Below are 115343 nucleotides of genomic sequence, written 5' to 3' on the forward strand. Positions count from 1 at the left end.
GACTCGACACCTCGAAGCGTGGGGAACGGCCGCCTCCGCTGTCCCGGGAAGAACCACAGATCAGCAGGTCGGGTGACCTGCGAGGTTAAACAACAAGCTAAGTAGGGTCGGGGACTGGCGCGGTGGCTGATGCTCCGTTTCCAGTCCCCGACCCTACTGAGAACCGGGAGCGCCCACCCTGCGTCGTAGGCTGACGATGCTGCCGGGGTCCGGCAGCGGCCCGGCAGGGTCCGAACGGAAGTCAAGGGCGACAGGCACGATGAGAGATCGCGGCGGGACGAGTACCAGCAACCGCCCCGGCGCGGTACGGCGGGCGGCGTCCAACGACCCGGCCCTCCGGGCGCTCACCCGCCTCCCGCTGACGACGGTGTACGTGCTGCTGCTGACCGCGATGGCCTGGTGGCTCGCCGGCCAGAGCAGGGCCGGGCGGGCCCGGTTCGTCCGGCACAACAGCAGCAACGTGCACCACATGGAGGTCGGCAAGTGGTGGACGCTGTTCACCAGCGGTCTTGTGGTGGACGGTGTGCCCGCCTGGGCCGGCATCGTGGCGGTCGCCGTCGTGGTCGGGCTGGCCGAGTGGCGCTGGGGAGCCGCCCGCACCGCCGTGGTCTTCCTCCTCGGGCACCTGGGCGCCACCCTGCTCACCGAGGGTGCGATGTGGGTGATGCTCAGCACCGGAATCCCGGGCGCGCTCTCCCGCGCCCGGGACGTCGGCATCAGCTACGGCCTGGTCGCCACCGGCGGCTTCCTGCTCGCCCTCGGCCCCGCCCGGCTGGGGCGGTACGGGCTACCGGCCCTCGCCGTGCTGCTGGCGGTCGCCTGGGCACTCGACCAGGAACTCGCCGACGCCGGCCACCTGATCGCCCTCGGCATCGGCGTCCTGGCCTCCCGTTCACCCTGGCTGCGCCGGCCGCGCACCGCCTAGTACTCCAGCAGGACTTCGACCCCGAGTGCCTGAAGTTGCTCGCGCTGCTCGGCGCTCAGTCCGAGTGGTTGGTGCCGTCGCCGGCCGCCTACACGGCCGCCGCCGGAAGCGGCGCAGCACCCGCCGGCCCGGCCTCAGGGCCGGGCGGGCTGACCGAGCAGGCAAAACATCGAAGTCCTGCTGCGCCGCGGCTCCGCCGCCCGGCTGCCGGGGGCCGGGCTCCGTCAGAACGGGAACCGGCTCCGCCCGTGCTGGATCGAGATCCACTTCACCGTGGTGAACGCCTCGACCGTCGCCTCCCCGTTCAACCGCCCGACGCCCGAGTTCTTCTCGCCGCCGAACGGCACGATGGCCTCGTCGTGGATGGTCCCGTCATTGACGTGGACCATGCCGGTCTCGATCCGCTTGGCCACCCGCACCCCGCGCTCGACGTCGCCGGTGTGCACCGCGCCGCTCAGGCCGAACGGCGTGGCATTGGCGATCCGGATCGCCTCCTCCTCGCCGTCGAAGGGCACCAGCACGACCACGGGCCCGAACAGCTCCCGCTGCAGGATCTCCGACTCGGCCGGGACGTCCGTCAGCACCACCGGCTCCATCAGCGTCCCGGTCACGCCGCCCCGCAGCAGGACCGTCGCGCCTTCCGCGACCGCCTCGTCCACCTGTGCGCCGATCGCCTCCGCCTGGGCGCTGTTGATCAGCGGACCGAGCTGGGTCTCCGGATCCGCCGGGTCCCCGACCCGCAGGGTGCGGACCTTGGCGACGAACCGCTCGGTGAACTCCGCCGCCACGCTCCGGTCGACCAGCACCCGGTTCGCCGCCATGCAGACCTGGCCCTGGTGCGCGAAGCGGCTGAACACCGCGGCGTCCACGGCGTAGTCGAGGTCCGCGTCGTCCAGCACGACCAGCGCGCTGTTGCCGCCGAGCTCCAGCACCGTCCGCTTGAAGTGGCCCGCCGCCACCCGGGCGACGTGCCGGCCCACCTGGTCCGAGCCGGTGAAGGCGATCACCTTGGGCACGGGGTGCTCCAGGAAGGCGTCGCCGATCTCCGCGATGTCGGTGAGCAGCACGTTCAGCAGCCCGCCCGGCAGCCCGGCCTCCTCGAAGACCTTCGCGACCAGGGTGCCGCCGGTGACCGGGGCCTCCTGGTGCGGCTTGAGGACCACACCGTTGCCGAGGGCGAGCGCGGGCGCGACGGCCTTGAGCGAGAGGAAGAACGGGAAGTTGAACGGGCTGATCACGCCGATCACACCCACCGGCAGCCGGTACAGCCGGTTCTCCTTGCCGTCCACCGGCGACGGCAGGATCCGCCCCTCCGCGCGCAGCGACAGCTGCATGCACTCGCGCAGCATGTCCTTGGAGAGCGACAGCTCGAACGCCGCCTTGAGCCGGGTGCCGCCGAGCTCGGCGATGATCGCCTCGGTGATCTCCTGCTCGCGCTCCTCGATGACCCGCAGCGCCCGCTCGAACACCAGCCGCCTGCTGTACGGGTTGAGCCGGCTCCACTCCCGCTGCACCCGCTCGGCGGCCCGGTACGCCTCGTCGACCTGGGCGACCGTGGCGACGGTGAAGGAGGCCAGCTTCTCACCGTTGTAGGGGTTCAGATCGACGATGTCCCACGAACCGCTGCCGGCCTGCCACCGGCCGTCGACGTACTGCTGCGACAGTTCAGAGAAGTAGGACATCCGATCCCCTTTCCGGGTTTTCAGCACGAGAACTGACTGATCGTCATCTTACTGTCGAGTCAACTCCGGCGGCCGGGAAAGCGGAACAGCGCCTGCCCGGGCCGGAAGAGCTCAGCAGCGCACGCCCGGGCCGGAAAAGCGCAACGGCACCTGCCCCCAACTGGTCGGGGAGAGGGCAGGTGCCGTCTGAACCGCTATGCCCGGCGGCGCTGACGGGCGGGCGGGTGGTGCAGCCGGGCGGGAAGATGCCCGGCGGTTCATGAGAGGGTTGTCGGACCACCCACCGTTGTCGGGTCACATCGTCGGACCACGTTGTCAGACGACGAGCGGGCGATCGGTCGGCCGGATCGGAGCGGGCAGCGGGGTCTTGCCGCCCAGGTACCTGTCCACCGCAGCGGCCGCGGAACGGCCCTCGGCGATGGCCCAGACGATCAGCGACTGTCCGCGACCGGCGTCACCGCAGACGTACACGCCGTCCACACTGGTGCCGAACTTCCCATCACGGGCGATATTACCTCGTGCGTCCAGCTCCACGCCCAGCTGCTCGACCAGGCCGTTCTTCACGTCCGTGCCGGTGAAGCCCATGGCCAGGGTGACCAGCTGCGCCGGGATCGACCGCTCGGTGCCCGGGACTGGTGTGAGTCGGCCGTCCTTGAACTCGACCTCGACCAGGTGGAGTTCGGCCACGTTGCCGTCCGCGTCCCCGGTGAAGCGGGTGGTGCTGACCGCGTAAACCCGCTCGCCGCCCTCCTCGTGCGCCGAGGTGACCTTGTAGGTCATCGGCATGGTCGGCCAGGGCTGGTGCTCGGGGCGCTCGTCGCCCGGCCGCGGCATGATCTCCAGCTGGGTGACCGACGCCGCGCCCTGGCGGTGGGCGGTGCCCACGCAGTCCGCGCCGGTGTCGCCGCCGCCGATGACCACCACGTGCTTGCCCTTGGCGCTGATCGGCGACTCGACGAAGTCGCCCTCCTGCACCTTGTTGGCCAGCGGCAGGTACTCCATCGCCTGGTGGACGCCCTTCAACTCCCGTCCGGGAACGGGCAGGTCACGAGCGGTGGTGGCGCCGGCGGCCAGCACCACCGCGTCGAAGCGCTCGCGCAGCTGCTGGCCGGTGATGTCCTCGCCGACGTGCACCCCGGTGCGGAACCGGGTGCCCTCCGCACGCATCTGCTCGATCCGGCGGTTGATGTGGCGCTTCTCCATCTTGAACTCGGGGATGCCGTAACGCAGCAGACCGCCGATCCGGTCCGCACGCTCGTACACCACCACGGTGTGCCCGGCCCGGGTGAGCTGCTGGGCGGCGGCGAGTCCCGCCGGTCCCGAGCCGACCACCGCAACCGTCTTGCCGGAGAGGCGCTCGGGCACCTGCGGGGTGACCCCGCCCCGGTCCCAGGCCTTGTCGATGATGGTGACCTCGACGTTCTTGATGGTCACCGCGTCCTGGTTGATCCCCAGCACGCACGCCGACTCGCACGGGGCCGGGCACAGCCGGCCGGTGAACTCCGGGAAGTTGTTGGTGGCGTGCAGCCGCTCGATCGCGCCCTTCCAGTCGTCCCGCCAGGCGAGGTCGTTCCACTCGGGGATGAGGTTCCCCAGCGGGCAGCCGTTGTGGCAGAACGGGATGCCGCAGTCCATGCAGCGGCCGGCCTGCTTGGTGATGATCGGCAGCAGGCTGCGCTCGACGTAGACCTCGTTCCAGTCCCGGATCCGGACGTCGACCGGGCGCCGCTCCGCCAACTGCTTGGGCGTGGTCAGGAAGCCCTTGGGGTCAGCCATGTGCCGCCTCCATCATCTTGCGAGTGGTCTCGGACTCGGAGAGTCCATCGCGCTCAGCGGCGTCCTTGGCGGCGAGCACAGCCTTGTAGTCGGTCGGCATGATCTTGGAGAAGCGGGATACCCCGCTGCCCCAGTCAGCCAGGAGCTCGGCGGCGACGGTCGAGCCGGTCTCCTCGTAGTGCTGCTGCACGGTCTCGCGCAGCCAGTCGCGGTCCGCCGAGTCCGGAGCCTCGATGCCGACCATGCCGCCGTTGACGTTGGCCGGGCGCAGGTCCAGGACGTACGCGGTACCGCCGGACATGCCCGCGGCCAGGTTGCGCCCGGTCTCGCCGAGGATGACGACCCGGCCGCCGGTCATGTACTCCAGGCCGTGGTCGCCCACGCCCTCGACCACCAGGGTGGCACCGGAGTTGCGGACGGCGAACCGCTCACCGGCCTTGCCGCGCAGGTGGATCCGGCCGCTGGTGGCGCCGTAGCCGATGGTGTTGCCGGCGATCACGTGGTGCTGGGCGTCGTTGCCGATCGCGGCGGCCTCGCGGGCCGGGCGGACGATCACCACACCGCCGGAGAGACCCTTTCCGACGTAGTCGTTGGCGTCGCCCTCCAACCGCAGTGTGATGCCCTTGGGCACGAAGGCCCCGAAGGACTGCCCGGCCGAGCCGGTGAAGGTGACGTCGATCGTCCCCTCCGGCAGGCCCTCGCCCTTGTACCGCTTGGTCACCTGGTGGCCGAGCATCGTGCCGACCGTGCGGTTGACGTTGCGGATCGGCAGCTGGATGCGGACCGCGTCGCCGCGCTCCAGGGCGTCCTCGGCCAGCTCGATCAGCTCGTTGTCCAGGGCCTTGTCCAGCGCGTGGTCCTGGTCGGTGGTGCGGTGCCGGGCCGCGCCCTCGGGCAGTTCGGGGACGTGGAACAGCGGGGCCAGGTCGAGCCCGGCGGCCTTCCAGTGGTCGATCGCGGCGGTGGCGTCGATGTGCTCGGCGTGGCCGACGGCCTCCTCGATCGAGCGGAAACCCAGCTCGGCGAGGATCTCGCGGACCTCCTCGGCGATGAACTCGAAGAAGTTGACCACGAATTCGGGCTTGCCCGAGAAGCGCTCGCGCAGCACCGGGTTCTGGGTGGCCACGCCGACCGGGCAGGTGTCCAGGTGGCAGACCCGCATCATGATGCAGCCGGAGACCACCAACGGCGCGGTCGCGAAGCCGAACTCCTCGGCGCCGAGCAGCGCGGCGATCACCACGTCGCGGCCGGTCTTCAGCTGGCCGTCGGTCTGCACCACGATCCGGTCGCGCAGCCCGTTGAGCAGCAGGGTCTGCTGGGTCTCGGCGAGGCCGAGCTCCCAGGGGCCGCCCGCGTGCTTCAGCGAGGTCAGCGGCGAGGCGCCGGTACCGCCGTCGTGGCCGGAGACCAGCACCACGTCCGCGTGTGCCTTGGAGACGCCGGCGGCGACCGTGCCGACACCGACCTCGGAGACCAGCTTCACATGGATGCGGGCGTCCGGGTTGGCGTTCTTGAGGTCGTGGATCAGCTGGGCCAGGTCCTCGATGGAGTAGATGTCGTGGTGCGGCGGCGGCGAGATCAGGCCGACACCCGGGGTGGAGTGCCGGGTCTTGGCGACCCACGGGTAGACCTTGTGGCCGGGCAGCTGGCCGCCCTCACCGGGCTTGGCGCCCTGCGCCATCTTGATCTGGATGTCGTCCGCGTTGACCAGGTACTCGCTGGTGACGCCGAACCGGCCGGAGGCCACCTGCTTGATCGCCGAGCGGCGCTCCGGGTCGTACAGCCGGTCCGGGTCCTCGCCGCCCTCACCGGTGTTGGACTTGCCGCCGAGGCGGTTCATCGCGATCGCCAGCGTCTCGTGCGCCTCACGCGAGATGGAGCCGTACGACATGGCGCCGGTGGAGAAGCGCTTGACGATCTCCGAGACCGGCTCGACCTCGTCGATCGGCACCGGCGTACGGCCGAGCGCATCCAGCTCGAACAGACCGCGCAGGGTCATCAGCCGCTCGGACTGCTCGTTCACCCGGCCGGTGTACTGCTTGAAGATGTCGTACCGGCGCGAGCGGGTCGAGTGCTGCAGCCGGAAGACGGTGTCCGGGTCGAACAGGTGCGGCTCGCCCTCGCGGCGCCACTGGTACTCGCCACCGATCTCCAGTGCGCGGTGCGCGGCGGAGATCCCGGAGGCCGGGTACGCCTTGACGTGCCGGGCGGCCACCTCCTTGGCGATCTCGTCCAGGCCGATGCCGCCGAGCTTGGTGGTGGTGCCCGCGAAGTAGGAGTCCACCAGCTCCTGGGAGAGGCCGATCACCTCGAACACCTGGGCGCCGCGGTAGGAGGCGACCGTCGAGATGCCCATCTTCGACATGACCTTGAGCACGCCCTTGCCGAGCGCCTTGATCAGGTTCCTGATGGCCTTCTGCGGCTCGACACCATCGGTGCCGTGCTCGTTGACGAACGTGCCCTGGGCGACCAGGTCCTCGACCGACTCCATCGCCAGGTACGGGTTGACCGCGCCGGCGCCGTAGCCGACCAGCAGCGCCACGTGGTGCACCTCGCGGACGTCACCGGCCTCGACGACCAGCGAGACCTGGGTGCGCTGCTTGGTGCGGATCAGGTGGTGGTGGACGGCCGAGGTGAGCAGCAGCGAGGGGATCGGCGCGTGCTCGGCGTCCGAGTGCCGGTCGGAGAGGACGATGATCCGCGCACCGTCGGCGATCGCCGCGTCCGCCTCGGCCGCGATCTCGGCGAGCCGCCCGGCCAGGCCCTCGCCGCCGCCGGCGACCCGGTACAGGCCCGACAGGGTGACGGCCTTCAGGCCCGGCTGGTCGCCGTCGGCGTTGATGTGGATGAGCTTGGCCAGCTCGTCGTTGTCGATCACCGGGAAGGTGATGCCGACCGAGCGGCAGTGCGACGGGCTGGCGTCGAGCAGGTTGCCCTCGGGGCCGAGGTTGCTCAGCAGCGAAGTGACCAGTTCCTCGCGGATGGCGTCCAGCGGCGGGTTGGTGACCTGCGCGAACAGCTGGACGAAGTAGTCGAACAGCAGGCGCGGCTTCTCGGAGAGCGCGGCGATCGGCGAGTCGGTGCCCATCGAACCGAGCGCCTCGGCGCCGGTCCTGGCCATCGGCGCCAGGATGACCCGCAGCTCCTCCTCGGTGTAGCCGAAGGTCTGCTGGCGGCGCGTCACCGAGGCGTGGGTGTGGTGGATGTGCTCGCGCTCGGGCAGCTTGACGAGCTGGATCTGCCCGGCGGCGACCCACTCCTCGTAGGGGTGCTCGGCGGCGAGCGCGGACTTGATCTCCTCGTCCTCGACGATCCGGCCCTCGGCCGTGTCGATCAGGAACATCCGGCCGGGCTGCAGCCGGCCCTTCCTGACCACCTTCGTGGGTGCGACGTCCAGCACGCCGACCTCGGAGGAGAGCACGACCAGGCCGTCCTCGGTGACCCAGTACCGGGCGGGGCGCAGGCCGTTGCGGTCCAGGACCGCGCCGATCTGGGTACCGTCGGTGAAGGTGACGCAGGCCGGACCGTCCCAGGGCTCCATCAGGTTGGAGTGGTACTGGTAGAAGGCGCGCCGGGCCGGGCTCATCGTGGCGTGGTTCTCCCACGCCTCCGGGATCATCATCAGCACGGAGTGCGGTAGCGAACGCCCGCCGAGGTGCAGCAGCTCCAGGACCTCGTCGAAGGACGCCGAGTCGGAGTGGTCGGGGGTGCAGATCGGGAAGATCCGGCTCAGGTCGCCCTGGATGAGGTCGGTGGCGAGCTGGGACTCGCGGGCCGTCATCCAGTTGCGGTTGCCCTTGACCGTGTTGATCTCGCCGTTGTGCGCGACGAAGCGGTACGGGTGGGCGAGCGGCCAGCTCGGGAAGGTGTTGGTGGAGAACCGCGAGTGCACCAGACCGATCGCTGAGGCGTAGAGCCGGTCCGACAGGTCGGGGAAGAACGGCTCCAGCTGGCCGGTGGTCAGCATGCCCTTGTAGACGATGGTGCGCGCGGACAGTGAGGGGAAGTACACCCCAGCCTCACGCTCAGCCCGCTTGCGCAGCACGAAGGCGACCCGGTCCAACTCGATTCCGGTCTTCTCGCCGTGGCTGACGAACAACTGCCTGAACCGCGGCATCACGCTGCGTGCAGTGGCGCCCAGCAGGTCGGGGGCGACCGGGACACCGCGCCAGCCGAGGACGGTGAGGCCCTCCTCGGTCGCGATGGCCTGGATCTTCGCGACGGCGGCGAGGTCGGCCTCGTCCTCGTCCGGGAGGAAGGCGATGCCGACGGCGTACGAGCCGGCGGCGGGGAGCTCGAAGGAGACCTTGGAGCGCAGGAAGGCGTCCGGGATCTGGGTCAGGATGCCCGCACCGTCACCGGAGTCCGGCTCGGCGCCGGTGGCACCCCGGTGCTCCAGGTTGCGCAGCACGGTCAGCGCCTGCTCGACGATCGTGTGGTCGGCGGTGCCGGTCAGCGTGGCGACGAAGCCGACGCCGCAGGCGTCGTGCTCGTTGCGCGGGTCGTACAGACCCTGGGCCTTGGGGCGCGCATCCGGAACGAGCGCGTACGGGCGGCTGACCTGCCCGGGCTCGTTGGCGGAGTGCGTGGATGCAGGCAGCATCGGCTCTCCCGTCGTCGTCATTGGCAAGTTGCTGAGTGCAATAGGGACGACGTTGGCCCTGATGCGATGTCGTGCAGGTTACATAATGCTGAAGGTCCCGAGAAGTGGAATACGACGTCCACATCGCGGACAGAAGGCCCAGTTCGCGGGGGTTTCCCGACTGGCGGCCGGTGCGAGGAGAGGCGAACGCCTGTCCGCACGTTGCCACCAGTGTGCCCCCGCCCACCCGTCCCGAAACAGGGGCGAAATCCGCCGTCCACATGCCGAGAACAACACTGCCTGCGATTCCATCTCCAGCGGCGGGCCGTCGGACAGGATTCTGCGGTCCAATCCGCCCGCAGGCGGGGTTAGGCCAGGCCACACCCCCTGGCCCATGTGCGGAACATCACGCAGTCGGTGGCATATCCATGCGGTCCGTCGTACAGACCCACAGCGGAAGAGCGCGCCCGACGGGCCCCTCCCCCACCCCCGTGCAAGCCCTCCGCGAAGTCGCTACCGCGATGTCGAGAGGGGCGCGGGGAACCGCGTGAACGACCGCCCACCTCCACGGAGGGCTGGCCGCACGGTTCCCCGCGCCCCTGGTGTCACCGCCGGCAGGGCGGCCTCAGCCGACGTGCCCGCCGATCAGCGCACCGAGCAGGTACGTCACCCCCGCCGCCGCACTGCCGAGCACCAGCTGCCGCAGCCCGCTGAACCACCAGCTCCGCGCGGTCACTCGGGCGACCACCGCGCCGCACACGAACAGCCCGATCAGCGAGAGCACCAGCGCCGGCAGCAGCGAGGCGGCCCCCAGCAGGTACGGAAGCAACGGCACCAGCGCACCGACCGCGAAGCACAGGAATGACGAGGCCGCCGCGACCAGCGGCGAGGGCAGGTCGTTCGGGTCTATGCCCAGCTCCTCCCGGGCGTGGATCTCCAGCGTCTGGTCCGGGTCGGCGGACAGCTGTCGGGCGACCTCGTGGGCGAGCTCCGGCTCGACACCGCGCGCGATGTACAGCTGGGCCAGCTCGGCCAGCTCACCGTGCGGGTTGCGGCTGAGTTCCAGCCGTTCGGCCTCGATCTCGGCCTCGACCAGCTCGCGCTGGGAGGCCACCGAGGTGTACTCGCCGGCCGCCATCGAACAGGCACCGGCGGCGAGGCCCGCGAGGCCGGTGAGGACGACCGTGCTGCTGCCGACGGCGCCACCGACCACGCCGGTCATCAGAGCGAAGTTGGAGACCAGTCCATCCATCGCGCCGAACACCGCCGGACGGAGCCAGCCGCCGTTGACATCGCGGTGGTGGCCCTCCGCCGGGATGCGCGGCTTGGGCTGGTCGTCCAGGTTCGGCTGGGCGATGGTCGCGGTCATGGTCGGTCGGCCTCCGTTCGAACACTTCTCCCGGCCCGGCCGGGTCTCACCTTTCCTAAACTAGTCCGAACTTTAGACGGATTCCAGGAAAGTAAGGCTGTCCGAACACGGCTCCAGCCGCCCACCACCAAGACGGTGGGGGCGGCCGGAGCTCGGTGTAGGCCCAGGTCAGGACGGTTCGGTCGACTTCCTCTCGGCCACCGGTCGCGGCTCGGCCGGCACGGGGCTCGGCGAGGGCACGCTCTCCTTGCCGGACTTGGTCAGGTCCGGGCCGGACTGTGTCAGGTCCTTTCCGGACTCCGCCGGCTCCTCGGCCAGGGCCGCCGGGTCGATCGAGTCCGGAGCCTCCCGACCCGGGCGCTTCCTGCCGACGATCACCAGGTACGCGACGGCACCGAGGAAGACCACGATCGCGGTCCAGTCGTTCAGCCGCAGGCCCAGGATGTGGTGCGCCTCGTCGATCCGCAGGTACTCGATCCAGGCCCGGCCCACCGTGTAGGCGGCGACGTAGAGCGCGAAGGCCCGGCCGTGGCCGAGGGTGAACCGGCGGTCGGCCCAGAGCACCAGCAGCGCGACACCGACGCACCAGAGCGACTCGTACAGGAAGGTCGGGTGGTAGACGCCCTCCACCACCGTGCCGTCCGGCAGCACCTTGTGGATCTTCAGGCCCCAGGGCAGGGTGGTCGCCTTGCCGTAGAGCTCCTGGTTGAACCAGTTGCCCCAACGGCCGCAGGCCTGGGCCAACGCGATACCGGGAGCGATGGCGTCCGCGTACGCGGGCAGCGGGACACCTCGGCGGCGGGCACCGATCCAGGCACCGACCGCGCCCAGGGCGATGGCACCCCAGATGCCGAGGCCGCCCTCCCAGATCTTGAATGCGTTCCAGGGGTCCTTGCCGGCACCGAAGTACAGCTGGTGATCGGTGATCACGTGGTAGAGCCGGCCGCCGACCAGTCCGAACGGGACGGCCCAGACGGCGATGTCACCGACGGTGTGCTTGGCGCCGCCGCGGGCGACCCAGCGCTTGCTGCCGAGCCACACGGCCACGACGACACCGATGATGATGCAGAAGGCGTAGGCGCGCAGCGGGACGGGTCCGAGGTAGAGGACCCCCCGCGACGGGCTCGGGATGTAAGCGAGTTCCATGACAAGGTCGACGCTACCGGACCCTGCCCGGCGGATCGGCATCGGACAGGGTCACAGCTTCCGAACAGTCCTCTCTTTTCCCGTAGGGCTGCCGCTCGGCGCCGTCAGGGCGAGGGCGGCGTGTTGGGCTCGGACGCGGTGGTGGTCGGAGCCGGGCTCTCGTTGCCGGAGCCGGTGGTGCCCAGCGGCTTGCCCTGGTTGGCCGCGTCGACCCACTTGACCAGGTTCTCCGCGGTGATCGGCTCGTCACCGTTCTTCGGGTAGACCGGCGTTCCGTTGAGCAGCACGGTCGGGGTGGACTTGTAGCTGGACTTGTCGAAGTCCTGCTGCACCGCGGAGACCCAGCCGCCGTACTTGTTGTCGTTCACGCAGCTCTCGAAGGCCGGTGTGTCCAGCCCGTTGACCTGCTTGGACAGCTTGATCAGGGTCGCCTTGTTCGCGAAGGAGTCGGAGGTCTCCGCCGGCTGGTTGCGGTAGAACACGTCGTGCAGGTCGCGGAAGTGGCCCGCGTCCTGGGCGCAGGCCAGCGCGTTGGCGCCGTTCTTGGAGCCCTTGCCGCCGAGTGAGCGGTCGATGAACGAGACGATGTGGTAGTTGACGTACAGCTTGCCCTGGTCCTCCAGCCGGTCGATGGTGGGCGCGAAGCTCCGCTCGAAGGCGCCGCAGGCGGGGCACCGCGGGTCCTCGTAGACGGTGAGCACGGAGGGCGCGTTGGCCGCTCCGGACGGGATCATCAGCTTCTTGTCGCCGATCGCGCCGAGGGGCGCGGCGGCCGGGGTCTCCGGCTTGGAACGCTGGTTCTGCACCACCACGCCGGCCACCACCGCGACCGCGGCCACCGCGGCCACCACACCGCCGACGCCCAGCTTCTTGTTGCGCTTGGCGCGCGCCTCGTCGGCCGCGCGCTCCTCCAGCATCCGCTCGCGGGCGCTGCGCTTGCCTTCGCGGTTCTTCTCGCTCATACCTGCTGTGTCCAACCTGCTGTCCAAGGTGGGTTCGAGGGTCGGGGGTCTGCCGGTGCCCGGCTAGGCGGTCAGCCAGGCGTCTGCCGAGAGCCTGGTGCGCGGCCGGAGCAGCAACCAGGCGGCGAGCAGCAGGAAGCCGCAGTCGCGCAGGATCTCCTGCAGGTACTCGGTCTTCGAGACGTCGACCGCCCCGCCGCCGCCGAAGCAGCCGCAGTCGATCGAGATGCCGCGCGCCCACGCGGAGCTGATCCCGCCGATGAAGGTGAGCAGCAGCACGGCGGAGACGACGGCGACCGCGCGCACGCCCAGGCCGATCACCAGCAGCAGCGCGAGCGCCACCTCCAGGAACGGCAACCCGTAGCCGACCGGCTTGACCAGTGACTCCGGCAGGATCTCGTACGCCCGCACCGCCTGCGCCGCCTCGGCCGGATCGGCGATCTTCGCCAGCCCGGCCCAGCCCCAGACCGCCGCCAGGGCCAGCCGCACGGCCAGCCCCACCCACTGCCCCACCGGCCCGTCCACCGCCCGCCGCAGCACCGGCTCGGTGCCGGCCGGCGACTCAGCCATCTGACTGGCCATCGGGTGTCTCCCTCGGTCTCACTCCCGCTCACGCTTCCTGATGAACCGTAGGGGAAGAGTGATGGTTCCTCACAATTCGTACGTTACGCCGAATGAGTGACATCTGGAGGGCTGTTGTCCCGATCTGTTCAGTCGTTCCGCAGGGGCGCGGGGCCCGCTACCGCGTCCTGCGGCCGCCCGTACAGCTCCTCGCACCCTTGGCCGCCGCATGGCCGACGGCATGGCGGCGATGCGCCTGCGCCCGGTGGGCCCGCACCGCCGTGGCCGGCCGGGTGGCCTCCCCGCACACCACGGCGTCCCGCTCGGCCCGCTCCGCCCCTCGCGCGGCCAGCGCATGCCCGACGGCCGCCTCCAGGCCGACGGCCGCGCAGAGCGTCAGCGCGGCAGCGGCGGCCCGCAGGAGCACGGCGCGTTGGAGGCCCGGCACGGACTTGCCCCCCTCACAGCGGTCATGGACGGCGACGGTGCACGAACCACTTGGAGCGGACGGCACCGTACAGTGGTCCCTCCACTCAACGCCGGTCAATCGCCGCTGATGCGTGAGCGGCCAACACTTCACTCGTACGGATTCACCACCTTCCGCACCTGCAACGGCCCCTCACCTCCCCCCAGGAGGTGACGGGCCGCCGGGACTCGAACCGTCAGCGGCGGCGGACGCCCTCCGCCAGTTCACCGGCGAGGGCGCGGACCGCGGCCAGCGCCGCGGCCTGGTCGCCGTCCGCGTCCAGGATCCGCTGGACGAAGGCGGAGCCGACGATCACACCGTCCGCGAACCGGGCCACCTCGGCGGCCTGGGCCGCGTTGGAGACGCCGAGGCCGACGCAGACCGGCAGCTCGGTGGTGGCCCGGGTGCGGGCGACCAGGTCCTCGGCCAGGTTGCCCACCGCGGCCCGGGTGCCGGTCACGCCCATCACGGCGGCCGCGTACACGAAGCCGGAGCCCGCCGCGGTGACCTCGGCCAGGCGGGCGTCCTTGCTGCTGGGGGCGACCACGAAGACGGTGTCCAGGCCGTGCTCGCCCGCCGCCTTGCGCCACTCCTCCGACTCCTCGACCGGCAGGTCGGGCAGGATGCAGCCCGCGCCGCCCGCGGCGGCCAGGTCGGCGGCGAAGCGCGCCACGCCGTAGCGGTCGACCGGGTTCCAGTACGTCATCACCAGCACCGCGGCCTCGGGGTGGGCGGCGGCCACCTCGGCCACGGTGTGCAGCACGTCCTTGATCCGGACGCCGCCGCGCAGCGCGATGTCGTCGGCGGTCTGGATGGTGGGGCCGTCCAGCACCGGGTCGGAGTGCGGCAGGCCGACCTCGACCACGTCGCAGCCGCCCTCGATCAGCGCGCCCGCCGCCTCGATCCCGCCCGCCACGGTCGGGAAACCGGCCGGGAGGTAGCCGATCAGCGCGGCGCGGTTCTCGGCCTTGGCGGCGGCCAGGACCGCGGTGAGCTTCGAAGCCATGGTCACTTGCCCTCGCTGTCGTAGAGACCGAAGTACTCGGCGGCGGTGTGCATGTCCTTGTCGCCGCGCCCGGAGAGCGAGACCAGGATGGTCGCCTCGGGGCCGAGCTCGCGGCCCAGCTCCAGCGCGCCGGCCAGCGCGTGGGCGCTCTCGATGGCCGGGATGATGCCCTCGGTACGGGACAGCAGGCGCAGCGCCTGCATGGCCTGGTCGTCGGTGACCGGACGGTACTCGGCGCGGCCGGTGTCCTTCAGCCAGGCGTGCTCGGGGCCGACCCCGGGGTAGTCCAGGCCGGCCGAGATGGAGTGGCTCTCGATGGTCTGGCCGTCCTCGTCCTGCAGGACGTAGGTGCGCGAGCCGTGCAGCACGCCCGGGTCGCCCTTGGTCAGGGTGGCCGCGTGCTTCGGGGTGTCGGCGCCCTCGCCGGCCGCCTCGCAGCCGATCAGGCGCACGCCCGTGTCCGGGATGAACTCGTGGAAGATGCCCATCGCGTTGGAGCCGCCGCCGACGCAGGCGACCACCGCGTCCGGCAGCCGGCCGGTGCGGTCCAGCACCTGCTGACGGGCCTCGACGCCGATCACCCGGTGGAAGTCGCGGACCATCATCGGGAACGGGTGCGGACCGGCCACCGTGCCGAACAGGTAGTGGGTGGAGTCCACGTTGGCGACCCAGTCGCGGAACGCCTCGTTGATGGCGTCCTTGAGGGTGCGGCTGCCGGACTTCACCGCGACGACCTCGGCGCCGAGCATCCGCATCCGGGCGACGTTCAGTGCCTGGCGCTGGGTGTCGACCTCGCCCATGTAGATGGTGCAGTCGAAGCCGAACAGCGCGCAGGCGGTGGCGGTGGCCACGCCGTGCTGGCCGGCGCCGGTCTCGGCGATGATCCGGGTCTTGCCCATCCGCTTGGTGAGCAGCGCCTGGCCCAGCACATTGTTGATCTTGTGCGAGCCGGTGTGGTTCAGGTCCTCGCGCTTGAGCAGGATCCGCGCGCCGCCCGCCTCGGCGGAGAACCGGCGGACGTCGGTGAGCGGGCTGGGGCGGCCGGTGTAGTCCCTGAGCAGGGCGTCCAGTTCGGCGGCGAAGGCCGGGTCGGTCTTGGCCTTCTCGTACTCCTCGGCGACCTGCTCGACGGCGGCGACCAGCGCCTCCGGGATGAAGCGGCCGCCGTACGCGCCGAAGTAGCCTCGCGCGTCGGGGACTTGGGCACCCGGCAGGTAGTCGTTCTCGGACATCTCTTGATACGTCCTAAGGGGTGTGATGGCTTGCGGTGACGTCGAAGCGGCTGGTTCAGCCGGACGTCCTGCGCCATCGGCGTCCCTGTACCTGGCCGGGCTCGCAGCCGATCACGTACCGCACCCGCCGCCCCAGCACCCGGCGTGCGGGCGCGCGGCAGCCGCGCGGGCGGCAACCGGGGGCGAGGCGGATGGCGATGGACATGTCTGCGGGTCAGTCCCGTCCGGTGTTGCGCAGCGCCGGGTGGGCACCGGCCGCGACCAGGTCGGCGACGGCGGCCTTCGGGTCCTTGCCGGTCACCAGCGACTCGCCGACCAGGACCGCGTCCGCGCCGAGGTTGGCGTAGGCGATCAGGTCGTGCGGGCCGCGGACGCCGGACTCGGCCACCTTGACGACGTGGTCCGGGATGGCGTCCACCACGTTGCCGAAGGTGTTGCGGTCCACCTCGAGGGTCTTGAGGTTGCGGGCGTTGACGCCGATGATCCTCGCCCCGGCGTCCAGCGCCCGGGCGATCTCCTCCTCGTCGTGCACCTCGACCAGCGGGGTCAGCCCGATCGACTCGGCCCGCTCGATGAGCGAGACCAGAGCCGGCTGATCCAGTGCCGCCACGATCAGCAGCGCGAGGTCGGCGCCGTGGGCGCGGGCCTCCCAGAGCTGGTAGGAGGTGACGATGAAGTCCTTGCGCAGGATCGGCGTGTCCACCGCGGCCCGGACGGCGTCCAGGTCGGCCAGCGAGCCGCCGAAGCGGCGCTGCTCGGTCAGCACGCTGATCGCCGCCGCACCGCCCGCCGCGTAGTCCAGCGCCAGCGCGGCCGGGTCGGCGATCGCCGCCAGCGCGCCCTTGGACGGGCTGGAGCGCTTGACCTCGCAGATCACCCGCACGCCGTCGCCGCGCAGTGCGGCCACGCCGTCCTTGGCATCCGGCGCCTTGGCGGCCAGCTCCTTGAGCTCGTCCAGGGAGACCCTGGCCTGTCGCTCGGCGAGGTCCTCCCGGACCCCGTCGATGATCTCGTCGAGCACACTCACGAGAGCGCCCCCATCATTCTCTGCTAGGCATTCGGCCAGCCGGTACCGGAGGATGACGTCCCTCCGGCCTGGCTGGTCCAGTCAAGGCCGTGGGTGGGATTAGCTCGGAACGGTGAGGATCCTGTGCGTGTCCGGACCCATCGGCTCTTCGATGGTATCGGGCGTCGGGGGCGCGCTCCTCATCAGTCCAGCGTACGTTTCGCTGGACTGACCGGCGCACGCGCCGTCCGCGCTGGTCAGCTCCGCGCCCGGCGCACTGCGCGAGTGGCCGGCTGCCCGCGGCGCCGGTCAGAGGGCCGGCGGTGCCAGGCCCGCGCCGATCGGCAGGTTGCGCAGCACCGTGAACACCACCAGGACCAGGGTCAGCAGCACGACCCCGCGCCCGCCGATGGCGAACCCCGGCGCCGGCCCGCCCGTCAGCGCCGCCCACAGCCAGCGCAGCCAGAACACCGCCGCCACCCCGGCCAGCAGCAGCACCAGCAGGTTGTCGTGGCCCGCGGTGGTCAGATCGCCCCGGGTCAGCGCGTGCACACAGCGCAGTCCGCCGCACCCCGGGCACCACCAGCCGGTCGCCCGCAGCACCGGGCAGGTGGGGTAGTGGCCCGGCGCGTTCGGGTCCACCGCCGCGATGTACGCGGTCGGCAGGGCGACGGCCGCCAGCGCGGCCAGCGGCCGGCTCAGCCGCCGCAGCACGGAGGGCCGGGGAGCGGACGGCCCGGGCTCCACGGGAATCGCTTTCATCCGGCCGATTCTGCCGTGCGGACGCGCCCGCGCGAGCGCACCGGCGGGGTGTGGCGGGAACGCGAAACGGCGGGCGTGGTGACGCCCGCCGTTCGTCGGCTGTTATCGGGTGCCGTCAGGAGACGGAGACCGCGGCCGGCTTCTCGGCCGCGACCGCAGCAGTGTGCTTGCTCGGCTGCCTGCCCATGCCCGCCATCTGCATGGCCTTGCCGACCACACCGCCGAGCAGGACGACCGCGAGACCGGCCCAGACGAGCAGGACATTCGGAAGGATCATGGCGACGCCGCTGACCAGGAAGCCGATGAAGCTGATGGTCACGCCAGTCCAGGCGGCGGGAGTGTGACCGTGCGCCTCGCGCGCTGCTGCCGACATTGATGGTGCTCCTTGAGTCTCCGGGGCCCGGCCGTGTCCGACGTGCGCCGAGCGGGGCACCCCCGGCCGGAGGCTGGGGGAGAGTTGACGTCCTCCATTGTGCCGGGCCCTCACAGACGGACCCAAGCGGGGGCGGCAATCAACCGGTGGGATCCTCGCCACGGTCCAGCGCCTGCCACAGCTCGGCCGGCGTCCCGGCGGGCTTCGGCCGCTTCCCCGCGCCCGGCGCCTGGCCGGCCGGGGCCTCGTACCGGGCCCCCATCGCGGGCCAGTCCCGCCCGGACCGCACGGTGATCAGCCCCGCCAGTGCCAGCAGCACGCCGCCCGCCACCGCGACCCAGGGCCAGGCGGTGTGGCTGGGGAGCTCGGCCTGCGCGCTCACCAGCGCCAGCTTGCGGGCCGCCTCCGCGTCCAGCGCGGAGGTGTCCGAGGCCCCGAGCGCGGAGGTCACCGCCACCCCGGCCCCGGCCAACGCCGCCAGGGCGCCGACCACGATCCGTCCGGTGCCGCGCACGGCGAACACCGCCGCGGCCGCGGCCATCACCGCGAGCGTCAGCCCGGTCGGCAGTCCGGAGACCGCGCTGCCGGTGACCGAGACCGCCATCTTGGCCGGAAGCGTTCCCTCGGCCCAGGTGCGCCCCACCGCGGTCAGCACCAGCACCGCCCCCAGAGCGGTCAGCAGCAGCATCACGCCGAGGCTGCGCCGCCCGCCCCTGCGCTCGGCGGGGACGGGTGCGGCGGACTCGGACGACGTAGTAGCACTCACCCGTCCACTATCCCCGACCGCACACCCGCTCGGGTCAGCCGGGGTCCTTCGGGAACTCGTCGGTGCGGATCACCAGCGTGCGGCCCTCCAGCGGGACGTGCAGGTCCTCACCGAACGGCACCTTCTGCTGATCGGCGTACGTGCCCGACCGCTGCGGGCCGGTGTGCACGGTACAGACCGCCTCCGACGGATCGATCACCACGTAGACCGGGATGCCGCACTCGGCGTACAGGCGGAACTTCTTGACGAAGTCGTTGTCCTGGTTCGACCTGGAGACCACCTCCAGCACGGCCTCCAGGTCGTGCCACTCGTAGCGGCCCCGGCTGTTGAGTTCGGCGTTGGGGGACACGACCGCCAGATCGGGCGCGTAGCCGTAGAGGCTGGACGGGAAGTCGACCATCACGTCCGACAGGAAGTCACCCCGGCCCGCCAGCTGGTCCTCGATCTGCCGGGCGGCCTTGTAGATGACCTTCCACTGGCCCATGCCCCGAGGGGTCATGATGATCTTCCCGTCCGTGATCTCGACCCGGTAGCCGCCCGGCAGGTTGACGCCCTCAAGCACGTCCCAGGCACTCTCGGTGGACATCGCGGTCATTCCGGCCGCCTCCCTCCGTGACTCAACGCCTCGACGCCATCACGACAGCGGCGCACGGAGGGTGTTCGCCGTGGCGACGGCCCGCAACACGGCCGCCGCCTTGTTGCGGCACTCGGTGTCCTCACCCTCCGGGGTGGAGTCGGCGACCACGCCCGCGCCCGCCTGGACGTAGGCGACGCCGTCCCGGAGCACGGCGGTCCGGATCGCGATCGCGGCGTCGGCGTCGCCCGCGAAGTCCAGGTAGCCGACGCAGCCGCCGTAAAGGCCGCGGCGGGTGGGCTCGAGCTCCTCGATGATCTGCATCGCGCGCGGCTTGGGCGCCCCCGAGAGCGTCCCGGCCGGGAAGCAGGCGGTGAGCACGTCGAAGGCGGTCTTCCCCTCCGCCACCTCGCCGGTGACGGTGGAGACGATGTGCATGACGTGGCTGTAGCGCTCGATCGCCATGAAGTCGACCACCTCGACACTGCCCGGCGTGCAGACCCGCCCCAGGTCGTTGCGGCCGAGGTCGACCAGCATCAGGTGCTCGGCCCGCTCCTTGGGGTCGGCCAGCAGTTCGGCGGCGAGCTCGGCGTCCTCCTGCGGGGTGGCACCGCGCGGCCTGGTGCCGGCGATGGGGTGCAGCAGCGCCTCGCCCTCCGTCACCTTGACCAGCGCCTCCGGGCTGGAGCCGACCACGTCGAAGCCGCCCTGCTCGGTGCCGTCGGGGCCGGGGAAGCGGAACAGGTACATGTACGGGCTGGGGTTGGTGGTGCGCAGCACCCGGTAGACGTCCAGCGCGCTGGCCGGGCAGGGCGTCTCGAAGCGCTGCGAGACGACCACCTGGAAGGCCTCGCCGGCCCGGATCCGCTCCTTGATCTCCTCCACGGCCCGCCCGTACGGCTCACCGCCGAACGGCGAGTGGGCGTCCACGGCGGTCGGGGTGAAGATGGCGAGCCCCGAGTCGACCGGCTTCCGCAGATCGGCCTCCATCGCGTCGAGCCGGGCCACCGCGTCCGTGTAGGCCTCGTCCACACCGCTGGCCAGGTCGTTGTGGTTGACCGCGTTGGCGATCAGCACCACCGAGCCGTCCCAGTGGTCGAGCACCGCGAGGTCGGTGGCGAGCAGCATGGTCAGCTCGGGCAGCTCGAGGTCGTCCGGGGTGCGGTCGGGCAGCTTCTCCAGCCGGCGGACGACGTCGTAGCCGAGATAGCCGACCAGGCCGCCGGTGAGCGGCGGCAGGCCGTCGTCGGCGCCGCGCGGGGTGTGCAGCGCGGCGAGCGCGGCCCGCAGCACCTCCAGCGGGTCGCCGGTGGTGGGGATGCCGACCGGCGGGGTGCCGTGCCAGTGCGCGTTGCCGTCCTGGTCGGCGGTGAGCGCGGCGGCGCTGCGCACCCCGACGAACGAGTACCGGGACCAACTCCGGCCCTGCTCGGCCGACTCCAGCAGGAAGGTGCCGGGGCGCTCGGCGGCCAGGCTGCGGTACAGACCGATGGGCGTGAGCCCGTCCGCGAGGAGCCGGCGGGTGACCGGGATGACCCGGGTGTCTACGGCGAGCTTGCGGAAGGCCTCAAGGTCCATGGGGTACTTCACCGTTCGTGAGCAGGGGCTGACGGTGGAAAGACTAGCGAGCGAGCGGCAGGACGTCGGTGTCGAAGCAGGTACGCGTGCCGGTGTGGCAGGCCGCGCCCACCTGGTCGACCCGGACCAGCAGGGTGTCGGCGTCGCAGTCCAGCGCAACGGACTTGACGTGCTGGAAGTGCCCGGAGGTGTCGCCCTTGACCCAGTACTCCTGGCGGCTGCGGCTCCAGTAGGTGCAGCGGCCGGTGGTCAGCGTGCGGTGCAGCGCCTCGTCGTCCATCCATCCGAGCATCAACACCTCGCCGGTGTCGTACTGCTGGGCGATGGCGGGGATCAGGCCGTCGGGCGTGCGCTTGAGCCGGTCGGCGATGTCAGCGGCCAGGGCGGTGCTGCCGGGGGCGGCGGGAGTGGTGGACATACCGCCATTCTCGCAGGTACCCGGGGTGGCTCGACGGTGATACCGGGCGGCACCTCGGGCAAAGGGGCGGCCGGTCGCGGGCCCGGGTGGAACCGCGGGGACGCGGCCCTACCGGTTCCCGCCGGGGCTCTCCCGGCCGTCCGCCAGATCGCCCGACGTGCAGCCCCGCCCGCCGGGCCCCTCCGACCACCCTGGCGGGTTCGCTGCCGGGTCGTCCGGCCCGGACCACGGGCAGCTCGTCGACCATGCCGACTGGGGCCTGTCCGGCGGATCTCCCCGGGCGTGCGGCGTTGGGCGCCCGGCTGGGGCCCTGGTGCCCGATGATCCCGACTCGCATCGAACACCTCGTGGTCCGGGCCGTGCCGCCGCCGGCGCAGTGCCCGGTGCCGTCCGACTCGGACCGTTGTTGTCAATCCTCTGCCAAGCCGCTGTCCGCGCGGCCACAATGGCTGCGAGCCAAGGGGGTTGAGGTGGACAAGGGACCCGTGGGGGGCGTGCCGCCGCAGGACGGCCGGGCGCGCGGACGGCGGTGGTGGATGGTGCTGCCGGCCGCGGTCGTGGTGGCGGCACTGGGCGGTCTGTTCCTGTGGCCGCAGCGGCATCGGGTGGCTCTGCCGCCACCCGTGGTGCCGACCGCGTACAGTCCGTCCGCAAGCCCGTCGAAGGTGCTGCCGTACCCCTACTTCCTGCCGGGGACGTGCTTCGACCACCAGCAGCTGAGCACCGGGATCACCAAACCCGAACAGCGCCCGTGCGCCCAGCCTCACGACGGCGAGGCGATCGCCGACATCGTGCTGCCGGACGGGCTGACCGACGACCTGGTGATCGGCCGCACGCTGCGCGAGCTGTGCCGGGCGCCGCTGGCCGAATGGGAGCAGCAGCAGGACGGCGGGCAGTACTACGGCTTCCCCGTCGGGCCGTACCTGCGGTACTACCAGCAGGGTTACCGGGACGCGACGTGCACCATGACGGTGAGCGACCACCAGGGCGGCCCGAAGACGACCGGGCACTTCCACTCGCACGTCCCCGCTGACGGCTGATCACCCGGGGTCGGGCGGCCGCCCTAGGGCAGCGTAGGCTGAGGCGCATGTCGAACTCTGCACGTACGGAGCGCCAGCGGCTTGCCGAGCTGCTGACAGCGGCCGGCCCCGATGCCCCTACGCTGTGCGAGGGGTGGACCACCCGCGATCTGGCCGCTCACCTGGTCCTGCGGGAGCGCCGGGCGGACGCGGCGCCCGGAATCCGGGTGCAGGCGCTGGCCGGCTGGACGGCACGGGTGCAGGCTGGCTACGCGGAGCGGCCGTACGAGGAGCTGGTGCAGCTGTTCCGTTCAGGGCCGCCGCGGTTGTCGCCGTTCGCGCTGCCCGGGGTGGACGAGGCCGCCAACACGGTCGAGTACTTCGTGCACGCCGAGGACGTCCGGCGCGCGGTCGAGTGGGAACCGCAGGAGGTCTCAACCGAGTTGGCCCAGGCCCTGTGGCGGCGCCTGCCGATGCTCACCCGGCTGGAGGCCGGCCGCAAGACCCCGGTACGGCTGTCGCTGCGCTGGCCGGGCACGGGCAGCCTCGAGTTCGGCCCCCGCGGCACCGACCAGGTCGAACTCACCGGCTCCCCGGCCGAGTTGACCCTCTTCACGTTCGGCCGCGGTGCCCGGACCACCCTCCAGGTCGAGGGCCCGGCCCAGGCGGTCGAGGCCTTGGGTGCCGTGCTCCCGTTGCCGCGGGACTGACCCTCCCGGAAGCCTCTCCGCGGTAACCCCTCGGGGGCCGCGCGGTGGTCCCGTACGGACCCGGGCTCGCACCGTCACGGGGTGCGGGGCGCTGAACTGCCGCCCCGCGCCCCGTGTTCGCATTCAGTGCCCACCGGGTGCGCCCCGCACTACCGCACCGGGTGTCCGGCCTCCCGCAGGGCGTTCTTGACCTCGCCGATCCGCAGGTCGCCGAAGTGGAACACGCTGGCGGCCAGCACCGCGTCGGCGCCCGCCTCCACCGCGGGGGCGAAGTCGGCGAGCTTCCCCGCCCCGCCGGAGGCGATCACCGGGATGGAGACCGCCTTGCGGACGGCCCGGATCATCTCCAGGTCGTAGCCGTCCTTCGTCCCGTCGGCGTCCATCGAGTTGAGCAGGATCTCCCCCGCTCCCAGCTCGGCCGCCCGGACCGCCCACTCGACCGCATCCAGCCCGGTGCCGCGGCGCCCCCCGTGCGTGGTGACCTCGAAGCGACAGTTGGCGGCTCCACCGCGGGCAGAGGCGGTCTCCGTCCCCTCCGGGCAGCGGCGGGCGTCGACCGACAGCACCAGCACCTGCCGGCCGAACCGCTGGGCGATCTCCCGGATCAGCTCCGGACGGGCGATCGCCGCCGTGTTGACGCCGACCTTGTCGGCGCCGGCCCGCAGCAGCCGGTCGACGTCCTCCACGGTGCGGATGCCGCCGCCCACGGTGAGCGGGATGAAGACCTGCTCGGCGGTGCGGCGGACCACGTCGTAGGTGGTCTCCCGGTCGCCGGAGGAGGCAGTGATGTCGAGGAAGGTCAGCTCGTCGGCGCCCTCGGCGTCGTAGAGCTTGGCCATCTCCACCGGGTCGCCCGCGTCGCGCAGGTTCTGGAAGTTGACTCCCTTGACCACTCGTCCGGCGTCGACGTCAAGACAGGGGATGACACGTACTGCGAGGGTCACTGCTTGCCTTCCAGGGAGGTTGCGAGCCCGGGACGGTAGGCGTCGACTTCGACCTCGACCATCATCCGGGAGTCGATCAGGCCCTCCACCACGACCATGCTCGCCACCGGGCGGATCGCGTCGAAGAGCTTCTTGTGTGCCCGGCCGACCTCTTCGGAGTCCCGGACGTGGGTGATGTACATCCGGGTGCGGACCACGTCCGCCGCGTCGAGGCCGTACCGGGCCAGGGCTTTGAGTGCCACACCGAAAGCGGCGAGGGTCTGCTGGTAGGGGTCGCCCTCACTCTGGACGACCCCGTTGTCGTAGGCGGTGCTGCCGGCCACCAGAACGAAGTCCCCGGCCCGCACGGCACGCGAGTAGCCGAACTCCTCCTCCCAGGGAGAAGCGCCGGAGATTCTCAACGAGCTTTGCGTGGCCGGGATTTCGGTCATCGGGACACAGCCTCCAGCGCCTCTTCGAGAGTGAACTTCTGCTCGTAGAGGGCCTTGCCCACAATCGCGCCCTCGACACCTTCGGGGACCAGACCGGCGATGGCGCGCAGGTCGTCCAGCGAGGAGACCCCGCCGCTGGCGACCACCGGCTTGTCGGTGGCGGCGCAGACGTTCCGCAGCAGCTCCAGGTTGGGGCCGGTCAGGGTGCCGTCGCGGTTGACGTCGGTGACCACGTAGCGGGCGCAGCCCTCGGAGTCGAGGCGGGCCAGCACCTCGTACAGGTTGCCGCCGTCGCGGGTCCAGCCGCGGCCGCGCAGGGTGGTGCCGACCACGTCCAGGCCGACCGCGATCTTGTCGCCGTGCTCGGCGATGACCTTGGCGACCCACTCGGGGCTCTCCAGGGCGGCGGTGCCGAGGTTGACCCGGGTGCAGCCGGTGGCCAGGGCGGCGGCCAGCGACTCGTCGTCGCGGATGCCGCCGGAGAGCTCGACCTTGATGTCGAGGGCGCCGGTGACCTCGCGCAGCAGCTCACGGTTGCTGCCGGTGCCGAAGGCGGCGTCCAGGTCGACCAGGTGCAGCCACTCGGCGCCGGCGTTCTGCCAGGCGAGGGCGGCGGCGAGCGGCTCGCCGAAGGAGGTCTCGGTACCGGAGGCGCCCTTGACCAGCCGGACGGCCTGACCGTCGCGGACGTCGACGGCGGGAAGGAGTTCCAAGCGGGACATCGTAAGCAACTTTCCAGGCTTCAGAGGGTGTTGACCCAGTTGGTCAGCAGGGCGGCGCCGGCGTCACCGGACTTCTCGGGGTGGAACTGGGTGGCCCAGAGCGGGCCGTTCTCCACGGCGGCGACGAACGGCTGTCCGTGCGTGGCCCAGGTGACCATCGGGGCGTTGATCCGCTGGCTGTGGGTCTCCAGCTCCCAGCGGCGCACGCCGTAGGAGTGCACGAAGTAGAACCGGGTGTCCGGGTCGAGGCCGGCGAACAGGCGGCTGCCCTCGGGGGCCTGGACGGTGTTCCAGCCCATGTGCGGGACGATCGGCGCGTCCAGCGGCTCGACGGTGCCGGGCCACTCGTCGCAGCCGGCCGTCTCCACGCCGTGCTCGACGCCGCGCTCGAACAGGATCTGCATTCCGACGCAGATTCCGAGCACCGGGCGGCCGCCGGACAGCCGGCGGCCGATGATCTGCTCGCCGCGCACCGCCTTCAGCCCGCGCATGCACGCCTCGAAGGCGCCGACGCCGGGGACCAGCAGGCCGTCCGCGTCCATCGCCTGCTGGAAGTCCGAGGTGACGGTGACGTGCGCGCCGGTGCGCTCGAGGGCGCGCTGGGCGGAGCGGAGGTTACCGGAGCCGTAGTCCAGCACCACAACATTCTTGGACATGTCAGTCTTCCGGTCTCTAGAGGCGCATGATGCCGGAGGCGAGGCACAGCGCCGCACCGATCGCGAGCACCGCGATCACGCTCTTGGACTGCTTCTGCTTCCAGAACGAGTACACGCCGCCGGACAGGAACAGCCCGGCGATGATCAGCAGCGTGGCGGACTTGCTCACAGCGCGCCCTTCGTCGAGGGGAGGATGCCCGCCGCGCGCGGGTCACGTTCACTGGCGTACCGCAGCGCCCGCGCCAGGGCCTTGAACTGGCACTCCACGATGTGGTGCGCGTTGCGCCCGTACGGGACGTGGACGTGCAGCGCGATCTGTGCCTGGGCGACGAACGACTCGAGTATGTGCCGGGTCATCGTGGTGTCGTAGCTGCCGATCATCGGCGCGATGCCCTCGGGCTCGGTGTGCACCAGGTAGGGGCGGCCCGAGAGGTCCACGGTCACCTGGGCGAGCGACTCGTCCAGCGGCACGGTGCAGTTGCCGAAGCGGTAGATGCCGACCTTGTCGCCGAGCGCCTGCCGGAATGCGGCACCCAGGGCGAGGGCGGTGTCCTCGATGGTGTGGTGGGTGTCGATGTGCAGGTCGCCGTCGGTCTTGACGGTCAGGTCGAACAGACCGTGCCGGCCCAGCTGGTCGAGCATGTGGTCGTAGAACCCGACGCCCGTGGAGATGTCGGTCCTTCCGGTGCCGTCGAGGTCGATCTCGACCAGGACCGAGGTCTCCTTGGTGGTGCGTTCGACGCGTCCGATACGGGACATGAGGTTGCTACAGCTCCTGACTGGCCGCGCGCGCGGGGCGCGCTCCGGCAAGGGTGGGGGTGGGTTCGGGCCCCGCACCCCCAGCCTTCGGCTGGGGGTGCCCCCGCCCGATGGCGGGCGAGGAGGGCGGGAGGACCAGCCGGACGGCGTCCAGGAAGGCGTCGTTCTCGGCGGGGGTGCCGGCGGTGACGCGCAGCCATCCGGGCACACCGTTGTCGCGGACCAGGACGCCCCGGTCGAGAATCGCCTGCCAGACCGCACGGGTGTCGGTGAAGCGGCCGAACTGGATGAAGTTGGCGTCGGAGTCGGTGACTTCGAGCCCGAGCTCGCGCAGCGAGTCCACCACCCGGTCCCGCTCGCCCTTCAGCTGCTGGACGTAACCGAGCAGGGTGTCGGTGTACTCCAGGCAGGCCAGCGCGGTGGCCTGGGTGACGGCCGACAGGTGGTACGGCAGCCGGACCAGCTGCACCGCGTCCACCACGGCGGCGTCGGCGGCCAGGTAGCCCAGGCGCAGCCCGGCGGCGCCGAAGGCCTTGGACATGGTGCGGCTGACCACCAGGTTGGGGCGGCCCTCCAGCAGCGACAGCAGCGAGGGCCGGTGCGAGAACTCGACGTACGCCTCGTCGACGACCACCAGGCTGGGCCGGGCGGCCTGCGCCGCCTCGTACAGGGCGAGCACGGTGTCGGCGGCGACCGCGGTGCCGGTCGGGTTGTTCGGCGAGCAGATGAACACCACGTTGGGGCGGTGCTCGGCGATCGCCGCCCTGGCTGCCGCCAGGTCGATGGTGAAGTCGTCGTTGCGCGGGCCGGAGATCCAACCGGTGCCGGTGCCACGGGAGATGAGTGCGTGCATCGAGTACGAGGGCTCGAAGCCGAGCGCGGTGCGGCCGGGGCCGCCGAAGGTCTGCAGCAGCTGCTGGAGGATCTCGTTGGAGCCGTTGGCGGCCCAGACCTGCTCGCGGCCGCGCCGGAAGCCGGTGGTCCTGGTCAGGTACGCGGCCAGCGCCTCGCGCAGCTCGACGGCATCCCGGTCGGGGTAGCGGTTGAGGTGGCGGGCGGCCTCGGCGACCCGCTCGGCGATCCGGGCGACCAGCGGCTCGGGCAGCGGGTACGGGTTCTCGTTGGTGTTCAGCTGGACGGGCACGTCCAGCTGCGGTGCGCCGTACGGGGACTGGCCGCGCAGCTCGTCACGGATGGGGAGGTCGTCGATCTTCACTGTCCCGGTACCGTCCAGTCGAAGCGGGCCAAGATCGCGTCGCCGTGCCCCGGCAGGTCCTCGGCGTCGGCCAGGTTGACCACGTGCGCGGCGACGCCGGCCAGCGCCTCGCGCGAGTAGTCCACGACGTGGATGCCGCGCAGGAAGGACTGCACCGACAGACCGGAGGAGTGGCAGGCGCAGCCGCCGGTCGGCAGCACGTGGTTGGAGCCGGCCGCGTAGTCGCCGAGCGAGACCGGCGCGAACGGGCCGATGAAGATCGCGCCCGCGTTGCGCACCCGGGCGGCGACCGCGCGGGCGTCCCGGGTCTGGATCTCCAGGTGCTCGGCGGCGTAGGCGTTGACCACCGCGAGGCCCTGCTCGACGTCGTCCACCAGCACGATGCCGGACTGCTTGCCGCCCAGCGCGGTGGTGACCCGCTCGCGGTGCTTGGTCCGGGCGACCTGCTCCTTGAGTTCCAGCTCCACCGCCTCGGCCAGCGCGACCGAGTCGGTGACCAGCACCGAGGCGGCCATCGGGTCGTGCTCGGCCTGGCTGATCAGGTCGGCGGCCACCTCGCGCGCCGAGGCGCTGTCGTCGGCCAGGACCGCGATCTCGGTCGGGCCCGCCTCGGCGTCGATGCCGATCCGGCCCTTGAGCAGGCGCTTGGCGGCGGCCACGTAGATGTTGCCGGGGCCGGTCACCAGGTTGACCGGGCGGCACTCCTCGGTGCCGTACGCGAACATCGCGATCGCCTGGGCGCCGCCGGCCGCGTACACCTCGGTGACGCCGAGCAGCGCGCAGGCCGCCAGGATCGTCGGGTGCACCGAGCCGCCGAAGGCCTTCTGCGGCGGCGAGGTGACCGCGATGCCCTCGACCCCGGCCTCCTGCGCCGGGACGACGTTCATCACCACGGAGGACGGGTAGACGGCCAGGCCGCCCGGCACGTACAGGCCGACCCGGTCGACCGGCACCCAGCGCTCGGACACCGTGCCGCCGGGCACCACCTGGGTGGTGTGGTCGGTGCGGCGCTGCTCGCGGTGGACCAGCCGGGCGCGGCGGATCGACTCCTCCAGCGCGGCCCGCACCTTCGGGTCCAGGCCGACCAGCGCCGCGTCGATCCGCTCCTGCGGGACCCGGGTGGTCTCCAGCCGGACGCCGTCGAAGCGCTCGGTGATCTCGATCAGTGCCGCGACACCGCGATGGCGTACGTCCTCGCAGATCGGCCGCACCTTCTCCAGGGCGGCTTCCACGTCGAACTCGGCACGGGGCAGCACGTCGCGCAGGTCCATGAGGTCGGAGCCGCGCAGGTCAATTCGGGAGATCACAGAAGCAAGTGTAAGGAGTGGCCAGAAGCGGCGGCCGCGCAGTTCAGTCCGTGATACGAAAGCCGAGACAAACGAAGATCACGGGGGAAACCATGACGGAACAGCCACCGAGCGACTGGACTGCGGCCGAAGCGGGCCTGTGGGAAGCCTTCCGCAACGGGGAGACGTATGACCTCCGGGCCTTTCCCGACCGGGGTGACGGCGCCTTCCTACCCACCGCCGAGCAGGATGGACGCAGTGGTGGACCGGACTCGGAAGACACCGAGGTGGACGACCCCTTTTCGGAGCATTCCTGGGGGCCCGAGCGGACCATCAGGGCCGAGGTGATCGCCCGTTTGCTGCTCGCCGGTCCTTCCGCACAGCCCGGGCGTGTCGCGTCCCTCAAACTCGTCGGCGCGCTGATCAGCGGCCGGCTCACCCTGGCCGGTGCCGACGTCACGCACTACCTCGAACTGCGCTGGTGCCGCTTCACCGGGAAGGTCCTGATCTCCGAGGCCACCGCGGGCACCGTCCGCTTGGTCGGCTGCCGGCTGGGCCGTCTCGAAGCCTCCCGGCTGACCACCACCGGCGACCTGCACCTCGCCCGCTGCCGGATCGACCGCGGCATCCGGCTCACCGACGCGCGGATAGGCACCGACCTGCTGCTCAACCAGACCCGGCTCGGCCACGACGGCTACGGCCGCGCCATGGCCGCCGACGGGCTCTCGGTCAGCCACGACCTGGAGGCCGACCGGCTGGAGGCCCACGGCGAGCTCAGCCTGCGCTCCGCCCGGGTCGGCGGCCGGCTCTCGCTGCGCGGCGCCCGGCTGCGCGGCACCGCCGACGGCTACTCGCTCAACGCCCCGCGCATCACCGTCGGCCACACGCTCTACCTGAGCGGTTCGAACGACAGCGGCTGGGTGAACTCCTCCGCCGTCTACGGCTCCGGGTACGGCGACGCCGCCGTCGTCAGCACCTCGACCACCCCGTTCCGCTCCCACGGACGGGTGCGGATCTCCGACGGCCGCTTCGACAGCGCCTGCCTGATCTCCGACGCCGAGTTCCACCTCGGCCCCGACCAGGACCTCTCGCTCAACCGGATCCAGACCCCCGAGCTGCGCTTCACCTGCCGCACCCCGCCCACCGGCCGGGTCACCCTGACCCGCGCCCGGGTCGGCAACCTGGTCGACGCCCCCGGCGCCTGGCCCGCGGCCGCCGGAGTCGGCCTCACCGGCTTCACCTACGAGTCCCTGCGCCCCGCCGGGACCTTCACCGTCCAGCAGCGGATCACCTGGCTGGAGAACTCCCTCGGCGAGTTCCAGCCCGAACCGTACGAGCAGCTGGCCGCCGCCCTGCGCCGGGACGGCCGGGACGAGGACGCCCGCGAGGTCCAGTACGCCAAGCAGCGCCGGCGCCGCGCCACCCTGCCGCTGCCGGGACGCCTCTGGGGCCTGCTCCAGGACGCCACCGTCGGCTACGGCTACCGTCCCGGCCGGGCCGCGCTCTGGCTGCTCGTCACCTGGGCGCTCGGCACCCTGTACTTCCTCGGCCACCACCCGGCCCCGCTGAAGGCCGACGAGCGGCCGACCTGGAACCCCGCCCTGTTCGCGCTCAGCAAGGTGCTCCCGGTGGTCGACCTCAGCCAGGACGGCTGGAACCCGGACCTGGCCGGCCAGTGGGTGGTGGCCGGCCTGGTGATTTCCGGCTGGCTGCTGGCCACCACCGTGGTCACCAGCGCCACCCGGATGCTCCAGCGCGGCTGAGCTCCCGGGCGGAGCCTGGCCAGGTGCCGGGCCCCGTTCCGCCCCCGGGGGTGAAAGCCCTGCGCACGGCGGGCCGTCGGCCGTCTAGTCTGTCCGCCGTGACTGAACGGCTCCCGATCTTCCCGCTCAACACGGTCCTGTACCCGGGGCTCGTCCTGCCCCTGCGCGTCTTCGAGGAGCGCTACCGGCGGCTGGTCGCCGACCTGATGGCCCAGCCGGAGGACCCGCCGCGCCGGTTCGGGGTGGTGGCGATCCGGGACGGCCGGGAGGTCGCACCGGTCCGCGAGCCGGACGGCCCGGCCGGTCCGCTGGACGGCCTGGGCACCGTGACCGGCGAGCCGCTGGAGGCCCTGCACCGGGTCGGCTGCGTGGCCTCGATCGCCTCCGCGAAGGAGCTCCCCGGCGGCCAGTACGAACTGCTGGTCACCGGCACCACCCGGTTCCGGCTGCACGACGTGGACCCGAGCGGCCCCTACCTGGTCGGCGAGACCGAACCGATCGAGGAGCAGCCGGGCGACGGGGCCGGCGCCCTCGCGGCCGGCGTGGAGCGGGCCTTCTTCGCCTACCGCAAGCGGCTGGCGGGCGCACGGGAGGCCAGCCTGGCCGGGGAGCAGGAGCTGCCGACCGACCCGCAGGTGCTCTCGTACCTGGTCGCGGCGGCCTCCGTGCTGCCCACTCCCGTCAAGCAGCAACTGCTCGCCTGCACCGACACCGCGCAGCGGCTCACCATCGAGCTGGAACTGCTGCGCCGGGAGACCGCACTGATCGCCCGGCTGCCGTCGCTGCCCGCGGCGGACCTGACCCGCCAGGCGTTCAGCCCGAACTGACCGAACCGACAGAGCCGAGGGCCGAGGGGTCGACTGTGGCGAAGAGGACGAAGGGCGGGCAGGGCACGCCCGCGACGGTGACGCTGGAGGCGGCCGGGGTCGCCTTCACCGTGCACGCCTACGAGCACGATCCGGCGGCCGCCTCCTACGGCGGCGAGGCCGCCGAGGCCCTGGGCGTGGACGGCGGCCGGGTCTTCAAGACCCTGGTCGCCGACGTGGACGGCACCCTGACGGTCGGCATCGTCCCGGTGTCCAAGCAGCTTGACCTCAAGGCGCTGGCCGCCGCCGTCGGCGGGAAGCGGGCGGCGATGGCCGACCCGGCGGCCGCCGAGCGCAGCAGCGGCTACGTCCGGGGCGGCATCTCCCCGCTCGGCCAGCGCCGTCCACTGCGCACCGTCCTGGACGCCGGCGCCCTCGACCACCCGACCGTCTACGTGTCGGCCGGCCGCCGCGGCCTCGAGGTCGAGCTCTCCCCCGCCGACCTCGCCGCCCTCACCGGCGCCCGTACGGCCCCCATCAGCCGCTAGGGCCTGCCTGGCCTACGCGGGCGGCGTGGGCCCCTGTCCGGTCGGGGGCTTCGGGTTCTCCTCGGGCTGCTCCGCGCTCTCCGCGGGCGCGGGAGCGTTCCCGTCCTCGGGGTGGACGGCCGGCTCACCGGGGCCGGTCCACTCCGGGCCCGCCCAGTACGGCGGCGGGTCCTCCTCCCGCTTGCCGAAGGCGGCCGACAGGATCAGCAGCACCACCAGCGCGGTCATCGGCCACACCATCAGCGCGCCCTTCGCGCCGAGCTGGAGCGCGGCGCTGAACTGCACGCCCATCCCGGCCGCCTTGGCGTTCGCGACCACGTCCGTACTCGGCCCGAGCCGGACCCCGAGCTGCCAGGCGAGCAGCGACCCGAGCACACCGCCCGCGGTCAGGCCGGCCGCGACGGCGACGCCGCCGCCCCGCGCCCGGGTGAGCAGGAAGGCGGCCAGCGCACTGACCGCCCCGGCGGCCAGCCCGAGCAGCGCGAAGAGGCTGTCCGCGCCGGCCCGCTGCTCCCCTTCGGGATCGACGTACCGGATGGCGTCGCTGGCCGCTACGAGCATCACCCGGGGTGCCAGCCATAGCCAGAGCAGACCGACGACGACGCCCAGCAGCACCCCGGCCACCGTCAGCACCGCGGCGATCTTCACCTCCGGCAGCAGCGGCCGCCGTTCCCGCGGCGGCTCGCGGAGGTCCAGATCGGCTGCGTACGGGTCGGCGTCGGGCACCTGCTCGGCGCCCGGCTCCGCAGGTGTGTTCGGTACGGTCACGGGGCCATCGTTTCACGACTCGCCGGATCCGGACGGGTCCGCCCTCGTCGCAGGCCCCGCTCCGCCCGGCTCAGCGGGTGGTCGCCCGGCGGTACGCCCAGGTCGCCAGGGTCAACGAGGCAAGGCCGACCGCCGCACAGACCGCCAGGTCGCCGGCCACGGCCGCCCAGTCGGGCCCGGGGCCGAAGGTGCGGGCGAACGCCTCGACTCCGTACGTCGAGGGCAGCAGGTCGCGCAGCCAGCGCACTGCCTGCGGCAGGTGGTCCACCGGCAGGACGCCCAGCAGCAGGGCGGCGGACATCCCGAGCTGGCCCAGCAGGGTGGCGATCTCCTGGCGTGGTGCGAGCAGCCCGCAGGCCGCGCCGAGACCGGACAGCGCGGCGCCGGCGAGCGGGACGACCGCCAGCAGCACCCACAGATTGGCCAGCGGCAGCGAGAACATCACCGCGCCCACCGCGGCCGTCACCAGCGCACCGGGCACGGTGAACGAGGCGTACGCGCCGGCCGCGCCGAGCACCACGGCGGCGGGCGGGACGGGCAGCGTCGCGTAGTGGTCCAGTCCGCCGGTGGCCCGGAGCTTGCCGAAGTACTGGGCGAGCAGGTTGAGCGCCACGAAGGCGACCACGAGCACGCTGGAGCCCGCGACCACGGCGCGCGCGGCGGAGTTCTCCCCGGCGTCCACCACCCCGCGCATCATGACCAGGATGCCGAGCGACTGGAAGGTCGCCACGAAGAGCAGCGGGATCCGGGCCACCCTGGCCCGGGCCAGCTGGGCCCGGTAGACGGCGGCCAGCGCGGGCAGCAGCCGCGCGGCGGGCGCGAGCGGAGCGGCGGTCTCGGTCACCGCCGCCGGACGGTCGAGCAGGGTCACCGGTCCACCTCGAAAGAAACGATCATCACTCTTCCGTCACCGATAGCCGCCCCCTCGCCCCCGTGCGGATGCCCCGGCCTCACTTCGCCAGCCCTCCGCCTCGGCCGCCCAGCTTGAGGTAGGCGTCCTCCAGGCTTGGGGTGGCCAGGGTGAAGTCGTCCAGGGCCGCGAAGGCGGGGCCGGTGGTCACCGCGGTGACCAGCTCCCGGGCCTGCTCGGGGCTGGTTCGGACGGTCCAGCGGCGGCCAGAGCGCTCGGCCTGCTCGGCGATCCGGGCGACGGCGGGGACGTCGGTCGGGGCCTCGGTCCGCCAGACCAGGTCCAGCCGGACGTCACCGTCGACCAGTGCCTTCAGGCCGCCGGGCGTGTCACAGGCGATCACCCGGCCGCGGTCGACCACGGCGACCCGGTCCAGGACGGTCTCCGCCTCGATCACGTTGTGGGTGACCAGCAGCACGGTGGTGCCGCGCTCGGCGCGGCGGCGGTCCACCGCCGACCAGACGGCACGGCGGGCGACCGGGTCCATACCGGTGGTGGGCTCGTCCAGGACGAGCAGCGGCCGCTCGCCCACCAGGGCGGCGGCGAAGCAGGCCAGCCGGCGCTGGCCGCCGGAGAGCTTGGCGAGCGGGCGGTGCGCGATCGGTTCGAGGCCGAGCTCGGCCAGTACGTCGGCCGTCTCACCGCGGGCCCGCGCCGGGGTGAGCCCGCGCAGCCGGCCGGTGGTCTCGGCGGCCAGGGCCACCGTCAGCTCGTCCAGCGCCGTGGACTCCTGCCCGAGGTAGGCGAGCAGCCGGGCGGCCCGTTCGGGATGGCGGACGATGTCGTGGCCGAGGATGTGCACACTGCCCCGGTCGGGGCGCAGCAGCCCGGTGAGCTGGCGGACCAGGGTGGACTTCCCGGCGCCGTTCGGGCCGAGCAGTCCGAAGATCTCGCCGCACCGGACGTCCAGGTCGATGCCGTCGTTGGCCCGGACCTCGCCCGTGGCGCCGCGCTCGGCGCCCGCGGCGGCGGCGTCACGGCTGCGGCCTCGGCCCAGGCCCCGGCTCGGGCTGCGGTAGGTCTTGGCAAGGTCTCGTACGGTGCAGCACTGCCCGGTGTATCGCCCGGTACCGCCGAGGTCGCCTTGCGGCCCGGCCTGCGGGGCCGGCCGGTCGGTGTCGCTCACGGTCGAAGACTCTACGCGCCCGCAGAGCAGATCAGGACAAGGGGGCTGCAATCACCAACGCCGTCCCGGCCCGGCGCCCGGTGGGCTCACCCGTCGGCGGGACCGTCGGTACCCAGCGCCTCGCCGCCGGGCACCCGGGCGGCGAGCTCCTTCCAGAAGCCGGCCCGGATCGCGTAGCGGTCGTGCTCGTCGATCTGGTCGTCCTTGTGCGCGAGCAGTCCGAACCGGGCGGCGTAGCGCAGCAGCTCGCCGTCCAGGCGGTGCGGGATGCGCGGGTAGTCGGCCCACAGCGGGGTGAGCCGGGACGGCGAGCCGAGGCGGTCGATCCAGCGCCGGGCGAAGACCTGCCCGACCTCGTGGGCGTCACCGCCGATCTTGGTGATGTCCTCCTCGCGATCGGCCCAGCGCTGCTCGGCGGTGGTGAGCTGGGCGAGTATCGGCAGGCTGTCGCCAGTGCCGTGGTGCTCCGTTCCGGGCCGGTCCACCCAGCCGCGTTCGGAGGACCAGCGCAGCACGATCGAGGCCGGCGCGGCGGCGGGGGCGGGTGCCCGGTGGGCGAGGTCCCTGGGGGTCGGCACCACCTTGAGCGCGGCGGCCTGCCGGGTCTCGTCGGCGAGGGCGGCCGGCTGCTCCGGGCCGGGCCGGGCAACCGGGTGCCCGGGGTGGCCCGCGGCGGGCGGGGCGGCGAGCAGTTGGGCGATCTCGGGGCGGGGCTCGCCGAGCGGATGGGCGGGCGCGGCCTCGCGCAGCCGTACCCAGGCCTCGATCCACTCGCGGTCCAGCACCCGGCGCTCGTCGGCCTCGCCGACCAGGTCCTCGGACTGGTTGAAGTCGCCGTCGGCGGCCTGCAGCGCCCACAGGTGGACGACCACACCGTGCTCCTTGGCGGACATCATGCCGGGCAGCAGGTCGCCGTCCCCGGTGACCAGCACCACATCGGCGCAGGCGCGGTTGCGGGCGAGTTCGGCGAGTTCGGCGTGCATCACGGCGTCCACGCCCTTCTGCACCCAGCGGCCCTCGGCGCGGGTGAGCGCGCCCAGGCGTACGGTGACCCGGGGCAGCACCCGGAGCCTGCGGTGTTCGGGCAGCGGACGGCGGTCCGGGGCGGCGTCGAACCAGTAGATCCGCAGCAGCGGAAGCCCGGTCTCGGCCTCGGCCCGGGCCCGCAGCGCGGCGATCAGAGCGGTATGGTCCACCGACACCCGGGAACGGGAGGGCTCTCCGGCCAGTAGGCTGGCGGCTGCTCCCAACAGGTATCCGGCGTCCACGAGGACGGCGCAGCGGTCCATGATTCGCACCTCTTCTCCGGGTCGGCCACCGGTGACCGGAGGTGCGCCGGTGCACCCTGCGGGGGCGCCGGACCCCGGACCGCACTACCGTTGCGCACTTCTTTACCCTCCGATCGGGCGGTGAACCGTCCGATCGGATCATGTGTGGCAAGAGCGGGCCCGGCCACTGGCAATGCTGAGGGACTGATGCGGAAGAGAATCGCGGTTCTGTGCGCGGCGAGCGTGCTGGCGGCAGGAGCGGTACTGCTGGTGCCCACCGTCACCACCGACACCTCGCAGGGCGACACCCGGGTGCTCGGGATCACCGTCAACAAGGGTCATACGATCCTGGTCGGCCCGACCGACCCGATCACCTTCCCGGTGGAGGTGACTGCGCAGGACGACTCCGGTATCCGCTCGGTGAGTCCGATCGGTGTCTGGGGGCCCTCGTACGGCGTGCTGAAGGTCAGCCCGATGACGTGCGAACCGACCTCGCGCACCGTCTCGGTCTGCCGGGGCACGGCGACGGTGGACCCGTCCAGGAAGGACGTCTACAACGACGAGGCCGGCACCTGGTTCGTGGACCTCAAGGTGAACGCCAATGACGGCGACCGGTTCGTCGGCCAGACCGCGGGCGGCTTCTCGCTCAAGCGTGCGGCCCGGATCTCCGGCTACGACGTGCCCTCGCACGCCACCGCCGGGCAGGAGCTGACGGTCAAGGGCTGGCTGAACCGGGCGTTCTGGAGCGACAACAAGTACCACGGCTACGAGGGCGGGACGGCCTACCTCCAGTTCCGCCCGCACGGCAGCGCGCGCTGGAGCACGGTCGCCACCGCCGTCTCGGACGCCACCGGAACCGTCACGGCGCACGTGAGGGCCACGGCCTCGGGCGAGTACGAGTGGTACTCCCCCGGCGACAAGTGGACGGGCGGCGCGGTCTCGTCCCCGCTCACGGTCACCGTCGCGGCGCATCCGCAGCCCTGACCTGAGGAGCGGGGTGCCGGGCCTCCCCAGGAGGCCCGGCACCGGCAAAAGGGACCGGTCAGCGGCCCTTGAGCTCGGCGGCGACCAGCTCGGCCACCTGGACGGCGTTGAGCGCCGCGCCCTTGCGCAGGTTGTCGCTGGACAGGAAGAGCGACAGACCGTGCTCGACCGTCTCGTCCACCCGGATCCGGCCGACGTAGGTCGGGTCCTGACCGGCCGCCTGCAGCGGGGTCGGGATCTCGGACAGCTCGACGCCGGGCGCCTCGGCCAGCAGTTCGGACGCGCGCTGCGGGGTGATCCCGGCCGCGAAGCGGGCGTTGACCTGCAGCGAGTGGCCGGTGAACACCGGGACCCGGACGCAGGTGCCGGAGACCTTCAGCCCGGGGATCTCCAGGATCTTGCGGCTCTCGTGGCGGAGCTTCTGCTCCTCGTCGGTCTCGAACGAGCCGTCGTCCACGATCGAGCCGGCCAGCGGCACCACGTTGAAGGCGATCGGGCGCTTGTAGACCTGCGGCTCGGGGTACTCGACGGCCGACCCGTCGTGCACCAGTGCCTGGGCGCCGTCCACCACCTTGCCCGCCTGCTGCTGCAGCTCGGCCACACCGGCCAGGCCGCTGCCGGAGACCGCCTGGTAGGTGGTGACCACCAGGGAGACCAGGCCGGCCTCCTGGTGCAGCGGACGCAGCACCGGCATGGCCGCCATGGTGGTGCAGTTCGGGTTGGCGATGATGCCCTTGGGGCGGTCGGCGATCGCGTGCGGGTTGACCTCCGCGACCACCAGCGGCACCTCGGGATCGCGGCGCCAGGCCGAGGAGTTGTCGATCACGACCGCGCCGGCCGCGGCGACCTCGGGCGCCAGCGCCTTGGAGGTGGCACCGCCGGCAGAGAAGAGCACGATGTCCAGACCGCTGTAGTCGGCCGTGGCGGCGTCCTCGACCGTGATCGCACTGCCCTGCCACTCCAGGGTCTGACCGGCCGAACGGGCCGAGGCGAAGAGCCTCAGCTGCTCCACCGGGAAGTTGCGCTCGGCCAGTACGCGGCGCATCACGCCGCCGACCTGGCCGGTGGCTCCTACGATGCCGATCCTCATCGGACTCCTCCTGTTGTTCTGCTGTGCTCGTTCTGGCCCCGCACCTGGCCATCATGCCTGGTCGACGGCCGGATCCGGGATCTCGTCCCAAGCTGTGGTCACCGCCCGCCGGCCGCCGGGGGCGCCCGGTGGGCCGGGCGCGAACCCCTCAGAGCGCGCGGGGCGCCCCTCGCCCCGGGTACCGTCCGTCAGTCGTCGAGCGCCGCGAGCAGCTCCAGCGCCCGCGCCACCGACACCTCATCTGCCGGGAGCAGCGGCAACCGCACCGCCGGCGTGGGAATCACCCCTCGGGCGTGCAGCACCCCCTTGGTCACGGTCGGGTTGGGCTCCGCGAAGCAGGCTGCCGAGAGCGCGGCGAGTCGGGCGCCCAGCTCCCTGGCCCTCACCGCGTCGCCCTTGCGCCAGGCGTCCGCCAGCTCCACGAACCTCTCGGTGGCCAGGTGTGCCGAGGCCAGGATGCCTCCGCACGCGCCCAGTGCGAGCAGCGGCGAGATCACCGTGTCGTCCCCGCCCAGCACCCCGCCGCCGCCACCGGCGAGCAGTTCCACGGTGCTCTCGTCGATCCCACCCGCCGCGTACTTGACCCCGGCGATCCCCGGCAGCGACAGCAGCCTGCGCAGGGTGGCGGCGCCGAGCGCCTGCCCGGTGCGGTACGGGATGTGGTAAATGACCAGCGGTACGGCACTCCGCTCGGCCAGGTACTCGAAGTGCGCCAGCACTCCCGCCTCGCCCGGACGGGTGAAGGCCGGGACGGTGACCAGCGCCGCGTCCACCCCGGTCAGCGCGGCGAGCTGCTCGGCGCTGCGCCTGGTGTCGTTGCCGCCCGCGCCGACGATCAGCGTGGCGCCGCGCTCCCGGCAGACCCGGGCGCAGACCTCGGTGACGGCGCGCCGCTCGTCCTCGTCCAGGGTGGCGGGCTCGCCGGTGGTGCCGAGCGCGACCAGCCCGGCGGCACCCTGGTCCAGCACCGAGTGCGCCAGTCGCTCCAGTGCCTCGGTGGCGATGGCGCCGTCCTCGTCGAACGGCGTGATCAGCGGTACGTAGATCCCCTGAAGTTCCATGCCTCAGAGCCTGCGGCCTGGACACCGTGCAGGTCCAGTTCACGTTTCCGACGCTTCTCGTAAGGTGGCCTGATGCTCGATGTCCGTCGTCTGCGCCTGCTGCGCGAACTCGCCCATCTCGGCACCATCGCCGCGGTCGCCGACTCGCTCTCGTTCTCCCCGTCCGCGGTTTCCCAGCAGCTGTCAGCGCTGGAGCGGGAGGCCGGGGTGCCGCTGCTGGAGCGCACCGGGCGCCGGGTCGCACTCACTCCGGCCGGGCGGAACCTGGTCCGGCACGCGGAGGCGGTGCTGGAGCGGCTGGAGCAGGCGGGCGCGGAACTGGCGCACGCCCGCCAGGGGTTGGCCGGTCCGCTGCGGATCGGGACGTATCCGTCGGCCGCCCGCGCGATCATCCCGGCCGCACTGGCCGAACTGGCCGGCCGCCACCCGGGGTTGGTGCCGATGGTGACCGAGGTGGATCCGGCCGGGGTGGCCGCCGCGGTGCGGGCGGGCGAGCTGGACGTGGCGCTGGTCCACGAGTACGACCTGGTCCCGGTCGAGCCGGAGCCGGGGCTGGCGGTGACCGCGCCGCTGTTCACCGAGCCGATGTACCTCGCCGCGCTCTCCCCTGGCGGCCTCGCCGAGCAGCGGGAAGCGCCGTGGATCATGGCCCCGCTCGGCACGCTCTGCCACACCATGGCCCAACGCGCCTGCGAGGCAGCCGGGTTCACTCCGCAGGTCAGGCACTGGATCGACGACTTCACCACGGTGCTGGCCCTGGTGGCGGTCGGCCAGGGGGTGGCGCTGGTCCCGCACCTCGGGGTGACTGCGGGTGCGCATCCGGGCGTGGTGCTCACCCGGCTGCCGATGTACCGGCGCACCCGTACCGCGTTCCGCGCCGGAGCCGGTACCCACCCGGCCGTGGCCGCGTTCATCGCCGCCCTGCACACCGCCGTCCCGGCCGGGCTCGGCAACCGGGCCGGCTGACCGGTGCCCGGCGGCGGACGGGGAACCGCGCGGGCCGGCCGAGCGCCCCGGGCCCGGCCAGGCCCGCGCGGTTCCCCGCGGACAACTCCGCTAGCTCGCCAGGCAGCTGGGCCCGAGCAACTGCTTGAGGTCCCCGAACAGCGCCGGGTCCGACTTCACCCGGTGCCGGTCCAACCGGAGCACCGTGGTCTGCCGGGCCCCCTCCAGCCGCAGCCGCACCTCCGTGGTGCCCTTGTGGTGGGCGAGCACCTCTCCGAGCCGGGCCACCAGCGGCGGGGTGATCTTCACGCTGGGGATCGAGATGACGATCGGCGCCTCGGCGTGCGCGTTGGAGAGGTCCGGTACGGACAGCTCCATGCCCATCAGCCGCGGTACGTCCTCCCGCTTGTCCAGCTTGCCGCGGACGAACACCACGGCGTCCTCGACCAGTTGGGAGGAGACCAGCTGGTAGCTGGCCGGGAAGAACATGCAGTCGATCGAACCGGCCAGGTCCTCCACCGTGGCGATGGCCCAGGCGTTGCCCTGCTTGGTCATCTTCCGCTGGAGGCCCGAGATGATGCCGCCGATGGTGATGATGGTGCCGTCGGGGCGCTCGGCGAGGTCGGCGACCGCGCAGTCCGCCTTCTCGGCGAGGACGTGCTCGATGCCGTGCAGCGGGTGCGAGGAGACGTAGAGGCCGAGCATCTCCCGTTCCTGGGTGAGCAGGAAGCCCTTGTCCCACTCCTCCTCGGAGAACACCACGTCGAGGCCGAAGCTCGGTTCGTCACTGGTGTCGCCCCCGCCGAACAGGTCGAACTGCCCCTCGGCCTCCTTGCGCTTGATCCCGACCACGTTGTCGATCATCGGCTCGAACTGGGCGGTCAGGCCCTTGCGGGTGTGCCCGAGCGAGTCGAACGCGCCCGCCTTGATGAGGGATTCGACCGTCCGCTTGTTGCAGACCACCGATTCGACCTTGTCCAGGAAGTCCGGGAACGAGGTGTACTTCCCCTTGGCCCTCCGGGTGCGGATCATCGAATCCACCACCGGGCCACCGACGTTGCGCACCGCGGTGAGACCGAACCGGACGGTGTCGCTGCCGTGCGGGGTGAAGTCCGAGTCCGACTCGTTCACGTCCGGCGGGAGCACCTGGATGCCCATCTTGCGGCACTCGTTGAGGTAGACCGCGGACTTGTCCTTGTCGTCCTTGACCGAGGTGAGCAGGCCGGACATGTACTCGGCCGGATAGTTGGCCTTGAGGTACGCGGTCCAGTACGAGACCAGTCCGTACCCGGCGGTGTGCGCTTTGTTGAACGCGTAGCCGGAGAAGGGGACCAGGACGTCCCAGACCGCCTGGATGGCCGCGTCCGAGTAGCCGCGCTCGCGGCAGCCCTTCTGGAACGGGACGAACTCCGCCTCCAGGATCTCCTTCTTCTTCTTGCCCATCGCCCGCCGCAGCAGGTCGGCCTGGCCGAGCGAGTAGCCGGCCAGGATCTGCGCGGCCTTCTGCACCTGCTCCTGGTAGACGATCAGGCCGTAGGTCGGCCGGAGCACCTCCTCCAGCGGCTTCTCCAGCTCCGGGTGGATCGGGGTGATCTCCTGCTGGCCGTTCTTGCGCAGGGCGTAGTTGGTGTGCGAGTTGACGCCCATCGGGCCCGGGCGGTACAGCGCGAGGACGGCGGAGATGTCCTCGAAGTTGTCGGGCTTCATCAGCCGCAGCAGCGAGCGCATCGGCCCGCCGTCGAGCTGGAAGACGCCGAGCGTGTCACCGCGGGCGAGCAGTTCGTAGGTGGGCTTGTCGTCCAGGGGCAGATCAAGCAGGTTGATCTTGATGCCCTTGTTCCGCTCGATCGCCTTGACGGCGTCGTCCATGATCGTGAGGTTGCGCAGGCCGAGGAAGTCCATCTTGAGAAGGCCGAGGCCCTCACAGGTCGGATAGTCGAACTGCGTGATGGTCACACCGTCGGTGTGCCGGGTCCAGACCGGGATGTGGTCGGTCAGCGGCTCGGCGGACATGATGACACCGGCCGCGTGCACACCGGGCTGGCGGATCAGGCCCTCGATACCGCGTGCGGTGTCGATCACCTTCCTGACGTCCGGATCGGTCTCGTACAGGCCGCGGATCTCGCCCGCCTCGCTGTAGCGGGGGTGCGAGGAGTCGGTGATGCCGGACAGCGGGATGCCCTTGCCCATCACGTCCGGCGGCATCGCCTTGGTGATCCGGTCGCCCATCGCGTACGGGTAGCCGAGGACGCGCGAGGAGTCCTTGATGGCGGCCTTCGCCTTGATGGTGCCGTACGTGACGATCATCGCGACCTTGTCGGAGCCCCACTTCTCCGTCACGTAGCGGATCACGTCACCGCGCCGGCGCTCGTCGAAGTCGATGTCGACATCGGGCATCGAGATGCGCTCGGGGTTGAGGAACCGCTCGAAGATCAGACCGTGCGGGATCGGGTCGAGGTCGGTGATGCCCATCGCGTACGCGACCAGCGAACCGGCCGCCGAACCACGGCCCGGCCCCACCGCGATGCCCTGGCTCTTCGCCCACATGATGAAGTCGGCGACCACGAGGAAGTACGCCGGGAACCCCATCTGGATGATGGTGTCCATCTCGTACTCGGCGAGCTTGCGGTGCTCCTCGTCGTAGCCGTTCGGGAAGCGCCAGTCCATGCCCTCCCAGACCTTGGACTTGAAGAAGTCCGCCTCGGACTCGAAGCCCTCCGGGATCGGAAAGCGCGGCATGAGGTTCTTGAACTCGAACATGCCGGTGGTGTCGACCCGCTGGGCGACCAGCAGCTGACTGTTGCGGCAGCCCTCCTGCCAGGCGTCCGAGGAGTCCAGGGCGTACATCTCCGCGGCCGACTTGATGTAGTAGCCGGTGCCGTCGAACCGGAAGCGGTCCGGGTCGGAGAGGTTCTTGCCGGTCTGCACGCACAGCAGCAGGTCGTGCGCCCCCGCGTCGGCCTCGGTGGTGTAGTGCGAGTCGTTGGTGACCACCGGCGGGATGTTCAGCTTCCTGCTGATCTCCAGCAGCCCGTCGCGGACCCGCTTCTCGATGTCCAGGCCGTGGTCCATCAGCTCCAGGAAGTAGTTCTCCTTGCCGAAGATCTCCCGGTAGTCGGCGGCGGACTTCAGCGCCTCGTCGAACTGGCCGAGCCTCAGCCGGGTCTGCACCTCACCCGAGGGGCAGCCGGTGGTGGCCATCAGGCCGGCGGCGTGCTCGGCGATGATCTCCTTGTCCATCCGGGGCCACTTCACCAGCCAGCCCTCGGCGTAGGAGCGCGAGGTCAGCTTGAAGAGGTTGTGCAGGCCCTCCTTGTTCCGGGCCCAGATGGTCTTGTGGGTGTAGGCGCCGGACGCCGAGACGTCGTCCTTCTTCTGGTGCGGCTGGCCCCACAGGATGCGCTTGGTGTTGGACCGGGACTCCGGCGCGACGTACGCCTCGATGCCGATCACCGGGGTGATCCCGGCGGCCTTGGCCTGCTTGTGGAACTCGGCCGCGCCGTACATGTTGCCGTGGTCGGTCATCGCGACATGGGTCTGCCCGAGCCGCTCGACCTCCTTGAACAGCTGCTTCAGCCGCGCGGCACCGTCCAGCATCGAGTACTCGGTGTGGACGTGCAGATGCGCGTACGGCTGGTCGCTCAACGCGGGGCCTCCGGGGTCTCGGTACTGGATCACGGAGCGGTGAAACACGTAAGGCCCGAGCCACCCTCACGGCCCGGACCACGGCTTTCGCATCCGCGCGACCGAGTCTAGTCCTTCACCCTGCTTCCCGGACGCATCACCCGGAGGGGGCCCGGCCGCACCGCCGGGCCCCGGTCCCGCTGGTGTCAGCCGTCCAGTTCCGCCAGGAAGTCCAGCGCGGCGGCCCAGGTCCGCTCGGCGGCCTCGGCGTCGTAGTCCGGCAGCTCGGGGTCGGTGTAGAGGTGCCCGGCGCCGTGGTAGCGGTGGATCTCCACGTCGGCACCGGCCCGCGACATCAGCAGGTACCAGGTGTTCAGCCAGTCCTCGGACTCGAACGGGTCGGGCTCGGCGACGTGCAGCTGGACCGGGATCCCGGTCTGCGTGTCCTCCCGGATGTCCGAGGTGCCGTGCAGGAGCAGCAGGCCCCGGGCCCGCTCGTCCGCCAGCGCCAGGTTCTGCGCCAGCGCCCCACCGAGCGAGAACCCGGCGTACACCAGCCCCTGCTCGGCGCCCTCACCCGAGCTCAGCAGCGGCGCGACCGCCCGGACGGCGCGCCGCAGCAGCTCGTCGTTGGTGACCTTGTCCCGGTGGGCCATCCCGGCCTCGATGTCGTCGAAGACCTGCCCCTCGTACAGGTCCGGCGTGTGCACCGCGTGCCCGGCCGCACGCAGTCGCTCGGCTGCGGCCGACACCGCCGGGCGCAGTCCGTAGGCGGAATGGAGGAGCACGATCTGGGCCACGGATTCGATCCTTCGCTGTACAGACGCCATGGTCCCGACCATCATCACCCATCACCCCGCCCCGGGCCGGACGGCCAGGTCCGGTCCGGCCGCCTCAGGACACCACGTCCTTGCGGGCGAAACCGCGGAAGGCGAGCGCGAGCAGCACGATCGCGTAGCTGACCGAGAGTGAGACGCCCTGGAGCATGCCGCCCCACTCCAGCTGGGGTTGCAGCGCGTCCGCCCAGGAGTACTGCCAGTGTGCGGGCAGCCACTCGCGCAACGACCCGAGCGCGGTGACCGCGTCCAGCACGCCGGTGATGATCGTGAAGAACACCGCCCCGCCGACCGCGCCGAGCGGGGCGTCCGTCGCCGTGGACAGCCAGAACGCCAGTGCGGCGACGACCAGTTCGCTGAGGATGACGAAGGCCACCGCGATCGCCAGCCGGGGCAGCACGGCCGACGCGGGCAGGCTGGCCCCGGTCGGCAGCTTGAGGTCGCCCCAGCCGTACGCGGCGGTGCCCACCGCCAGTCCGAGCAGCGGCAGCAGCACGACGGTGGCCGCCGAGAAGAGCAGCCCGACCGTGAACTTGCGCAGCAGCAGCCTGGCCCTGGGCACCGGCGCGGCCAACAGGTAGCGCAGCGAGGACCAGTTGGCCTCGGCGGCCACGGTGTCCCCGCAGTACAGCGCGACCGGGATGACCAGCATGAAGCCGGTGCCCATGAAGAGCATGGTGGCGGCGAAGTTCGGCCCGGAGGCGGTGGCCAGCTCGATGAAGGTGGTCCGGTTCACCCGGTCCGGCGTGCCGCCGATCTGGAACGCCGCCAGGATGACCAGCGGCATCGCCGCCAGCACCCCGGTCATCACCAGGGTGCGCCGTCGCCGCAGCTGGCGGACGATCTCCACCCGCAGTGGCAGGGTCCGGCCCGCCCGGTACCCCGCCGCGTGGTCGGCCGTCGCCGTGGGGTCAGCCGTCGACGTGCTCACGCCGAGCCTCCGATCAGGGACAGGAACGCGTCCTCCAGCCGCCGGTGCGGCCCGACCCGTTCGACGGGGACGTCCAGCGCGACCAGCTCGGCCACCAGGCGGCCGGCCGTCATGCCGTCCAGCCGGACCAGCAGGCCCCGCTCCACCACCGAGACCGCGCCGATGCCGGCCAGCGCGGCCGCCTTCTCGGCGGCCAGCGCCAGCTCGTTCGCCGGGAAGTCGGCCGGAGTGCCGACCAGCAGCAGCTCGCCCTCGCCGACGATCTCGCCGACGGCGCCCGCGCTGACCAGCCGGCCGCGGTCCATCACCACCAGGTGGGTGCAGCTCTGCTCCACCTCCGAGAGCAGGTGGCTGGAGACGATGACGGTGCGCCCGGCGGCGGCGTACCGGATCATCACCTCGCGCATCTCGCGGATCTGCGGCGGGTCGAGACCGTTGGTGGGCTCGTCCAGGATCAGCAGGTCCGGCAGCCCGAGCATGGCCTGGGCGATGGCCAGCCGCTGGCGCATGCCCTGGGAGTAGGTGCGCACCGCGCGGTCCAGCGCCTCGCCCAGGTCGGCGATCGCCAGGGCCTCCTCGAAGTGCGCGTCCTCGGCCGGTCGTCCGGTGGCCCGCCAGTACAGGTGCAGGTTGGCCCGGCCGGTGAGGTGCGGCAGGAAGCCCGCGCCCTCCACGAAGGAGCCCACCCGGGAGAGCACGGGCGCACCGGGCCGCACCGCGTGCCCGAAGACCCGGATCTCCCCGGCGTCCGGCCGGATCAGGCCCATCAGCATCCGCAGCGTGGTGGTCTTCCCGGCACCGTTCGGACCGAGCAGTCCGAGCACCTGGCCCTGCTCCACCCTGAAGCTCAGGTCCCGCACCGCGTACCGGTCCGCCGCGCCGTGGTAGCGCTTGCTCAATCCGCTGATCTGCAGCGGGACTTCGGCCAGCGCCGGGTCGGGCAGCACCTTCCGGTCCCGGTGCGGGCGCAGCCGGCGGCCGAACAGCAGCAGCGCGGCGAGCAGTACGGCACCCAGCGGCAGCAACCAGGTCCGCGCGGGCAGCGGGGCCGCCTCGGTGCGCAGTCCGGCCACGGTGGGAACGGTCAGCGGCGACGCCACCGAGACCTGGTAGGTGGCCGGCTGGGCGGGCGAGGCGTACGCCAGGTCGGTGGAGGAGAGCACCAACCTGAGCCGGTGCCCGACCTCGAAGCCGTGGTCCACGGCGGGCAGCGCGATCTCGACGGTGCGTCCGCCGGGCGCGTCCGCGCCGGTCACCCGCAGCGGGGCGACCAGTTGCTGGGGCAGTTGCTTGCCACCGTCCGGTGCGACGTCGTACAGCTTGGCGAACAGCACCGCTTCGGGCTGGTCGGCCCGGACGTGGACGGAGATCCTGGGCGCGCCGGTCAGGTGCAGGCTGGTGTCCAGCGGCGCGGAGTCGAAGGCGGCGAACTGGCCCGGGAAGTCCAGCGAGAGGCCGCCGCCGACGGAGGCGAACTGGGTGAGCGCACCGATCCCCGGCAGGGTGGAGATGTTCGGCGGCGCGCCGCCGGGTGGGTTGGCGACGTCCTGGGGCCGGCCGGTGAGTTCGATGCCGCGCGAGCCGGTGCCGGACAGGCCGGGGTAGCTGTCGGCGTCGGCGCCGCGCAGCACCGCCTGGAAGCCGGTGGAGTCGACCCCGCCGGTGCGGGTGACCCGGAAGGCCGGGCCGGTGTCGTTTCCGGCGCCCTTCAGATAGTGGTTGAACCAGCCGGTCACCCGGGCGTCCGTCCGGACGCTGCCCTCGGTGCCGCCGTCGTGTCCCCCGGCGAACCAGTCCACCCCGACCGGTGCGCCGTTCGCGGCGACCGCCCGGGCGATGGCGTCGCCCTGGTCCAGCGGGAAGAGCGAGTCCTGCTGCCCCTGCACCACCAGCGTGGGCACCTTGATCCGCGAGGCCACCGAGGACGGGCTGGACCGCTCCAGGGTGGCGATCGCGTCGGCGTCCGCGTGGCCGGCGGTGGCGACCCGGTCGTACATCGCGCAGAGCGAGTCCAGGAACCGGCCACAGCCCACCGGACCGGCGGCCGCACCCCCCGACCGCTTGCCCTGGGGGCCGCCGAGATCGCCGGCCGAGCCGGTGGTGAAGAAGATCCCGGCCCAGAGCTTCTTGAACACCCCGTCGGCAGCGCCGCTCCCCCGCACCCCCTGCGGGAAGAGCGCGTCGGCCAGGTTCCACCAGGTGATCTCGCTGGCCACGGCGTCGATCCGGGGGTCGTACGCGGCGGCCAGCAGCGCGGCGCCACCACCGTACGAGGCGCCGGTGATCCCGACCCTGGGGTCGCCGGGGGAGTCCAGCTGCACCTCGGGCCGCTTGGCGAGCCAGTCCACCAGGTGCCTGACGTCCTCGATCTCCCGGTCCGGCGCGTCCAGGCCGATCTTCCCTCCGGAGGCCCCGAAACCGCGGGCCGACCAGGTCAGTACGGCGTACCCGGAACGGGCCAGCTGCCGGGCGCGGTCCCGCTCGCCGTCCTTGCTGCCGCCGAAGCCGTGGGCCAGCAGGACGGCCGGGCGCGGGCTGCCGCCGGTGGTGAAGAAGGAGGTGTCCAGCCGGACGGTCTGCTCGCTGCCCGGCGTCTCGGGCATATCGAGAAAATGATCCTCCTGGTGCACCGCGGCCTCGCCGGACCCGGCCGCCACCGCAGCCGTACCGGCCCCGGCCAGCAGCACCAGCGCCACCGAGCCGGCCAGCACCCTCCGGGCCGTCGGCCCGCTGCGCCAGCGGCGCCATGCCCCACCGAAGCTCATGGGTACCGATCCTATCCGTTTCTCCGGTAGGGAATCCGTAAGCCCCCGAAGGGATCCGGCCCACCCGGCACGCCCCGCGCTCCTACCCTGCCCGCCTCCCCGGTACGACCCGCCGCCGACCGGGCCGACCCGGCATTCCCCGCGCTCCGGGAGTAGGACCGCTCCCCTCACCCGACGCCAATCACCCGGCTCGTGAAACCGGCGGGATATGGTGCGAACCACCCCGGAATCCCAGCTGGGGACCCCCGGTGCCGACCTCGTCGAGGTGCCCCGTGCTGCTCTGGCCGCTCGCCACACTGCTCGCTGTCCTCGCCGTCACCCTGGCGGTCGGCTGGATCGTCGACCAGCTGCTGCAACGGGTCGCCACGCGCCACCCGGAGGCGCCCGTCTGGCCGTTGCTGCGCCGCTGCCGGATCCCCCTCCAACTGGTGGTCGCCGCCGGGCTGCTGCTGACCGGACGGCCGCTGGAGCGGCTCCTCGACGTACGCGACGGCAGCCTGCACCACGGCGTCCTGCTGCTGCTGATCGCCTGCCTCGGCTGGCTGGCCGTCAGAATCGTGGCGGCGGCACTGGAGGCGGTGCTCGGCCGCTACGAGAGCGTCACCGACGACGCGGCCAGGATCCAGCGGGTCAGGACCCAGATCAGCATGCTCCGCCGAGTGGTCTGCGCAGTGATCGCGGTGGTCACGGCGGCGGTGATGCTGCTGACCTTCCAGGCGATGCGCACCGTCGGCGCCAGCCTGCTGGCCTCGGCCGGGCTGCTGGGCATCGTCGCCGGCATCGCCGCCCAGAGCGCCCTGGGCAACTTCTTCGCCGGGCTGCAGATCGCCTTCGGCGACACCGTGCGCATCGGCGACACCGTCCTGGTGGACGGCCAGCAGGGCACGGTGGAGGAGATCACCCTCTCCTACCTGGTGGTACGGCTCTGGGACTACCGCCGCCTGATCGTCCCGGTCTCGTACTTCGTCAGCAGGCCGTTCGAGAACTGGACCCGCAAGGACCCCGGCATGCTCGCCTGGGTGCTGCTCCACGTCGACCACACCGCCCCGGTCGGCCAACTCCGCGCCGCCCTGCACCGGTTCCTGGTGGACTCACCCCTCTGGGACGGCATGGAGTGGTCCCTCCAGGTCACCGACTCCACCCCGAGCACCCTGGTGGTGCGGGCCGCCATGACCGCCCGCACCCCGGACGACACGGCTGCCCTCCGCTTCGATGTGCGCGAGCACCTGTTCGCCTACCTCCGCGACGAGCACCCGTACGCCCTCCCCCGTGTCCGCACCGGCGAGGACTGAGCCCTCCGCCCGCCCGGGGCAGCGCCCCGGAGGCCGCTCAGAGCACCCGGGTCATCGTCCGGTGCGGTATCCCCGCGTCGTCGTACACCGGTCCCTCGGCGACATAGCCGAGCCGCTCGTAGAACCCCAGCGCCTGCACCTGGGCGTGCAGTTCGAGCTCCACTCCGCCGTTCTCCCGCCCCGCCCGCTCGATCGCGCGGACCAGCTCGGCCCCCAGCCCCGTCCCCCGGGCGGCCTTGACCACGGCGAGTCGCCCGAGCAGCACCCGTCCCTGGCGGCCGGTCAGCGCCAACGCCTGCTCACCGTGGATCAGCCGGCCGGTGCCGAGCGGCGAGCCGTCCTCGGCGAGCGCCAGCAGGTGCACCGAGGTCGCGTCGAGCTCGTCGTACTCCAGTTCCGCGGGTACGTTCTGCTCCTCGACGAAGACCTCGCGCCGGATGTCGTAGGCCAGCGCCAGCTCGTCCTCGGACGCGACGACCCCGATCCGTGCCATCTCAGCTCTCCGAGGCGATGATGTCGAGCGCCTTCTGCAGGTCGGCCGGGTAGGGGCTGCTGAATTCGACCCACTGCCCGTCCGCCGGGTGCTCGAAGCCGAGCGAGACGGCGTGCAGCCACTGCCGGGTCAGCCCGAGGCGCCTGGCCAGCGTCGGGTCGGCGCCGTACGTGATGTCACCGACGCACGGGTGGCGCAGCGCCGACATGTGCACCCGGATCTGGTGGGTGCGGCCGGTCTCCAGCTTGATGTCCAGCAGCGAGGCCGCGCGGTAGGCCTCGATCAGGTCGTAGTGGGTGACCGAGGGCTTGCCGTCCCTGGTCACCGCCCACTTCCAGTCCGAGCTGGGGTGGCGGCCGATCGGTGCGTCCACGGTGCCGCTCAGCGGGTCGGGGTGGCCCTGGACCAGGGTGTTGTAGCGCTTCGCGGTGATCCGGTCGTGGAACTGCCGCTTGAGGTCGGTGTACGCGCGCTCGGACTTGGCGACCACCATCAGTCCGGAGGTGCCGACGTCCAGCCGGTGCACGATTCCCTGCCGCTCGGCCGCACCGGAGGTGGAGATCCGGTACCCGGCGGCGGCCAGACCACCGATCACGGTGGGCCCGCTCCAGCCCGGGCTCGGGTGCGCGGCCACCCCGACCGGCTTGTCGACCAGCACGATGTCGTCGTCGTCGTGGACGATCCGCATGCCCTCGACGGGCTCGGCGACGATCTGCACGGGCGCGGCGGGAGCGGGGATCTCGACCTCCAGCCAGCTGCCGGCCATCACCCGGTCCGACTTGCCTGCCCTCGCCCCGTCGATCGTGACCTTGCCCTCGGCGGCCAGCTCGGCGGCCTTGGTCCGGGAGAAGCCGAACATCCGGGCGAGGGCGGCGTCGAGTCGCTCGCCCTCCAGGCCGTCGGGTACGGGGAGGCTGCGGGTCTGCGCTGCGGTACTCACCCGTACGAGTATGCCGGAACACGGAGCCCGCCAGGACCGGCCGCGGGCCGGGCCCGCCCCGCGGACCGGGCCCGGCCCTACTCCCCCTTGCCCGCCTGGTGGACGGTGCCGTCCGGGTTGCTGCCCCGGAAGGAGAGCAGGACCACCAGGATGCCGCCGCAGACGATGGCCGAGTCGGCCAGGTTGAAGACCGCGAAGTGCTGCACCGAGATGAAGTCCACCACGTGGCCGCGGAAGACCTCGGGAGTCCGGAACAGCCGGTCGGTGAGGTTGCCGAGCGCGCCGCCGAGCAGCAGGCCGAGTGCGATCGCCCAGGGCAGGCTGTAGAGCCTGCGGGCGATCCGCCAGATCACCACGATCACGGCAGTTGCGATCATGGTGAAGACGATCGTCATCGCCTGGCCCATGCCGAAGGCGGCGCCCCCGTTGCGGATCACCTGCAGGGTGACCACGTCACCGATCACCTGGATCGCCTGGTGGCCTTCGAGCCGGGCCACCACGAGCAGCTTGCTGCCCAGGTCGATCAGGTAGGCGAGCACCGCGATGAGCAGCAGCACACCGATCCGGCGGCGGCGGGCCGTGCCCGGCGCCGCACCGGCGGCGGTGGCACCGGCCGGTCCGTCCACGGCAGCCTCCACGGGCGCGGTCGGGACGGAGTCGTCCTGGGTCTGGGGGGAACCTGGCGTGCTGATGATCCGCTCCGCTGCCTAGGGGACCCCCGGCCGAAGGCTGGGGGAAATCGGGCCGACGTTACGGGGTCGAGCGTACGGCAACGCCCGACCCCCAGGTCCACTTCGACCCGTCCGACACAGTGATCCGACCGAGCGGACCCCACCCGTCGGCTACCTGCGCTCCTGCTTCGCCTTGCAGCTGACGCAGAGGGTGGCCCGCGGGAAGGCCTGCAGTCTGGCCTTGCCCACCGCCTGACCGCAGGACTCGCACACGCCGAAGCCGACCCCTTCGAGGCGGGCCAGCGCGCGCTCGGCCTGGGCGAGGCTGTCGCGGGCGTTGTTGGCGAGCGCGAGCTCACTCTCCCGGTTGATGTTCTTGGTACCGGCGTCGACCTGGTCGTCCCCCGCGCCGTCGTTGGAGTCGCGCATCAGGCCGGTGATCGCGGCCTCGGCGGCCTCGATCTCCGCTCGCAGCCGTTCCAGCTCGTCGTTCAGCTCAGCGTGCAGTTCGGCGACCTCGGCCGATGTCCAGGGGTCCTCACCGGGGCGGACGGGCAGCTCCGCCGGGTCCACCGACTCGGCGCCACCCCGGGCGCCGGTGCCCACCGGGGTGTGGCTGCGGCTGGTGGCGGCAGCGTGGCCGGTCGTGGTGCTGGTCTTGTGCCGTGCAGTGGTCACGGTCCCCTCCCCTGAGTCGCCCGCCACGGCCTTGCGTCCCCGCTTCGTGGCGGTACCGCCGATTGCCTTGTCAGCCATGGCTTCGACCTCATCTACGAACGAAACGAACCGCCGGTTCCCGGCGGCCTCCAGTGCCGGAACGATAATCCCCTACGAATCCGGCCACAACGGGACATACCGATGCCTCGTTTTCAACCCACCCGAGCAGCCGCCGCTGCCGCCCCACCGAGTTGCTGACCAAGTTGTGCCCAGATCGTCATCCGCTAACCGCACCGCCTGCAGCCCCCGGAACGAGGCAGGAGCAGGCGGGCGGAGCGGGCGGGCGGCGGTCCGCAGGGCCACGGGCGCCCGGGCGAGTTACCGGAAATTCGACTTGTGAGGCCGGATACACTGGGCCTGCAAGGCGCTGACGGGACGAGTACCGACGTAAGCAGCCACCAGCGACCCGGGGACGGTGCGAGCCCGGGGGTGTGCGCGACGGGAAGATCACCCCTGAGCCGCCGGAAGAACGGCCTCCGGGCCAAGTAGAACCGGCAGCAGAACCCAAACAAGAGGGCCGCGAGCAGAGCAGTACCGCGGTCAAGGAGGGTGGTACCGCGGGACGGCTCGCCGTCTCGTCCCTCCGGAGGATCCAGTCCAAGCATCCGCCGGAGGTAGACGCCCGCGATGAGCTCCCAACCCGTCACCCACCACGACGCCGCTGACGACGCGCTCCGCGCGGCCCGCGCTTACAACCCCGTCCCCGCCCAGGTCGACCTGCCCGCCCTCGAGCACCAGATCCTCAGCTTCTGGCGCGACAACAAAGTCTTCCAGCGCAGCCTGGAGCAGTCCGAGGGTCGCCCCGAGTGGGTCTTCTACGAGGGCCCGCCGACCGCGAACGGCATGCCCGGCGCCCACCACATCGAGGCCCGCGTCTTCAAGGACGTCTTCCCGCGCTACCGGACGATGAAGGGTTACCACGTCGCCCGCAAGGCCGGCTGGGACTGCCACGGCCTCCCGGTCGAGCTGGCCGTCGAGAAGGAGCTGGGCTTCTCCGGCAAGCAGGACATCGAGCACTACGGCATCGCCGAGTTCAACGCCAAGTGCCGCGAGTCGGTCACCCGGCACACCGACGAGTTCACCAAGCTCACCGAGCGGATGGGCTACTGGGTCGACCTCGACGAGGCGTACCGGACCATGGACCCCTCCTACATCCAGTCGGTCTGGTGGTCGCTCAAGCAGATCTTCGACAAGGGCCTGCTGGTCCAGGACCACCGGGTCGCCCCCTGGTGCCCGCGCTGCGGCACCGGCCTGTCCGACCACGAGCTGGCCCAGGGCTACGAGACCGTGGTCGACCCCTCGGTCTTCGTCCGCTTCCCGCTGACCAGCGGCCCGCTGGCCGGCCAGGCCGCGCTGCTGGTCTGGACCACCACCCCGTGGACCCTGGTCTCCAACACCGCCGCCGCCGTCCACCCCGAGGTCACCTACGTGGTGGCCACCGACGGCAACGAGAAGCTGGTCGTCGCCGAGCAGCTGGTCGGCAAGGCGCTCGGCGAGGGCTGGGAGGCCACCGACCAGCGCTTCACCGGCGCGGAGATGGAGCGCTGGGCCTACCGGCGTCCGTTCGACCTGGTCGAGATCGAGGGCGCGCACTTCGTCCTGAACGCCGACTACGTCACCACCGAGGACGGCACCGGTATCGTCCACCAGGCCCCGGCCTTCGGTGCGGACGACCTCGCGACCTGCCGCAAGTACGGCCTGCCGGTGGTCAACCCGGTCGAGGCGGACGGCACCTTCGCCACCGGTGTCCCGCTGGTCGGCGGCGTCTTCTTCAAGAAGGCCGACGAGACCCTGGTCGCCGACCTCGCCGACCGCGGCCTGCTCTTCCGCCACCTCCCGTACGAGCACAGCTACCCGCACTGCTGGCGCTGCCACACCGCGCTGCTGTACTACGCGCAGCCGTCCTGGTACATCCGCACCACCGCGGTCAAGGACGCGCTGATCCGGGAGAACGAGAACACCAACTGGTTCCCGGAGAACGTCAAGCACGGCCGCTTCGGCGACTGGCTGAACAACAACATCGACTGGGCGCTCTCCCGCAACCGCTACTGGGGCACCCCGCTGCCGATCTGGCGCTGCGAGGAGGGCCACCTCACCTGCGTCGGCTCACTGGCCGAGCTCTCCGAGCTGACCGGCACCGACCAGAGCGGCCTAGACCCGCACCGCCCGTACATCGACGACGTCACCTTCGGCTGCCCGCAGTGCTCCGCCACGGCGGTCCGGGTACCCGAGGTGATCGACGCCTGGTACGACTCGGGCTCGATGCCCTTCGCCCAGTACGGCTACCCGTACCGGAACAAGGAACTGTTCGAGAGCCGCTACCCGGCCCAGTTCATCTCCGAGGCGATCGACCAGACCCGCGGCTGGTTCTACACGCTGATGGCGGTCGGCACCCTGGTCTTCGACAAGTCCTCGTACGAGAACGTGGTCTGCCTCGGCCACATCCTCGCCGAGGACGGCCGCAAGATGTCCAAGCACCTGGGCAACATCCTGCAGCCGATCCCGCTGATGGACCAGCACGGCGCCGACGCGGTCCGCTGGTTCATGGCGGCCGGCGGCTCGCCCTGGTCGGCCCGCCGGGTCGGCCACGGCACCATCCAGGAGGTGGTGCGCAAGACGCTGCTCACCTACTGGAACACCGTCGCCTTCCAGGCCCTGTACGCCCGCACCTCCGGCTGGGCCCCCTCGGGAGGTGACCCGGCCCCGGCCGCGCGTCCGCTGCTGGACCGCTGGGTGCTCTCCGAACTGAACACCCTGGTCCGCGAGGTGGACGCGGCGCTGGAGTCGTACGACACCCAGCGGGCCGGCAAGCTGCTCTCCGGCTTCGTCGACGACCTGTCCAACTGGTACGTCCGGCGCGGACGCCGCCGCTTCTGGCAGGGCGACGCCGCCGCGCTCGCCACCCTGCACGAGGCGCTGGAGACCGTCACCAGGCTGATGGCCCCGCTCACCCCGTTCATCACCGAGCGGGTCTGGCAGGACCTGGTCGCCCCGGTCGACCCCCAGGCCCCGGTCTCGGTGCACCTGGCCGAGTGGCCGGTCGCCGACGAGTCTCTGATCGACGCCGACCTCTCCCGGCACATGGCCCTGGTCCGCCGCCTGGTCGAGCTGGGCCGCGCCACCCGCGCCGAGTCGGGTGTGAAGACCCGTCAGCCGCTGTCCCGCGCGCTGATCGCCGCCCAGGGCTGGGAGGAACTCCCCGAGGACCTGCGCGCGCAGATCGCCGAGGAGCTCAACGTCTCGGCGCTCGAGTCGCTCTCTGCGTCCTCCCCATCCGGGGCGGGCGGCGGCTCGCTGGTGGACACCACCGCCAAGGCGAACTTCCGCGCGCTGGGCAAGCGCTTCGGCAAGGGCGTCCAGGACGTGGCCAAGGTCATCGCCGCCGCGGACGCCGCCGCCCTCGCCGCCTCGCTGCGCGCCAGCGGCAGTGCGACCGTCGAACTGAACGGCGAGCCGGTCGAGCTCTCCCCCGACGAGGTCATCATCACCGAGACCCCGCGCGAGGGTTGGGCCGTCGCCAACGAGTCCGGTGCCACCGTCGCCCTCGACCTGGCCATCACCCCGGAGCTCAAGCGGCTCGGCGTCGCCCGCGACGCCATCCGCCAGATCCAGGAGGCCCGGAAGAACTCCGGACTGGACGTCGCCGACCGGATCGTCCTCCGCTGGCGCGCGACCAGCGAGGAGACCGCCGAGGCCATCGCCGAGCACGGCCACCTCGTCGCCGAGGAGGTCCTCGCGACCGACTTCGCGGCCGGCGCCGCCGACTGGGAGTCCGAGACCTTCTCCGACGAGAACCTCGGCCTCGCCTTCCAGCTCCGCAAGGCCTGACTCTCCTGAACGGCCGGTGGTCGCCGCCCCCCGGGGTCCGGCGACCACCGGCCGTCCGCTTTCCCGGTTGCGTCACGGGCGTACGGCCCCGGAGGCGCACGGAAGCGCGCGCCTGCCTGTGCACCCGACCGAAGTGCCCAGAAGGCCCGAAATCGCGCTGCTCAGGGGCGTGAGAACCAGGCGGCAGGGCCTGCGGCTTGGCTGCGCGCCAGTCATCCCTCTCCCCGTGCCCCTAGGGTGGTGCGGCCGGTCGAACGGCTCCGCCGCAAGCCACGTCTGGTTGCTCGCCCCAGCTCCGCACGCCCCCGGCTGTCCACTCGCGCCCCGGGCGGACACACGAGGGCGCCCCCGCCGTGACCTGTCGTCACAGTGGGGGCGCCCTCGAAGTGGGTACTGCTCTTAGTTGTCGCCGTCCTCGTCGATGAGGAAGCCGCGCATCGGGGCCGGAGCCTGCTGCATCGGCTGCGGCGGCTGCGGACGGACCGCCGCCATCGGCTGGGTCATCCCGGCGGGCGCCATCTGCGCCGAGCCGGTCGGACCGCCGGCCTGCCCACCGAACGAGGGCTGGCTGCCACTGCCGCCGCCGAAGGAGCTCTGGCCGCCGAACGACTGGCCGTTACCGCCGAAGGACGGCTGGCTGCCGAAGCTCGGCGAGGAGCTGCTCATCGCCGGTGCCGGAGCCGGGGTCATCGACGACGCGGCCGGCGGCAGCGAGGCGGTGGCCGGGAGCCGCGGCGGGGCCAGCGAGTCGTCGGCCTGCGACTCCAGCTGACGCAGCTGGGTCTCCAGGTACGACTTCAGGCGGGTGCGGTACTCACGCTCGAAGGCCCGCAGGTCCTCGACCTTGCGCTCCAGCGTCGCGCGGGCGGACTCCAGCGAGCCCATCGCCACGCGGTGCTTCTCCTGCGCGTCCCGCTCCAGCGCGTCGGCCTTGGCGCGGGCGTCCCGCTCCAGACCCTCGGCCCGGCTGCGCGCCTCACCGACGATCTTGTTGGCCTCGGAACGGGCCTCGGAGATCGCCTGGTCGGCGGTCTGCTGGGCAAGCGCGAGCACACGGGCGGCGCTGTCGCCACCGGGCCCCTGCTGCTGACCCATCGGGCCGCCCAGCGGGCCGCCCAGCTGGGGCTGCTGCCCCATCGGAGCACCCATCGGCTGCACCAGCTGCTGCTGGCCGCCCATGGTCTGGCCCATCTGCTGCTGCGGGCCGCCGAGCTGGGGCTGCTGCCCCATCGGGGCACCCAGCGGCTGCAGCATCTGCCCGCCCATCGGCTGCACCAGCTGCTGCTGGCCGCCCATGGTCTGGCCCATCTGCTGCTGACCCATCTGCTGCTGACCCATGGGGGCACCCTGGCCGGCCGGGAGCTGCGGGGCACCGGACGGCAGGCCGAGCGGCTGGTTGCCCATCTGCTGCTGCGGGCCACCCAGCTGGGGCTGTCCGCCCATCGGCTGACCGCCCATCTGCGGGCCGCCGTTCTGCTGGCCAGGAACCGCCGGCGGGCCGGATATGGCGGCGGGCACGGGAGCACCGGGCCGGGCGTCCTGCGGCGGCGGCTCCTTGCGCATGTTCGCCTGGTTCTGCGCGGCGGCCCGAGTCGCAGCGGCCAGCTTGGCCCGCAGGTCCTCGTTCTCGCGGAGCAGACGGGTCAGTTCGGCTTCGACCTCGTCGAGGAAGGCATCGACCTCGTCCTCGTCATAGCCTTCACGCAGCCGGACGGTCGTGAACTGCTTGTTCCGAACGTCCTCGGGGGTCAATGGCATCTCTTCACCTCAACGTGATCGTCGGCACACCGGCATCCTGTCGCAGCGCTCAAGACGGCAGAGTCAGCACGAGCGATCTCAGGACAAACACAATGATCATCAGTACGAAGAAGGACAGGTCGAGCGCCACGCCCCCGAGACGCAACGGCGGGATGAATCGCCGAAGAAGCTTGAGTGGCGGATCCGTGACAGTGTACGTGGCCTCGAGGACCACGACCATGGCCTTCCCCGGCCGCCACGAGCGGGCGAACTGGAAGACCCAGTCCATGACGAGCCGGAACAGCAGGAACAGCAGGAAGACGGTCAGCGCGTAGTAGAGCACCTCCCACACGATCCCCATCGCGTCTCCCTCTCCCCGACTGACCTGCCGTCAGTCACCACTCACTGTCGTTGAACCCACACATAAAGTCGTGGTCGGGTCAGCTCTGGTTGAAGAACCCACCCTCGGCGATCCGAGCCTTGTCCTCCGCCGTTACATCGACGTTAGCAGGAGACAGCAGGAACACCTTCTGCGTCACTCGCTCGATACTGCCGTGAAGACCGAAGACGAGTCCAGCCGCGAAGTCTACGAGCCGCTTGGCGTCGGTGTCGTCCATCTCGGTCAGATTCATGATCACCGGGGTGCCCCCGCGGAACTGCTCGCCGATTGTGCGGGCCTCGTTGTAGGTTCGCGGGTGGAGTGTGGTGATGCGGTACGGCTCTCGCTCGTTGACGACCTTGGGCATGATCACCGGGGCGCTCTTCTCCAGGTTGTGGCGGCGTTCGGGTGTGATGGACGACACGGGAGCCATCCTCGGGGCCTCCTGCCGGATCGGCACGGCGCCAGCCGGGACCGGCTGCGGCGCGATGTGCGCGACGGGCGCCGGGGCGGGCACCGAGGCCGGCCGTTGCAGATCCTCGGTCCGGTCCGCCCTGATCGGCTCGGGGTCCGCGTCGTAGTCGTCGTCGGGGTCGTACCCCTGGCCGTCATACGTCTCGTCCTCCACGAGGCCGAGGTAGACCGCCATTTTGCGCATTGCGCCGGCCATGCTCCTGTCTCCTCCGCTCTGTGGTGGATCGTCACCTGCCGGCCCGAGTCCTGACCTGTTGGTTTCCCGCCGGCCGCCGACGTAACGTCATATCGGTGACGACCCGTCAATGGTGTGATGGGGCGGCTGCGGGGGATGCGATCCACGGTTCGCTAGCGCTGTGGCAAGCTGCTAGGTTTTATGTCCTGTTTTGTCCTGCAGTCTGATCTACTTACTCGGTGACGTTACCGGAGCGGTGACCGCACTCCGAGTACCGCCGTACCGACGCGTACATGTGTCGCCCCGGCCGCCACGGCCTGCTCCAGGTCACCGCTCATCCCTGCGGACACCATGGTGGCAGCAGGATGGCTCGCCCGTACGGCGCTTGCGATTTCCGCCAGCCGCGCGAATGCCTCGTCCGGCTTTTCGGCCAGCGGTCCGGCCAGCGGTGCGACGGTCATCACACCGGCCAGGCGCAGCCCGGGCGTGTCGGCGATCTTGTCCGCCAGCGCCTCCACGTCGGCCGGCGCGACCCCGGCCCGGTGACCGACCTCGTCCCCCGCGGCGGAGCCGCCGACCGGCACGTCCCTGTCCAACGCAACCTGCACCAGGCAGTCCAGCGGGGCCCGTTCGGCCCTGAGGACGGCCGCGGAGAGCGAGTCCACCAGCCGCGCCCGGTCCACCGAGTGCACCACGTCCGCGTAACGGACCACCGAGCGGACCTTGTTCGTCTGTAGTTGGCCCACGAAGTGCCAGGCCAGCGGGAGTTGGACACAGGTCTCGGCCTTGGGCGCCGCGTCCTGGTCCCGGTTCTCGGCCACGTCCGTCACACCGAGCGCCGCCAACAGCGCGGTGTCCTCGGCCGGGTAGGTCTTGGTGACCACGATCAGGGTGACGTCCTCACGGGGGCGCCCGGCCGCCTCGCACGCGGCGGCGATCCGGCGCTCGACGACCTCCAGGTTGGTGCCGAGCTGCTCGTAGCGGGCGCGCTGCTGCTCCGTCAGGCGGGCAAGGAAGTCCGCCCGACCCGGGAACGGTCCGTAGATGTCATTCGTCATGAGAGTTCAGAGCCCAACCAGACATAGCTCGCGAGACGGCCGGTGCGCTGCTCACGACGGTAGGAGAAGTGATCTGCCGACTCAAGGGTGCAGACAGATGATCGCACTACTTTGGTGATCCCGGCCTCGGCGAGCTGTGCGGCGGCGCCCCCGGGTACGTCCAGTGCGGGCGTGCCCCAGGAGGTCTCGGCGTAGGCGGCGGGCACCTTGGCCGCGACCTCGGCGCGCAGTTCGGCCGGCACTTCGTAGCAGCGACCGCAGACCGCGGGCCCGATCGCGGCCACCATCCGCTCCGCTGACGCCCCCTTGGTGAGCATCGCCGCCACCAGCGCCGGGACGACCCCGGCAGCCAGACCCGGGCGGCCGGCGTGTGCGGCGCCGACGATCCCGGCGACCGGGTCGGCCAGCAGGACGGGCGTGCAGTCCGCGGTCAGCACCGCGAGGGCGAGTGGCCGGTCGGCGACCACCGCGTCCACCGCCGGCGCCTCACCCTGCCGCTGGCGTTCCGTCACCACGGCCACCTCGGCCCCGTGCACCTGGTTCATCCAGACCACATCGGCCGGGTCGATCCCCAGCTCACGGGCGGCGAGCTCGCGGTTCTCCCGGACGGCGGCCGGGTCGTCCCCCACCGCGCCGCCGAGGTTGAGCTCCCCGTACGGCGCGGTGCTCACCCCGCCCCACCGGTCGGTGAAGGCGAAGTGAGCACCGTTGCATTCAGTCGTATCGATCACTTAAGAGTGTTTACTTCAGGAAGTCCGGCACGTCGAGTTCCTCGGCCGGGCTCTCCACGAAGGGCTGCCGGACCGGCTGCACCTGCGGCGGGACCGGCGGAGCGGTCGTGGTGGCCGGAACGTCGGCCGTGCGGGACTCCTCGCGGGAGGTCACCGAGCCGATGGTCCCGTACACGGGCCGGGTGGCCTGCCGCTCGGGCGCGGCCGGCGGGGTGCTCGGCGGGGTCGCCTTGACCACCGGCTCGCGGACGATGGCCGGCGGCTGGCCGCCGTCGAAGCCAGCCGCGATCACGGTGACCCGGACCTCGTCGCCGAGCGCGTCGTCGATGACCGCACCGAAGATGATGTTGGCCTCGGGGTGGGCCGCCTCGCTGACCAGCTGGGCCGCCTCGTTGATCTCGAACAGGCCGAGGTCGGAGCCACCGGAGATGGAGAGCAGCACACCGCGGGCGCCGTCGATGGAGGCCTCAAGCAGCGGCGAGGAGATCGCCATCACGGCGGCGGCCTTGGCGCGGTCCTCGCCCCGGGCGGAGCCGATGCCCATCAGAGCCGAACCGGCATCCGACATGACCGACTTGACGTCGGCGAAGTCGAGGTTGATCAGACCGGGGGTGGTGATCAGGTCGGTGATGCCCTGGACACCGGAGAGCAGCACCTGGTCGGCGGAGCGGAACGCGTCCAACACGCTGACCTGGCGGTCGGAGATGGACAGCAGCCGGTCGTTCGGGATCACGATCAGGGTGTCGACCTGCTCACGCAGCGACGCGATGCCATCCTCGGCCTGGTTGGCGCGGCGGCGGCCCTCGAAGGTGAACGGGCGGGTGACCACACCGATGGTCAGCGCGCCGAGCGAGCGGGCGATGTTGGCCACCACCGGCGCGCCGCCGGTGCCGGTGCCGCCGCCCTCGCCGGCCGTGACGAAGACCATGTCGGCCCCCTTGAGGACCTCCTCGATCTCCTCGCGGTGGTCCTCGGCGGCCTTTCGGCCGACCTCGGGGTTGGCGCCGGCGCCGAGGCCCCGGGTGAGTTCACGGCCCACATCGAGCTTGACGTCGGCGTCGCTCATCAGGAGGGCCTGCGCATCGGTGTTGATCGCGATGAACTCGACGCCCTTGAGACCGACCTCGATCATCCGGTTGATGGCGTTGACACCACCGCCGCCGATACCGACGACCTTGATGACTGCGAGGTAGTTCTGCGGTGCTGCCACGTCGAAGGCCTCTCGCCTCGAGTTCCGGGGTCGGCTTCCCCCTGTCGTGAAGGCCGACGGATGTCGATGGGTGGGAAGCAGGGTTTCAGCACTGAATGTCCGAAATGCCGACCACCGACCCGTACCCTAAACTTGAGGTTTAGGGTTACCGCTATGCCTGCGTCACATCACCGTGGGACACAGTCCGGTGACACAGGACAGTAGGTCGCATCTGGCCCGTGTTCAACGAACACGCCGAGCTTCCCGTTTTTCTTTTGAGCCTATGTGATCATCGACCGCCCGGTGAAACCGGGGGGTGGACCACCCAGGGTCGAGGCGGAGCTGTGACTGCGTCAACACCACCCTCGGGAAGAGAACTTACCGGATCAAGAGGACACCGCTGGGGCGTCTGGCGCACTCACGTCATAATTCGTCCCCTGCTGCCCGAGCAGCGCGGTGAGCACGACGGCCTTGCGAGCGGTGCGCTCCGGGCTCCCCCAACGGACCGCCGCACCCCCGCTGAGCTGCAGTCGGATGTCATCGTACGAGTGAATCTGAAGCGCGCCCGTCCGCTTGGCGACCTCCGGCGGCAACCCTGCGGCGACCGTCACCGCGGCCCTCAGCAGGGACGTACGGTCGATCACCGCGATGGAGTCGTTCGCCTGCTGACTGAGTGCCAGTTCCAGCAGCGGGATGCCCGCCGGGGGGCTCGGTTCGGTGGCGAAGCTCACTCCGTCGGCGTCCACCTGGGAGAAGCTGCCATTCGGGTTCTTGACCGCCGCGACCGGTTTGCGTTCCACCAGCTTGACCTGGAGGGTGTGCGGCCAGCCCCGCCAGATCTCGGCCCTGGCCACCCGGGGGAGCTTCTCCACCCGGTGCTCGGCCTCGGTCAGGTCGACCCGGGCCAGCGGCCCGTGCTGGAGCCCGCCGAGCGCCTCACGGACCTGGTCGTCGGTCAGCTTGCCGCTCTCCAGGCCCTGGACCGCGACCGAGCGCACGTCCAGGACCGAGGAGAAGAAGACCAGCCAGCCGAACGCCCCCAGCACCAGCACGCCGAGGACGCTCAGCACCACGATGCCCCGCCGGGAGAGCCGGAGTCCGGGGACGGACTCCGGCTCCTCGTCCAGCGGGTCGTGGACCGGGCCGTCAGCCACGGCGGCGGCCGCCCCGGGATGCCTCGATCGCCTCGTAGACCATGCCGACCAACAGCTCGTCCGCGTCCCGGCGGCCGAACTCGGCGGCGGCCCGGCTCATGTCCCAGAGCCGGCGCGGGTCGGTGAGCACCGGCAGGACGTTCTGCAGCACCCAGTCGGGGGTGAGCTCGGCGTCGTCCACCAGCAGGCCACCGCCGGCCTTGACCATCGGCTGGGCGTTCAGCCGCTGCTCGCCGTTGCCGATCGGCAGCGGGACGAAGGCAGCGGGCAGGCCGACCGCGGCCAGCTCGGCGACGGTCATCGCGCCGGCCCGGCAGAGCATCATGTCGGCGGCGGCATAGGCGAGGTCCATCCGGTCCAGGTACGGCACCGGCCGGTACGGCGGCATCCCGGGGATGTCGTCGACGTGCGGCAGCTCGTTCTTGGGGCCGACGGCGTGCAGGATCTGCACGCCGTACTGCTGCAGGCGCGGGGCGATCGCCTGCACGGTCTCGTTCAGGCGGCGGGCGCCCTGCGAGCCGCCTGAGACCAGCAGGGTGGGCAGCCGCTGGTCGAGGCCGAAGTAGTGCCGGGCCTCGGGACGGACTGCGTTGCGGTCCAGGGTGGCGATGGTGCGGCGCAGCGGGATGCCGATGTAGCGGGAGTCCCGGAGCTTGGAGTCGGGCGTGGAGACCGCGACGAAGTCCGTGTAGCGGGCGCCGATCTTGTTGGCCAGACCGGGGCGCGCGTTGGCCTCGTGCACCACGATCGGCACACCGGCTCGCTTGGCGGCCAGATAGGCGGGCATGGCGACATAGCCGCCGAAGCCGACCACCGCGTCGGCCTGGACCCTCTCGATGATGTCCTGGGCTGCGCGGACCGTCCCGCGCAGTCGGCCCGGGACGGTGATCAGCTCGGGGGTGGGCTTGCGTGGCAGCGGGACGGCCGGGATCAGCGCGAGCTCGTAGCCGCGTTCGGGGACCAGCCTGGTCTCCAGTCCGCGCTCGGTGCCCAGGGCGGTGATCCCGCAGGTCGGGTCGTGCCTGCGGAGGGCGTCCGCGAGGGCGAGGGCCGGCTCGATGTGACCGGCGGTCCCGCCGCCGGCGAGTACGACATGCACCGAAATTCACCGCTCCCTGCGCGCCGGCCGGGGAGCAGGGCGCGCTGTGGTTCGTCGTCGTGGCAGCACCCGGGCCAGGAGTGCCCTGGACCGGGAGTTCTTGCTCCGGGCGGCCAGAGCCGCCTTCGCCCCCGGGGTGTTGCGTGCGAAGCAGAGCAGCACCCCGATGGCGCACATGGCCGACAGCATGGCGGAGCCGCCGTAGGAGAACAGCGGGAGCGGGACGCCCGCGATGGGCAGGAGTCCCAGCGCCGACCCCAGGTTGATCATGGCCTGCGCCATGATCCACGTGGTGGCGGCACCCGCCGCGTACCTGACGAAGGGGTCCTTCGTACCGAGGGCCACACGGATACCCGCATACCCTAGTGCCGCGAAGAGGCCCAGTACTGACAGCGTCCCCACCAGGCCCAGCTCCTCACCGGTCGCGGCGAAGATGAAGTCGGTGTGCGCCTCGGGTAGTTGACCCCATTTTTCCACGCCCGCGCCCAGTCCGGATCCGAACGGGCCGCCGGCCGCGAAGGCGTACAGTCCGTGCAGCGCCTGGTAGCAGTCGACGTTTGAGTCCGGCGGCGGGCTGGTGACGCCGACGCAGGCCAGCCGGTCGAGCCGGTGCGGCACCGTGATCACCAGCGCGGTGCAGGCGACCACGGCGATGCCCAGGGTCGCGCCGAACAGCCGCAGCGGGGCCCCGACCATCCAGAGCAGGCCGAAGAGCATCGCGATAAGGATCATCGTGGTACCCATGTCGCCGCCGAGCATGATCAGCAGCATCAGCAGCACGGTACCGGGAACCAGCGGCACCAGCAGGTGCTTCCACTGGTCCAGCAGCTTGCCCTTCTGCTTGCGGGCGAGCAGGTCGGCGCCCCAGAGCACCAGCGCCAGCTTGGCGAACTCGGAGGGCTGGATCTGGAAGAAGCCCAGGTTGATCCAGTTCCGGTTGCCGTTGACCTCCATGCCGATGCCCGGGATGGCGACCAGCACCAGCGCCCCGATCACGCAGATCAGCAGCGGGTAGACCAACCTGCGCTGGAGCTTCGCCGGCATCCGGGCCAGCAGCACCGCCAGCACCACCCCGAGCAGGGCGGCGATCAGCTGCTTGCGGAAGAAGAAGGTGATCGGCAGGTGCCGCTGCATCACCAGGATCTGCGAGGAGGAGAACACCATCACCAGGCCGAGCACCATCAGCAGCAGCGTCGAGCCGAGGATCAGGTAGTACGGCGTCAGCGGCCGCCCCATGGTGTAGCGGAAGCGGTCCCTGAAGGCCCGCAGCCGGGCGATCGGGCCCGCAGACTTGAAGGTGGTGGTGGTCGCCGAGATCAGCCGCAGGCGGGAGCCCGTGCGCACGGGTGGAGCGGCTGTACCGGCCCTGCCCTCACCCGCCACGGCGGTTCCCCCTCACACCACCCGTGGGCGACGAGCCGCGGGTACCGTCAACGGCACCCGCGGCTCGCGCGCCCTACTTCCGCAGATCCTGTACGGCCGCGGCGAACAGATCGCCGCGCTCGCCGTAGTTGGTGAACATGTCCATCGAGGCGCAGGCCGGAGCCAGCAGGACGGTGTCACCTGATCGGGCGAGTTTGGCGGCCTCGCGGACCACCTCGGTCATCGCCACCGCGCCAGTCTGGCCCGTGGCCGCCTCGATCACCGGGACATCCGGCGCGTGTCGCGCCAGCGCCTCGCGGATCAGCCCCCGGTCGGCGCCCATCAGGACCACCGCGCGCAGCCGCGGTGCCGCGCCCTGAACCAGCTCCTCGAAGGTCGCCCCCTTGGCCAGGCCGCCGGCGATCCAGACGATCGGCTCGTAGGCGGCCAGCGAGGCGGCTGCCGCGTGGGTGTTGGTGGCCTTGGAGTCGTCGATGTACGTGACCCCGTCCACCACCGCCACCTCGGCGATCCGGTGGGCGTCCGGACGGAAGGCCCGCAGGCCGTCCCGGACGGCCTTGGTGTCCACCCCGTAGGCCCGGGCCAGGGCCGCGGCCGCGAGGGCGTTGGCGACGTTGTGCGGGGCGGGCGGGTTGACGTCCCCGACCGAACCGATCTCGGCGGCGTTCTTCTGCCGGTCGGGCACGAAGGCCCGGTCCACCAGCAGGTCGTCCACCACGCCGAACTGCGACAGGCCCGGCGAGCCCAGCCCGAAGCCGATCGCCCGGCAGCCCTCCTCGACGTCGGCCTCGCGGACCAGCGCCTCGGTGGCGGGGTCCGCCAGGTTGTAGACGCAGGCGACCTGGTTGCCCCGGTAGATCCGGCCCTTGTCGGCGGCGTACGCCTCCATCGAGCCGTGCCAGTCCAGGTGGTCGGGTGCCAGGTTGAGCACGACGGCCGAGTGCGGGCGCAGCGAGGGCGCCCAGTGCAGCTGGTAGCTGGAGAGCTCCACCGCGAGGACGTCGTACGGCTCCTCGGCGAGCACCGCGTCCAGCACCGAGACGCCGACGTTGCCGACGGCGGCGGTGCGCTTCCCGGCCGCGGTCAGGATGGACGCCAGCATCTGGACGGTGGTGGTCTTGCCGTTGGTGCCGGTGACGGCCAGCCAGGGGGCGGGCTCTCCGGTGGACGGCAGCGGCCGGCGCAGGTGCCAGGCCAGCTCGACGTCGCCCCAGATCTCGACGCCCGCTTCGGCGGCGGCCAGGAACAGCGGGCTGTTGGGCGGCCAGCCGGGCGAGGTGACGATCAGCCGGGTCCCCTCGGGCAGGCTGCCGCCGTCGCCGAGCCGGACCCTGACGCCCAGCCGCTCCAGCTCGGCGGCGCGGGCGCGCAGGCCCTCGCCGTCGCCGCCGTCGACCACCGTGACCTCGGCGCCCAGGTCGCGCAGCACCCGGGCCGCGCTGATCCCGGAGACGCCCAGGCCGGCGACGGTGACCGGCAGGCCGTCCCAGACGTATTCGGTCATCCGGTCACCCATCCCGCGTAGAAGAGGCCGAGGCCGACCGCCACGCAGAGGCCCTGGATGATCCAGAACCGGACCACGATCAGCACCTCGCTCCAGCCCTTGAGCTCGAAGTGGTGCTGCAGCGGGGCCATCTTGAAGACACGCTTGCCGGTGAGCCGGAACGAGCCGACCTGGATGATCACCGACAGGGTGATGATCACGAAGAGGCCGCCGAGCAGCGCCAGCAGCATCTCGGTGCGGGAGCAGATCGCCAGACCGGCCAGCGCGCCACCCAGGGCCAGCGAGCCGGTGTCACCCATGAAGATCTTGGCGGGCGAGGTGTTCCACCACAGGAAGCCGAAGCAGGAACCCATCAGGGCGGCGGCCACCACGGCGAGGTCCAGTGGATCGCGGACGTCGTAGCAGTTGGCGGTGGCGGTGATCATCGAGGCGCAGCGCTGGCCGTACTGCCAGACGCCGATGAAGGTGTAGGCACCGAAGACCATCACCGAGGCACCGGTGGCCAGACCGTCCAGGCCGTCGGTGAGGTTCACGCCGTTGGACATCGCGGCGATCATGAAGTAGGCCCAGATGACGAACAGCACCGGGCCGACCGACCAGCTGAAGTCCCGGACGAAGGACAGGTGGGTCGAGGCCGGGGTGAGCCCCCGGTCGTCCTTGAACTGCAGCGCCAGGATCGCGAAGGCGAGACCCACGAAGGACTGGCCGAGCAGCTTCGCCTTGGCCCGCAGGCCCAGCGAACGGCGCTTGACCACCTTGATGTAGTCGTCCAGGAAGCCCACCACGCCGAGTCCCGCGGTCAGGAACAGCACCAGCAGACCGGAGTAGCTGGGCTTCTCGCCCGTTATCGCCTTGGTGGCGAAGTAGGCGATCAGCGTCGCCAGGATGAAGGCGATGCCGCCCATGGTGGGCGTGCCCTTCTTGCTGTGGTGCGCCTTGGGGCCGTCGTCGCGGATGTACTGCCCGTAGCCGTTCTTGGCCAGCAGTTTGATCAGCGCGGGGGTGCCGAGCAGGGACAGCACCAGGCCGATCATGCCCGCGAACAGGATCTGCTTCATCATCGGGCGTCACCGTCCGCGAGCAGCGCCTCGGCGACCCTCTCCAACCCCACCGAACGCGATGCCTTCACCAGCACCACGTCCCCTGGTTGCAGCCCCGCCCGCAGCAGCTCGATCGCCGCGTCCGCGTCGGACACCAGCACCGACTCCTCACCCCACGAACCTTCGTTCCTCGCGCCGAGTTCCATACACGCCGCGTCGCGTCCGCCGACCGCCACCAGCTTGGTGACGTCCAGCCGGACCGCGAGCCGCCCGATGGCGTCGTGCTCGTCGAGGCTGTCCTCGCCGAGCTCCCGCATCTCGCCGAGCACCGCCCAGGTACGGCGGCGCTCCGGGCCTCGGCCACCGATCGACACCAGAGCCCGCAGCGCGGCCCTCATGGACTCGGGGTTCGCGTTGTAGGCGTCGTTGACGACGGTGACTCCGTCGGCCCGGTCGACGACCTCCATGCGCCAGCGGGACAGCGCACCCGCCTCGCCCAGGGCGGCGGCGGTGTCGTCGACGGACATTCCGAGCGCCACCGCCACCGCAGCGGCGGCGAGGGCGTTCGAGACGTGGTGCTCACCGTACAGGCGCAGCTGAACACTTGCGGAACCGGCCGGGGTGATCAGCGTGAACGATGGACGCCCGGTGGAGTCCAGACGAACGTCCGCCGCCCGGACATCGGCCTCCGGGTGCTCACCGAAGAACAGCACCCGGGCCTCGGTGCGCTCGGCCATCGGCCGCACCATGGGGTCGTCGGCGTTGAGCACCGCGACGCCTTCGGGGGCGAGTGCCTCCACCAGTTCACCCTTGGCCTCGGCGATCGCGGCCTTGGATCCGAACTCGCCCAGGTGCGCGGTGCCGATGTTGAGCACCACGCCGATCCGCGGCGGCACGATCCCGGTCAGGTAGTCGATGTGGCCCTTGCCGCGGGCGCCCATCTCCAGCACCAGGTGCCGGGTGGAGTCCTCGACCCGCAGCGCGGTCAGCGGCATGCCGATCTCGTTGTTGAACGATCCCGGGGGGAACACCGTCTCGCCCCGGCGCCGGAGCACCTGGGCGATCAGGTCCTTGGTGCTGGTCTTGCCGGCCGAGCCGGTGATCGCCACCACCTCGGTGCCCTCGGCCCGGTCCATCACCGCGCGGGCCAGTCGGCCGAGGGCCGCCACCACGTCGTCCACCAGCACGGCCGGGACGCCGACCTGACGGGTCGACAGCACCGCGACGGCTCCGGCGGCCACCGCCTGCTCGGCGTAGTCGTGGCCGTCCACGTGCTCGCCGAGGATGGCCGCGAACAGTCCGCCGGGGCGCAGCTGCCGGGAGTCCACCTCGACCGGGCCGGTCACCAGGGCCTGCGGATCGGCGGCGTCCAGGGTGCCGCCGACGGCGGTGGCGATCTCTGCCAGGGTCAGTGCGATCACTGCTGCTCCACTCCGTTACTCGCCCGCTCGCCTCCGGGCGCTCCTGCCCCGGTGTCGGCGCTCTTCGCTTCGGCGCTCGTTCCCCGCTCGCCGCTCGCCGCTCCGGCAGGGCCGATCAGCGGCTCCGCCGCGGTCGCCGCGCCCTTGGGCTCGGGGCGGGTGGCGTGCACGATGGCCTCGCGCAGCACCTCGCGGTCGTCGAAGGGACGGATCTCGTCCCGCACGTACTGGCCCAGCTCATGGCCCTTGCCGGCCACCAGGACGGTGTCCCCGGCGTGGGCGCGGGCGACGGCGTCCGCGATGGCCTCGGCCCGGTCCGGGACGACCAGCACCTCGCCGCGCTCGGCCTCGGGCACGCCCGCAGCGCCGGTCAGCATGGTGGCGAGGATCGCCAGCGGGTCCTCGGAGCGCGGGTTGTCGCTGGTCAGGACGGCGGTGTCGGCGAGCCGGGCGGCGATGGCGCCCATCGGGCCGCGCTTGTGCGGGTCGCGGTCACCGCCGCAGCCGACCACCACGTGCAGCCGGCCCTTGGTGATCTCGCGCAGCGACTTCAGGACGGCCTCCAGGGCGTCCGGCTTGTGCGCGTAGTCGACCACGGCGACGTACGGCTGGCCGGCGTCCACCCGCTCCAGACGGCCGGGCACGCCCGCGATCGAGGCCACCCCGGCGACAGCCGCCTCCAGCGGCACCCCGGCGGTGACCAGGGCGGTGATCGCCCCGAGCGCGTTGGCGACGTTGAACGGCCCCGGCAGCGGCACCGAGGCGTCGGCGGCGGCGCCGTCCGGGCCCAGCACCCGGAAGGTCGAGCCGGCCGGGCCGAGCTGGACGTCCACGGCGCGCCAGTCGGCGTCCTGGTCGCCCGCGGCGGAGAAGGTGGTCATCGGGATCGGCGCCTCGCCGGCCAGCCGGCGGCCGTAGGCGTCGTCCAGGTTGGCCACGCCGCGGCGGGCCTTGTCCGGCTGGAAGAGCCGGGCCTTGGCCCGGTAGTAGTCCTCCATGTCCGGGTGGAAGTCCAGGTGCTCGGGCGTGAGGTTGTTGAACAGGGCGACGTCGTAGACGACCCCGTCCACCCGGCCGTAGACCAGCGCGTGGCTGGAGACCTCCATGACCACCGCGTCGGCGCCGCGCTCGCGCATCACGGCGAGGATGGCGTGCAGGTCGGTGGCCTCGGGGGTGGTCCGCTCGCTCTTGATCCGCTCGGTGCCGACCCGCATCTCCACGGTGCCGATCACGCCGGGCACCAGGTCGGCGCCGCGCAGGCCGCCCTCCACCAGGTACGAGGTGGTGGTCTTGCCGTTGGTTCCGGTGAGGCCGATGGTCAGCAGCTGCTCGCTGGGCCGCCCGTAGATCGCGGCGGCCAGTAGGCCCATCACGGCGCGCGGACTGTCCACCACCAGCAGCGGGACGCCGGTTGCGGCGGCCAGCTCGGCGCCGGTGCGGTCGGTCAGCACGGCGACGGCTCCGGCGGCCACCGCCTGGGCGGCGAAGGCCGCGCCGTGGTGGTTGGCACCCGGGAAGGCCACGTACACGTCCCCCGGGCGCACCGCGCGGGAGTCGTGGGTGATGCCGGTGACCAGCGCGCCCTCGACGGGCTCCAGGCCCAGCAGACGGGCGACCTCGGCGAGCTCAGTCGCCGCCGGGCTGGTCGGGCGGGGCGGGGTCACGTTGGTTTGATCGGGTTTCGGCACGGCGGGAAGGCTATCTGCCGATGGGCCCCCAGGGCCAAACCGGGCCGTTCCGTTACATTCGCTCGACCCGCCCCGGGGCGCTTCGAACCGGTCCCGACGCCCGTCGCCTCCGCGCTCCGCGCTCTCGGTGCCGGCGCGCCCTTCGGCTCGCCGGGCACCCACGGCACCCGGCAGGGGCTGCGACGTCGGGTCGGGAAGGGGGTCTGGACGGTGGTTCATCAGGGCTTCCAGTCGACGGGCAGGTTGGGCGGCTCGCTCCCGCTGGGCGCGGCGTGCAGGGTCTTCAGAGTGAACTCCATCACCTGCTTGAACACCGGACCGCAGAGCTGGCCGCCGAAGTGGCCGTTGACCGGGTCCTGGATGACGCAGGAGACCGTCACCCTGGGCGCCTCCGCGGGGGCGAAGCCGATGAAGGAGGCGGTGTAGCCGGAGTACTTGCCGGTCTTGGGGTCGACCCGGTTGGCGGTGCCGGTCTTCCCGGCCACCCGGTAGCCCGGGATCTGCGCCGCGCCGCCGGTCCCCTGCTCATCGGAGACGACCGACTCCAGCATCTCGGTGAGGGTCTTGGCGGTCTCCGGCTTGACCACCTGGGTCTGCTCCCCGGCCGGTGCCGGCGTGTACCGGCCGTCGGGTCCGGTGGTTCCGGCGAGCAGGCTGGGGGTCACCCGTACTCCGCCGTTGGCGATGGTGGAGAACACCGAGGTGGCCTGCAGTGCGCTGACCGACAGGCCCTGGCCGAACGGGACGGTGTACTGCTGCGACCCGCTCCAGGTCTCCGGCTTGGCCAGGATGCCCCTGGTCTCGCCGGGGAAGCCGAGCCCGGTGGGCTGGCCGATGCCGAAGCGGTGCAGGTAGTCACCGAGGATCCGGTTGGACTCCTGCTGGGTCTTGCCCAGGTGCTCGGCGGCCTCGATGGTCCCGATGTTGGACGACTTGGCCAGCACCCCGGCCAGCGTCAGGTACCAGGTGGGGTGGTCGATGTCGTCGTGGAAGACCCGGTCGGAGCGCTGCAGCGTGTTGGGCACGGTGACGTGGGTGTCCCACTTCGCCGAGCCGGTGTCCAGCACGGCGGCCATGGTCATCAGCTTGGCGGTGGAGCCCGGCTCGTACGCGTCCTGGACGGCCGCGTTGCCGAGCTGGTCCGCCTTGGCCGCGCGCAGGTTGTTGGGGTCGAAGCCGGGCGAGGTGGCCATGGCCAGGATCTGGCCGGTCTTCACGTCCTGGACGACGACATAGCCCTTCTCCGCACCGGCGTTGGCCACCTGGTCAGTGATCGCCCGCTGCGCCGCCCACTGGATGTCCCGGTTGACGGTCAGCCGCAGGTCCAGCCCGGGCACCGGCAACTGCTGGCTGCCGCCCGCGGAGGTGGGCACCACCCGGCCGGCCCCGGAGGCGTAGGTGACCCGGCCGTCCCTGCCCGCCAGCTCCTTCTGGTACTGGAGCTCCAGGCCGCCGGTGCCGACCCCGTCGGAGTTGACGAAGCCGACCAGGTTGGCGGCCACGCCGCCGGCCGGGTAGACCCGCTGCTTGCTGTCGGTGAAGCCGAGGCCCACCAGCGGGTTGACGCAGGCGCTGTCCAGGTACTGGCGTCCGCCCTGCTCGGCGGGCTTGCCGAGGAGCGCCCGCTGGGCCCGGCACTCCTTGGTGTCGGTCTGCTTGGTGAGCGAGGCCCGCAGATCGGTGATCTGCTTCTTGACTTCGGGGCTCTGCCGGGGGGCGAGCATCACCCACTTGGTCTTCGGGGTGTGCAGGGCCGCGGCCAGCTGGTCCTTGCTGCGGCCGAGGATGGGGGCCAGCAGCGCGGCGGCCTGCTCGGGGGCGTCCGGGATCCTGGTCTTGTCGGGGGGGTAGAAGGTCGGGTCGGCGACGACGTCGTAGGCGTCCACGGTCGTGGCCAGGGCGACGCCGTCCGAGGACGTTATCGATCCGCGCTCGGCGGAGAGCTTGGCGTAGTAGTACTGGTTGGCGCCCGCCGCGACGGCCAGCGTGTCCGAGTCGAGCAACTGGAGCTGGACCAGCCGGCCCGCGAAGATCGAGAAGACCAGGGTCAGCGCGACGGTGATCAGCCGCAGCCGGCGGCGCGAGTCCCCGAGCCTGACCGTACGCGGCTGCGGCCGGCCGGCCGGCCGGCGCGACTGCCCAGCCGATGGACGGCGTTGCTCAGAAGTGCGCTGGCGTGGTGCGCGCGGGCGCTCACCCGGATTGCGCGACGGTGTACGGGCCGCACCGCGCGCCGGGTTGCGGCGCGGATCGCTGGCGGGCGGGCGGGCGCCGGCGGGACGCTGCGGCTTGCGGTCACCGGAGCCGCGCGAGGGCTGACGGGGCGTACTCATCGCGGCGAACCTCCGGCGGGGGATGACGGGGTGGCGGGCGGTGCCGGGTCGATCTGCACCGTGCCGTCCCCGACGGGACTCGGCGAGGGCGAGGGCGACGCGGAGGCGGACGCGGAGGCGGACGGCTGGGCGGTCCGGTTCTGCTGCTGCCACAGCTCGGTGCCGGAACGCTTCACCGGCGGGCTGTCCTGCGCTTGGCCCGACTTGCCGAGAACCTTCCCGTCGTCCTGCAGGAAGGCGGGATCGCCGCCGGGCACCATGCCCAGCTCACGGGCCCGCCGCTCCAGCGCATCCGGTGCCGAGGCCTGGTCGATCTGCTGCTGCAGGGTCTGCTGCTGGTCGGTCTGCTCGGTGGTCTGCTTCTGCAGCCGGGAGAGCTCGAAGGAGCCCTCGTTCAGCGCCGTGTTCAGCATCAGCAGCCCGAGCAGCCCGCCCGAGAGCAGCACCACCAGCAGCACCGCGAACGGTGTCCGCCCCCGCACCGGCCGCCGCCCGGGGCGGACGGTGATCCGCGCTTTCCCACCCTGACCGGGCAGCATCCTGCCTCCCCGGACCCGTCCCTGCCCGCCCACGGGCAGGCGGGGCCCACCACCGGCCACCGGCACCGCACTACTCCCTCGCCGCTCTCCCCCCGGCCGGAATCAGGCCCGAGTCTCCCTGATCCTCTCCGCCACGCGCAGCCGTACGGGCGCGGCGCGCCGGTTCTCCTCGATCTCCTCCTCCGTGGCCAGCTCGGCACCCCGGGTGAGCAGCTTCAGCCAGGGCTGGTGCTCCTCCGGGACGAACGGCAGGCCAGGCGGGGCGGTGCTGGTAGCACCTGCCGCGAAGTACTGCTTGACCAGGCGGTCCTCCAGCGACTGGTACGACATCACCGCGATCCGGCCGCCCAGTGCGAGCACGCCCAGCGCACCGGGGATGGCCCGGTCCAGGACCTCCAGCTCGCCGTTGACCTCGATCCGCAGCGCCTGGAAGGTCCGCTTGGCCGGGTTGCCCCCGGTCCGCCGGGTGGCGGCCGGAATGGCGTTGCGCACCAACTCCACCAGACGCGCGCTGGTGGAGAACGGTTCCTTCTCCCGCTCCCGCACGATCACCGAGGCGATCTTCCCGGCGAACCGCTCCTCGCCGTAGACCTTGAGGATGCGGGCCAGCTCGCCGTGGCTGTAGGTGTTCAGCACCTCGGCGGCGCTCAGGCCGCGGGACTGGTCCATCCGCATGTCCAGCGGCGCGTCCTGCGCGTAGGCGAAGCCACGGTCGGCCTCGTCCAGCTGCATCGAGGAGACGCCGAGGTCGAACAGGATGCCCTGCACCTCGGAGATCCCGAGTTCCGCCAGCACCCGCGGGATCTCGTCGTACACCGCGTGCACCAGGGTGGCCCGGTCGCCGAAGCGGGCCAGCCGTTCGGCGGAGAGCTTCAGGGCGACCGGATCGCGGTCCACGGCCACCAGCCGGACCTCGGGGAACTGTGTGAGCAGCGCCTCGCTGTGCCCGCCGAGGCCGAGGGTCGCGTCCACCACCACGGCACCTGGGGTGGAGATCGCGGGTGCCAGCGCGTCCATACAGCGCTGGAGCATCACCGGGACGTGCTTGGGTGCCGAGTTCTCGCTGCTCATCCCACCATTCTGGACCACCGGGCGAGAACGACACGCACGCCGCCCCTGGTCCCCGCCCGCTCGCCTGGGGAAGGAGTGCCGCCCGGCACCGGGGAAGGTGCGCCAGGAGGCACGGAGCGGGTGGAGGCCACAGGCGGCGTACGGAGCGCACCGACCGGCCGGAAAGGCACGGTTGACGGAGCGTGACACCGGTGCTTCACTTCGCCGCAACTCTATCGCGCCGAGGTGGTCAGTCAATCGTCCTCGACGGCGCACCACCCGGCCGGAGGTATCGGTTCTCCGCAGGTCGGCGGGGGTGCGACCGGCTTCGCGCGCGGTGGACCGGCACCCCCGGCGAGATGCACGCCGCGCCCGGCGCGCGCCGGACAGAACGGGACAGAACCGGCTGAGTCACCCGAATGGTCGAGCGCATTCCGCTATGCCCTCTATCACACCGCCCAAGAAGGGGCAGTCCTCTTCCACCATCGGGTGGGAAATCCTATTACCGTCGTCGGCATGACAGTGACCCCTGACCGGCCCAAGCCGTCCGCCGCTGCCGAGCCCGCCCCCACCGTCACCGACCGCTTCGTCGAGGCCAACCGCGCCTACGCGGTCACCTACCGCGACGGCGGTATGGACGCCCGGCCCGTGCAGAAGGTCACCGTGGTGGCCTGCATGGACGCCCGGCTCGACCTGTTCGCCGCGCTCGGCCTGGAACTCGGCGACGCGCACGTGATCCGCAACGCCGGCGGCGTCGTCACCGACGACACCATCCGCTCGCTGACCATCAGCCAGCGTGCGCTCGGCACCCGCTCGATCGTGCTGATCCACCACACCGGCTGTGGCCTGCTCGCCCTCACCGAGGACTTCCGCCGCGAGCTGGAGCTGGAGGTCGGCCAGCGCCCGCAGTGGGCCGTCGAGGCCTTCGTCGACCTGGACGGCGACGTCCGCCAGTCGATGCAGCGGGTGCGCACCTCCCCGTTCCTGCTGCACACCGACGACGTCCGGGGCTTCGTCTTCGACGTCCACACCGGCCTGCTGCGCGAAGTCCACTAGCCCGGCCGCTCCCGCCGGCCCGGGCCGGCGGGAGCGCGCTCGCCCCGGGGACGAACCGGGACAGTGCTCGCGTCTCGCCCTCCCGAGTGACTTTCAGCCGTCCGGCAGGGAAGAATGCGCCTGCAGGCTGCCCCGCACCACCTGGGGCTGCCTGACCGCGCCACCGGCCCGCACCGGTTCTTGGGCTGGTCCTCCAGGTCCCAAGGTCCTTTCCGGAACCGCACCGGAACCGCACCGGAACCGAAGTGGCGGCAGGCCGCGTGATCGGGGTGGGGCCGGACCCGGAACGAGGTCCGGCGACTGGGCCATGGGAGCTTACGGGTGACGACCTATAACGGACAGACCTCCACCGTCCGCGCGGAGGCCCCGCGTCCGGCCGGACTGCACGAGCTGGGTGCGGTGGCGGATCGGGTCCGCGCCTCGGTGGAGAGCGTCATCGACGGCAAGCCGGAGGCGGTCCGGATCGCGCTGACCGTGCTGCTGGCCGAGGGGCACCTGCTGCTGGAGGACGTCCCCGGCGTCGGCAAGACCATGCTCGCCAAGACGCTCGCCCGCTCGCTCGACTGCTCGGTCCGCCGGATCCAGTTCACACCCGACCTGCTGCCCTCCGATGTGACCGGCACCAGCATCTTCGACCAGCAGCGAATGGACTTCGAGTTCCGCCCGGGCGCCATCTTCGCCCAGATCGTGGTCGGCGACGAGATCAACCGGGCCTCTCCCAAGACCCAGTCCGCGCTGCTGGAGTCGATGGAGGAGCGCCAGGTCACCATCGACGGCACCAGCTACGAGCTGCCCTCCCCGTTCATGGTGATCGCCACCCAGAACCCGGTCGAGATGGAGGGCACCTACACCCTGCCCGAGGCCCAGCGCGACCGCTTCATGGCCCGGATCTCGATCGGCTACCCCAGCCCCGAGGCCGAGTTCGCCATGCTCGACCACCACGCCGGCGCCAACCCGCTGGACGACCTGCGGCCGGTCGCGCACGCCGACGACATCCTCAAGCTGATCGACCTGGTCCGCACGGTGCACCTGGCCGACCCGGTCCGCCGCTACGCCGTCGACCTGGTCGCCGCCACCCGCAACCACCCGGAACTGCGCCTCGGGGCCTCCCCCCGGGCCACCCTGCACCTGGTCCGCGCCGCCCGGGCGGCCGCCGCGCTGGACGGCCGCGAGTACGTGCTGCCGGACGACATCCAGGCACTCGCCGTCCCCGTCCTGGCCCACCGTCTGCTGCCCACCGCCGAGGCCCAGCTGGGCCGTCGCAGCGCCGAGCAGATCGTCCTCGACCTGGTGGCCCGGCTGCCGATCCCGCGTCCGCAGGGGCGCGGCTGAGGTGTCGAAGGCCGACAAGCCGTCAGGCCTGCGCACCGGCCTGCAGGGTCTGACCACCAGGGGCCGCTCCTTCCTGGCCGCCGGGATCACCTCCGTCGTGTGCGCGTACGTCTTCGGACAGGAGACCCTGCTCCAGGTGGGCGTCCTGCTGGCCGCGCTGCCGCTGTGCGCCGCCGCCCTGCTGCTCCGCACCCGCTACCGGGTCGCCGGCGGTCGGCGGCTCTCCCCGCACCGCGCCACGGCAGGCCAGGAGGCCCGGGTGCACCTGCGGCTGGACAACGTCTCCCGGGTCCCCACCGGACTGCTGCTGCTGGAGGACCAGGTCCCGTACGTGCTCGGGCCGCGCCCCCGCTTCGTGCTGGACCGGGTCGAGCCGCACGGCTTCCGGGAGGTCTCCTACCGGGTCCGCTCGGACCTGCGCGGACGCTACCCGCTCGGACCGCTCCAGCTGCGGGTCGCCGACCCGTTCGGGATGTGCGAGCTGACCAGGTCCTTCGTCGCCTCGGACATCCTCACGGTGGTGCCTCAGGTACAGCCGCTGCCCCCCGTACGGCTGGCTGGCGAGTCGGCCGGCCGGGGTGAGAGCAACACCCACACCCTCGCGCTGGCCGGTGACGACGACGTCATCCCGCGCGAGTACCGGCACGGCGACGACCTGCGCCGGGTGCACTGGAAGTCCACCGCCCGGTACGGCGAGCTGATGGTCCGCCGGGAGGAGCAGCCGCTCAGGGCCCGCGCCACCGTGCTGCTGGACACCCGGGAGTTCGCGCACCGGGGCAGCGGCCCCGCCTCCTCCTTCGAGTGGGCCGTCGGCTGCGCCGCCTCGGTCGGCGTCCACCTGCTGGAGCTCGGCTACCGGACCCGGTTGCTCACCGATACCGGCAGCTCCGTCGCCGGCGCCGAGAGCTCCGCGGCCACGGTCGGCGAGTCGGCCGGGCTGCTGCTGGACGCGCTGGCCGTGGTCGAGCACTCCGACGGCGGCGGTTTCAGCCGCGCCGAGGACGTGCTGCGGTTCGGCGGCGAGGGCCTGCTGGTGGCCGTCCTCGGCGACCTGGACGAGGACCAACTCACCCGGCTCTGCAAGCTCCGCCGCCGGACGGGTTCCGCGATCGCCTTCGTGCTGGCCGTCGAGACCTGGTCCGGGCTGCGGGCGATCCTGCCCAACGCCCCCGACGACCGGACCGCCCGGCGGATCCGGCTGCTCCGCGAAGCCGGCTGGACCGTCCTGCCCGCCGTGTCCGGCGACTCGGTGCCCGACCTCTGGCGCCTCGCCGACCGCTTTGCCCAGGGCTCCCCGGCACGGGGCCCCTACCGAGACGAGGTCGGTTCGTGACCACCCGGGCCAAGTTGACGCTCCACTCGGCGCTGGCCGTCTCGCTGACGACACTCTGCCTGACCCCGTTGGTCAACCAGAGCGCCTGGTACCTCGCCGCGCTCGTGCAGATCGCCGCGGTCGCCGCGGTCGGCGCCGGTCTGCGCCGCCTCGCCCTCTCCCGGGCGCTGGTGGTGCCGCTCCAGTTGCTGGCCGTGCTGTACCTGCTGATGTTCGTCACCGTCGCGTCCTCGTTCACGGCCGGTGTGCTGCCGGGTCCCAAGGCGATCGATGCGGTCGGCACATTGGTGGCCGACGGGGTCTCGACGATCCGGGAGTACACGATCCCGGCGCCCTCCTCGCCCGGGCTCCGGCTGATCCTGGTCGGCTCGGTCACGCTGATCGCCGTCCTGGTGGACGCGCTCGCGGTGACCTTCCGGCGGGCCGCCGCCGCCGGCCTGCCGCTGCTCGCGCTCTACTCGGTCGGGACCGGTCTGAACCCCACCGGACACTCCTGGTTCTGGTTCCTGCCGGCGGCCGCCGGCTACCTGCTGCTGCTGCTCTCCGAGGGCCAGGACCGGCTGTCCCGCTGGGGCCGGGTCTTCCGCGGCAGCGGGCGGGGCGACGGCCGTCCGCTGTCCCACAACGGCCACCGGGTCGGGCTGCTCGCCCTGGTGTGCGCGCTGGTCCTCCCGGTGTTCGTCCCGCAGGGCAGCCTCGGCCTGATCGGCAAGAACCCGGGGGCGGGCAACGGCCCCGGCGGCGCCGGACGGATCACCTCGCTCAACCCGGTGGTCACGCTGACCGCCAGCCTCAACCGGCCGGACAACGTCGAGATGTTCAGCTACACCTCGGACGCCAGCAACGCGAACCAGATGTACCTGCGGATCAACTCACTGGACGACTTCGACGGCGTCGAGTGGAAGTACTCCGAGCAGCCGCTGCAGCCCCTTCCCAGGCCGTTCCCCACACCCGAGGGCCTCGGGCCGGCCGTACCCACCACCCCCGTCTCCACCACCGTCACGATCTCCGACAGCCTCAGCACCGACACCCTGCCGATGCCCTACCCGGCCGACACGATCACGGTGCCGGGCCGCTGGCGGTACGAGCCCGGCACCCGCACGGTGGTCGCCGACACCGGCCAGCAGAGCAACGGTCTGAAGTACCAGGTCGACAGTCTGGACATCGAGCCGAGCCCGACACAGCTGCGCTCGGCGGGACCGGCGCCCGCCGACTTCGCGCAGAAGTACCTCCAACTGCCGCCGGGCCTTCCGGCCGTGGTCGCCGAGACCGCCTGGAAAGTCACCGCCGGGAAGACCAACGCCTACGACCGCGCGGTGGCCCTGCAGAACTGGTTCAACTCCCCTGAGTTCCACTACAACCTGCAGGTTCCCGCCGCCACCGGCAGTGACGCCATCGTGCGGTTCCTGCGGGACAAGACCGGCTTCTGCGTCCACTTCGCGGCCACCATGGCCGCCATGGCCCGCACGCTCGGCATTCCCGCCCGGGTCGCCGTCGGGTTCGTCCCCGGCAGCGACCAGGGCAACGGCCACTACGTGGTGCACGCGCAGGACTACCACGCCTGGCCCGAGCTGTACTTCCACGGCGCCGGCTGGCTCCGGTTCGAGCCGACTCCCAGCCGGGGCGGCGCCCCGGGCTACTCCCAGGAGCAGACCGCACCCGCGTCCAGCGCCCCGTCCGACCGGCCCTCCGCCGAACCGACCGCCAGCGCCTCGGCCTCGCCCAGCACCGGCAGCGCCTGCAACGCGCTGCAGCGCCGCGCCGGGGACTGCGCGGACCGGAGCAGGACCGCGCCGCGCACCGCGGCGGCCACCTCGTGGTGGCTCGGCTGGCAGGCCCTGGCCTCCTTCGCGGCGGGTCTGCTGGTCCTCACCCTGCTGGCCACGCCGATGCTCTGGCGCCTGAGGCAGCGCCGCCGCCGCCTCGGTGCCGGCCGGCACCTGCCCGGCGGCCCGTCCGCCGAGCCGACCGAGCAGCAGGTGCTGGCCGCCTGGGAGGAGTTGATCGACACCGCCTGGGACCTGGGGATCCCGCCCGACGAGACGCGCACCCCGCGTCGCGCGGTCGAGCGGATCGCCGAGACCGGGCGGCTGGACGGGACCGCCGCGGCCGCCGCCGGCCGGGTCGCCCTGGCCACCGAGCAGGTGCTCTACGCTCGTCTTCCGCAGCCCCGGTCCGCGGTGGGGGCGGACGTACGGACCGCCGCGGCGGGCCTGCGGGCCGCCGCCGGGCGGCGCGACCGGGCCAGGGCCGTCCTGCTGCCGCCGTCCTCGGCGCGCCTGGGCTGGCGGTTCCAGGACCGGGCCGCCGCCGTCCGGGACGCCGTCGGACGAGTCTCCGACCGCCTGATGGCGCCGTTGCGCAGGCGGTAGTACCGGAACGGGTGAGGGCGGGCAGTCCACCGACTGCCCGCCCTCACCCGTATGTCCAGATCACCGACCGGCTAGCTAGATGCCGTTGTGCTCATCCCTGCGGCGCTGCCAGCGCTGCTCCATCCGGTCCATCACACCGGCCTTCCGGCGCGGGGCCGGAGCCGCCTTCGGGCCCGCTCCGTGCCCGCCGGGGCTACGCCTCCACCAGGTGACGGCGAGGACCGCGCAGCCCAGCATCACCAGGAACCCGACGACGCCCACCCAGACGTACTGAGCGACCATGCCCCCCATCAGGAGGCCGACACCCACGACGAACCCCGCGGCGGCCAGGTAGACCTTCCGACGGGTGTAGGTGCGCAGCCCGGTTCCCTCGAGCGCTGACGCGAACTTGGGATCTTCTGCGTACAGCGCTCGCTCCATCTGCTCGAGCAGTCGCTGCTCGTGCTCCGAGAGCGGCACGGAGTCCTCCTACTCGTCGGTCGCGGGGCGACCGGTCCGCCACCCCTGGCTCGGCCCTGTGTGGTCCATATGCCCCATGGTTCTGGCTGTCATGCTTTCCGGCTTTACCCAGATCATACGGTCCCAGGGGCCGGGTACGGGACGGTCGGGCGCACGTGGCTCCGGCCGCGTACGCGTGTGCCTCCCGTACGGTGCCCAACGGCGCAGCGCCTGGACAAGTGCCCGGAACGAAGGAATCCTTCGCGGTTGCGGTCGAATGGTCAGGCGAGCGAGGCGAGAAGGTGCAGCTGGGTGGCCACGGCGTGGAACGCGGGCTCCCCGGCCGCAGCCTGCTCCAGCTTGAGCAGCGCCTCCATCGCGCCGGGCTCGGTGTCCACCAGGACCCCGGGGACCAGGTCGGCGAAGACCCGTACGCCGTGCACCGAGTCCACCCGCAGGCCAGCGGCGCGGGCCAGCCGGCCGAGCTCCTCGGCGCTGAAGCGGCGCGGCATCGGGTCCTGCTCGCCCCAGCGGCCGTCGGCGGCGTCCAGGGCGGCCCTGGCCTCGGTGAAGTGCCCGCCCAGGGCACGGGCCAGCACGGCGCCGTTGCGGTTGGCCGCGAGCAGGCTCACCAGTCCACCCTTGCGCAGCGTCGCGGTGAGGTTGCCGAGCGCCTCGGCCGGGTCGTCCACCATCTCCAGGACGCCGTGGCAGAGCACCGCGTCCACACTGGCCGGGTCGACCACCTCGGGGAGGGTCTGGGTGTCGCCCTGGACGGCGCGGACCAGGTCGGTGACGCCCGCCTCGGCGGCCCGGCGCTCCAGCGCGAAGAGCGCGTCCGGGCTCGGGTCGACCACCGTCACGCGGTGGCCCAGCCGGGCCACCGGCACGGCGAAGTTGCCGGTGCCACCGCCCGTGTCGAGCACGTCCAGCACCGGCTGGTCCAGTTCGGCGGCCCGGCCTTCCAGGGCCGTCTTCACCACCTCCCACACCACGGCGGTACGCAGGGCGCTGCGGGGACGCGTCGGGTACAAGACTGGAGCTCCTCGTGGCGGGGGTTCGCTGATGCCCCCACCTTAGTCCGCCCGGCCCCTGCGCAATCCCGTCCCACCCCGGCCACATCGGCTGCACGAGGCGTCCGCGGCGCGGACCCGCCCGCGACCAGCTAGCGCCGCGTGTCGTCCTCCTTCGCGGCGGCCCGGCGGTCGAGGTTCGGCGGCCGGGCCGGCGGCTCGGGGTACAGGCCCAGCAGGCGCTGCACGATGCGGTGGTAGAGCGCGGTGTTGCGGATCAGGTCGTCCGCGTCGCGCGGGCCGGCCGCACCCCGGATACCCGCCTCGGCGGCGGCCCGGCGGCGGGCACCGGCCGCGAAGTACACGGCCCACTCGGCGAGTTCGGGGGCGACCTCGGGCAGCACGTCCCAGGCGCTGCGGATGGCCCGCCGGCGGCGCGGGTTCTTCTCCGGCCGCCCGCGCACGGCGAGCACGGCCGCGGTGGCGCGCAGCGCGGCCAGGTGCGCGGCGGCGTACCGCTCCAGCGGGTCCTCGTACTGGCGGGCACGGACGAGGGTCAGGTCCGCCTGGCGCAGCAGGTCCAGGGCGGCGGGCGGGGCGGCGGCCCGGCGCAGTACCGGGTGGATGTCGGCGCCCCGACCCTGCGCTGCGGGGCTCTGTGGCGCGGGGCTCTGGGCCGGAGGGTTCTGGGGCGCAGGGCTACGAGGGTCGGCGGCTGGGCGGTGGGTGATGGTCTCAGGACGGCTGATGGTCATGGCATCCCCCGGTCCGAAGCGGGTGGCGCGGGCCGGGTGGCCCGTGCGATTCCATCCTGAACGGCACCACTGACAATCCGTCTGCCGTTTCGTCCGCACAGGCTCCGCCGGGTCCCCGAGGAGCGCACGGATCCGGTCACCGCCCGCGGCCCGGCGGACAACGGCAAGGGCGGTCCCGCCCGGCCGCCCCGACTCCCCCGTCGGCCTGCCGTGCGGAACCGCCCCGCCCGTCAACCGGACGCACCCGGCGCTACGGCCCGGCACTGCCCGGTACTCCCCCCGGCACTCCCCCCACCGGCCGCCCTCCCCACGACCCCGCTCCGCCGCCCCGTACCGGCGGTGCGCGGCCGTCGTCCGGCCGGTTCACACGGCTCCGCAGCGGGCCGCATCGTTGCCCCACACGGCCGATGGACCCGGAACCGCCACCGGGCGCCGCCTGTTCGAAGGCCGTCGTCCCGATGCCGTAACTATGCCGGTTTCCGCAGGTCGGAGGCCATCCGATCGGGTACTCAAGTCGGGAACTGAGTATCCGTACTCAATTCCCGGCGACCGCCCGGCGGGCTGGAACCGGCCGGCACCCGGCGGCGTCCTGAGAACCCGGGCCGTCCGTGCGTCCCGATACGGTGTGGCCCGAACGTCGGACATGGGTTCCAAGGGGGATCGCGAAAGTGGGCATCGTCCCGTTGATCTTCACCAGCGGCTGGGCGAGCGGGATCAACGCCTACGCCGTGGTGATGCTGCTCGGCCTGCTCGGACGCTTCGCCGGGGCGGAGTCGGTGCCGCCGGTGCTGGAGCGCACCGATGTACTCGTCGCCGCGACCGTGCTGTTCCTCTGCGAGGCGGTCGCCGACAAGATCCCGTACGTGGACACGGTGTGGGACGCGATCCACACCGTGATCCGCCCGATCGCCGGTGCGACCGTGGCCGCGCTGCTGGCCAGCGCCCACCCGGGTTCGCTCGGCGAGGTGGCGGCCGGTGCGGTGGGCGGTACGACGGCGCTGGTCAGTCATCTCATCAAGGCCTCACTGCGGATGGCCGTCAACACCTCTCCGGAGCCCGCCAGCAACATCGCCGTCAGCCTGGTCGAGGATCTCTCGGTGGCCGGCCTGGTCACCCTGGCGATCTTCCACCCGTGGTTCGCCGCGTCCATCGCCGCGGTCCTGCTGGTGGTCGGCGTGGTGCTGGTCTGGTTCGCCGTCTCCCGGATCCGCGCATTCCGCCAGCGGCGCCGTGAGCGAAAGGCACAGCGGACCGCCGCGCGGCAGCCCCAGCCGCTCGGCGCGGGACGCCCCTGAACCGCCCGGCCACCGACCGCCGAGGGACGGAGCCGGAAGGAGCCGCCGGGCAAGACCTAGGATCAGGTCCCATGGCACGGATCGTCATCATCGGCGCAGGAATCAGCGGACTGGCCGCCGCCGCCCGGCTGGCCACCCTCGGACACCGAGTGACGGTCTGTGAGGCGAGCGGGACGTACGGGGGGATGCTCGGCCGCTACGAGCGGGACGGCTTCTCCTTCGACACCGGCCCCGGGCTGCTCACGCTGCCCGCCGTCTACCGCGACCTCGCGCTGAAGTCCGGCCGCGAGCCGCTGGAGCAGCTGGTCGAGCTGGCGCCGGTGGCACCGGAGAGCCGGCACCTCTTCCCGGACGGTACGGACCTGCTGCTGCCCAACGCCTCGCGCGGCGGGGTCGCCCAGGCCCTGGACGAGGCCTTCGGCCCGGGGTCGGGCGAGCGCTGGGGCGAGGTGATGAACCGGGCCCGCACGGTCTGGGAGGCCACCCGGCGGCCACTGCTGGAGGAGCCGTTGCCGGCCGACCCCGGTCCGCTGCGCACCGATCCGTACCCGGCGCCGCCGCGCCGCGGACTGGCCCGCTTCTCCCGCCGCACCAGCACCCTCGCCGACGTCGCCCAACGCGAGCTCGGCGGTCACCCCGGGCTGACCGCGCTGCTGTACGAGTACGCACTGCGCTTCGGCCTCTCCCCCGACGAGGCGCCGGCCGGGGCCAGCGTGCTGCCGTACATGGAGCAGTCCTTCGGCGTCTGGTACGTCACCGGCGGCAACCGGGCGCTGGCCGAGGCGGTGTACCGGCGGTGCGAGCAGCGCGGGGTGGAGTTCCACTTCGACACTCCGGTCACCGAGGTGCTGGTGGCTGACGGCAGTGCCCGCGGGGTCGCGGCCGGGGAGCGCCGTTTCGAGGCGGATCTGGTGCTCTCGGCGGTCGACGCCCGTACCCTGGCCCGGCGCGGCATCGTGCCCGGCCTCGACCCCAAGTTCGGCGAGGGCCCCTCCACCGGCCGGCTCACCGTTCTGCTGGCCCTGCGGGGCGCGCGCCCGGCCGGCACGGCCTACCGCACGGTGGTGCACGCCCGGGACCTGGAGCGCGAACTGGACCGGGTCTTCGAGCGCCCCGGGCTGCCCGAGTACCCCACGGTGCAGGTGCACCGGCCCGACGATCCGACGCTGCGCCCGGACGACGCGCACGAGGCCGCCACGCTCACCGTCACCGTGCCCGATCCGGACGAACTCGCCGAGCTAGCACCGGACTTCGAGGCGTACGCCGACCATCTGCTGGACCACCTGGCGGCCACCGGAATCGATCTGCGCGAACGGGTGCTGTGGCGCGAGGTGCTGCCGCCGACCGCCGCCCTGCTCCCCCCGTCGCTGGCCGGGGCCGACGGGCGGTTCCTCAACCCGCCGAACGACTCCGGCATCCCGGGCCTGTACCTGATCGGCGCCACCGTCCACCCCGGCGGGGGCCTGGCCAGGGCCGGGATGTCCGCCTCGATCACGGCCGCCGGGATCGGCCCGGCCTGACGGCACACGCCCCGGCACCGGCGCCCGGGCTCACGGAGGCGGCTGTTCGGCGGCCCGCTTGAGGCCGGCCGCCTCGATGGCCAGGTAGCGGCGGGTCAGCGGCCCGTAGACCACGCCGATCACCGGGGCCGCCGGACCGAACTGGCCGAGAGTCAGCGTGACGTCCGCACCGCCGGCCGTCCGCGGGTCGATCCGGTACTCGGCTACGGTCAGTACACCCGGGGCACCGCTCTGCCAGACGAAGCAGCGGCCGACCTCGTACACCGTCACCTGCCAGACGGCCGGGCGGAGCCTGGGCTGCCGGATCCGCACCGTGCTGCCGACGCCGAACGGACCCTCCTCCAGCCGGCGCACCTCCGAGACGGTGGCGGTCCACGAGGGCCGGCGCTCGACGTCCGCCAGCACCTGCCAGACCCGCGCGGGCGAAGCCGCGACCTCGACCGTGACGGCATGGGACACAGGCACCCCCGGCGCATGACTGACGATGCGTCAACCCGACCAGCCTACGGCCCGACCACCCGATCGGTCACGGGTTCGTCGTCAGGGGAGCCGAACGGTTCGGACGGGGGGCAGGACGGCACTCCCCGAACGACCCCGGCCTCAGCCCTGCTGCTGGTAACCCCAGGGATTGTGGCCGTAGCCGGACTGCTCCACGGCCTGCGGCTGCTGGTACTCCCAGGGCTGGGCGTACTGCTGCTGGCCGTCCTGGTACTGGGGCTGCTGGTGCTGCTGGCCGTCCTGGTACTGGGGCTGCTGGTGCTGCTGGCCGTACGGATCCTGATATGCCTGGTACGCCTGGTAGGACTGGTCGTACCCGTACCCGTACCCGGGCTGCTGCGGCCAGTGCTGGTCGGCGTACGGGGCAGGCTCGGCGGGCTGCGGCTGGTAGGCGCCGACCGGGTACGGTTCGGTCGGCTGGAAGGGCTCGACGTACACGCTGGCGTCGCCGATCTCCTGCATCTGCCCGTACGGCGAGTACGCGGCCGACTGTCCGTAGGGATCGAAGGCGTCCGGATCGAAGGGGTCCGGATCGGACGGTACCGATTCGAACGGGCTCGGGTCGCGGGGCGCGGGCACCGGCGCGAGCGGGGCGGCCTCCTCGATCGGCCCGACCTCGCCCACCTGCTGCACCGCCGCGGCGGCGGCCACGGCGGCACCGCCGGTGGCGGCGCTGAGCAGCGGGATCCGGGCGAGCGGGCCCGGCAGAGCACCGTCCTTGCCGCGCAGCGACCAGGCCGAGACGCTGCCCTGCTTGACCGCACGGGTGACGAAGACCTGGCCGAGGGCGAAGGCCGCCGCACCGGCTCCGATCACCACCACCGAACCGAGCCGCATCCCGGCGACCACGCCCAGGAAACCGACCAGCGCGAGGGCCCGCCAGTGCAGCGGCGCGCGGCTCTGCAGCAGCAGCTCGGCGAGCAACCAGAGCGCCACCAGCGCCAGCGCGACGTACAGCACCAGATATCCGATGCCCATCCGCTACCTCCAGTCGCGAACCGCGCGTGTGCGGGCGACTGTACCTGCTCGGCGGCCCCGGACCCACATCGCCGGGACCGGCCGAGGGCGGCCGGCTCAGCGCTGGTGGAGACCGAGGTTCTGGTAGATCTCCAGGGTCGAGGTGGAGTGGTTCAGGGTGATGAAGTGCAGGCCGGGAGCGCCCTCGGCGAGCAGCCGCTCCGACATCGCGGTGGCGTGCTCGATACCGATGGCGCGCACCGCCTCCCGGTCGTCGGCGACGGCCTCGAAGCGGCGCTTCAGGTCCTCCGGGAAGTCCGACCCGGACAGCTGCGGGAAGCGCTCCAGCTGCCGGATGTTGGTGACCGGCATGATCTCCGGGATGATCGGCACCCCGCAGCCGGCCGCGGCGACCCGGTCGCGCAGCCGCAGGTAGTCCTCGACCTCGAAGAACATCTGGGTGATCGCGTAGTCGGCGCCCGCGCGGACCTTGTGGACGAAGTGCCGGATGTCGTCGTCCCAGCTGTCCGAGCGCGGGTGCATCTGCGGGAACGCGGCCACGCCGACGCAGAAGTCGCCGATGCCCTTGATCAGCTCGACCAGCTCGTACGCGTAGGTGACGCCCTCCGGGTGGCGGACCCACTCGCCCTGCGGGTCGCCGGGCGGGTCGCCCCGGACGGCGAGGACGTTGCGGACGCCCTGGTCCGCGTAGTGGCCGATGATGTTGCGCAGCTCGGCCAGCGAGTGGTCGACGGCGGTGAGGTGGGCGACCGGGGTCAGGGTGGTCTCGGTGGCGATCCGGCCGACCATGTCGACGGTGCGGCCCCGGGAGGAGCCGCCGGCGCCGTAGGTCATGCAGACGAAGTTGGGGTTGAGCGGTTCCAAGCGGCGGATCGCGTCCCACAGGCGGCGCTCGGCGTCCTCGCTGCGCGGGGGCATGAACTCGAAGGAGAACGAACGATCCCCGGCCGCCAGCAGGTCGTGGACCGTCTGGGCGCGGTCGGTCCTGGTGGAGGAGATGCCAAGTGCCATGCTGGCAGGTTAGCGGGCGCGGCGAAGGGCCTGACAGTTTTTGTCCACCAACTGAGACGCCGGTCGGAAAGGCGGGGGAAGCCCTTGATGGCGGGCTCGGGCGGTCCTCCCGTTAGTCTGATTGTCACCCCAGTGATCCGGAGTTCCTCGTGCCCTCGTCCAGCAGCCAGTCGGTCGACCCCATAGCCGTGGAGGCCGTCCGCGAGCGCGTCAACGCGGCCCTCGCGGAGTTCATGGACGGGCAGTCCGCACTGCTCTCCGGGATCTCCGCCCAGCTGCTGCCCGTCACCGAGGCGCTGCGCGAGTTCCTGCTGGACGGCGGCAAGCGGTTGCGGCCGGCCTTCTGCTACTGGGGCTGGCGCGGCGCGGGCGGCGCATCTGAGGACCCGTCCATCGCGCGGGCGGCCGCTGCGCTGGAGCTGCTCCAGGCCAGCGCCCTGGTGCACGACGACCTGATGGACCGCAGCGACACCCGGCGCGGCCTGCCCTCGGTGCACCGCCGCTTCGAGGCCCTGCACCGCAGCAGCGGCTGGCGCGGCGACCGCGAGCAGTACGGCGCCTCGGCGGCGGTGCTGCTCGGCGACCTGCTGCTGATCTGGTGCGACGAGCTCTTCCTGCGCTCCGGACTGCCCTCGATGCGGGTGCTGGCGGCCAAGCCGGTCTTCGACCTGATGCGCACCGAGGTGATGGTCGGTCAGTACTTGGACGTGCTGGAGCCGGTCGCCGGGGACTCCACGGACGAGGGCGCGCTGGCCCGCACCCGGACCGTACTGCACTACAAGTCGGCCAAGTACACCATCGAGCGCCCGCTCCAGATCGGTGCCCTGCTGGCCGGGGCCGGACCCGAAGTGCTCACCGCGTACTCGGAGTTCGGGCTGCCGCTGGGTGAGGCGTTCCAGCTCCGCGACGACCTGCTCGGCGTCTTCGGCGACCCGGCGGTCACCGGCAAGCCGGCCGGTGACGACCTGCGCGAGGGCAAGCGGACGCTGCTGATCGCGCACGCGATGCGCGGTCTCGGCGCCGCGGACGCCCGCCGGCTGGACCGGCGCCTCGGCGCTCCCGACCTGACCGCCGAGGAGATCCCCGAACTGCGCCGGCTGGTCGAGCGCAGCGGCGCGGCCGAGCTGGTCGAGGACCGGATCGCGGAGCTGATGCGGCAGTCCCTCGACGCCCTCGACGCCGCCCCGCTGTCCGGCGGCCCGGCCCGCGCCGCCCTGCTCGCCCTGGCCGAGGCGGCCACCGTCCGCAAGTACTGACGCCGCCGGGGCGGCGCGGGCTGTCGGGCACGCCCCGGAGGCGGGGCCGGCGGGCACCGCGTGCCCCGCCGGCCCGAAGGACGTCAGGCCGCCCGGATGCGGCGGGCCAGCTCCGCCGCCGCCGCGCCCGGGTCCTCGGCGGCCGTGATCGCCCGGACCACCACGATCCGCCGGGCGCCGGCCGCGAGCACCTCGTCCAGGTTGGACAGGTCGATACCGCCGATCGCGAACCACGGGCGGTCGGTGACGGCCTTGGCCGCGTACGAGACCAGGCCGAGCCCGGGGGCGGGACGGCCGGGCTTGGTGGGGGTGGGCCAGACCGGGCCGGTGCAGAAGTAGTCCACGCCCGGCTCGACGATCGCCGCGTCCACCTCGGACTCGGCGTGGCAGGACCGTCCGATCACCACCTCGTCGCCGAGGATCGCCCGCGCCGCCGGTACCGGTAGGTCGTCCTGCCCGAGGTGCAGCACGTGCGGGCGGGCGGCGTGCGCGACGTCGGCGCGGTCGTTGACCGCGAAGAGCCTGCCGTGCCGCCGGGCGGCGTCGGCGATGATCTCCAGGCACTCCAGCTCCTGCCGGGCCTCCAGGCCCTTGTCGCGGAGCTGGACGATGTCCACGCCGCCCGCCAGTACCGCGTCCAGGAACTCTGGCAGGTCACCCTGCTCGCGCCGGGCGTCGGTGCACAGGTAGAGACGGGCGTCCGCCAGCCGGGTACGGACGTCCGCCATCAGAGCGCCATCGCCTGGGCGCGGCGCTTGACCTCGGTGCCCCGGTTCTCCCGCAGGGCCTGGATCGGGCTGCCGGGCAGCGACGGGTCCTCGGTGAACATCCACTCGAGGATCTCCTCGTCGTTGAACCCGCAGTCCCGCAGCACGGTCAGGGTGCCGACCAGGTGCTTGACCGGGCCGTCGGTGTCGATGAACGCGGCGGGCACCTGGAGCGCCTTGTTCTCGCCGCGCCGGACCGCCACCAGGTGGCCCGCCTTCACCTGGTTGCGGACCTCGGTGACCAGGACACCCCACTGCTCGGAGATGTCGGGCAGGTACATCCAGGCGGGGACCAGGGCTTCAATCTTCGGATCGATCTCACTCACGGCACCAGACTCTCACCTCTCGGCGCCCCCGCGCACCTACCTCCGCCCCGGCACCGCCGCCCGTCCCGCTCAGGTCGGAGCCTTCAGGCCACCGCCGCCTTGAGCTGGAGCGACGCATCCGCCGCCTTCGCCGGATCGAGGACGGCGCCTGTGGCGATCAGTCGCCGGGCCTGGGTGACGTCACGCGGACGGTCCACCGCGAGCATCCCGACCAGCCGGTCCTCCCGCAGCCAGAGCACCGCCCAGGCCGGGTCCTGCGCCGAGCCCCGCCACACCAGCCGGTCCGCGCCGGCGTGCCGCCCGACGTACTGGACCATCCGGCCGAACTGCTCCGACCAGAAGTACGGCACCGGGTCGTACGGCTCAGCGGGCTCCTGCCCGAGTGCCGTGGCCAGCACCGAGGCGGCCACGGCACGGCCGGACTGCAGCGCGTGGTCCCAGTGCTGGACGGCCAGCCGGGTACCGAATCGGGCCGAGGGGTACGAGACGCAGTCGCCGGCCGCCCAGACGTGCTCCGCGCCGGTGCGCAGCCGCTCGTCCACCAGGATCGCGCCGGACGCGTCCAGCCCGACGCCGCTGCCCGCGAGCCAGCCGGTGGCCGGGCGGGCGCCGATGCCGACCACGACCAGGTCGGCGGGCAGCCGGGTGCCGTCGGTGAGCTCGACCGCGTCCGGCTCGACGGCCGCGACGCCGGTGCCGCAGCGCAGTTCCGCCCCGGCGGCGGCGTACCAGTCGGCCATCAGCGCGCCGAGCTCGGTGGGCAGGGCACCGGCCAGCGGGGCCGGGCCCGCCTCGACCACCGTCACCTCGCATCCCAGTTGCCGCGCCACCGTCGCGGTCTCGGCTCCGATCCAGCCCGCCCCGACCAGGACCAGCCGCGCTCCGGGCACCAGCTCGGCCCGCAGCGCGAGCGCGTCGTCCACGGTGCGCAGCACCCGCGCGCCGTCCGAGCCCGGCAGGGCGATCGGTGCGGCACCGGTGGCGATCACCAGGCCGCCGTACGGGAGCTCACCGGCGTCGGTGTGCAGGACGCCCGGCGCCACGGCGGTGGCCCGGCGGCCGGGCAGCAGCTCCACGCCCAGGTCCTGCCAGTCGATGTCCAGTTCGGTGGAGTCGCGCTTGCCCAGCAGGACGTCCTTCGACAGCGGCGGCCGGTCGTACGGCGGGTGCCGTTCCTCGCCGACCAGGGCTATCGGCCCGCGCCAGCCCCCCTGCCGCAGCGCGAGCGCCGCCTGCGCCCCCGCCATCCCGGCCCCCACGACGACCATCGGATCCGTGATGCTCAGCTCTGCCACCCGGCCACCCTACCGAGCCGGGCGACGGCATCCGGGGGCCTGTCCGCAATCCGTGGGCGCATTCGGCCCGGGCCGGGCCCGGCGTTATGGTGGTTGGACCATCACGGGAGCCCGGCGCACCGGGCTGAGAGGCGGGCTGCGGCGGCCCGCGACCGTCCGAACCTGATCCGGGTCATGCCGGCGAAGGGAGAAGAGCAGCTTTGACACGCGTTGTGAGCGGGTCGGGCACCGACGTGCTGGTGATCGGTGGCGGTGTCATCGGGTTGGGCGTGGCCTGGCGTGCCGCCCAGCGGGGGTTCGCGGTCGTGGTGGTCGATCCGGCCCACGGCGGCGGGGCGGCGCAGGTGGCGGCCGGGATGCTGGCGCCCGTCACCGAGCTCCAGTACGGCGAGGAGCCGCTGCTGCGGCTCGGTATGGCCTCCAACGAACGGTACGCGGCCTTCACCGCCGAGCTGTCCGAGCTCACCGGCCTGGACACCGGCTACCGGCGGACCGGCACCCTGGCGGTGGCGCTGGACTCCGACGACCGCGAGGAGCTGCGCGAACTGCACGCCTTCCAGCAGCGGCTCGGCCTGGAGTCGCACTGGCTGACCGGCCGCGAGTGCCGCAGGCTGGAGCCGATGCTGGCGCCCGGTGTGCGCGGCGGACTGCAGGTGACGGGCGATCACCAGGTGGACCCCCGGCGGCTCTCCACCGCCCTGGTGCGGGCCTGCGAGCGGGCCGGAGCTCAGCTGCTCCCCGCCGAGGCGACCGAGCTGCTGGTCGAGGGCGACCGGGTGGCGGGCGTGCGCCTGTCCACCGGCGAACTGCTGCGCGCGGAGCGCATCGTGCTCGCCGCGGGCTGCCGCAGCCACCTGCTGCCGGGTCTGCCCGAGGGCGTGCTGCCGGCCATCCGGCCGGTCAAGGGCCAGGTGCTGCGACTGAGGATCCCGCGGCCGTACGCACCGTTCCTCTCCCGCAACGTCCGCGCGGTGGTGCGCGGGAAGCACGTCTACTTGGTGCCGCGCGCCGACGGCGAGTTGGTGATCGGCGCGACCACCGAGGAGCAGGGCTACGACACCACGGTCACCGCCGGCGGGGTGTACGAACTGCTGAGGGACGCACACGAGTTGGTCCCGGGGCTCACCGAACTGCCGCTGGTGGAGACCGGTGCGGGGCTGCGGCCGGGCTCACCGGACAACGCCCCGCTGCTCGGTCCGACCGCCCTTCCCGGGCTGGTGGCGGCCACCGGCCACTACCGCAACGGCGTCCTGCTCGCCCCGGTGACGGGCGACCTGCTCGCCGAGTACCTGACCACCGGCACCGTCCCCGAACTCGCCGTCCCCTTCTCCCCCAGCCGCTTCGGCACGAAGGTCCCCGCATGAACGAGATCGCCCTCACCGTCAACGGCGAACCGCGCCGGATTCCGTCCGCGACCACGCTCGCCGAGGTGGTGGCCGCGCTGAGCAAGGCGCCGACCGGAGTGGCCGCCGCGCTGAACGAGACCGTCGTCCCGCGCAGCGCGTGGGCCGACACCGTGCTCGACTCGGGTGACCGCGTCGAGATCCTCACCGCCGTACAGGGAGGCTGACGCCGCCATGGCCGACACCCGACTCGACGACGAGAAGGACCGGTTCACCATCGCCGGCACCACCTTCGACTCCCGTCTGATCATGGGCACCGGCGGTGCGCCGAGCCTGGAGGTCCTGGAGCAGGCGCTGCGCGCCTCGGGTACCGAGCTGACCACCGTCGCGATGCGCCGGGTCGACCCGAACACCCACGGTTCGGTCCTGGACGTCCTGACCCGCAACGGCATTCGCATCCTTCCCAACACCGCAGGCTGCTTCACCGCCGGAGAGGCCGTGCTGACCGCCCGGCTGGCCCGCGAGGCGCTCGGCACCGACTGGGTCAAGCTCGAAGTCATCGCGGACGAGCGCACCCTGCTCCCCGACCCGATCGAACTCCTGGACGCGGCCGAGACCTTGGTGGACGACGGCTTCACCGTACTTCCGTACACCAACGACGACCCGGTGCTGGCACGGAAGTTGGAGGACGTCGGCTGTGCGGCGATCATGCCGCTGGGCTCGCCGATCGGCTCCGGGCTGGGCATCCGCAACCCGCACAACTTCCAGCTGATCGTGGAGAGTGCGGGCGTCCCGGTGATCCTGGACGCGGGTGCGGGCACCGCCTCCGACGTGGCGCTGGCGATGGAACTCGGCTGCGCCGCCGTCATGCTGGCCTCCGCGGTCACCCGGGCCCAGGAGCCGGTGCTGATGGCCGAGGCGATGCGGCACGCCACCGAGGCCGGCCGGCTCGCCTACCGGGCGGGCCGCATCCCGCGCCGCTTCCACGCCGAGGCCTCCTCCGCCATGGCCGGCCGCGCCGACCTCGACCACCGCGAACGGCCCGCCTTCTAGCGGCGGCCACCGCGGCCCGGCACGCCCCCGGGAGTGGGGGCGTGCCCGCCTCCCCGACAGGGTTCGCGCGCACCGCGGCGAATTCGCGTGCAGCACGGCAAATACGTGACCCCCTAGACTCCTCTGGTGGACACAACGCTGCACGTTCCCCTGATCGGTACTCTGCTCGACGGCCGGTACCGGGTCGAGCAGCGCATCGCGGCCGGCGGCATGGCCACCGTCTACCGGGGCACCGACACCAGGCTCGACCGGGTGGTCGCGCTCAAGGTGATGCACCCGTCCCTGGTGGACGACCCCGACTTCACCGCCCGGTTCATCCGCGAGGCCAAGGCCGTCGCCCGGCTGACCCACTCCAACGTGGTCAACGTCTTCGACCAGGGGGCGGACGGCCGCACGGTCTTCCTGGCCATGGAGTACGTGCCCGGCTGCACCCTGCGCGACCTGCTGCGCGAGCGCGGCGCGCTGAGTGCCCGGGCCGCCCTGGACGTCCTGGAGCCGGTGCTGGCCGCCCTCGGCGCCGCACACCGGGCCGGCCTGGTGCACCGGGACGTGAAGCCGGAGAACGTCCTGATCACCGACAGCGGCCTGGTGAAGGTGGCCGACTTCGGCCTGGTCCGGGTGCTCTCCGGCGGGGACGGCGCGGTCACCAACACCACCTCGGCCACCACCGTGCTCGGCACGGTCTCGTACCTCGCCCCCGAGCAGATCCAGCCCGGTGCGCCGACCGACCAGCGGGTCGACGTCTACGCGGCCGGCATCCTGCTGTACGAGATGCTCACCGGCGGCAAGCCGCACATCGGCGACAACCCGATGCAGGTGATCTACCGCCATCTGCACGAGGACGTCCCGCCGCCCTCGCAGGTGGCGCCCAACGTCGCTCCGGGGCTCGACGCCATCGTGGCGGCGGCCACCGCCCGCGATCCCCAGGCCCGCCCCTACGACGCCGTCGAGCTGCTGGCCACCCTCCAGCGGGCCCGCCGCTCGCTCACGCCCGAGCAGTTGGACACCGAACCCCCGGCCTCGTCCAGGACCACCCCGCAGTACCCCACCGGCGAGGTGACCGCAGTGGTCGAGCGGCAGGTGGAGCGCACCAGTGTGCTCGACCTCCCCACGCTCGACTTCGCCCACCCGCGCCCGTACGACGAACCCCAGGACGTACCTCCCGCCCGGCCGCGCCGCTCGCGCAAGCCACTGGTGTGGACGGCGGTGGTGGCCGTGCTGCTCGCCCTGGTCGGCGGTGCGACGTACTTCCTCTCCAGCGCCGTGTACGCGACGGTGCCGAGCGTGCTGGGACAGACCCGGGCGCAGGCGGTGCAGACCCTGGACAAGGCCGGGCTGCAGGGCGTGTTCAGTCAGCAGTTCAGCGAGAGCGTCCCGGCCGGGCAGGTGGTCTCCTCCGACCCGGGTGTCGGACAGCGGGCGCGCAAGAGCGATCCGGTGAAGGTGACGCTCTCCAAGGGCCCGCAGCGGATCGCCGTGCCCGATCTGGCCGGTAAGCCGCTGGACCAGGCCCGCAAGGCGCTGACCGATGTCGGTCTCGTACCGGGCACCGTCACCGAGACGTACAACGACACGGTGCCCCAGGGCTCGGTGATCAGCTTCACCCCGGCCGCGGGCGGGCAGGTGGCACTGAACACCCCGGTGGCGCTGGTGGTCTCCAAGGGCATGGTTCCGGTTCCGAACGTGGTCGGCCTGACGAAGGAGGCGGCCACCAAGGCGCTGACCGCCGCCGGTTTCCAGGGCCAGACCAGTGGCCTCGACTTCTTCGGCACCGGCAAGGTCATCAGCCAGAGCCCGGCCGCCGGCACGCCCGCCCCTCAGGGCACCGCGGTCACCCTGAAGCTGCCGGCCTTCTGAGCCCTCCGGGACGCGGGCCCCGGGGACCCGCCCGCGGCCACCGCACGGCCGGTCAGCGCAGCGGTCCGTCGCCGGGCTTCTCCTGGTACGAGTAGCGCTGCTCGGCCCACGGGTCGGCCAGGTTGTGGTAGCCGCGCTCCTCCCAGAAGCCCCGGCGGTCGGCGCGCATGTACTCGACCGCACGCACCCACTTCGGCCCCTTCCAGGCGTACAGGTGCGGCACGACCAGGCGCACCGGGAAGCCGTGCTCCACGGTGAGCGGCTCGCCGTTGTGGTGGGTGGCGAAGACCGTCCGCGAGTCCGCGAAGTCCGCGAGCCGGAGGTTGGCGCTGTAGCCGTACTCCGCCCAGACCATCACATGCGTGGTGTCGGGGGTCGGCGGCACCAGGTCGAGGATGGTGCCGGCCGCCACGCCGCTCCACTCGCTGTCGAGCATCGAGAACCTGGTCACGCAGTGGAAGTCGCCGCGCACGGTGGTCCTGGGCAGTTCGTGGAAGCCCTCGAAGTCCCAGCGGTGCTTCTCGGCCGAGGCGGTGGCCCCGAAGACCTGGAAGTCCCAGGTCAGCGGCTTGAACCGGGGAACGGGCCCGTAGTGCAGCACCGGCCAGCCGCGTTGCAGCCGCTGGCCGGGAGGGAGCCTGGGGTCAGACGGCTGAAGCTCTTCTCGTTCGTGCTGACCCATGGCTCCATGGTGACAGACAGCGGACCGGACGCCGCGGGCGGCCCTGGTGGGAGGCCCTGCCATCCACATAGCGGACAAATCGGACGTTCCACCACATCTGCCACTAAGTGTGAACTAACTGGAATTCTCACCCAAGAGGGTGTCACGATGCGGTCACAGCCGTGGGTTTCGCGTGCGACGCATGAGCAGGAAGGCACCGCCATGAAGGGCGACTCAGAGGTCATCGAGTTCCTGAACGAGCAGCTCACCGCCGAGCTGACCGCCATCAACCAGTACTTCCTGCACGCCAAGATGCAGGAGAGCTTGGGCTGGACGAAGCTCGCGAAGCACACCCGGCACGAGTCCTTCGACGAGATGAAGCACGCCGAGGTGCTCACCGACCGGATCCTCTTCCTCGACGGCCTGCCGAACTACCAGCGACTGTTCCACGTCCGGATCGGCCAGACGGTCAAGGAGATGTTCGAGGCCGACCGCCAGATCGAGGTCGAGGCCATCGACCGGCTGAAGCGCGGGATCGTGCTGATGCGGGCCAAGAACGACATCACCTCGGCCAACATCTTCGAGGACATCCTGGCCGACGAGGAGGACCACATCGACTACCTCGACACCCAGCTCGAGCTGGTGGAGAAACTCGGCGAGGCCCTCTACATCGCCCAGGTGATCGAGCAGCCCGAGTCCTGACCCGCCCGGCTGCTCAGGCCGCACGCAGCGGCTCGACCAGCCCGGTCTCCGGCTCGGCCAGTCCCAGCCTGGCGGCCAGCCGGGCGGTCGGACACGGGCGCGCGCCGTGCTCACCCAGCAGCGCCTGGATCCGCCGCACGCAGGAGCCGCAGTCGGTGCCGGCCTTGCAGCCCTTGGCTATCTGGCGCGGGGTGTTGGCCCCGCCGTCGATCTGCTGCTTGACCTCGTCCTCGGTGACCGCATGGCACATGCAGACGTACATCGCGGTCTCTCCCGGGGGTCGTGCTCATGGAACAGAGCCAAGGCTTGCCTTAGCTCACTTAGCCTCACCTTACCCAATGGACCGGGGACGAAGAAGCCCCTCCGCTCCCGGATTCACCGAAAACGGAGGGGCCTTCGTCACACTCGCCCGGTCAGTCGCCCACTCGCCTCCGGGCGCTCCGATCCGATGCCGACGCTCCTCGCTCCCGCACTCTCCCCCAGCCTCCGGCCGGGGGTGCCCCCTTCGCTCGCTTCTCGCTCGTCGCTTTCGGCATCGGCGCGCCCTTCGACTCGGGGCGGAGGGCCGGCGTCAGTTGCCGCGGTACATCTCCGCGACCAGGAACGCCAGGTCCAGCGACTGGCTGCGGTTGAGCCGCGGGTCGCAGGCCGTCTCGTAGCGCTGGTGCAGGTCGTCCACCTGGACCTCGTCACCGCCGCCGACGCACTCGGTGACGTCGTCACCGGTCAGCTCGACGTGGATGCCGCCCGGGTGGGTGCCCAGCGCGCGGTGCACCTCGAAGAAGCCCTTGACCTCGTCGAGCACGTCGTCGAAGCTGCGGGTCTTGTGGCCGGTGGCGGCCTCGAAGGTGTTGCCGTGCATCGGGTCACAGATCCAGACCACCTGGGCACCGGTCGCGGTGACCTTCTCCACCAGGGCGGGCAGGTGCTCGCGGATCCTGCCGGCGCCCATCCGGGTGATGAAGGTGAGCCGGCCCGGCTCACGCTCCGGGTCGAGCCGGTCGATCAGGGTGAGCGCCTCGTCGACCGTGGTGGTCGGACCGAGCTTCACGCCGATCGGGTTGCGGATCTTGGATGCGAACTCGATGTGCGCGTGGTCCAGCTGCCGGGTGCGCTCACCGATCCACACCATGTGGCCGGACACGTCGTACAGGTGGCCGGTCCGCGAGTCGGTACGGGTCAGCGCGGTCTCGTAGTCGAGCACCAGCGCCTCGTGCGAGGAGAAGAACTCGACCGTCTTGAACTCCTCCGGAGCCACCCCGCACGCCTTCATGAAGGCCAGCGCGTTGTCGATCTCCTTGGCCAGCCGCTCGTAGCGCTGCCCCGCGGGCGAGTTGCGGACGAAGTCCTGGTTCCAGGCGTGCACCTGGCGCAGGTCGGCGTAACCACCGGTGGTGAAGGCGCGGACCAGGTTGAGCGTCGCGGCGGAGGCGTTGTACATCCGCTTCAGGCGCTCCGGGTCCGGGATGCGGGCCTCGGGGGTGAAATCGAAGCCGTTCACCGAGTCGCCCCGGTACACCGGGAGGGTCACGCCGTCCCGGGTCTCGACGGACTTGGAACGCGGCTTGGAGTACTGGCCGGCGATCCGGCCGACCTTGACCACGGGCACCGAGGCCGCGTAGGTCAGCACCGCGGCCATCTGCAGCAGCGTCTTCAGCTTGTTGCGGATCTGGTCGGCGGACACGGCGTCGAACGCCTCGGCGCAGTCGCCGCCCTGCAGCAGGAATGCCTCACCGCGCGCGACGGCACCGAGCCGGGCGCGCAGCTGGTCACACTCGCCGGCGAAGACGAGCGGCGGATACGAGGCGAGCTCCGCAAGTACCTTGCGCAGAGCCTCTTGGTCCGGCCATTCAGGCTGCTGCGCCGCGGGAAGGGACTGCCAGCTGTGCTGGCCGGTCCCGTTTGTCTCAGTTGTCACGGTCACGGGTCAAGGCTACGGGGTCGCGCAAACGATTTGGGCACGCTGCCCGATGGATGAGACGAGATCTGGACATTCCCGGTGATCGCCATCACCTCCGGAGCCGATCCGCTACCCTCGTCCCATGACCGCGCCGCACACCCTCTGCTGGTGGTGGGCCGACCCTCCGGGTGGCCCACAGCTCGCGCGTCCCTAGACGACACGACGGCCGCCCCTCGGGGCGGCCGTCGGCGTATCGCACGAAGGCCCTCCGGGAAGAGCGGACCAGCCACCGCCCTGCCGACCACCGGAAGGAAGCCGTACCGTGCACCTCGACGACCTGCTCACCCGCCTCACCGACCCCGCCGCCCCGGCCTTCGCCCTGCTGCACCGCCGCACGCCCCGGCTGGCCCCCGACACCGTCGAGGTCCTGCTGGGCGAGGTCGGCGCGTACACGACCTTGGCCGAGCTTCCCGTGCCCTCCGGAGTGCCCGACGGCGGACCGCGCCACGACCTGCTGGCCCTCGTCCCGTACCGGCAGATCCGCGAACGGGGGTTCGAGGCCCACGACGACGGCACCCCGCTGCAGGCGGTCCGCGTCCAGGAGCAGTACGCCTTCCCGCTCGCCGAGCTGCGCCAGGCACTGCCGCAGCTGCCGGTCGCACTCTCCGACGGCGGTTTCGACGTCGACGACGCCGAGTACGCGCGGATCGTCCACCGGGTGGTCCGGGACGAGATCGGGCGCGGCGAGGGCGCCAACTTCGTGATCCGGCGCGAGTTCCGGGCGCGGCTGGAGGACTTCGGCCCGGCCCTCGCGCTCTCGCTGTTCCGGCGGCTGCTGGAGCAGGAGCGCGGTGCCTACTGGACGTACCTGGTGCACACCGGGGACCGGGTTCTGGTGGGCGCCTCGCCCGAGGTCCACGTCCGGCAGAGCGGCGGCACGGTGGTCATGAACCCGATCTCCGGCACCTACCGCTACCCGGCCGGCGGCGCCGACATCGACTCGCTGCTCGCCTTCCTGGACGATCCCAAGGAGCTGGAGGAGCTCACCATGGTGGTCGACGAGGAGCTCAAGATGATGTGCACCGTCGGCGACCTCGGCGGCCAGGTGCTCGGCCCCCGGCTGAAGGAGATGTCCCACCTCGCGCACACCGAGTACGAGCTGCGCGGACGCACCTCGCTGGACGTCCGGGAGGTGCTGCGGGAGACCATGTTCGCGGCCACCGTCACCGGCAGCCCGGTGCAGAACGCCACCCGGGTGATCCGCCGCTACGAGACCGGCGGGCGCGGCTACTACTCGGGCGCGCTGGCGCTGATCGGGCGCTCGGCCGGCGGCGCCCAGCAGCTGGACTCGCCGATCTGCATCCGCACCGCCGACATCGACCCGGCCACCGGACGGCTGCGGGTCGGAGTCGGGGCCACCCTGGTCCGCCACTCCGTGCCAGAGTCCGAGGTCGCCGAGACCCACGCCAAGGCGGCCGGGGTACTCGCCGCGATCGGCGCCCGCCCGGCCCCCGCCCGCCGCACCAGCGGCTCCGAGGGGCCCCGGCTGGCCGACGACCACCGGGTCCAGCGCGCCCTCGACGCCCGGCGCCGGGGCCTCGCCGCGTTCTGGCTGCGGATGCAGCAGCCCGCTCAGGTCACCGAGGCGATGGAGACCCTGGTGGTGGACGGCGAGGACACCTTCACCGCGATGCTCGCCCATCTGCTCACCGCGCTCGGCCACCGGGTCACCGTCCGGCGCTTCGACACCCCCGGGCTGCGGTCGCTGGTCGCGGCCCACCCGGGGCCGCTGGTGCTCGGCCCGGGCCCGGGCGACCCGGCCGATCCCGCCGACCCCAAGATTGCGCTGCTGCGACCGATCGTCGCGGACGCACTGGCCGCCGTCCGGGCGGGCACCAGGACGGCTCCGCTGCTCGCCGTCTGCCTCAGCCACCAGCTGCTCGCCGCCGAGCTCGGGCTGCCGCTCGCCCGCAAGGCCGTCCCGTACCAGGGCGCCCAGGAGACCGTCGACCTCTTCGGCACCCGGCGGACGGTCGGCTTCTACAACACCTTCACCGCCCGCTGCACCGAGGCCGAGGCCGGCCGGCTGGCCGCCCGGGGCGTCGAGGTCGCCCGCGACCCCCGCACCGGGGACGTCCACGCCCTGCGCGGCCCCGGCTTCGCGGGCCTGCAGTTCCACCCCGAGTCGGTGCTCACCCGCGAGGGCGTGGCCATCGTCACCGACCTCCTGCGCGGCGCCCGGGAGCACGGGGAGCCGCGCGCTGAGGTGAACCCGGTCGTGTGAGCCGCACCGCCCGGGGGCTGGGGAACCGCGCGGGCGACCCGCCGCGCACTTCCCCGGGCCCCTGGCCGGTACGGTCAGATCTCGTCGTCCAGCCCCTGCTCGATCGCGTAGCGCACCAGCTCGACGCGGTTGTGCAACTGCAGCTTGCCGAGCGTGTTCTGGACGTGGTTCTGCACCGTGCGGTGCGACAGCACCAACCGGTCGGCGATCTGACGGTACGACAGTCCCTTGGCGACCAGCCGGAGCACCTCGGTCTCCCGGGCGGTCAGCTGGGGGACGGCCGAAGATGCGGCGGCCGCGGCGGGTTCGGCGGCCAGGCGGCGGAACTCGCCCAGTACCAGGCCGGCGAGCCCGGGGGTGAACACCGGGTCCCCCAGTGCCGTCCGGCGGACCGCGTCCAGCAGTTCCTCACGCCCGGCCGACTTGACCAGGTAGCCGGTGGCGCCGGACTTGACGGCCTCCAGCACGTCCGCGTGCTCACCGCTCGCGGAGAGCATCAGGATCCGCACCGACGGGTCGTACCCCAGCACCTGGCGGCAGACCTCGACACCGGACAGGCCCGGCAGGTTGAGGTCGAGGACCAGGACCTGCGGGGTGGAGGCGCGGGCCCGGCGGACCGCCTCCTCGCCGTCCCCGGCGGTGGCGACCACGGCCATACCGGCCTCGGTGAGGTCCCGGGAGACCGCGTCCCGCCACATCGGGTGGTCGTCCACCACCATGACGCGGATCTGATCGACGGTCACTCGCCCTCCCTGGGCACTCGCAGTTCCACCTCGACGCCCTCGCCGGGCACCGAGTACAGCTCGGCGGTGCCGCCGAGATCCAGCAGCCGTCCCCGGATCGACTGGGCCACCCCGAGCCGGCCGGACCGCTCGGCCTCGCCGAGCCGCCCGGCCGGGAAGCCGGGACCGTCGTCCCTGATGCTCACGGTGACGGCCTCCGGCTCGTCCTCGACCAGGATCCAGGCGCTGGCCTGCTCGCCCGCGTGGCGGTGCACGTTGTCGACGGCCGCGCCGACGGCGGCGGCCAGTTCGCCGGCCACCCGGCCGGGCAGCCGTACCGGGGTCGCCGGTGCCGCGAGGGTGACCCGGTCGTCCGCGTACGGGGCGAGCAGCGCCCGCAGGTCCGCTTCGGCGTCCGAGGACTGCCGGGGCAACGGCGCACCGGTCATCAGGGTGCGCAGCGCGCGCTCCTGCTCGCCGGCCAGCCGACTGAGGTCGCCCAGGTCGCCCTCCTGGCGCTGCACCAGCGCGAGCACCTGGAGCACCCCGTCGTGGATGTCACGGGAGAGCCGCTCGCGCTCGCGGGTGGCCGCCTCCACCTGGAGGGCCCGCACCAGGACCGCCTCGCTGGCCCGGGCGAGTTCCATCACGTAACCGACGGCGCAACCGGCCACCAGCAGCAGCACGATGTTGTGCACGTTGTCGCCGGTGAGGCCACCGTGGCCGGCGAAGTTCGCCACGCCGATCACACTGCCGGCGAAGGCCGCGGCCCGCCAGCCGCCCTTGCCCGCGAAGCCGAGGACCGTGCCCGCTGCCCAGATGGTCGGCAGGGTCAGCGCACCGGCGTGGATCCGGGCGGGGGTGTCGATGACGCCGCTCATCACGACGCCGGTGACGGTGGCGGCCAGATCGGTGGCGAGCACGTACCGGGTGCAGCGGTTCGGGTCGGCGAAGGCGCGGGTGCTGGCGAGCGTCCAGAGGGTCAGCGCGCCGAGGTAGATCCAGCCGGAGACCGGGTGGAGGTAGTGCAGGTAGGAGTGGAAGTAGCGGATGACCGCGTAGCCGAGGGCCAGGATGCGGAAGAGGGAGATGGCGCGCCAGACCGGCATCTCGACCGACATGCCGCCCGCGGTGATCGCCCTGCCGGGACCGGACGTGTGTCCGGTGCCGGGTCTGTGGTCCGCCATCTTCCCCCCTGCCGTGCTTTCTCCGCTATTCCGCGTCCTTCTCCATTTCGGCCCGGTCCTTTTCGGCCTGGGTCTTCTCGGCCTCCTGCTGGGCTTTCAGGGCTTTCTGCTCCGCCTTGCGCTCCGCCTCGGCGCGCTTCTTGTCCTCGGCGATCTGCCGCTTGGCGGCGGTCGCGTAAATGTCCACGTACTCCTGGCCGGAGAGCCGCATGATCTCGTACATCACCTCGTCGGTGACGGAACGGAGAATGAAACGGTCGTTCTCCATGCCCTGGTAGCGGGAGAAGTCGAGCGGGCGGCCGATCCGGATGCCGGGCCGGATACCGAAGTTGGGGATCACCTGGCCGGGGGGCTGCACCTTCTCGGTGTCGATCATCGCGACCGGGATCACCGGGGCGCCGGTGGCCAGCGCGACCCGGGCCAGGCCGCCGACCTTGCCGCGGTAGAGCTTGCCGTCGGGCGAGCGGGTCCCCTCGGGGTAGACGCCGAACAGCTCGCCGCGCTCGATCACCGCGATGGCACTGCGGATCGCCGCCTCGCCGGCGCCGCGGACGCCGGAGCGGTCCACCGGCAGCTGGCCGACGCCCTTGAAGAACGCGGCGGTGAGCCTGCCCTTGACGCCCGGCGTGGTGAAGTACTCCGCCTTGGCGATGAAGGTGACCCGGCGCTTCATCAGCGCGGGCAGGAAGAAGGAGTCCGAGAAGGAGAGGTGGTTGCTCGCGATGATCGCGGCCCCCTCCTCGGGGATGTTCTCCGCGCCCTCCATCCACGGCCGGAAGAAGATCCGCAGCAGCGGTGCGACGATCATCTTCATCAGTCGGTAGAACAACCCGGGCCTCCTGTTATACGGACCGGACGATCCTAATGCTTTCGGCCTGCGCAATGTGCACCCGCGCCGGGGCCGTAACTCGCCCGCTCGCCTCCGGACGCTCCCCCGCGGCGCGCTTCGGCTCGGGGGCCGGGCCCGACCGGGCTGCGGGCCTGTACGGCGGCGGTGGCCGCGTGCAAGGATTCGGATCCCAGTGCTGCCCGCGAAGGAGCCCGCAGATGCCGGTGTCACCACTGCTGCCCGGTGCCGAACCGTTTCACCGGCCGGGCGGGCGGACGGGAGTACTGCTCGTGCACGGTTTCACCGGCTCCCCCCAGTCGATGCGGCCGTGGGCCGAGCGGCTGGCCGCCGCCGGGCTGACCGTCTCGGTGCCGCTGCTGCCCGGCCACGGCACCCGCTGGCAGGACATGCAGGTGACCCGCTGGGAGGACTGGTACGCCGAGGCCGACCGCGGGTTTCGCGAACTGGCCGAGCACTGCGACCGGGTGTTCGTCTGCGCGCTCTCGATGGGCGGTGCGCTCGCCCTGCGCCTGGCCGCCCAGCACGGCCCGGCCGTCGCCGGACTGGTGCTCGTCAACCCGTCCGTCCGCTCCGACAACCCCTCGAGCGTGCTGCTGCCGGTGCTGCGGCACCTGGTGCCGAGCGTTCCCGGGATCGCGGGCGACATCGCGCTCGACGGCGCCGTCGAGGTCGGCTACGACCGTACGCCGCTGCACGCCGCCTGGTCGCTGAGCCGGCTGTGGCGGACGGTGCAGGCCGACCTGCCCCGGGTACGGCAACCGGTGCTGCTGCTGCACAGCCCGCAGGACCACGTCGTCTCCCCCGCCAACTCCGCACTGGTGCTCGCCCGGATATCCTCGACCGACGTGACCGAGCTGCTCTGCGAGCGCAGCTTCCACGTGGCGACGCTGGACCACGACGCCGAGTTGATCTTCGAGGCGAGCCTCGACTTCATCCGGCGGCTGGCACCCCTGGCGACCGCCGAGGCCGTGAACCACCTGGGCTGAAGGGCTGGTTGTGCAGAAGAGGCAGTACCGATGAGCACGGCGGCGGGCGGCGACGAGGAGCTGCCACGGGACGGAGAGGCCAAGGGGGACTCCCCCAAGGAGCCGGAGACGCCTGCCCGACGCCCGGCGGCGGGCAGCCAGGCCGAGCAGGACGCGATCTTCGCGGCCCTGGTCGCCCAGTTCGACGACCCGGTGGACCTCACCGACCCCGACTGGCCGGAGATCGAGAACCTCCGCGCCAAGGGCGAGACCGGCGCCGGGGCGGCCACCCCGCCGGAACTGGCCGAGTTCACCCCCCAGCCGCGCCCCCGCCCGGCGGGCGGCTCGGGGCCGCGCGACTACGGCCTCGCCGAGGCGGAGGACGAGGGCCACTTCGTACAGCCCGACCCGCCGCTGCCCAAGGCGGACACCGCGGCCAAGTTCGCCTGGCTCGCGGTGCTCGGCGGCCCGGCGCTGCTGCTCTTCGACGCGCTGGTCTGGCGCGAGGTCTCCGGCTGGCCGGCCTGGGTCGGCGTCACCGCCTTCCTCGGCGGCTTCGTCACCCTGATCGCCCGGATGAAGGACCGCGACGAGGACGAGCCACCGGACCCGAACGGCGGCGCGGTCGTCTGACTCACCCCTGCGCCGGCGGTACCCGCAGGACCGCCAGCACGGGCAGGTGGTCGGTGGCCGCCAGCAGGTCGGCCGGGGCGACGCCCGGCAGACCGTGCGGGACGCCGCAGGCCAGCACCTCGATGCCCGGGGAGGCGAAGACCGCGTCGATGCGCTGGTACGGGTTCTCGGGGACCGACGTCCAGCTACCACCCCAGGGGGCGGTGGCATGGGCGTCCTGGAAGTCGGCGGCCAGGCGCCGCCAGCCCGCATCGTCCGGGTGCTCGTTGAAGTCGCCCGCGATGACGCCGAGTTCACCCGGCGAGAGCTGACCGGGGAGCAGTCCGAACTGCCGGTAGCGCTCCTCGGGGTCGAGGCTGAGGTGGCAGCTGGTCACCACCAGCGGGGCCGCGCCGCCGAGGCGTACCACGGCGGTGGCGAAGCCCCGGGCGTGCAGCCCCCGGGTCTTGGGGAGCAGCCGGTCCCTGGTCTCGGTCACCCGGACGCCGGGTCGGCCCAGCAACAGCGGTCCGGCGGCGATCCGTCCGCCCCCGGCGAGGATCACGGTGCCCGTCCGCCGGGCCAGCCAGGCCGCCTGGCCGCCGGGGCGCCAGTAACGGGGGGACTCCTGAAGGCAGATCAGGTCGGGCTCGCAGGCGCGGATCACCCGGACCAGGGCCCGGCGGTCGTCCCGCAGCGAACGGATGTTGTAGCTCAGCAGGCGGACGCGCCGACCGCCGTCGGGCTCGTCCCCGGAGGCGGGCAGCGGAGGAAGCGGCATGCCTCCATGATCGGCCACCGCCCGGGGGCGCACCAGGGGCACCCGGTCGGCGGTCCGGCGTCAGAGAACGCGAACCGCGCGAGCGGCCGCGTACGGCTGCTCGCGCGGTTCCCGCGGATTCGAGGCCCTCTCGGCGGGCCCGGCCCCAAGCGTCAGATCCGCGCCAGGTCGGCCGCACCGGCGATGCCGGCGGCGGAGCCCATCGAGGCCAGCACGACCTCGGCGCGCGGGCGGTGCACCCCGCCCGTCAGGTACTTCTCGAACGCCTTGGCGACCGGGTCGAGCAGCAGCCGGCCGGAGTCGGAGACCCCGCCGCCGAGGACGAAGACCGCCGGGTCGAAGAGTGCGGCCAGGTCTGCCATGCCCCGGCCCAGCCAGTCGGCGAGCTCCTCGTAGCACTCCAGAGCGAGCGGGTCGCCCCCCTCGGCGGCCTCGGTGATGTGGATGCCGCGGATGGTCTCGGCAACCCCGTCGTTGAGGTCGAGCATCCACTTGCCCCGCACCCGGTCGGCGGCGGCGCGCTCCCGTCCGTACCGGCGCAGCGCGCGCCCGGAGCCGTACTGCTCCCAGCAGCCCTTGCCGCCGCAGCCGCAGGACAGGCCGTCCGGGACCATGTTGAGGTGACCGATCTCGCCGGCCACGCCGAAGCGGCCGCGGTGCAGGCGACCGTCCAGCACGATGCCACCGCCGATACCGGTGCCGACGGTGATCAGGACCATGTCCTCGTACGCGGCCGCGGCGCCGAAGCGGAACTCGGCCCAGGCGGCGCAGTTGGCGTCGTTCTCGACCACCGCGCGCAGGCCGGTGAGCTCCTCGATCCGGCCCCGCAGGGGCTCGTTCTCCCAGGCGATGTTCGGAGCGAAGATCACCGTGGAGCGGTCGCGGTCGACGAAGCCGGGGGCACCGACACCGACGGCGGTCACGTCCGGGTGCTGGTCCTTGAGTTCACGGACGGCCTGGGCGATGGCATCGACCGCCCACTGGGGGTCGGCAGGGGTGGGTACCCGGGTCCGGGCGAGAATCTCGCCGTTCTCGTCGACCACGCCGGCCGCGATCTTGGTGCCGCCGACATCGACGCCGATGGTCAGAGCCATGTGTCCCTCAGCTATTCACTCGTTCCCGCTGCCTCGAACGGTACCCGGACAACGGTGCTCGCGTACACCGCGCTGCATACATTATCCGAAGACATTTTCCTGGGATCTCGGCTGTGCGCTTTCAAAAGTCGTACGTTATGCCCCGGTCGGTAACGTTACGAAGCCGAGCCATCACCGGTTATGACCCGCGTTTTCACTAATTGTCCGATGGGCCGTCGAGGTCGATGCGCTCCGAGTCCGGCTGCCCGGGGGCGGACCAGCGGCGCTCGTGGCCCGAGACGGCGGCCCGGTAGGCGGCGAGCAGTTCGCCGCCCGCGGCGGCCAGGTGTCCGTACACCTCGGGGTTCTGCTCCCGCAGCCGGCTGCCGACCTCCTGGGCCTTCTCCCCCACCGCGACGGCGAACCGGCGGACCTCCTCGACCAGCGGGCCGAACTCACCGGTGAAGGGCTGGTCGGTCTTCTCCTCGGCCATCGGGCGCCTCTCTGCTGGGGCGGCCACCGCGGCCACCGTGCCCGAGACGCTACCCGATGCCCTGGGACCAGCCGGTCGGCCAGAGCGCCGGGTCCGGCGCGAAGCGGATCGAGAGCACGCCCTCGGCCATTCCGGCGCCCTGCACGGTGCAGCGGCGCAGCGCGGAGGGCAGCGGCAGGATCCGCCGGTAGCCACCCAGACCGATCACCAACTCGTCACCACGGCGGACGAGTTCCAGCTCGGAGCGGTCGGCGCCGGGCAGCACGAGACGCCAGACCAGCAGGCCCTCCTCGGCCAGCCGGTCCACGACCTGCCAGGAGGTGTCGTACGGGACCAACTCCCGCTCGCCGTACAGCTGCGCGGCCACCCCCTCCAAGGTGGGCTCGGGCCGGCGGCCCACCAGCAGCGGCAAGTCGCCGAGCTCCCGGGCCAGTTCGGCGAGCCGGTCGCGCTCACGGGCGGCCTCGGCGGCAAGCCAGGGGTCGGGCGACTCCAACACGGCGGCGGGCAGCGCACGGTGGGCGACCACGGCGTCCAATCGCTGGCCGTACAGCGCGAACCCGGCTCGGATCCGGCGCAGTTCGTCAAGGCTGTGGTGGCCGGCGTCCACCACCAGGCGGACGGAGGTGCCCGGGTGCTCCACCGCGGCACGGGCCTCGGCGAGCACGGCGGCGGCCTTGGCCCGGGCCTCGAAGAGCCAGTCGGCGGGCATCGGCACCCCGGCGACGGCCGCCAGCAGCGGACGCAGCGCGCGGGCGGCCTGGCGCTGCTCGGGCAGCAGCCGGTCGAGATAGCGGGCGAGCTGTTCGGGCAGTGCCAGGGTGGCGATCAGCTCCGCCGGGGCGGGGGCGGCGACCACCAGCACCTCGGCGTCGGCGGAGCGCAGTGCGCGCAGCAGGGCGAGCCGGCCGGTACCCGGGAGCGGGGTGAGCTCCTCGGGGTCGAGCGGGGCGGCGCCGATCAGGTCGAGCGCGGGACCGAGGCGGCCGCCGAAGCCGTCCAGCGCGGCCCGGAAGGTCTCCTGCTCGTCGACCCGGGCGACGGCGAGGTGCTCGGCGTACGGGGTGGGCAGCCCGGTGAGCCGGACGCCGAGGGCGGCGTCCAGGGTGCGGTGCGGGTCGTCGGCGGCGAGCAGCAGGGTGCGCCGGCCCTGGCCGGCGGCGTGCAGGGCGGTGGCCGCGGCGATCAGTGCCGAGCCGTCTCCGCTGACCAGGATCGTCCGCACCGCCGCCGCCTCAGTCCTCGACGCGCTTCTTCAGTCCGGCGAGCGCCCGGTCGATGATGACCTTCTCCGCCTTGCGCTTGATCATGCCGAGCATCGGGATCTTGACATCCACGGCGAGCTGGTAGGTGACCTCGGTGCCGCCCCTGACCGGAGCCAGGGTGTAGGAGCCGTCCAGGGCGCGCAGCATCTGGCTCTTGACCAGCGTCCAGGACACCTCGCGGTCGTCGTCCCAGGTGTAGGCGAGGACGTGCTCGTCGCGGATCGCCCCGGCGTCGAGCAGCAGGCGGACCTGGGTGGCGCGGCCGCCCTCGGCGCTCTCCAGGACCTCGATCTCCTTGACCTCTCCGGTCCACGCCGGGTAGGCGGCGAAGTCCGCGATCACGGCCATCACCTCGGCCGGGGTCGCGGCGATGGTGATGCTCGACCTGGTGTGTTCCGCCATGGAACGGTCCTCCGCGTCTCTTCCGATGTGCGCCCAGGGCAGGTTATCGCGCCGTACCGGCGCTCCTGCGCCGCGGGGCTCCGGGCCGGCCGCACGGATCCCGGCTACCGGCGGGTCACATCGACGCTGTCGTATGGTGCGTGTCGAAACCTCCCGGTTCGCCCACGGCAGCGGACCGGATCCCGCCAGACCTGGCCGAACGGTGTGACTCTCGGAACAACCGGACCGACACCCCTGGTCGAATCCACATACCGGGCAGTAACGTCCTGCCGTCCCGCAGCGTCGCAGACGAGGAGCAGTCTTGCTCGAGTTCAGCCTTCCGGCCCGATACCAGGTACCGAGTACCGGTAACCTCGCCGACCTCGTCCACCAGAACGCCGAGCGGCATCCGGGCGTGGCAGTGATCAGCCGTAAGGTCGAGGGCCGGTGGGCCGATCTGACGGCCGTGCAGTTCCTCGCCGAGGTGCACAGCGCCGCCAAGGGCCTGATCGCCTCCGGCGTGCAGCCGGGCGACCGGGTCGCCGTCATGTCCCGCACCCGGTACGAGTGGACGCTGCTGGACTTCGCGATCTGGACCGCGGGCGCGATCACCGTGCCGGTCTACGAGACCTCCTCCGCCGAGCAGGTGGAGTGGATCCTCGGCGATTCCGGGGCCGTCGCCGTGATCACCGAGACCGACGGCCACGCGGCCGTGGTGGACGGCATCCGCGAGCGGCTGCCGGAGCTGAAGCACACCTGGCAGATCGAGACGGGCGCCATCGCCGCGCTCGCCGAGGCCGGTGCCGGGGTCGACGACGACACCGTCACCGAGCGCCGCACCGTCGCGAACGCCGACTCGATCGCCACCATCGTCTACACCTCGGGCACCACCGGGCGTCCCAAGGGCTGCCAGCTGACGCACGCCAACTTCCTCGCCGAGCTGGGCAATGTGACGGCCCGTCTGACGCCGCTGTTCCGGACCGGCGACGCCTCGGTGCTGCTCTTCCTCCCGCTGGCGCACGTACTGGGCCGGATCGCCGAGATCGCCGCCGCCATCGCGCCGATCAAGATCGGCCACGTCTCCGACATCAGGGACGTCACCAATGAGCTGGCCTCCTTCCGCCCGACCCTGATCCTGGGCGTGCCCCGGGTCTTCGAGAAGGTGTACAACACCGCGCGGACCAAGGCGCAGGCCGAGGGCAAGGGCAAGATCTTCGACCAGGCCGCCGACACCGCCATCGCCTACAGCCGGGCGCTGGACCAGGGCGGCCCGGGCCTGATCCTCAGACTCAAGCACGCGCTCTTCGACAAGCTGGTCTACAGCAAGCTGCGCGCCGCGCTCGGCGGCCGGGCCACCCACGCCATCTCCGGCGGCGCCCCGCTCGGCGAGCGGCTCGGCCACTTCTACCGGGGCATCGGCTTCACCGTCCTGGAGGGCTACGGCCTGACCGAGACCTGCGCGGCCACCGCCTTCAACCCGCACGACAAGCCGAAGATCGGTACGGTCGGCCAGCCGCTGCCCGGTTCCTCGGTCAGGATCGCCGAGGACGGCGAGGTGCTGCTCAAGGGCCCGCAGGTGTTCACCGGCTACTGGAACAACCCGGCCGCCACCGCCGAGGCCCTGCGCGAGGGCTGGTTCGCCACCGGCGACCTCGGCTCCCTGGACGACGAGGGCTACCTCACCATCACCGGCCGGAAGAAGGAGATCATCGTCACCGCGGGCGGCAAGAACGTCGCCCCCGCCGTGATCGAGGACCGGATCCGCGCCCACGCCCTGATCGGCGAGGTGATGGTGGTCGGCGACCGCAAGCCCTTCATCTCCTGTCTGATCACCGTCGACGAGGACTTCTTCCCCAAGTGGAAGGAGCTCAACGGCAAGCCCGCCGAGGCCACCCTCGCCGAGCTCCGCGAGGACCCCGACCTGCTGGCGGCCGTCCAGTCTGCCGTGGACGACGGCAACCTGGCCGTCTCGCACGCCGAGGCCGTGAAGAAGTTCCGCATCCTCGACACCGTCTTCTCCGAGGCCAGCGGCTACCTGACCCCCTCGCTCAAGCTGAAGCGCAACGTCGTCCTCAAGGACTTCGCCGCCGACGTCGAGGCCCTCTACCAGCGCTGAGAGAGCGCCCCCGGGGGCGGCGGGGAGGCTGCCGCACCCCAGGCGCACTCGGCTGAGCGGACAGGGGCATGCCCCTTGCTCCCGGAGGGATCCCTCCGGGAGCAAGGGGCATGCCCAGGCCCGGTGGCTCAGGCGGCCAGCAGCGAGGTGAGCCGCCCGGCGAGGAGGTCCCAGCGCCAGGAGCGTTCCACCCAGCGCCGCCCGGCCTCCCCCATCCGCCGGCGCAGTTCCTCGTCGTGCAGCAGCCGTACGATCCGCTCGGCCGCGGCCGCCGCGGACCGCCCGGACACCACGTACCCGGTCTCACCCTCCAGGACGGCGTCCGGCGCCCCGCCCGAGTCGCCGGCGACCACCGGCAGCCCGGTCGCCGAGGCCTCCAGGTAGACGATGCCCAGGCCCTCCACGTCCAGGCCGCCCCGGCGGGTGCGGCAGGGCATGGCGAAGACGTCCCCGGCGCCGTAGTGCGCGGGCAGCTCCTCCCACGGCACCGCTCCGGTGAACCGCACCGAGCCGCTCACGCCCTTGGCCTCGGCCAGCTTGCGCAGCTCGGGCAGGTACGGGCCACCGCCGACGATCAGCAGCACGGCGTCCGGCACCGAGGCCAGGATCTGCGGCATCGCGGCGATCAGGGTGTCCTGGCCCTTGCGCGGCACCAGCCGCGACACGCAGACGACGACCGGGCGGTCGCTCAGTCCCAGCCGGGCCCGGATCTCGGCGCCGCCGGAGTCCGGCCGGAAGGTCTGCTCATCCACCCCGGGCGGCAGCTGCACCATCCGCTTCGCGGCCGCCGGGCCGACCGCGGCGGCGATCCGCGAGCGGGTGTACTCGCCGAGGTAGGTGAGCGCGTCGGTGCCCGCGCCGATCCGGTGCAGCAGCTGCCGGGAACCGGGCAGCTGGGCCCAGGCGGCCTCGTGCCCGTGGGTCATGCCGAGCAGCCGTCCGGCTCCCGCCCGGCGCAGTGCCGGGGCCATCAGCCCGAGCGGCGCGGCGGCCCCGAACCAGACCGAGTCGCAACCCTCGGCCCGCAGGATCTCGGCGGCCCGCCGGGTGACCCTCGGGGTGGGCACCATCATCTTCGTCCGGTCCCGGATCACCGGAAAGGGCTGCTCCGCGTCGAACCGCCGGACCTCGCTGCCGTCACGCCAGGTGGAGGCGTACACCACGATGCTTCCGGCGGGCTGGTGCACGGCCATGTTGTGTACGAACGCCTGGATTCCGCCGGGCCGCGGCGGGAAGTCATTGGTGACGATCAGGGTCTTGTGCATGCCACGGCTCGCTCGGTCGGGGGGTGCTCGGTGTACCGCTCGGTGATCCGTACCATAGGTCAACACCGCGGCTCACCGGGAACGCGGCCGGGCACCGCAACCGTTTCCCTCCCGTGCCGGTCCGGAAGGACGAGGGGTCTCGCGGGCACAGCCGCACGGCCCGTTATTCGTACGAGGGAGCGCAGTGGAGTTGGTCCCGGCCGGTCTCACCGGCAACACCGGCAGTACCGCGCTGCCACGCCCCGGCCGCCCGGCCGGCGGGGCACTGTGGGGCCTCGCGGGCGGCTGGGTGGTCACCCGGGTACTGATCGTGCTGATGGCGTCCGGGGTGCTGCGGATCTCCGGCACCGACGTCACCGCCGACGTCTCGGTGATCTACCACGGCTGGTACGAGGTCCTGCAGACCGGCACCTTCCCACTGGACGACGTGACCTGGCAGTACCCGCCGGGTGCGGCGCTGGTGATCATGCTGCCCGGTCTGCTGCCCTGGTCCTACCTGGTCTCCTTCTTCGTCATCTGCGGCGTCCTGGACGCGCTGGTGCTGGCCCTGCTGATGCGGGCCGGCGCCCGGCGGGGACGCAGCTACACCGGCGCCTGGGTCTGGGTGGCGGGTGTTCCGCTGCTCGGGCCCACGGTCTACTGCCGGTACGACATCGTGGTGACCGCCGTCGCGGTGGCCGGGCTGCTGGCGCTGCTGCGCCGGCCGGCCATCGGCGGCATCCTGCTGGGCTTCGGCGGCCTGGTGAAGATCTGGCCGGTACTGGCGCTCGCAGGCACCCCGCGCGGCCGCCGCACCCGCCGTTCCTGGACGGCCGCGGTGGCCACCCTGAGCACCCTGTGCTTCCTGCTGGCGGCCGGGATGAACGGCGCCTTCGAGTTCCTGAAGTTCCAGCGGGACCGGGGCATCGAGGTGGAGTCAGTCGGCGCGCTGCCGCTGCACTTCGCCCGGCTGGCGGGCGCCTGGCCGGGCCAGGTCTCGATGAACTACGGCTCGCTGGAGCTGCTCGGTCCCTGGGTGCCGCTGATCTCCCGGCTATCGGTGGCAGCCACCGCGCTCGGCTTCGGCTGGCTGCTGCTGTGGCGGCTGCGGGCCAAGCGCTGGCAGGCCGCCACCGGCTACGACGCTGCGCTCGCCGCAGTGCTGATCTTCACCGTGACCAGCCGGGTGATCAGCCCGCAGTACCTGGTCTGGCTGATCGGCGTGGCGGCGGTCTGCCTGACGGTGCGCGGCACCAGTCAGAAGCCGGTCGCGGTGCTGATCCTGGTCGCCACCCTCTTCACCACCCTGGAGTTCCCGATCCTGTTCGGCCAGGTGCACCAGAGCCAGCCGTGGGGCGTGGC

Annotated in this window: 104 protein-coding genes and 1 riboswitch (1 of these 105 running past the window's edge); of the genes, 27 read left to right on the forward strand and 77 right to left on the reverse strand. The window is 72.1% G+C overall.

Annotated features, from left to right (window positions below):
* The first annotated feature begins 259 nt into the window (after positions 1–259).
* Complete coding sequence (locus ABD369_RS00005) at positions 260–925, forward strand: rhomboid-like protein (protein ID WP_344634024.1); 666 nt, start codon at positions 260–262, stop codon at positions 923–925.
* A 224-nt stretch (positions 926–1149) separates the two neighbouring features.
* Here ABD369_RS00005 and ABD369_RS00010 read toward each other — a convergent pair whose 3' ends face one another.
* The 18 genes from ABD369_RS00010 to hisI all read right to left on the reverse strand — a co-directional run bounded on the left by ABD369_RS00010 (position 1150) and on the right by hisI (position 21184).
* Positions 1150–2607, reverse strand: coding sequence for an aldehyde dehydrogenase family protein (locus ABD369_RS00010; RefSeq protein ID WP_344634025.1), 1458 nt, complete (start codon positions 2605–2607; stop codon positions 1150–1152).
* A gap of 315 nt (positions 2608–2922) precedes the next feature.
* A complete protein-coding gene (locus ABD369_RS00015) occupies positions 2923–4383 on the reverse strand; it encodes a glutamate synthase subunit beta (protein WP_344634026.1) in 1461 nt (486 codons plus the stop codon).
* Positions 4376–8986 carry a glutamate synthase large subunit gene (gene gltB, locus ABD369_RS00020; protein WP_344634027.1) on the reverse strand — a complete coding sequence of 1537 codons (4611 nt, stop codon included), beginning with the start codon at positions 8984–8986 and terminating at the stop codon, positions 4376–4378. The genes ABD369_RS00015 and gltB overlap by 8 nt, the downstream gene beginning before the upstream one ends.
* A gap of 604 nt (positions 8987–9590) precedes the next feature.
* On the reverse strand, positions 9591–10334 hold the full coding sequence (locus ABD369_RS00025; protein WP_344634028.1) for a VIT1/CCC1 transporter family protein: 744 nt from the start codon (positions 10332–10334) through the stop codon (positions 9591–9593).
* 168 nt (positions 10335–10502) lie between these two features.
* Entirely contained in the window at positions 10503–11480 is a 978-nt protein-coding gene (lgt, locus tag ABD369_RS00030; protein WP_344634029.1) for a prolipoprotein diacylglyceryl transferase, read from the reverse strand.
* Positions 11481–11584: 104 nt separating this feature from the next.
* Entirely contained in the window at positions 11585–12442 is an 858-nt protein-coding gene (locus ABD369_RS00035) for a DsbA family protein (RefSeq protein WP_344634030.1), read from the reverse strand.
* A gap of 63 nt (positions 12443–12505) precedes the next feature.
* Positions 12506–13024, reverse strand: a complete 519-nt coding sequence (locus ABD369_RS00040; protein ID WP_344634031.1) for a MauE/DoxX family redox-associated membrane protein — start codon at positions 13022–13024, stop codon at positions 12506–12508.
* 157 nt (positions 13025–13181) lie between these two features.
* Positions 13182–13451 carry a hypothetical protein gene (locus ABD369_RS00045; protein WP_344634032.1) on the reverse strand — a complete coding sequence of 90 codons (270 nt, stop codon included), beginning with the start codon at positions 13449–13451 and terminating at the stop codon, positions 13182–13184.
* 214 nt (positions 13452–13665) lie between these two features.
* A complete protein-coding gene (trpA, locus tag ABD369_RS00050; RefSeq protein ID WP_344634033.1) occupies positions 13666–14475 on the reverse strand; it encodes a tryptophan synthase subunit alpha in 810 nt (269 codons plus the stop codon).
* Positions 14476–14477: 2 nt separating this feature from the next.
* Positions 14478–15707, reverse strand: coding sequence for a tryptophan synthase subunit beta (gene trpB, locus ABD369_RS00055; protein WP_344634034.1), 1230 nt, complete (start codon positions 15705–15707; stop codon positions 14478–14480).
* A gap of 55 nt (positions 15708–15762) precedes the next feature.
* Entirely contained in the window at positions 15763–15912 is a 150-nt protein-coding gene (gene trpM, locus ABD369_RS41020) for a tryptophan biosynthesis modulator TrpM (RefSeq protein ID WP_425557496.1), read from the reverse strand.
* A 9-nt stretch (positions 15913–15921) separates the two neighbouring features.
* On the reverse strand, positions 15922–16734 hold the full coding sequence (trpC, locus tag ABD369_RS00060) for an indole-3-glycerol phosphate synthase TrpC (RefSeq protein ID WP_344634035.1): 813 nt from the start codon (positions 16732–16734) through the stop codon (positions 15922–15924).
* A gap of 288 nt (positions 16735–17022) precedes the next feature.
* Positions 17023–17475 (reverse strand): DUF2752 domain-containing protein, encoded by a 453-nt coding sequence (locus ABD369_RS00065; protein WP_344634036.1) that lies wholly within the window; start codon positions 17473–17475, stop codon positions 17023–17025.
* Between the two features lie 115 nt (positions 17476–17590).
* Positions 17591–17848 (reverse strand): HGxxPAAW family protein, encoded by a 258-nt coding sequence (locus ABD369_RS00070; RefSeq protein WP_344634037.1) that lies wholly within the window; start codon positions 17846–17848, stop codon positions 17591–17593.
* A 139-nt stretch (positions 17849–17987) separates the two neighbouring features.
* Positions 17988–18614: a TIGR02234 family membrane protein gene (locus tag ABD369_RS00075; RefSeq protein WP_344634038.1), complete on the reverse strand. Its 627-nt coding sequence runs from the start codon at positions 18612–18614 to the stop codon at positions 17988–17990.
* Positions 18615–18648: 34 nt separating this feature from the next.
* Positions 18649–19209 (reverse strand): Uma2 family endonuclease, encoded by a 561-nt coding sequence (locus ABD369_RS00080; RefSeq protein WP_344634039.1) that lies wholly within the window; start codon positions 19207–19209, stop codon positions 18649–18651.
* A gap of 39 nt (positions 19210–19248) precedes the next feature.
* Complete coding sequence (locus ABD369_RS00085; protein WP_344634040.1) at positions 19249–20766, reverse strand: anthranilate synthase component I; 1518 nt, start codon at positions 20764–20766, stop codon at positions 19249–19251.
* 43 nt (positions 20767–20809) lie between these two features.
* A complete protein-coding gene (gene hisI, locus ABD369_RS00090) occupies positions 20810–21184 on the reverse strand; it encodes a phosphoribosyl-AMP cyclohydrolase (protein WP_344634041.1) in 375 nt (124 codons plus the stop codon).
* A 470-nt stretch (positions 21185–21654) separates the two neighbouring features.
* On the opposite strand from hisI, the gene ABD369_RS00095 reads away from it, so the two are divergent.
* Both ABD369_RS00095 and ABD369_RS00100 read left to right on the forward strand, forming a co-directional pair.
* Entirely contained in the window at positions 21655–22224 is a 570-nt protein-coding gene (locus ABD369_RS00095; RefSeq protein WP_344634042.1) for a hypothetical protein, read from the forward strand.
* A 47-nt stretch (positions 22225–22271) separates the two neighbouring features.
* On the forward strand, positions 22272–22913 hold the full coding sequence (locus ABD369_RS00100) for a TIGR03085 family metal-binding protein (RefSeq protein ID WP_344634043.1): 642 nt from the start codon (positions 22272–22274) through the stop codon (positions 22911–22913).
* Positions 22914–23062: 149 nt separating this feature from the next.
* Here ABD369_RS00100 and hisF read toward each other — a convergent pair whose 3' ends face one another.
* From hisF to hisD, 8 genes are read right to left on the reverse strand one after another with little or no spacing between them, the layout of a single operon-like run.
* A complete protein-coding gene (hisF, locus tag ABD369_RS00105; protein WP_344634044.1) occupies positions 23063–23857 on the reverse strand; it encodes an imidazole glycerol phosphate synthase subunit HisF in 795 nt (264 codons plus the stop codon).
* Positions 23854–24288: a RidA family protein gene (locus ABD369_RS00110; protein WP_344634045.1), complete on the reverse strand. Its 435-nt coding sequence runs from the start codon at positions 24286–24288 to the stop codon at positions 23854–23856. Before ABD369_RS00110 ends, hisF begins: the two co-directional genes overlap by 4 nt.
* Positions 24285–25010 carry a bifunctional 1-(5-phosphoribosyl)-5-((5-phosphoribosylamino)methylideneamino)imidazole-4-carboxamide isomerase/phosphoribosylanthranilate isomerase PriA gene (gene priA / locus ABD369_RS00115; protein WP_344634046.1) on the reverse strand — a complete coding sequence of 242 codons (726 nt, stop codon included), beginning with the start codon at positions 25008–25010 and terminating at the stop codon, positions 24285–24287. Before priA ends, ABD369_RS00110 begins: the two co-directional genes overlap by 4 nt.
* 20 nt (positions 25011–25030) lie before the next feature.
* Positions 25031–25666 carry an imidazole glycerol phosphate synthase subunit HisH gene (gene hisH, locus ABD369_RS00120; RefSeq protein ID WP_344634047.1) on the reverse strand — a complete coding sequence of 212 codons (636 nt, stop codon included), beginning with the start codon at positions 25664–25666 and terminating at the stop codon, positions 25031–25033.
* 16 nt (positions 25667–25682) lie between these two features.
* The gene (locus ABD369_RS00125; RefSeq protein ID WP_344634048.1) at positions 25683–25835 is read right to left on the reverse strand and encodes a hypothetical protein; all 153 of its coding nucleotides are present in this window, start codon (positions 25833–25835) and stop codon (positions 25683–25685) included.
* Positions 25832–26425, reverse strand: a complete 594-nt coding sequence (gene hisB, locus ABD369_RS00130; RefSeq protein ID WP_344634049.1) for an imidazoleglycerol-phosphate dehydratase HisB — start codon at positions 26423–26425, stop codon at positions 25832–25834. Before hisB ends, ABD369_RS00125 begins: the two co-directional genes overlap by 4 nt.
* Positions 26426–26432: 7 nt before the next feature.
* Positions 26433–27641: a histidinol-phosphate transaminase gene (locus ABD369_RS00135; protein WP_344634050.1), complete on the reverse strand. Its 1209-nt coding sequence runs from the start codon at positions 27639–27641 to the stop codon at positions 26433–26435.
* Positions 27638–28948, reverse strand: a complete 1311-nt coding sequence (gene hisD, locus ABD369_RS00140) for a histidinol dehydrogenase (RefSeq protein ID WP_344634051.1) — start codon at positions 28946–28948, stop codon at positions 27638–27640. The genes ABD369_RS00135 and hisD overlap by 4 nt, the downstream gene beginning before the upstream one ends.
* A gap of 92 nt (positions 28949–29040) precedes the next feature.
* Here hisD and ABD369_RS00145 point away from each other — a divergent pair, with 92 nt between their 5' ends.
* The 3 genes from ABD369_RS00145 (at position 29041) to ybaK (ending at position 32044) form a co-directional block, all read left to right on the forward strand.
* Entirely contained in the window at positions 29041–30690 is a 1650-nt protein-coding gene (locus ABD369_RS00145; RefSeq protein WP_344634052.1) for an oxidoreductase, read from the forward strand.
* A 98-nt stretch (positions 30691–30788) separates the two neighbouring features.
* Positions 30789–31517 (forward strand): LON peptidase substrate-binding domain-containing protein, encoded by a 729-nt coding sequence (locus ABD369_RS00150; RefSeq protein ID WP_344634053.1) that lies wholly within the window; start codon positions 30789–30791, stop codon positions 31515–31517.
* A 35-nt stretch (positions 31518–31552) separates the two neighbouring features.
* Positions 31553–32044, forward strand: coding sequence for a Cys-tRNA(Pro) deacylase (gene ybaK, locus ABD369_RS00155; protein ID WP_344634054.1), 492 nt, complete (start codon positions 31553–31555; stop codon positions 32042–32044).
* A 12-nt stretch (positions 32045–32056) separates the two neighbouring features.
* On the opposite strand, the gene ABD369_RS00160 is transcribed toward ybaK, so the two are convergent.
* From ABD369_RS00160 to ABD369_RS00175, 4 genes are all read right to left on the reverse strand, one after another.
* Positions 32057–32812 (reverse strand): hypothetical protein, encoded by a 756-nt coding sequence (locus tag ABD369_RS00160; RefSeq protein ID WP_344634055.1) that lies wholly within the window; start codon positions 32810–32812, stop codon positions 32057–32059.
* Between the two features lie 70 nt (positions 32813–32882).
* Positions 32883–33683: an ABC transporter permease gene (locus tag ABD369_RS00165; RefSeq protein ID WP_344634056.1), complete on the reverse strand. Its 801-nt coding sequence runs from the start codon at positions 33681–33683 to the stop codon at positions 32883–32885.
* 79 nt (positions 33684–33762) lie between these two features.
* On the reverse strand, positions 33763–34719 hold the full coding sequence (locus ABD369_RS00170) for an ABC transporter ATP-binding protein (protein WP_344634394.1): 957 nt from the start codon (positions 34717–34719) through the stop codon (positions 33763–33765).
* A 215-nt stretch (positions 34720–34934) separates the two neighbouring features.
* Positions 34935–36137, reverse strand: coding sequence for an NYN domain-containing protein (locus ABD369_RS00175; protein ID WP_344634057.1), 1203 nt, complete (start codon positions 36135–36137; stop codon positions 34935–34937).
* Positions 36138–36323: 186 nt separating this feature from the next.
* On the opposite strand from ABD369_RS00175, the gene ABD369_RS00180 reads away from it, so the two are divergent.
* Positions 36324–37100, forward strand: a complete 777-nt coding sequence (locus ABD369_RS00180) for a hypothetical protein (protein ID WP_344634058.1) — start codon at positions 36324–36326, stop codon at positions 37098–37100.
* A 58-nt stretch (positions 37101–37158) separates the two neighbouring features.
* Here ABD369_RS00180 and ABD369_RS00185 read toward each other — a convergent pair whose 3' ends face one another.
* Both ABD369_RS00185 and ABD369_RS00190 read right to left on the reverse strand, forming a co-directional pair.
* Entirely contained in the window at positions 37159–38190 is a 1032-nt protein-coding gene (locus ABD369_RS00185) for an aspartate-semialdehyde dehydrogenase (RefSeq protein ID WP_344634059.1), read from the reverse strand.
* A 188-nt stretch (positions 38191–38378) separates the two neighbouring features.
* Complete coding sequence (locus ABD369_RS00190; RefSeq protein WP_344634060.1) at positions 38379–39251, reverse strand: dihydrodipicolinate synthase family protein; 873 nt, start codon at positions 39249–39251, stop codon at positions 38379–38381.
* A 72-nt stretch (positions 39252–39323) separates the two neighbouring features.
* Here ABD369_RS00190 and ABD369_RS00195 point away from each other — a divergent pair, with 72 nt between their 5' ends.
* Complete coding sequence (locus ABD369_RS00195; protein WP_344634061.1) at positions 39324–40217, forward strand: LysR family transcriptional regulator; 894 nt, start codon at positions 39324–39326, stop codon at positions 40215–40217.
* Positions 40218–40307: 90 nt separating this feature from the next.
* Here ABD369_RS00195 and dnaE read toward each other — a convergent pair whose 3' ends face one another.
* The 4 genes from dnaE to ABD369_RS00215 all read right to left on the reverse strand — a co-directional run bounded on the left by dnaE (position 40308) and on the right by ABD369_RS00215 (position 48352).
* Positions 40308–43841, reverse strand: coding sequence for a DNA polymerase III subunit alpha (gene dnaE, locus ABD369_RS00200; RefSeq protein WP_344634062.1), 3534 nt, complete (start codon positions 43839–43841; stop codon positions 40308–40310).
* A 185-nt stretch (positions 43842–44026) separates the two neighbouring features.
* On the reverse strand, positions 44027–44650 hold the full coding sequence (locus ABD369_RS00205) for a dienelactone hydrolase family protein (protein ID WP_344634063.1): 624 nt from the start codon (positions 44648–44650) through the stop codon (positions 44027–44029).
* Positions 44651–44714: 64 nt separating this feature from the next.
* The gene (locus ABD369_RS00210) at positions 44715–45587 is read right to left on the reverse strand and encodes an ABC transporter permease (protein WP_344634064.1); all 873 of its coding nucleotides are present in this window, start codon (positions 45585–45587) and stop codon (positions 44715–44717) included.
* Entirely contained in the window at positions 45584–48352 is a 2769-nt protein-coding gene (locus tag ABD369_RS00215) for an alpha/beta fold hydrolase (protein WP_344634065.1), read from the reverse strand. The genes ABD369_RS00210 and ABD369_RS00215 overlap by 4 nt, the downstream gene beginning before the upstream one ends.
* 272 nt (positions 48353–48624) lie before the next feature.
* On the opposite strand from ABD369_RS00215, the gene ABD369_RS00220 reads away from it, so the two are divergent.
* Positions 48625–49644 (forward strand): mechanosensitive ion channel family protein, encoded by a 1020-nt coding sequence (locus ABD369_RS00220; RefSeq protein WP_344634066.1) that lies wholly within the window; start codon positions 48625–48627, stop codon positions 49642–49644.
* A gap of 37 nt (positions 49645–49681) precedes the next feature.
* Here ABD369_RS00220 and ABD369_RS00225 read toward each other — a convergent pair whose 3' ends face one another.
* The 4 genes from ABD369_RS00225 to ABD369_RS00240 all read right to left on the reverse strand — a co-directional run bounded on the left by ABD369_RS00225 (position 49682) and on the right by ABD369_RS00240 (position 52426).
* Positions 49682–50137: a GNAT family N-acetyltransferase gene (locus ABD369_RS00225; RefSeq protein WP_344634067.1), complete on the reverse strand. Its 456-nt coding sequence runs from the start codon at positions 50135–50137 to the stop codon at positions 49682–49684.
* 1 nt (position 50138) lies between these two features.
* Positions 50139–51077: an RluA family pseudouridine synthase gene (locus ABD369_RS00230; protein ID WP_344634068.1), complete on the reverse strand. Its 939-nt coding sequence runs from the start codon at positions 51075–51077 to the stop codon at positions 50139–50141.
* Between the two features lie 77 nt (positions 51078–51154).
* Positions 51155–51772, reverse strand: a complete 618-nt coding sequence (gene lspA, locus ABD369_RS00235; protein ID WP_425557507.1) for a signal peptidase II — start codon at positions 51770–51772, stop codon at positions 51155–51157.
* Positions 51773–51919: 147 nt separating this feature from the next.
* Complete coding sequence (locus ABD369_RS00240) at positions 51920–52426, reverse strand: TraR/DksA family transcriptional regulator (RefSeq protein WP_344634070.1); 507 nt, start codon at positions 52424–52426, stop codon at positions 51920–51922.
* Positions 52427–53092: 666 nt separating this feature from the next.
* Here ABD369_RS00240 and ileS point away from each other — a divergent pair.
* Positions 53093–56293 carry an isoleucine--tRNA ligase gene (gene ileS, locus ABD369_RS00245; protein WP_344634071.1) on the forward strand — a complete coding sequence of 1067 codons (3201 nt, stop codon included), beginning with the start codon at positions 53093–53095 and terminating at the stop codon, positions 56291–56293.
* Positions 56294–56692: 399 nt separating this feature from the next.
* Here the strand turns inward: ileS and ABD369_RS00250 are convergent, their stop codons facing one another.
* From ABD369_RS00250 to rsmH, 16 genes are all read right to left on the reverse strand, one after another.
* A complete protein-coding gene (locus tag ABD369_RS00250; protein ID WP_344634072.1) occupies positions 56693–58051 on the reverse strand; it encodes a DivIVA domain-containing protein in 1359 nt (452 codons plus the stop codon).
* Between the two features lie 49 nt (positions 58052–58100).
* Entirely contained in the window at positions 58101–58391 is a 291-nt protein-coding gene (locus ABD369_RS00255) for a YggT family protein (RefSeq protein ID WP_344634073.1), read from the reverse strand.
* A 79-nt stretch (positions 58392–58470) separates the two neighbouring features.
* Entirely contained in the window at positions 58471–59079 is a 609-nt protein-coding gene (locus tag ABD369_RS00260) for a cell division protein SepF (protein ID WP_344634074.1), read from the reverse strand.
* Positions 59080–59303: 224 nt separating this feature from the next.
* Complete coding sequence (locus ABD369_RS00265) at positions 59304–60116, reverse strand: YggS family pyridoxal phosphate-dependent enzyme (protein ID WP_344634075.1); 813 nt, start codon at positions 60114–60116, stop codon at positions 59304–59306.
* Positions 60113–60847 (reverse strand): peptidoglycan editing factor PgeF, encoded by a 735-nt coding sequence (gene pgeF, locus ABD369_RS00270; RefSeq protein ID WP_425557497.1) that lies wholly within the window; start codon positions 60845–60847, stop codon positions 60113–60115. Before pgeF ends, ABD369_RS00265 begins: the two co-directional genes overlap by 4 nt.
* A 10-nt stretch (positions 60848–60857) precedes the next feature.
* Complete coding sequence (gene ftsZ / locus ABD369_RS00275; RefSeq protein ID WP_344634076.1) at positions 60858–62057, reverse strand: cell division protein FtsZ; 1200 nt, start codon at positions 62055–62057, stop codon at positions 60858–60860.
* Between the two features lie 365 nt (positions 62058–62422).
* The gene (locus ABD369_RS00280) at positions 62423–63190 is read right to left on the reverse strand and encodes a cell division protein FtsQ/DivIB (RefSeq protein WP_344634077.1); all 768 of its coding nucleotides are present in this window, start codon (positions 63188–63190) and stop codon (positions 62423–62425) included.
* A complete protein-coding gene (gene murG / locus ABD369_RS00285; protein ID WP_344634078.1) occupies positions 63183–64289 on the reverse strand; it encodes an undecaprenyldiphospho-muramoylpentapeptide beta-N-acetylglucosaminyltransferase in 1107 nt (368 codons plus the stop codon). The genes ABD369_RS00280 and murG overlap by 8 nt, the downstream gene beginning before the upstream one ends.
* A 6-nt stretch (positions 64290–64295) precedes the next feature.
* Positions 64296–65672 (reverse strand): putative lipid II flippase FtsW, encoded by a 1377-nt coding sequence (gene ftsW, locus ABD369_RS00290; protein WP_425557498.1) that lies wholly within the window; start codon positions 65670–65672, stop codon positions 64296–64298.
* Positions 65673–65745: 73 nt separating this feature from the next.
* Entirely contained in the window at positions 65746–67176 is a 1431-nt protein-coding gene (gene murD, locus ABD369_RS00295; protein WP_344634079.1) for a UDP-N-acetylmuramoyl-L-alanine--D-glutamate ligase, read from the reverse strand.
* Positions 67173–68234 carry a phospho-N-acetylmuramoyl-pentapeptide-transferase gene (gene mraY, locus ABD369_RS00300; protein ID WP_344634397.1) on the reverse strand — a complete coding sequence of 354 codons (1062 nt, stop codon included), beginning with the start codon at positions 68232–68234 and terminating at the stop codon, positions 67173–67175. The genes murD and mraY overlap by 4 nt, the downstream gene beginning before the upstream one ends.
* Positions 68234–69637, reverse strand: coding sequence for a UDP-N-acetylmuramoyl-tripeptide--D-alanyl-D-alanine ligase (locus ABD369_RS00305; RefSeq protein ID WP_344634080.1), 1404 nt, complete (start codon positions 69635–69637; stop codon positions 68234–68236). The genes mraY and ABD369_RS00305 overlap by 1 nt, the downstream gene beginning before the upstream one ends.
* Complete coding sequence (locus ABD369_RS00310) at positions 69634–71325, reverse strand: UDP-N-acetylmuramoyl-L-alanyl-D-glutamate--2,6-diaminopimelate ligase (RefSeq protein WP_344634081.1); 1692 nt, start codon at positions 71323–71325, stop codon at positions 69634–69636. Before ABD369_RS00310 ends, ABD369_RS00305 begins: the two co-directional genes overlap by 4 nt.
* A gap of 218 nt (positions 71326–71543) precedes the next feature.
* Complete coding sequence (locus ABD369_RS00315; RefSeq protein ID WP_344634082.1) at positions 71544–73658, reverse strand: peptidoglycan D,D-transpeptidase FtsI family protein; 2115 nt, start codon at positions 73656–73658, stop codon at positions 71544–71546.
* Positions 73655–74197, reverse strand: coding sequence for a cell division protein FtsL (gene ftsL, locus ABD369_RS00320; RefSeq protein WP_344634083.1), 543 nt, complete (start codon positions 74195–74197; stop codon positions 73655–73657). The genes ABD369_RS00315 and ftsL overlap by 4 nt, the downstream gene beginning before the upstream one ends.
* A gap of 102 nt (positions 74198–74299) precedes the next feature.
* Positions 74300–75268 carry a 16S rRNA (cytosine(1402)-N(4))-methyltransferase RsmH gene (gene rsmH / locus ABD369_RS00325; protein ID WP_344634084.1) on the reverse strand — a complete coding sequence of 323 codons (969 nt, stop codon included), beginning with the start codon at positions 75266–75268 and terminating at the stop codon, positions 74300–74302.
* 495 nt (positions 75269–75763) lie between these two features.
* Between rsmH and ABD369_RS00330 the strand changes: the two genes are divergently transcribed.
* The 4 genes from ABD369_RS00330 (at position 75764) to ABD369_RS00345 (ending at position 81340) form a co-directional block, all read left to right on the forward strand.
* The gene (locus tag ABD369_RS00330) at positions 75764–76303 is read left to right on the forward strand and encodes a beta-class carbonic anhydrase (protein ID WP_344634085.1); all 540 of its coding nucleotides are present in this window, start codon (positions 75764–75766) and stop codon (positions 76301–76303) included.
* 381 nt (positions 76304–76684) lie between these two features.
* Positions 76685–77635, forward strand: coding sequence for an AAA family ATPase (locus tag ABD369_RS00335; RefSeq protein WP_344634398.1), 951 nt, complete (start codon positions 76685–76687; stop codon positions 77633–77635).
* 1 nt (position 77636) lies between these two features.
* Positions 77637–78968 (forward strand): DUF58 domain-containing protein, encoded by a 1332-nt coding sequence (locus ABD369_RS00340; protein ID WP_344634086.1) that lies wholly within the window; start codon positions 77637–77639, stop codon positions 78966–78968.
* Positions 78965–81340, forward strand: a complete 2376-nt coding sequence (locus tag ABD369_RS00345) for a transglutaminase TgpA family protein (protein WP_344634087.1) — start codon at positions 78965–78967, stop codon at positions 81338–81340. The genes ABD369_RS00340 and ABD369_RS00345 overlap by 4 nt, the downstream gene beginning before the upstream one ends.
* Before the next feature lie 75 nt (positions 81341–81415).
* Here ABD369_RS00345 and ABD369_RS00350 read toward each other — a convergent pair whose 3' ends face one another.
* From ABD369_RS00350 to ABD369_RS00360, 3 genes are all read right to left on the reverse strand, one after another.
* Complete coding sequence (locus ABD369_RS00350) at positions 81416–81799, reverse strand: DUF3040 domain-containing protein (protein ID WP_344634088.1); 384 nt, start codon at positions 81797–81799, stop codon at positions 81416–81418.
* A gap of 260 nt (positions 81800–82059) precedes the next feature.
* Entirely contained in the window at positions 82060–82812 is a 753-nt protein-coding gene (locus tag ABD369_RS00355; protein WP_344634089.1) for a methyltransferase domain-containing protein, read from the reverse strand.
* Positions 82813–82943: 131 nt separating this feature from the next.
* Positions 82944–83546, reverse strand: coding sequence for an SAV_6107 family HEPN domain-containing protein (locus ABD369_RS00360; protein ID WP_344634090.1), 603 nt, complete (start codon positions 83544–83546; stop codon positions 82944–82946).
* 668 nt (positions 83547–84214) lie between these two features.
* Here ABD369_RS00360 and ABD369_RS00365 point away from each other — a divergent pair.
* Both ABD369_RS00365 and ABD369_RS00370 read left to right on the forward strand, forming a co-directional pair.
* Positions 84215–84841, forward strand: coding sequence for a DUF4126 domain-containing protein (locus ABD369_RS00365; protein WP_344634091.1), 627 nt, complete (start codon positions 84215–84217; stop codon positions 84839–84841).
* A 71-nt stretch (positions 84842–84912) separates the two neighbouring features.
* Positions 84913–86361: a phytoene desaturase family protein gene (locus ABD369_RS00370; RefSeq protein WP_344634092.1), complete on the forward strand. Its 1449-nt coding sequence runs from the start codon at positions 84913–84915 to the stop codon at positions 86359–86361.
* 30 nt (positions 86362–86391) lie between these two features.
* On the opposite strand, the gene ABD369_RS00375 is transcribed toward ABD369_RS00370, so the two are convergent.
* From ABD369_RS00375 to metF, 3 genes are all read right to left on the reverse strand, one after another.
* Positions 86392–86826, reverse strand: a complete 435-nt coding sequence (locus ABD369_RS00375; RefSeq protein WP_344634093.1) for an SRPBCC family protein — start codon at positions 86824–86826, stop codon at positions 86392–86394.
* A gap of 135 nt (positions 86827–86961) precedes the next feature.
* Positions 86962–87837 carry a hypothetical protein gene (locus ABD369_RS00380; RefSeq protein ID WP_344634094.1) on the reverse strand — a complete coding sequence of 292 codons (876 nt, stop codon included), beginning with the start codon at positions 87835–87837 and terminating at the stop codon, positions 86962–86964.
* Between the two features lie 96 nt (positions 87838–87933).
* A complete protein-coding gene (metF, locus tag ABD369_RS00385; RefSeq protein WP_344634095.1) occupies positions 87934–88848 on the reverse strand; it encodes a methylenetetrahydrofolate reductase [NAD(P)H] in 915 nt (304 codons plus the stop codon).
* 149 nt (positions 88849–88997) lie between these two features.
* On the opposite strand from metF, the gene ABD369_RS00390 reads away from it, so the two are divergent.
* Positions 88998–90104 carry a polyprenyl synthetase family protein gene (locus tag ABD369_RS00390; protein ID WP_344634096.1) on the forward strand — a complete coding sequence of 369 codons (1107 nt, stop codon included), beginning with the start codon at positions 88998–89000 and terminating at the stop codon, positions 90102–90104.
* An 83-nt stretch (positions 90105–90187) separates the two neighbouring features.
* Here the strand turns inward: ABD369_RS00390 and thiE are convergent, their stop codons facing one another.
* The 3 genes from thiE to ABD369_RS00405 all read right to left on the reverse strand — a co-directional run bounded on the left by thiE (position 90188) and on the right by ABD369_RS00405 (position 92465).
* On the reverse strand, positions 90188–90832 hold the full coding sequence (gene thiE / locus ABD369_RS00395) for a thiamine phosphate synthase (RefSeq protein WP_344634097.1): 645 nt from the start codon (positions 90830–90832) through the stop codon (positions 90188–90190).
* Positions 90832–91197, reverse strand: coding sequence for an Rv2175c family DNA-binding protein (locus ABD369_RS00400; protein WP_344634098.1), 366 nt, complete (start codon positions 91195–91197; stop codon positions 90832–90834). Before ABD369_RS00400 ends, thiE begins: the two co-directional genes overlap by 1 nt.
* 83 nt (positions 91198–91280) lie before the next feature.
* Complete coding sequence (locus ABD369_RS00405) at positions 91281–92465, reverse strand: NAD(P)/FAD-dependent oxidoreductase (RefSeq protein WP_344634399.1); 1185 nt, start codon at positions 92463–92465, stop codon at positions 91281–91283.
* Positions 92466–92585: 120 nt separating this feature from the next.
* Positions 92586–92698, forward strand: a riboswitch (TPP riboswitch).
* Between ABD369_RS00405 and thiO the strand changes: the two genes are divergently transcribed.
* From thiO to pknB, 4 genes are all read left to right on the forward strand, one after another.
* Positions 92693–93856 (forward strand): glycine oxidase ThiO, encoded by a 1164-nt coding sequence (gene thiO, locus ABD369_RS00410; RefSeq protein WP_344634099.1) that lies wholly within the window; start codon positions 92693–92695, stop codon positions 93854–93856. It overlaps the preceding riboswitch by 6 nt.
* On the forward strand, positions 93853–94062 hold the full coding sequence (gene thiS / locus ABD369_RS00415; protein WP_344634100.1) for a sulfur carrier protein ThiS: 210 nt from the start codon (positions 93853–93855) through the stop codon (positions 94060–94062). Before thiO ends, thiS begins: the two co-directional genes overlap by 4 nt.
* Before the next feature lie 7 nt (positions 94063–94069).
* Entirely contained in the window at positions 94070–94888 is an 819-nt protein-coding gene (locus ABD369_RS00420; RefSeq protein ID WP_344634101.1) for a thiazole synthase, read from the forward strand.
* 126 nt (positions 94889–95014) lie between these two features.
* On the forward strand, positions 95015–96745 hold the full coding sequence (pknB, locus tag ABD369_RS00425) for a Stk1 family PASTA domain-containing Ser/Thr kinase (RefSeq protein WP_344634102.1): 1731 nt from the start codon (positions 95015–95017) through the stop codon (positions 96743–96745).
* 52 nt (positions 96746–96797) lie between these two features.
* Here the strand turns inward: pknB and ABD369_RS00430 are convergent, their stop codons facing one another.
* Entirely contained in the window at positions 96798–97427 is a 630-nt protein-coding gene (locus ABD369_RS00430; protein ID WP_344634103.1) for a sulfite oxidase-like oxidoreductase, read from the reverse strand.
* A 201-nt stretch (positions 97428–97628) separates the two neighbouring features.
* Between ABD369_RS00430 and bfr the strand changes: the two genes are divergently transcribed.
* On the forward strand, positions 97629–98108 hold the full coding sequence (gene bfr, locus ABD369_RS00435) for a bacterioferritin (protein ID WP_344634104.1): 480 nt from the start codon (positions 97629–97631) through the stop codon (positions 98106–98108).
* A 13-nt stretch (positions 98109–98121) separates the two neighbouring features.
* On the opposite strand, the gene ABD369_RS00440 is transcribed toward bfr, so the two are convergent.
* Both ABD369_RS00440 and ABD369_RS00445 read right to left on the reverse strand, forming a co-directional pair.
* Positions 98122–98370, reverse strand: a complete 249-nt coding sequence (locus ABD369_RS00440) for a (2Fe-2S)-binding protein (protein WP_344634105.1) — start codon at positions 98368–98370, stop codon at positions 98122–98124.
* 309 nt (positions 98371–98679) lie between these two features.
* Positions 98680–100026: a class II 3-deoxy-7-phosphoheptulonate synthase gene (locus ABD369_RS00445; RefSeq protein WP_425557508.1), complete on the reverse strand. Its 1347-nt coding sequence runs from the start codon at positions 100024–100026 to the stop codon at positions 98680–98682.
* Between the two features lie 304 nt (positions 100027–100330).
* Between ABD369_RS00445 and ABD369_RS00450 the strand changes: the two genes are divergently transcribed.
* Positions 100331–102292, forward strand: coding sequence for an anthranilate synthase family protein (locus tag ABD369_RS00450; RefSeq protein ID WP_344634107.1), 1962 nt, complete (start codon positions 100331–100333; stop codon positions 102290–102292).
* 74 nt (positions 102293–102366) lie between these two features.
* On the opposite strand, the gene ABD369_RS00455 is transcribed toward ABD369_RS00450, so the two are convergent.
* The 3 genes from ABD369_RS00455 to ABD369_RS00465 are packed head-to-tail and all read right to left on the reverse strand — an operon-like array spanning position 102367 to position 105015.
* Complete coding sequence (locus tag ABD369_RS00455) at positions 102367–103011, reverse strand: response regulator (RefSeq protein ID WP_344634400.1); 645 nt, start codon at positions 103009–103011, stop codon at positions 102367–102369.
* Positions 103012–103031: 20 nt separating this feature from the next.
* Positions 103032–104201 carry a MacS family sensor histidine kinase gene (gene macS / locus ABD369_RS00460; RefSeq protein WP_344634108.1) on the reverse strand — a complete coding sequence of 390 codons (1170 nt, stop codon included), beginning with the start codon at positions 104199–104201 and terminating at the stop codon, positions 103032–103034.
* Positions 104202–104226: 25 nt separating this feature from the next.
* Positions 104227–105015 (reverse strand): lysophospholipid acyltransferase family protein, encoded by a 789-nt coding sequence (locus ABD369_RS00465; protein ID WP_344634401.1) that lies wholly within the window; start codon positions 105013–105015, stop codon positions 104227–104229.
* A 233-nt stretch (positions 105016–105248) separates the two neighbouring features.
* Between ABD369_RS00465 and ABD369_RS00470 the strand changes: the two genes are divergently transcribed.
* Together ABD369_RS00470 and ABD369_RS00475 are read left to right on the forward strand one after the other, a co-directional pair.
* On the forward strand, positions 105249–106037 hold the full coding sequence (locus ABD369_RS00470) for an alpha/beta hydrolase (protein ID WP_344634109.1): 789 nt from the start codon (positions 105249–105251) through the stop codon (positions 106035–106037).
* A 30-nt stretch (positions 106038–106067) separates the two neighbouring features.
* Positions 106068–106649: a hypothetical protein gene (locus ABD369_RS00475; RefSeq protein WP_344634110.1), complete on the forward strand. Its 582-nt coding sequence runs from the start codon at positions 106068–106070 to the stop codon at positions 106647–106649.
* 1 nt (position 106650) lies between these two features.
* Here the strand turns inward: ABD369_RS00475 and ABD369_RS00480 are convergent, their stop codons facing one another.
* The 5 genes from ABD369_RS00480 to ABD369_RS00500 all read right to left on the reverse strand — a co-directional run bounded on the left by ABD369_RS00480 (position 106651) and on the right by ABD369_RS00500 (position 110642).
* Positions 106651–107409 (reverse strand): endonuclease/exonuclease/phosphatase family protein, encoded by a 759-nt coding sequence (locus ABD369_RS00480; protein WP_344634111.1) that lies wholly within the window; start codon positions 107407–107409, stop codon positions 106651–106653.
* Positions 107410–107561: 152 nt separating this feature from the next.
* Entirely contained in the window at positions 107562–108503 is a 942-nt protein-coding gene (locus tag ABD369_RS00485; RefSeq protein ID WP_344634112.1) for an ROK family glucokinase, read from the reverse strand.
* A gap of 196 nt (positions 108504–108699) precedes the next feature.
* Positions 108700–109002 (reverse strand): DUF5304 family protein, encoded by a 303-nt coding sequence (locus ABD369_RS00490; RefSeq protein ID WP_344634113.1) that lies wholly within the window; start codon positions 109000–109002, stop codon positions 108700–108702.
* 22 nt (positions 109003–109024) lie between these two features.
* A complete protein-coding gene (locus ABD369_RS00495; protein WP_344634114.1) occupies positions 109025–110200 on the reverse strand; it encodes an ArsA family ATPase in 1176 nt (391 codons plus the stop codon).
* A gap of 10 nt (positions 110201–110210) precedes the next feature.
* A complete protein-coding gene (locus tag ABD369_RS00500; protein WP_344634115.1) occupies positions 110211–110642 on the reverse strand; it encodes an SRPBCC family protein in 432 nt (143 codons plus the stop codon).
* A gap of 301 nt (positions 110643–110943) precedes the next feature.
* Between ABD369_RS00500 and ABD369_RS00505 the strand changes: the two genes are divergently transcribed.
* A complete protein-coding gene (locus ABD369_RS00505; RefSeq protein ID WP_344634116.1) occupies positions 110944–112737 on the forward strand; it encodes an AMP-dependent synthetase/ligase in 1794 nt (597 codons plus the stop codon).
* Positions 112738–112865: 128 nt separating this feature from the next.
* On the opposite strand, the gene ABD369_RS00510 is transcribed toward ABD369_RS00505, so the two are convergent.
* Positions 112866–114002 (reverse strand): glycosyltransferase family 4 protein, encoded by a 1137-nt coding sequence (locus ABD369_RS00510; protein ID WP_344634117.1) that lies wholly within the window; start codon positions 114000–114002, stop codon positions 112866–112868.
* A gap of 184 nt (positions 114003–114186) precedes the next feature.
* Here ABD369_RS00510 and ABD369_RS00515 point away from each other — a divergent pair, with 184 nt between their 5' ends.
* On the forward strand, positions 114187–115343 hold the 5' portion of the coding sequence (locus ABD369_RS00515; protein WP_344634118.1) for a glycosyltransferase 87 family protein. The gene runs 202 nt beyond the window's last position; only the first 1157 of its 1359 coding nucleotides appear in the window; the start codon lies at positions 114187–114189; its stop codon lies beyond the right edge, outside the window.

This window comes from Kitasatospora cystarginea (assembly GCF_039533515.1).
GTDB classification, from domain to species: Bacteria; Actinomycetota; Actinomycetes; order Streptomycetales; family Streptomycetaceae; genus Kitasatospora; species Kitasatospora cystarginea.

Excerpts from the sequence above, each read along its gene's own strand:
- ABD369_RS00005 (WP_344634024.1), top strand. The coding sequence starts at position 260 with ATGAGAGATCGCGGCGGGACGAGTACCAGCAACCGCCCCGGCGCGGTA.
- ABD369_RS00010 (WP_344634025.1), bottom strand. The coding sequence starts at position 2,607 with ATGTCCTACTTCTCTGAACTGTCGCAGCAGTACGTCGACGGCCGGTGG.
- ABD369_RS00015 (WP_344634026.1), bottom strand. The coding sequence starts at position 4,383 with ATGGCTGACCCCAAGGGCTTCCTGACCACGCCCAAGCAGTTGGCGGAG.
- gltB (WP_344634027.1), bottom strand. The coding sequence starts at position 8,986 with ATGCTGCCTGCATCCACGCACTCCGCCAACGAGCCCGGGCAGGTCAGC.
- ABD369_RS00025 (WP_344634028.1), bottom strand. The coding sequence starts at position 10,334 with ATGACCGCGACCATCGCCCAGCCGAACCTGGACGACCAGCCCAAGCCG.
- lgt (WP_344634029.1), bottom strand. The coding sequence starts at position 11,480 with ATGGAACTCGCTTACATCCCGAGCCCGTCGCGGGGGGTCCTCTACCTC.
- ABD369_RS00035 (WP_344634030.1), bottom strand. The coding sequence starts at position 12,442 with ATGAGCGAGAAGAACCGCGAAGGCAAGCGCAGCGCCCGCGAGCGGATG.
- ABD369_RS00040 (WP_344634031.1), bottom strand. The coding sequence starts at position 13,024 with ATGGCCAGTCAGATGGCTGAGTCGCCGGCCGGCACCGAGCCGGTGCTG.
- trpA (WP_344634033.1), bottom strand. The coding sequence starts at position 14,475 with ATGGCTTCGAAGCTCACCGCGGTCCTGGCCGCCGCCAAGGCCGAGAAC.
- trpB (WP_344634034.1), bottom strand. The coding sequence starts at position 15,707 with ATGTCCGAGAACGACTACCTGCCGGGTGCCCAAGTCCCCGACGCGCGA.
- trpM (WP_425557496.1), bottom strand. The coding sequence starts at position 15,912 with ATGTCCATCGCCATCCGCCTCGCCCCCGGTTGCCGCCCGCGCGGCTGC.
- ABD369_RS00065 (WP_344634036.1), bottom strand. The coding sequence starts at position 17,475 with ATGAAAGCGATTCCCGTGGAGCCCGGGCCGTCCGCTCCCCGGCCCTCC.
- ABD369_RS00070 (WP_344634037.1), bottom strand. The coding sequence starts at position 17,848 with ATGTCGGCAGCAGCGCGCGAGGCGCACGGTCACACTCCCGCCGCCTGG.
- ABD369_RS00080 (WP_344634039.1), bottom strand. The coding sequence starts at position 19,209 with ATGACCGCGATGTCCACCGAGAGTGCCTGGGACGTGCTTGAGGGCGTC.
- ABD369_RS00085 (WP_344634040.1), bottom strand. The coding sequence starts at position 20,766 with ATGGACCTTGAGGCCTTCCGCAAGCTCGCCGTAGACACCCGGGTCATC.
- hisI (WP_344634041.1), bottom strand. The coding sequence starts at position 21,184 with ATGTCCACCACTCCCGCCGCCCCCGGCAGCACCGCCCTGGCCGCTGAC.
- ABD369_RS00100 (WP_344634043.1), top strand. The coding sequence starts at position 22,272 with ATGTCGAACTCTGCACGTACGGAGCGCCAGCGGCTTGCCGAGCTGCTG.
- ABD369_RS00110 (WP_344634045.1), bottom strand. The coding sequence starts at position 24,288 with ATGACCGAAATCCCGGCCACGCAAAGCTCGTTGAGAATCTCCGGCGCT.
- priA (WP_344634046.1), bottom strand. The coding sequence starts at position 25,010 with ATGTCCCGCTTGGAACTCCTTCCCGCCGTCGACGTCCGCGACGGTCAG.
- hisH (WP_344634047.1), bottom strand. The coding sequence starts at position 25,666 with ATGTCCAAGAATGTTGTGGTGCTGGACTACGGCTCCGGTAACCTCCGC.
- hisB (WP_344634049.1), bottom strand. The coding sequence starts at position 26,425 with ATGTCCCGTATCGGACGCGTCGAACGCACCACCAAGGAGACCTCGGTC.
- ABD369_RS00145 (WP_344634052.1), top strand. The coding sequence starts at position 29,041 with ATGACGGAACAGCCACCGAGCGACTGGACTGCGGCCGAAGCGGGCCTG.
- ABD369_RS00175 (WP_344634057.1), bottom strand. The coding sequence starts at position 36,137 with ATGGACCGCTGCGCCGTCCTCGTGGACGCCGGATACCTGTTGGGAGCA.
- ABD369_RS00180 (WP_344634058.1), top strand. The coding sequence starts at position 36,324 with ATGCGGAAGAGAATCGCGGTTCTGTGCGCGGCGAGCGTGCTGGCGGCA.
- ABD369_RS00185 (WP_344634059.1), bottom strand. The coding sequence starts at position 38,190 with ATGAGGATCGGCATCGTAGGAGCCACCGGCCAGGTCGGCGGCGTGATG.
- ABD369_RS00190 (WP_344634060.1), bottom strand. The coding sequence starts at position 39,251 with ATGGAACTTCAGGGGATCTACGTACCGCTGATCACGCCGTTCGACGAG.
- ABD369_RS00195 (WP_344634061.1), top strand. The coding sequence starts at position 39,324 with ATGCTCGATGTCCGTCGTCTGCGCCTGCTGCGCGAACTCGCCCATCTC.
- ABD369_RS00205 (WP_344634063.1), bottom strand. The coding sequence starts at position 44,650 with ATGGCGTCTGTACAGCGAAGGATCGAATCCGTGGCCCAGATCGTGCTC.
- ABD369_RS00215 (WP_344634065.1), bottom strand. The coding sequence starts at position 48,352 with ATGAGCTTCGGTGGGGCATGGCGCCGCTGGCGCAGCGGGCCGACGGCC.
- ABD369_RS00225 (WP_344634067.1), bottom strand. The coding sequence starts at position 50,137 with ATGGCACGGATCGGGGTCGTCGCGTCCGAGGACGAGCTGGCGCTGGCC.
- ileS (WP_344634071.1), top strand. The coding sequence starts at position 53,093 with ATGAGCTCCCAACCCGTCACCCACCACGACGCCGCTGACGACGCGCTC.
- ABD369_RS00250 (WP_344634072.1), bottom strand. The coding sequence starts at position 58,051 with ATGCCATTGACCCCCGAGGACGTTCGGAACAAGCAGTTCACGACCGTC.
- ABD369_RS00255 (WP_344634073.1), bottom strand. The coding sequence starts at position 58,391 with ATGGGGATCGTGTGGGAGGTGCTCTACTACGCGCTGACCGTCTTCCTG.
- ABD369_RS00260 (WP_344634074.1), bottom strand. The coding sequence starts at position 59,079 with ATGGCCGGCGCAATGCGCAAAATGGCGGTCTACCTCGGCCTCGTGGAG.
- ABD369_RS00265 (WP_344634075.1), bottom strand. The coding sequence starts at position 60,116 with ATGACGAATGACATCTACGGACCGTTCCCGGGTCGGGCGGACTTCCTT.
- murD (WP_344634079.1), bottom strand. The coding sequence starts at position 67,176 with ATGACCGAATACGTCTGGGACGGCCTGCCGGTCACCGTCGCCGGCCTG.
- mraY (WP_344634397.1), bottom strand. The coding sequence starts at position 68,234 with ATGAAGCAGATCCTGTTCGCGGGCATGATCGGCCTGGTGCTGTCCCTG.
- ABD369_RS00315 (WP_344634082.1), bottom strand. The coding sequence starts at position 73,658 with ATGAGTACGCCCCGTCAGCCCTCGCGCGGCTCCGGTGACCGCAAGCCG.
- ftsL (WP_344634083.1), bottom strand. The coding sequence starts at position 74,197 with ATGCTGCCCGGTCAGGGTGGGAAAGCGCGGATCACCGTCCGCCCCGGG.
- rsmH (WP_344634084.1), bottom strand. The coding sequence starts at position 75,268 with ATGAGCAGCGAGAACTCGGCACCCAAGCACGTCCCGGTGATGCTCCAG.
- ABD369_RS00330 (WP_344634085.1), top strand. The coding sequence starts at position 75,764 with ATGACAGTGACCCCTGACCGGCCCAAGCCGTCCGCCGCTGCCGAGCCC.
- ABD369_RS00360 (WP_344634090.1), bottom strand. The coding sequence starts at position 83,546 with ATGACCATCAGCCGTCCTGAGACCATCACCCACCGCCCAGCCGCCGAC.
- ABD369_RS00370 (WP_344634092.1), top strand. The coding sequence starts at position 84,913 with ATGGCACGGATCGTCATCATCGGCGCAGGAATCAGCGGACTGGCCGCC.
- ABD369_RS00380 (WP_344634094.1), bottom strand. The coding sequence starts at position 87,837 with ATGGGCATCGGATATCTGGTGCTGTACGTCGCGCTGGCGCTGGTGGCG.
- metF (WP_344634095.1), bottom strand. The coding sequence starts at position 88,848 with ATGGCACTTGGCATCTCCTCCACCAGGACCGACCGCGCCCAGACGGTC.
- thiE (WP_344634097.1), bottom strand. The coding sequence starts at position 90,832 with ATGGCGGACGTCCGTACCCGGCTGGCGGACGCCCGTCTCTACCTGTGC.
- ABD369_RS00405 (WP_344634399.1), bottom strand. The coding sequence starts at position 92,465 with ATGGTCGTCGTGGGGGCCGGGATGGCGGGGGCGCAGGCGGCGCTCGCG.
- thiS (WP_344634100.1), top strand. The coding sequence starts at position 93,853 with ATGAACGAGATCGCCCTCACCGTCAACGGCGAACCGCGCCGGATTCCG.
- ABD369_RS00420 (WP_344634101.1), top strand. The coding sequence starts at position 94,070 with ATGGCCGACACCCGACTCGACGACGAGAAGGACCGGTTCACCATCGCC.
- ABD369_RS00430 (WP_344634103.1), bottom strand. The coding sequence starts at position 97,427 with ATGGGTCAGCACGAACGAGAAGAGCTTCAGCCGTCTGACCCCAGGCTC.
- bfr (WP_344634104.1), top strand. The coding sequence starts at position 97,629 with ATGAAGGGCGACTCAGAGGTCATCGAGTTCCTGAACGAGCAGCTCACC.
- ABD369_RS00440 (WP_344634105.1), bottom strand. The coding sequence starts at position 98,370 with ATGTACGTCTGCATGTGCCATGCGGTCACCGAGGACGAGGTCAAGCAG.
- ABD369_RS00455 (WP_344634400.1), bottom strand. The coding sequence starts at position 103,011 with ATGGTGGTGGACGACCACCCGATGTGGCGGGACGCGGTCTCCCGGGAC.
- macS (WP_344634108.1), bottom strand. The coding sequence starts at position 104,201 with ATGGCGGACCACAGACCCGGCACCGGACACACGTCCGGTCCCGGCAGG.
- ABD369_RS00465 (WP_344634401.1), bottom strand. The coding sequence starts at position 105,015 with ATGAAGATGATCGTCGCACCGCTGCTGCGGATCTTCTTCCGGCCGTGG.
- ABD369_RS00470 (WP_344634109.1), top strand. The coding sequence starts at position 105,249 with ATGCCGGTGTCACCACTGCTGCCCGGTGCCGAACCGTTTCACCGGCCG.
- ABD369_RS00475 (WP_344634110.1), top strand. The coding sequence starts at position 106,068 with ATGAGCACGGCGGCGGGCGGCGACGAGGAGCTGCCACGGGACGGAGAG.
- ABD369_RS00480 (WP_344634111.1), bottom strand. The coding sequence starts at position 107,409 with ATGCCGCTTCCTCCGCTGCCCGCCTCCGGGGACGAGCCCGACGGCGGT.
- ABD369_RS00485 (WP_344634112.1), bottom strand. The coding sequence starts at position 108,503 with ATGGCTCTGACCATCGGCGTCGATGTCGGCGGCACCAAGATCGCGGCC.
- ABD369_RS00500 (WP_344634115.1), bottom strand. The coding sequence starts at position 110,642 with ATGGCGGAACACACCAGGTCGAGCATCACCATCGCCGCGACCCCGGCC.
- ABD369_RS00510 (WP_344634117.1), bottom strand. The coding sequence starts at position 114,002 with ATGCACAAGACCCTGATCGTCACCAATGACTTCCCGCCGCGGCCCGGC.